This is a genomic window from Candidatus Pantoea floridensis (genome assembly GCF_900215435.1).
Lineage (GTDB): Bacteria > Pseudomonadota > Gammaproteobacteria > Enterobacterales > Enterobacteriaceae > Pantoea > Pantoea floridensis.
In genome coordinates this window covers 228,133-342,208 of record NZ_OCMY01000001.1, presented here as the reverse complement: position 1 = coordinate 342,208, position 114,076 = coordinate 228,133, and the positions used below count along the sequence as shown (strand labels likewise).

Below are 114,076 nucleotides of genomic sequence, written 5' to 3'. Positions count from 1 at the left end.
ATAGATTCCGAAAAACATCGCGTTGCTTTTCAATCTGCTGCCGTTGCCCGACGGCACGCGCGTTTACTGCTATATTCCATTCACGGTTTTTGCAAACATCTGGCGATTTTCCGATGCAAGCTGGGTTACACTGTGCGGTAATTCGCTCTTTGGCGAGCTAATCGTTTGAAAGCCAGAGTGTTTCACTGATGAATTATGGAATAGGCACAATGATCAAGAAACTGAGTCTTTGCGCGTTGTCAGTTATCGCTGCGCTCCCGATGGGCATGTCCGCCTACGCTGCGGATGGAGATATGCAACTCCAGCAGGTGCTGATGTTAAGCCGTCATAATCTGCGTGCACCGTTAGCGAATAACGGTAGCGTGCTGGAGCAATCCACTAAAAAAAGCTGGCCGCAATGGGATGTTGCGGGTGGTGAGTTAACCACCAAAGGTGGCGTGCTGGAAGTTTACATGGGTAATTACACCCGTCAGTGGCTGGCGCAGCAGGGCCTGGTACAGAATGGCACGTGCCCAGATAGCAGCAATGTCTTTGTATACGCTAACAGCCTACAGCGCACTGTTGCTACCGCGCAGTACTTTATCACCGGCGCTTTCCCTGGATGTGACATCGCGGTTACGCATCAGGATGCGATGGGCACCATGGATCCTATCTTCAATCCCGTGGTTACCGACGGCAGCGATGAGTTCAATAAGAAAGCGCTGGCGGCGATGACAGCCGCGAATGAAAAACTGGCGCTTAAGCCGGCTTTCCAGCGCCTGGAAAAAATCGTTGATTACAAATCTGCACCGGCCTGTAATGGCAAAAAGCAGTGTGATTTGAGCAGCGGTGATAACACTTTCAGCGCAGATAACGGTAAAGAGCCCAACGTGAATGGACCGCTGAAGGTCGGCAATTCGCTGGTGGATGCGTTCACGCTGCAATATTACGAAGGCTTCCCGGCCGATCAGGTGGCGTGGGGACAGATTAAAACACCTGAGCAGTGGAAAGAGCTGGCGGCGATCAAAAACGGTTATCAGGATGCGCTATTTGCCTCCCCTGAAGTGGCGCGCGAAGTGGCCGCACCGCTGGTGGATTATATCCGCAGCCAGTTAGTCGATCAGGACAAAGCCAATGCGCCCAAAGTGACGCTGATGGTTGGGCATGATTCCAACATTGCCTCTTTACTCAGCGCGCTGCAGGTGAAGCCCTATGAGCTGCCGGGCAACGATGAGAAAACGCCAATTGGCGGTCAGGTTGTGTTTGAGCGTTGGCACGATGCGAAAAACAATAAAGATCTGCTGAAAATTGAGTACGTGTATCAAACCGCCGATCAGCTGCGCGATGCCGATGTGTTGAGCCTGAAGAATCCACCAAAGCGTGTCACGCTACAACTGGCAGGTTGTGAAACGGATGCCAACGGCTATTGCAGCTGGGATCAATTCTCTGGCGCATTGAATGGTGCACTGCAAGGTACACCGCTGCAACCCGCTGCGGCCCCAGCGCCGGCGGAACAGCCTGCACCAGCAGCTGCTAATGATGACGCGAAGCAGAAAGATCAGGCCGCGGCTGACAAAGCAGCAGCAGACAAAGCGGCGGCGGATAAAGAAGCGGCACAAAAAGCAGCTGAGGCCAAAGCGGCAGAAGAAAAAGTGAAAGCCGATAAAGCAGCTGACGATAAGGCTAAAGCAGAGAAAGCCACTGCACAAAAAGCGGCGGATGACAAAGCTAAAGCCGATGCCGCCGCAGCGCAGAAAGCACAAGCGGATGCGACGCCAGCCAAGCCGGCAGAACCAGCCAAACCGGCACCGACAACCAGTAACTAAAGTTGATACCAAAAGAAAACCCCGCCTCGGCGGGGTTTTTTATGCTGATTAATCTAGCCAGCCACGACCACCAGCTTTTGGTTGGCAAACTCTTTGATGCCTAGATCTGACAGTTCGCGTCCATAGCCTGAACGTTTTACCCCGCCAAATGGTAGCTCGGCAGAGGTATCACTCTGTGAATTGATGAATACCATGCCGGTTTCAATTTGTGAGGCCATTTTACGGCCGCGGGTGATGTCCTTCGTCCACACTGAACCCCCGAGGCCGTAATTAGAGTCATTAGCCAGCGCTACCGCAGCGCGATCGTCTGCCACAACATACACTTGGGCCACTGGACCAAAGAACTCTTGATAGTAAGCTGGATTTTCCGGTGTTAACCCAGTAAGGACCGTGGGCTGGTAATAACAGCCAACACCTTCAATCGCACGGCCGCCAAACTCTACGCGCGCGCCATGTTTCACCGCGTCATCCACCTGTTTTACCAGGCGCTCGCGCGCATCTTTCGAGGAAAGTGGACCCAGCGTGGTTTTCTCATCCAGCGGGTCACCCGGCGTGGCGGATTGCAGGGCGGCGCTGAATTTCGCCATAAAGGTGTCAGCAATTTTCTCATGCAGAATAAAGCGTTTGGCCGCAGTACACACCTGGCCGCAGTTGCTGAGGCGGCCCTGTGCGCCCTGGCGAACCGCTTCATCAATATCGGCATCGTCCAGCACCACGAACACATCGTTACCGCCCAGTTCAAGCGTTGATTTTTTCAGGTGTTTACCCGCTTGCTCAGCTACCGCGCTGCCAGCACGTTCGGAGCCGGTTAGCGCCACGCCTTGTACGCGATGGTCGGCAATCAAATCCGCCACCTGATCGGTAGAGATAAACAGGTTAGTCCAGGCACCTTGAGGTGCTCCGGCTTCGGCTACCAGTTTCTCAAACACATCAGCGCAGTGCGGCACAATGTTGGCATGTTTCGCCAGCACCGGGTTACCCAGCGCCAGATTCGGTGCCAGTACACGCATCAGCTGGTAATAAGGAAAATTCCACGGTTCGACGGCAACAATCACACCAATCGGATGATATTCAAGCCAGGCGTCACCGACATCACTTTGATAGGGCTGCGGCTGTAAAAACGTGGCGGCATGTTCGGCGTAGTAGCGGGCGATCTGTGAACAGATTTTCACTTCCCCGCGGCTCTGCCCAATAAGTTTGCCCATCTCTTTACTGGCAATCGTGGCGAGTTCTTCAGCGCGTTGATCGATCAAATCGGCTAAACGATGCAATACCTGCAGCCGGGGCTGAATATCGCCTTTGCTCCACGCGGAATGAAAAAGCTCATCAGCGGTTTTCAGTGCCTGCTGTGCATAGGCATCATCGTGCTCGTTCCACGCTTTTAACAGTTGGTTGTTGGCCGGATTGATACTTTGATAGGCTGACATACAGGACTCCCTGGAGATGTAAAGATAACGAAGGCGGGACATTGCCCGCCCAGAATTCAAACGTTTTTGCGCTCAACGGTTTTGTCGTCCCAGGTCAGAACATCCTGGTCGGTCTTTTTGAAAGCGCGAATCAGCACGTCATCACTGCCTTGCTGACTCCAGATCTGCTCTGCCAAACGTTCGTCGTAGTTGGCTACCTCAAAAATGGCTTCAGCAATTTCGCGCGATGTATGGCGCAGCGAAGCCCATTCGCCCACGTGATGCTCTTTCGACTGTTCTGTTGTCATAAAAGTCTCCTGTTGTGGATTTTATCCTTGCAGCTTTACCGCCAGTTCGGCGACGTGTTGGCCCTGGTAACGGGCTATATCTAATTCTTCCGCCGAGGGTTGACGTGATCCATCTCCGCCGGCAAGTGTGGTCGCGCCATAAGGCGTGCCACCACGCACGTGCGAGATGTCAAAAAGTTCTTTGGTGCCATAGCCGATGGGAACAATAACCATGCCGTGGTGGGCAAGGGTGGTCCACACCGAGGTGATGGTTTGTTCCTGTCCGCCGCCAGTGCCTGTTGAGGCGAAGACGCTGGCGATTTTGCCGTACAGTGCGCCCGAGGCCCACAGCCCACCGGTGCGGTCCCAGAAATTGCGCATCTGACCCGCCATATTGCCGAAGCGAGTAGGGGTGCCAACGATAATGGCATCGTACTGCGTTAGATCTTCCGGCACAGCTTCACGAGCCGCCTGATTGACTTTGCCGCCAACCTGGGCAAAACGCTCCGCGTCCATACTTTCCGGCACGCGTAGAATGGTAACGTCTGCACCGCTTACGCGCTTTGCGCCTTCCGCCACGGCCTGCGCCATGGTTTCAATGTGTCCGTACATCGAATAGTAGAGCACTAAAATTTTTGCCATTGTTTTCATCCTGCTGGGGTGATGAGTACTCAGAAGTATAGAAGAGCCTGCGTAGGCTGCTGTACAGAGGATGACCAGACGCCAATAATGCGCGTCTAACTGCTTGTAACGCGGCGGTAAATTTGGCTTTTAGCAGATAAATGAGTGAATTATGTGTTTCAAAGTATGAATACGGGGCGGGATATATCATGCTATTGGCTATTCTTTAAACAGGTGAGCGGTATATCCTCACCCTGCTTTTCGCAGCGGCATTGTGAAAAGTCCTCAACCTGAATGCTCAATCCTGGAGGAAATGATGGCGCAACATCGTGGAGGATCAGGCAATTTCGCAGAAGATCGTGAAAGAGCCGCAGAGGCAGGTCGTAAAGGCGGCAAAAACAGCGGGGGTAATTTTAGAAACGACCCGCAACGCGCCTCTGAAGCAGGTGAAAAGGGGGGACGCAGTCGCAGCAAAAAATAGCGCGTCTGTTCACCATTCCCCCAACCGCCGGGTTAGCCCGGCGGTAACAATCATTGCAATTTCCATTCTCTCTAAGCAAACTGACCGCCAATTCACTCTTTTGGTGCGTTATGTCCGTTTCATCCTCTCGTTTCAGCTTACGCATTTCGCGTCAGGAGCTGGTGCTCATTTTTATTACCATGGTTTGGGGTGGCACCTTTTTGGTGGTGCATCGAGCGATGGCGCATTCCGGTCCGTTTTTCTTCGTAGGGCTGCGTTTTGCCACGGCTTCGCTACTGCTGGCGTTTTTCTTCCGTCGCTATCTTAAGCAGGTCACCTGGCTGGAAATTAAAGCTGGCGCGCTGATCGGTGTGGCGATTGCCGGCGGCTATGGGCTGCAAACCTGGGGCATGCAGACCATCTCCAGTAGTCAATCGGCGTTTCTCACCGCGCTGTATGTGCCGGTGGTGCCGCTGTTGCAGTGGGTGTTCCTGCGTCGTCCACCGGGGTTGATGGCGTGGCTGGGGATTTTACTGGCATTTACCGGTCTGGTGCTGGTAGCCGGTCCGCAGGATGGTAGCCTGACGTTAAATGCAGGTGAAATCGCCACCTTACTCAGCACGCTGGCTATCGCAGCCGAGATCATCCTGATTAGCCGCTATGCCGGACAAGTCGATGTACGTCGGGTGACGCTGATCCAGCTGATGGTTGCATCCGCCTGTGCCTTCGTCTTGATGGTCCCGAATGGTGAATCGGTTCCTGCCATGTCAATGCCACTGCTGCTCAGCGCGCTGGGCTTAGGTGCGGCCAGCGCATTAATCCAGGTGACGATGAACTGGGCGCAGCGTAGCGTATCGCCAACGCGTGCTACGGTGATTTATGCCGGGGAGCCGGTTTGGGCGGGCGTAGTAGGACGTATCGCAGGGGAGCGTTTGCCTGCCGCTGCGCTGCTGGGCGCGGCACTGATTGTGTGCGGGGTCATCGTCAGCGAGCTGCGTATCCGTCGGAAGAGAGCGGTGCCCGATGAGGCACCGCTCGAACCTTAAGGATGTTGCCGTGCCGCCTGGTTCGCCAATGCGGCGCCGCGTCGTTGCAAAATCGCGTTAAGAATGATGGCACCAAAGGTCGCGGTGCCAATACCGCCAATAGTGAAGCTACCAATCTTCAGCGCAAAATCACCGGCACCCAACACCAGCGTGGTCGCCACCATGATCAAATTGCCGTTCTGATTGAAGTCGACGTGGTTCTGCACCCAAATACGCGCCCCTGCTACCGCAATCAAACCAAACACCACAATCGATGCGCCGCCAATCACCGGACCGGGAATGGTGTGAATCAACGCGCCAAATTTTGGTGAAAAGCCGAGCACCAGCGCAATCACCGCCGCCGCGACGAAAGCTAAGGTCGAGTAGACTTTGGTCACCGCCATCACGCCGATATTTTCGGCATACGTCGTCACGCCACTGCCGCCCATCGAGCCGGATAGCATGGTTGCTAATCCATCGCCGACGAATGCGCGGCCCATCCACGGATCGAGGTTGCGCCCGGTCATGCCTGCCACGGCTTTGATGTGTCCAAGATTTTCCGCCACCAGAATAATCGCTATGGGCGCAATCATCACGATGGCCTGCATATCAAAGATCGGCGCGGTGGTATGCGGCAGACCAAACCACGCCGCATTGGCGAGACCGCTAAAATCCACCGGTTTGCCGAAACCCAGCACGTTGGTCAGCAGCGTGTAGATCGCCCACGCTACAATCAGCCCTACCAGAATCAGCAGGCGCTGAATCATGCCGCGCGTAAACACCGCCACCAGCCCAATGCACAGCACCGTCATCACCGCCATCCAGCTGTCGAACATCGAGCCGGATACGCCGTGTACCGCAATCGGTGCCAGATTGAGGCCAATTGCCATTACCACCGCACCGGTCACCACCGGCGGCATCAGGCGTTCTATCCAGCCGGTGCCGACTTTCATCACCACCAGACCAATCAGCGTATAGAGCGCGCCGCAGGCGATTACGCCACCGAGCGCCAGCGCCAGATTGGGATTGAGTCCCTGGCCGTTAAAGCCGGTTACCGCAATAATCACGCCCACAAACGCCGCGCTGGAGCCGAGATAGCTGGGTACGCGACCGCCAGTGACGACAAAAAACAGCAGCGTACCGATACCGGAAACCAGAATCGCCAGATTGGGGTCAAGTCCCATTAGCAACGGCATCAATACCGTTGCGCCAAACATTGCCACAGCATGCTGCAGGCCAAGGATGACCGTCTGCGCCAACGGCAGCGTTTCATCCGGCGCGATCAGCCCATCATCGGTCAAGGCTGACTTTTTCTGCCAGCGGGGGAACCAGGAACTCGCCATCGTCATCTCCAGGGTGTCAGTGAAAGCGGGCCGCACAGTGCGGCGTTAGCGGGCATCCTGCCGTAAAAGGTGATGATATCCACGGTCAAACCATGCCAGGCCGTGCGTCTCATCGTTGCGCACCAGCGCCTGCACTTCGCAAAACAGAATGTCGTGTGTGCCAACGCTCACCACCTGCGCGACCTTGCAGTCGAACGACACCAGCGCGCCCTCTAACAGCGGGGAACCGCTGGCGAGCGTATGCCACTCGGCTGCCGCGAAGCGTTCTCCCATCGGCGTTTTGCCACCAAACAGCGTCGAGAGTGCTTCATGCCCGGCGGCCAGCGTGTTGACGCACAGATAACCGTTATCGCGAAAAATCGGCCAAACCGATGCCGATCGATTCAGGCATACCAGCAACGTTGGCGGTGTATCGGTTACGCTGCACACCGCTGAAGCGGTAAAACCGGCGCGTCCGGCGGGGCCATCGGTGGTGATGATATTCACCGCTGCGCCTAAGCACGCCATCGCGTTACGAAACGCATCGCGCTCCACAAGGGGTAAAACAGGTAGTTCGTGCACGCTCATCAGCGGCTCCTGTGATTAGCTGGCCGCACGTTGGGCAGGCGTAGCCGTATCGGCCAGCCAGCGCAACAGCAGCGCGTTAAAGTTGTCGGCATCCGTCACGCTCATGGCGTGCCCGCCCCAGGCCATCTCAATCAGGCTGCCGTTGGGCAAGGCTTGCGCTAGCTGTGGCGAGCAGCTCCACGGCACCAGCAGGTCGTCCTGACTGCAAATCGCCAATACCGGCTGCGCGATCCGCGCCGCCTGCGCACGGAAATCGGCGCTTTTCAGCGCGTGTAAACGGCGCAGCAGATTTTCCATGCCCTGAAAATGGGCCACATGGTGCGCATCTTCTGCCGCAATACGCGCCTGATTACGCGCCAGCCATTCAGCGGGATACAGGAACAGCGGCTGCGCGCGCACAAAGGCTTCAACACCGACGTTCATCAACAGATCCTGACGCACCTGGAAGCAGCGCTGCGTATGCGCATCCAGCGACAGCCAGCCGTTGATCACCACCACGCGGCCCACGCGCGAGGGGAAATCCAGTGCCAGCTGCAGGCCAATCAAACCGCCCAGCGCATGGCCGATAATGTCGTAATATTCAATGCCCCGTTGTTCCAGCGCGTCGGCCAGTTCCGCCGCCATCATCGCCATGCTGTAGCCATCCGGTAACGTAGCCGCGCTGCGGCCGGTGCCGCGCTGATCGTAGGTGACTACGCGATAATGCGGCGTCAGTGCTGCCAGCTGCGGCTGCCAAAAACCGGCTACGCCGCCTAAGCCCGAAGAGAGCACGAGCGTCGGCGCATCCTTATCGGTTAAACCCTGGATCTCCAGATGCATCAGGCCTCCTGCTTGCCGATGTGGGCAACGGTGGCGATTTCGATCAAGGCATCTGGCTTCACCAGTCCGCATTGGATACAGAAGCGCGCCGGTTTATCGCCGGGAAAGTATTCGGCATAAATCTGGTTTATCGCCGCGTAGTTGCTCCAGTCAGTGAGAAATATCGAGTTGAACGTCACGTCGTCCATGGTGCCGCCAGCGGTTTCAATCACCTTTTTGATGGTTTCCAGCACGTGGCGCGTTTGCGCCGCCGCATCACCCACGTGCACCACATTGTTGCTGGCATCGAACGGCAAGGTGCCGGAAACATACACCACGCCATCGGCTAAGGTGCCGGGCACGAACGGGGCAATCGGCGTACCGCTGCCGGGCGGAATAATCACACTCTTAGGCATGGCGAAATCCTCTTTTTATCGGTTTGCAGGTGCAACGGCGCATTAGCTCTTTAGCGCTTCACAGAACGTATCGGTATCGCTTACCCAGCCAAAAAACGTTTCGATATTAAAAATTGCCGCCTGCTGGGCGAACGCCGGACCCGCTTGATAAGTCGCGTCTTCCAGCACCACGCCGAAATACTCTAGGAAGAAGCCGTCGCGCAGCGTCGATTCCACGCAGACATTGGTGGCGATGCCGGTAAACACCAAATGGCGAATGCCGCGGCTGCGCAGCATGCTGTCGAGCGGCGTGTTGAAAAAGCCGCTGTAGCGCGGTTTCGGCAGCACGATGTCGCCGGCCTGCGGCACCAGTTCATCCACCAGCGCATAATCCCAGCCGCCTTTCGACAGCAGCGTGCCCTGCAGTTCCGGACGTTTGCGCATGGTCTTCAGCGCGTTGGATTTGTGGAAATTGGGGGAACCGGCATCGCCAGCCTCCACGTATTGATCGTCCCAGCCATTCTGGAACCAGATGATCTGTATACCGGCGGCGCGCGCGGCGGTCACTGCCTGGTGAATTTTGGCAATTACCGGTTTAGTGGCAGAGACATCAAAGCCCGCCAGGTCGAGATAGCCTCCTTCGGTGGCGTAGGCGTTCTGCATATCCACCACAATCAGCGCACTTTGCGCCGGCGGCAACGCGATAGCTTCCGGGCGCGCAGGCAAAGTGATGTTCGGTAAACTCTCGGTATGGGCGCAAACAACGGTACTCATCAGGCAACCTCCTGCTGGGATGCAATCAAATTGTGGCGGCACTGCATTAATGGTTGGATACGTTCACCGAAATCTTCGATGCCTTGCAGGAAGTCATCGAAGGTCAATAGCACGCCTTGCGTGCCATCAACTAATGCAACTTCATCCAACATTCGTGCCACATTGGCGTAAGAGCCGACTAATGTGCCCATATTGATGTTGACGGCGGAGGTGGGATCGGCCATCTGGCGCACGTTGGTGTCGCTGCCGGATTTGGTGTCCTGCTGGCTTTGGGTGGTGAGCCAGGCGAGCGCCTCTTCATCGGCACCGGCTTTGTAGTGCTCCCATTTGGCGCGTGCGGCATCGTCGCTTTCGGCAGCAATAATCATAAACAGCACATAGGAACCGACATCACGACCGGCTTTGTCGGCGGCCTGTTTCATGCGCGCGGCGGTAGGTGCGAAGGCGGTTGGTGTGTTGACGCCTTTGCCGAAGCAGAAGTTGTAATCGGCATGCTGCGCCGAGAACGCCATGCCAGCATCGCTCTGCCCGGCGCAGATTACCTTCATCGGTTTTTGCGGCTGCGGGCTGACGCGGCAATCGTTCATGGTAAAGAATTCGCCTTTGAAATCGCTCTGGCCGGTGCCCCATAAATCGCGCAGCACGGTGACGTATTCGGTCAGATATTGGTAGCGGCTGGAGAAGTAGGCATCGCCCGGCCACAGGCCCATCTGCTCGTATTCCGGCTTCTGCCAGCCGGTGACAAGGTTGACACCAAAGCGGCCATTCGAGATGGAATCAATGGTGGATGCCATACGCGCGACAATCGCTGGCGGTAACGTCAGCGTGGCGGCGGTTGCGTAAATCTCAATGCGTGAGGTCACTGCCGCGAGGCCCGCCATCAACGTGAAGGATTCGAGGTTGTGATCCCAAAATTCGGTTTTACCGCCAAAGCCGCGTAGCTTGATCATCGAAAGCGCAAAGTCGAAATGATAATGCTCTGCTTTCAGCACAATCGCTTTGTTCAGCTCAAAGGTTGGCTTGTATTGCGGCGCATGGGTGGAGATCAGCCAGCCGTTATTACCAATCGGGATAAAGACGCCAATTTTCATGTGAAACCTCTCTGCATTAAACGGGGATTGCTTCACGCGCTGCGCTGCTTCCTGCACGCATCCTACGGGCGGCGCTCGATCACAATTCTGCAAAGGTTGTGCCACATTTTTAAAAGGCTTATACAACAATGTGTTAAAAATATTGGCGGTTTTAAACTGGAGTGATTGGTCCAAAACAGACCGTTTGGTCAAAAACTTCTGCACGTTTTTCATGCGCCGCATGGTCAAAAAAGGTGCAGATGGGCGATTAGGCAGGAAAGGAGGCCTTTGTTATGATGCATTTACGCAGGACGGATGAGGTAACAGTGTGAAAAGCGATGAAAAAAAACCGGGACGCCGCTCGCGTGCGGTCGCCGCAAAACGGGCGGCCATACTCGAAGCGGCCTTAGCCTTCTTCTCGCAATTCGGCATTCACGGCACCAGCCTGGATAAAGTGGCCGAGCGCGCCGATGTCTCCAAAACCAATCTGCTGTATTACTATCCGTCGAAAGAAGTGCTGTATGTGGCGGTTCTGAAAGAGATCCTCGATGTGTGGCTGGCACCGCTGCGTGCGCTGCAGCACGATCACGATCCGCTGACGGCGATTCGCCAATATATCCGTCTGAAACTGGAAGTCTCGCGCGATCACCCGCAGGCCTCGCGCCTGTTCTGTCTGGAAATGTTGCAGGGTGCGCCGTTGCTGAAAGGTGAACTGGCCGGTGATTTAAAGGCGCTGGTGGATGAGAAGGCGGCGATTATCGAGCAGTGGATCGCCGAAGGTCGCCTGGCGGGGGTGCAGCCACAGCACCTGTTTTTCCTACTGTGGGCCACGACTCAGCACTACGCGGATTTCGCCTCGCAGGTGGAAGCGATTACTGGCCAAACGTTGCACGATGCGGCGTTCTTTGAACAGACGCTGGAGAACGTACAGCGCATGATTATTGAAGGGATCCGCGTGCGCTGATCCCGCTTTTTCAAGGAGAGAGCATGGATTCCTTATCGCAGCTGACGTTAGGTGCGGCAGTTACCGTCGCCGTGATGGGCAAACGCGTGCCGGTTTGGCAGGCGGCGCTGGTGGGCGCGATCGCCGGCACGTTGCCGGACCTCGATGTGTTTATCGATCATGGCGATGCCATCCGCAATATGACGCTGCATCGCACCGAAAGTCATGCGCTGATATTTCTCACCTTAATCGCGCCGCTGCTCGGCTGGCTGGTGGCGGGCGCGATGCGCAGTCGAACTCACTGGCGCGGCTGGACGCTGGCAATCTGGCTGGCGCTGGTGACGCATCCACTGCTGGATCTTACTACCGTTTACGGCACCCAGCTGGGTCTGCCGCTTACCGATTTCCCCTATGCCATTGGCAGCATGTATATCGTCGATCCGCTGTATACCTTGCCATTGTTAATTGCACTGCTGATCGCCCTGTGGCGACGTGACGCCGTGGGCTTGCGCTGGAATCGGATGGGATTATTAGTGAGTACGCTGTATCTCGGCTGGAGCATGGTGGCACAACACATCGCCACGCAGCACATTGAGCAGGATTTGGCGCAGCAAGCGGTGCAGCCTGAGCAGGTTCTGGTGACGCCGACGGCGTTTAATACGCTGGTGTGGCGCACGGTGATTATGACGCCGGATCGTTATGGCGAAGCGTATTGGTCGCTGTTATCACCGGGTCGCCCGCTGCGCATAAGCTGGCACGATCGTCAACCTGAGTTGTTTGTCCCGTTTAAAGGCCAATGGCACGCCGAACGCGTGGCGTGGTTTAGCCATGGTTTCTACGCGATGCAGCAGCAGGGCGAGCGAACGTTGATTAGCGATTTGCGCATGGGGGAAGAGCCGAATTACACCTTCACCTTCAATCTGGGAGCGCCGCAGTCGCCTGAGGTGGCGCCACAGCGTGAACCTTCGCTGCGTCCCGCTTTAGGCGAAGCGTGGCGAAAATTGCTAGAGAGGTTATAACGAGAAAGGCCCGGTGAAATCACCGGGCCTTTAGCTGTGAAAATCAAGCCTTACGACGACGCAACAACCATCCCATCGTCAGAATCACAAACCACAGCGGCGTCACCATCAGCGCCTGACGGGTATCTTCCTGCAACGTGAGCAGCACCAGTACAAAGGCAAAGAACGCCATGCAGACCCAGCACATAAATTTACCCAGCGGCATTTTGAATTTCGATTCCGCATGACGCTGCGGATGCTGCTTACGGTATGCCAGATAGCTGCACAGGATGATAGTCCAGACAAACATAAACAGAATGGCCGACACCGTGGTGACCATGGTAAATACGGTCATCACATCCGGAATCAGGTAAATCAGCGCCACGCCCGCCAGCAGGCACAGGCAGGAGAAGAACAGTCCGGTCGTCGGCACCGCACGCGCCGAGAGGCGGCCAAAGGCTTTATGCGCCACGCCCTGTTCTGCCAGGCCATACAGCATGCGGCTGGTAGAGAAGATGCCGCTGTTAGCGGACGAGGCCGCTGATGTCAGCACCACGAAGTTAACGATGCTGGCCGCGGCAGGCAGGCCAATCAGCACAAACATCTCAACGAACGGGCTGCGATTCGGCAACACCTGATTCCACGGTGTTACCGCCATGATTACCATCAGCGCCAGCACGTAAAACATAATGATACGCAGCGGAATAGCGTTGATGGCACGCGGTAAGACTTTATGCGGATCTTTAGTTTCAGCCGCGGCGGTACCTACGAGTTCAATACCAACAAAAGCAAAAACCGCAATCTGAAAACCGGCAAAGAAACCGCTCAGCCCTTTCGGGAACATGCCGCCGTGATCCCAGATATTGCTCAATGAGGCGGTGCCGCCGTTCGGGGAGGGATAATGCATACTCACCAGCACAACACCGGTAATGATCAACGCGACAATGGCGACGATTTTGATAATCGCGAACCAGAACTCCATCTCACCGAATAACTTCACCGTGGCGATATTCAACGCCAGGAAGACAAAGACGCACAGCAGGGCGCTCATCCAGATGGAGAAATCCGGGAACCATAGCTGGAAATAGGCGCTGATCGCCACCACGTCGGCGATGCCGGTCACCACCCAACAGAACCAGTAGGTCCAGCCGGTAAAATATCCCGCCCACGGTCCGAGTAAATCGGCGGCAAAATCGCTGAAGGATTTGTACTCGAGGTTGGAGAGCAGCAGTTCGCCCATGGCGCGCATGACGAAGAACAACATAAAACCGATGATCATATAGACAAAAATGATCGAAGGGCCGGCCAGGCTGATGGTTTTACCCGACCCCATAAATAGCCCGGTGCCGATGGCACCACCGATAGCGATTAACTGGATGTGACGATTATGCAGGTTACGCTGGAGCTTATCCGGCTGTTCGGCCTCAACTAGCGCCTCTTTCGATTGATCAACCATAAGTTTTTCTTTCCTGTCGGGATGTTGTGTCAGCTCTTTTGGCTGATAAGGTATGTGCCTTTGTAAGGGCAAGGGGCATAAGATAGTGGAAAGCCAGGCTGTTTCGGTAATGGTTTTTTACCTTTTGTGACCTTTTACGTGCTTTGCTCTGTCAGCAAATATTTACAGGGTATAAAGCAGCGTCATTTTGCGTAAATCTTCAACAAGTAAGACATTTACGCCGCTCTCCTGCCACGCGACCTCTACACTTGTTTATTCATTTCGTCAGGAAAAGTGAGGCACTGTGCGCGCTCTGTTCGCCGTGGCATTGCTGGCTGTTTGCGGCTGGCTCAGTTTACCGTGGTTGAAGATCCATCTGCCGCCGCAGTGGAATCCCTTTACGCCGCTTAACGTAACCGATCCGCCAGGTTGGATGACGCGCTACAAGCTAAAGAGGTTAAGTAACGATCCGGCTGCCTGTATGGCGGTGATGCGGCAGGCCAGCGAACAGCGGCTGGTGCAATTCCGCGCGGTGCCGCCAATGCAAGGTGATTGCCCCATTGAACAGCCGCTGCGTATTAGCGGTTACGGTGACGTCACCCTTAGCAGTAGCTTTCTTGCTAGCTGCCCGATGGCGGTGACCAGCACGCTGTTCGTGATTAATAGCCAGAACGCTTTGCGCCAGGCAGGTATCACCAGCCCGCTGAAACGGATTTCCCACGTAGGGAGTTATGCCTGCCGTAATATTTATCATCGACAGGAAGGAAGATTAAGTGAGCACGGCAGCGCCGATGCCTGGGATGTTACCGGCTTTCAATTGGCGAATGGGCGCTGGTTAGAGGTAGGTAAGAACTGGCAGCAGCCAGAGGATGCTGCTGCAGGATTGCATGCGCTGTGGCGCAATGGTTGCGCGACATTCGGCAATGCGCTGGGGCCTGATTACAACGCCGCGCATGCCAGTCACTTCCATCTTGGCATGCGCGGGACCGGTTATTGCCGTTAGTTACACAACGGGATTAAGTCCACGTTTTATCAGAAAATGATTAGCTGGCCATGAGAAAAGAAAGCCAATCATTATCGCCAGTTGCAGCATAAACCAGAATACGATCAACAGCGGGTTAATCTGCTGCGCAAGAACGAATTTCAGAGCCAATGCCATAAAGAAAAAAATCCCTAACTGGTATATCAGCACAGGGAAAACTTCGGTTTTCAGAGCGAGCAATAAGGCGCTATAAAATGAATGTTTTTCACGTTGGCGAATGGCGAGAAACTGGAAAAGTAATCCAATAAACAATGAAACTATCACGCAAATAATTGCTTGCATCCAAAGGGCAGGTGTAATTGCAAAGTGTTTCAGCAGCGTGACTATCGGGATTGTCATTATATCGCCGAATATACAAGCCGCTGCGGTTAACGAGGTGGAAATAAAAATGGTTTGCCAGTTCGTCGTTTTTTGCATTTTACGTGGGATCAGCAGCGCAATTTTCAGCTGATGAGAAGGTTTGCGGCCCAGATACCACCAGGCAAGCCATCCAATAAAAGGCATATACAAACCGGTTAAGGGCCAAATGATATTCATAACCGCAACCGGATGGGGATGGCGAAAAAGGTCTTTAAGAATCATTAGGGCAGTGCAACCGCCCACCACAAGGAAAGGTAATGCCAACTGGTTCAACATAGTCTGTTCCGCTGATTTTCCCAACTACCTGTGACAAAGCGCCTTTCGTACCCAGCGGCATTGTCTCCCCTTGCAACGGGTGATACACAACACTGTTCTCAAGTAATAAGCGTAGCCGCAAATTAGATTGAGATAAATCACACCGTGCGATGCTGCCTTACCTCATCCGCAGAAATAAGTGGAATTAAGATTAAGTTGAAACTCATTCTCTGTATAACCCCCTTTCTCAGCAAAAGAATCTGCTCCGACCTTTGATAATTTTAGTTAATGACGATGCTGAAATTTATCGGTTGGATGTTCATTTTCGATGAATAGGGTGATTGAAACTACTTCAGAAAAATCCTATTCTAATCTGATAAGGAATTAAAATTGTGAGCTCGCTTACAAATAGCGTGAGCTGATTCCTTTTTCTGATGTTAACGCGTTGACAATAATAGGGTTTTACTCATTGCTTACAGGTTTGCTCTCTTTTCAATCAATATTTTTACTCTAGTTAATTTATTTTTTGCGTTAACCCGAACAAATTACAAGGCGTGAAAGCGTGAAACAGCGCTAAGGCAATAATGACGACCGATAATTATTTCGCCTGGCGAGGCGAAATGGAAAATGAATTTCAGGCAGTGACAGAAGTGATGCAATTGAAATCACTTTTACAAACCCAGATTGAAATGCTGGGTTTTGATTACTTTGCTTTTTTGGTCCAGCATCCGGTGCCGTTTACCCGACCACGACTCTTTTTGTTTAGTACGTATCCCGAAAGCTGGGTGAAACGCTACGAAACTGAGAACTATTATGCGGTCGATCCGGTGTTATTACTCTGCCAGAGACCGGGCAGAGGAGTGGAGTGGACGCACGATTTATTTACCAATGCGGGTAATTTATGGGCTGAAGCCAACGCTGCAGGTTTGCTAAGTGGCTTTTCCTGCTCAGCAATGGCACCAAATCGAACCATTGGTATATTATCTATTGCATCACAGTTTCACAGTAAGACTCAGCATTTGCGCCTACAGCTAGAAGTAAAACTGCATCTTCTGGCGGAACTGAGTTTGCGCGCGTTAGAGCGTCTTAACGACAATTCAATGGTCGTTTTATCGAGTGATTTTAGTCAGCGTGAGCTGGAAATCCTGAAATGGACGGCAGAAGGAAAAACCTCTGCGGAAATTTCACTTATTTTAGCAATATCTGAACATACGGTGAATTTTCACCAAAAGAATATGCAAAAGCGTTTTAATGTTTCCAATAAAACGCAGATTGCCTGTTATGCGGCAGCGATTGGCCTGATTTAGCGAAAAGGCAACTACCAATTTTAGTAGTTCCTTCTCCACAGTCAGTTGTCTACCCTGCGCGCAATGTTGCCAGGCTGGCTCAAATAAATCATTGCATACATGGGGATGTCAGAGGCGCATGATGAAAGTAATTCAAACACAGCTGAAGGATATGCCGTCCTCACTATTGGCAGAACTTGGAACGTATCGGTATAGCGTTTTTGCGCGCGGCGAAGGGTGGTCGATTCCACCAAGATTAAGTACGCCTGGGCAGGAATACGATCGTTTTGATCGTTCGGATGTGACCTGGCTGATCGCCTGGAACGCGCGTCAGGGGATATGCGGCTGTGCACGCCTGCTGCCATGGCATGAGCCTGAAGTGCCAGAAGGGTTTGTTCTGCCCTTTGATCAGGAGAAAGTGTGGGAAATGTCGCGCTTTTCGGCGCGCCTTGAAGTGGATGCGGAGCTGCCGTTAAGCATTTTGTGGCACTCGGTACAGTTAGCCGAGTTGAGCGGGATGGAGTATTTAATCAGCTCGGCAACGCCGATGCTGGAGAAGATGTTTGAACAGCATCAAGTGGTGTACGAGCCGCTGTCTCCGGGCTTGATCCAATCAGAAGATAATCTTTTTGCTATTCGCATTCCGGTTGACCAACCGGCACTGGCGGAGAAATACCGCGGTACAAGACGCTTTAGCCCGGAGGAAGTGTTGCCGTCGCTGGGCGTATCGGTGAACTGGCAATCACACAGCTAAACACCCCGCGCATCGCGCGCGGGGCATACTGCTTATTGGCGGTAAGCGGTTTTGATCTGACGAATGGTGTTGTTAAACACTTCCGCCTGAGGCTTATCGCCTAAAGAGGCCTGTACATAACGCTCCATGTTGATGATCACCTTACCGGCATCGGCTTGACCCATTCCCTTCAGAATTAATGTCACCATCATCTTCAGACAGGCGACTTCGTCTGCCAGCGCTTGTGTGTCACGTGAAGTTGCAAAATCTTCATCACTCATAATTGGCTCCTTGGTGGTGTTACTCAATGGGGACACATTCTTCCTGTGCGTAAAGAAGAGAGTATATCATAGGGTTGTTCAACGAATTTAATGCAGACGAAACGGTAAAACTACGCGTGGGGTTTAATTGGACCTGGTGCTATTTTGCCGCTATTGAAAAGGGGGATAAGCCGTTATTTATTCGGCAAACAGAAGAACGCAATAAAATCGAGCTATAAATTATAACATAATGATATTAGTCACAATTTTACTTCATAATTTGCCCATGCTAATGCATTTTTCCTTAAATGCCTTTAACAGACCAATGTAATTGATTTGCATCATTTCATTTGAGATTTATCTGGTGTGATAGATGTTTTTTCCACCTGAAACCCGGTAAGATGTTTCACCAATAATATATTTCCCTTCACTAACCTGCGGAGTACGTCCCGTTGATCAGCCTGCTTCTTGTTGATGACCATGAACTGGTACGCGCCGGTATTCGCCGCATTCTAGAAGATATGAAGGGACTTGTCATTGCAGGTGAGGTGGCCTGTGGCGAAGACGCCGTGAAATGGTGTCGCAACAATCCGGTTGACGTCGTGTTAATGGATATGAACATGCCCGGTATCGGCGGCCTTGAAGCAACGCGTAAAATCGTGCGCTACAACCCTGATATCCGCATCATCATGTTGACCATTCATACCGAAAATCCTCTACCCGCTAAAGTCATGCAGGCGGGTGCCGCAGGTTACCTGAGTAAAGGCGCTGCGCCGCAGGAAGTAGTGAGTGCAATTCGCTCAGTACACGCGGGGCAGCGTTACATCGCCTCAGATATTGCTCAACAGATGGCGCTGAGCCAGATTGAGCCACAAAAAGCCGAATCACCGTTTAGCTGTTTGTCGGAAAGGGAATTGCAGATTATGCTGATGATTACCCGCGGGCAGAAAGTGACGGAAATTTCCGAACAGCTTAATCTCAGCCCGAAAACCGTTAACAGCTACCGTTATCGTATGTTCAGCAAGTTAAACATCAGCGGTGACGTAGAGTTAACGCATTTGGCCATTCGACATGGCCTGTTCAATGCGGAGCCATTAATCAGTAGTGAGTGACGTTTTCAATTCCAAAGCCTTTCTCAGCACCGTGACCAGTCAACCCGGCGTCTATCGTATGTACGATGCGGCCGGCACGGTGATCTATGTTGGTAAAGCCAAAGACCTCAAAAAGCGCCTGACCAGCTACTTCCGGACGCAGGTGGGCAGCCGCAAAACGGAAGTGCTGGTCAGTAACATCCAGAACATTGACGTCACCGTAACGCACACTGAAACGGAAGCACTGCTGCTCGAGCATAATTACATTAAGCTCTATCAGCCGCGCTATAATGTATTGCTGCGCGATGACAAATCTTACCCCTATATTTTTCTCAGCGGCGATAGCCATCCACGTCTGGCGATGCATCGCGGTGCGAAGCATGCCAAAGGTGAATACTTTGGGCCATTCCCCAACGGCTACGCGGTGCGGGAAACACTGGCGCTGCTGCAAAAAGTTTTCCCTATTCGCCAATGCGAAAACAGTGTTTATCGCAACCGTTCGCGGCCCTGTCTGCAATATCAGATTGGGCGTTGCCTGGGGCCTTGTGTTGCGGGCCTGGTGAGCGAAGAGGAGTATGCGCAGCAAACCGATTATGTGCGGCTGTTCCTTGCGGGCAAAGATGATCAGGTGATTAATCAGCTGGTTAAACGTATGGAAGACGCCAGCCAGGCGTTGCGTTTTGAAGATGCGGGCCGTTTGCGCGATCAAATTCAGGCCGTGCGGCGTGTTACCGAGCGGCAGTTTGTTTCCAATCAAGGTGATGACCTTGACGTGATGGGCGTGTCATTTGATGCCGGCATGGCCTGCCTGCACGTGCTGTTTATTCGCCAGGGCAAAGTGCTCGGCAGCCGCAGCTATTTTCCTAAAGTGCCAGCGGATACTGAACTCACGGAAGTGGTGCAAACTTTTGTCGGCCAATTCTATTTGCAAGGCAGCGAAGCGCGCACCTTACCGGCTGAAATCCTGCTGGACTTTTACCTGCCCGAGCGCGAATTGCTGGCCGAGTCGCTCAGCGCCCTGGCGGGACGCAAAGTCAATATTCAGAGTAAACCGCGTGGTGACCGCGCGCGCTATCTTAAGCTGGCGCGCACCAACGCGGCGACAGCGTTGACCACCAAACTGTCACAACACTCTACTATTCAGCAGCGTCTGGCGGCGCTGGCGAAATTTCTTGAGCTCGACAGCATCAATCGGATGGAGTGCTTCGACATCAGCCATACCATGGGCGAGCAGACTATCGCTTCATGCGTGGTATTCAACCGCGATGGCCCGCTGCGCTCGGATTATCGCCGTTATAACATTGAAGGCATTACGCCGGGCGATGATTATGCGGCGATGAATCAGGTGCTACGGCGTCGTTACGGTAAAGCGCTGGAAGAGGATAAAATCCCCGACGTCATTATCATCGACGGCGGTAAAGGTCAGCTGGCCCAGGCGAAACAGGTGTTTGCCGAGCTCAATGTACCTTGGGATAAAGATCGTCCCATTTTACTCGGTGTTGCCAAAGGCAGCGATCGTAAGGCGGGATTAGAAACCCTGTTCTTTGAAGCGGAAGGTGAGGGCGTTTCTTTACCTCCGGACTCGCCAGCGCTGCATGTGATCCAGCATATTCGTGACGACTCTCACAATCATGCGATTTCAGGTCATCGGAAAAAACGCGCCAAAGTGAAGAACACCAGTGCGCTGGAAAGCATTGAAGGAGTGGGACCAAAACGGCGCCAACAGCTGCTTAAGTATATGGGTGGGCTGCAACCGCTAATGAATGCCAGCGTGGAAGAGATAGCCAAAGTACCGGGCATTTCTGTCGCTCTGGCAGAAAAAATATACTACTCACTGAAACACTAACATTGAAACAGGGTGGGCAATGTAGGAACATACATGAAATCCTACTCACACCAGACAGTTACTGGCATATGCAATTTAACATTCCGACGTGTCTTACCCTGTTTCGAGTCGTACTTATTCCCTTCTTTGTCCTGGCGTTCTATTTGCCATTTCAATGGGCTCCCTTTGCCACTGCACTGATCTTCGTCATCGCTGCGGTAACTGACTGGTTTGATGGTTTTTTAGCTCGCCGCTGGAAGCAAACAACACGGTTTGGTGCATTCCTCGATCCGGTGGCGGATAAAGTGCTGGTGGCAATTGCCCTGGTGCTGGTGGCTGAGCATTTCCACGCATGGTGGATCACTTTGCCAGCGGCAACCATGATTGCCCGTGAAATTATTATCTCTGCGCTGCGTGAGTGGATGGCTGAGATTGGCAAACGCAGCAGTGTGGCGGTTTCCTGGATCGGTAAGGTAAAAACCACCGCGCAAATGTTCTCACTGTTTGCCTTACTGTGGCGTCCGGAGGCGACGGTAGTCGGCGTGGGTGTGGTTGCGCTGTATATCGCAGCGGTGCTGACTTTCTGGTCAATGTTCCAGTATTTAAGCGCGGCACGTGGCGATTTGCTCGATAGCTGATCGATGCGATTTAAAAAGCAGCAAACGGACGCAGTGTGTGGATAATTCTATTGACTCATTGCGTCAGATAAGTAGAATGCATCGCATCGAACGGCAGCTGGCCTGCAAGAAGCTGAATGAAATCAGCAGGTTTGATGAAGAAAGAACAGAATCGAGTAGTTGAGTTAGCAATGCAGTCGCAAACTCAAATACAGAGATTATGCGGGAATAGCTCAGTTGGTAGAGCACGACCTTGCCAAGGTCGGGGTCGCGAGTTCGAGTCTCGTTTCCCGCTCCAAATTTAGTAGTTCGTATCCAACGGATTACATATCAGATTAAAGGCGCGTTGGCAGAGTGGCCATGCAACGGATTGCAAATCCGTCTACCTCGGTTCGACTCCGGGACGCGCCTCCAATTTACACCCTGCCCGGGTGGTGAAATCGGTAGACACAAGGGATTTAAAATCCCTCGGCTTATGGCTGTGCGGGTTCAAGTCCCGCCCCGGGCACCATATTTGAAGTTGAATAAAACGAATAAAAAAGCAATATGCAGTAATGTCGTAACCGCCCAAGGGCGGTTTTTTTGTTTTTGTTGTCTGCCTTTTACCCATAAAAAACCCGGCTAAGCCGGGCGCCTTGTTACGATTGCGGTTGTCCCACCGGTCCTGCGCCTTCGCTGGCCCCCGGAACAGGCTGATTACTTGGTGCATGTGGACGTCCATCACCGCCGACCGCGTCACTTTTATGCATACAGCCCGCAAGCGATACCAATGTTAATGTTACCAATACTGCTTTGGTTAAAACCTGCATCTGTAGCTCCTTATTAATAAGCGCTTAGCTAACCAATCTTAAAGAGATCAACGTATTGACCCTCAAGATAAGCAAAGCAGCCGCGGCGAATTACGCAAGTTAAATGCTGGCGAAATACTAAAAAACGCCGAATTTTCGGCGTTTTTCATCTCAATCCTAATTTTACCCAAGATTACCGGTTAATCGTTCATGAAAATCACTGCTGCGATTATCCAGACCAACAAACGTCACGATCGCCCCGTGGCGCTGATAGCGGTACTCGATGGCATCGAGAGCCGCCACGCTGGATGCATCCCAAATCTGCGCGTGGGTGAGGTCAATGGTGACGGTTTTAGGATCGTGACCGTAATTAAAGTGTTCGAACAGGTCATTACTGCTGCCGAAGAACAGTGGACCACGCACGATGTAACTGACCTGCTTTCCGTCGTCGCTCAGCTGACGCTCAGCATGGATAACGTGGGCAATGCGACGCGCAAATAGCATCATTGCCAGAATCACGCCAACCAGCACGCCAATGGCCAGGTTGCCGGTCCACACGGTGACGGCAACGGTGAGCAGCATCACAAAGGTTTCTGACCACGGCATGCGTTTCAGCGTCGCGGGTTGCAGGCTGTGCCAGTTAACGGTTTTCACCGCAACTACCATCATAATACCTGCCAGTACCACCATTGGAATCTGCGCCATAATCTGGCTAAGTCCGGTAACCAGCAGCAGCAAAACAATACCTGCCGCCAGCGTGGAAACGCGCGTCCGCGCTCTGCCTAGCTCAACATTGACGATGGTCTGGCCGATCATAGCACACCCTGCAATGCCACCATAAAAGCCCGCAAGAATATTGCCGACGCCCAGCGCCCAGGATTCACGGCGCTTGCCGGATGGCGTATCGGTAATGTCATCCACCAGTTTGGCGGTCAGCAGCGACTCCATCAGACCAACAAAAGCGATGCTCAGCGCGGTGGGCCAGATAATTTGCAACGTTTGAAGATTGATCGGCACCAATAGCGTGGTAAAGCCTGGCAAACCGGCGGTCATAGGGCCTTCATCGCCAACATTAGGCACGCGATAGCCAAGCAGCAGTGCGACGGCGGTGACCACCACAATTGCTACCAGCGGTGACGGCACGCTTTTCAATACTTTAGGCAGCAGGACGACGATCGCCAGCGTGACGGCAAACAGCCCGCACACCAGCGTGGATTGTCCCCAAACGTGCGGGACTTGCGCAAAGAAAATCAAAATGCCAAGCGCGTTAACGAAGCCAATCATCACTGAACGTGGGATATAGCGCATCATGCGCGATAAGCCGGCGAAACCAAAAATGATCTGGATGAGCCCGCCCATAATCACCGCCGGCAGAATGTACTCCACACCGTGCGCATGCACCATTGGGCCAATGACCAGCGCCACTGAACCAGCCGCAGCGGTCACCATCGCCGGACGACCGCCCAGAATCGAGAGCGTCAGACACAGCACGACCGACGCTACCAGGCTCACTTTAGGATCAACGCCTGCAATCACCGAAAATGAGATCACTTCAGGAATCAGCGCCAGTGCGGTAATGATTCCCGCCAGACATTCACGGGTTAAGAGGGCAGGCGAACGTAATACGTGCCCCACAGTGATATCGCTCTCCACCGCAGGGGTGCGCTCAGTTGGTTGGCTCATAGATTATGCAGGCTCTTTTATTATGTTGCGCATACCGTCGCGGTACGGCAGTAACCAGTTGGAATATTCAGGGAAGGATGTTACCGGGCAATGATATCTGATGCTAGCAAGATGGGAGAGGAGAAGGTGATTCCATCCCTGGAATCCGGTTTCAGACCGCGAGATCGTCAGGTGTTTTATTGACAACTAATTCGAGCAGATGGCGATAAATATCCAGCTGAATCACATCACTTTCCATTTCAAGGCGATTGATCAGGGATGAAATGATCGCTTTATTTGAAACCGGCGTACCGGCTTGCAGGATTTCGGCAATGATTTGCCCGAAAACTTCCATTTCAGTGCTATCGCTGTTACCGGCGAGGGTAAAGTAATCAGCGATGGCGTTGCTGCTGGCTGCGGCGTTTTGCATATGTGAGGCCCTTTAAATCGGTCTGATGGCAAATTTGCCTTCAGCTTCATGATGGAAAAACTTACACGCGGACAGGCGCGCAAGACCCAACTCATCAACCAACGCAAAAAGACACCTCTGAAGGTGGAAATCCACAACACCTTCAGAGGCGACGCAAAGTGCATCATTCGTTACGGAGCCATCAGCTGGCTCTCGGGACGTAAAGTTATACAATATGGCTCAACTTGTACAATGTTGATATTAAGCTATTTGTGCTAATCGTTATTTATCAGTAAATTATATTTAAATTTATTCTGTAAAATCTATACAAGCAGCCAGCCGTAACTAAAATCATGCCAACGTTGTACAACTGAATGTGAGACATGGAACGCTATTTGGTGCGTCGAGGAGCGCTGCTGATGCCAGCACACTTTCCATTGCAGTTCACCTTCGCATATAATAACGCACTTATTTAGTTAGATATCTAATCATTAGGTCACTACGTTTTGAGCGACTATCCGCAACCTTTTTCTCGTTTACTGCATCTTACCGCTCACGCATGGCGGCTGGCAGTTGACCGTCGCTTAAAAGAGAGCGGGCTCAGCATGAGCAGCTGGATGGCAATAGCCAGCGTCGCCACCGCCACAGAGCCACCCACGCAAAAGGCATTGGCACAGCTACTCGGCCTGGAGGAAGCCAGCGTCGTTCCGCTGGTTGATCGATTGGTGAAGCAGGCGCTGCTGGCGCGCGTCCAGCCACCTGAAGATCGACGCAAGCGCCTGCTGATCCTGACGGAGCAAGGCCACGTGGCATTTGCCGAAGTGAAAACGCAAGCCGATGCACTGCGGGCGCAGCTGCTGGCGGATATCGAACCCGAATCTTTGGCGGTGACCGAAAAGGTTTTGCAGCAGCTGCTTGAACGTCTGGGAAGTGTGTGACCGTGGCGAAGCGCAATCCTTATGCCCAGCGCGAATGGCTGCCGCACGAGAAACCCATGTTGCCTGGCTCGCCTTCCACGCCGCTACATTCCCCTGCGAAGCGAATCGCCTTCGGTATTATTGGGCTGTTGATCTCGATAACCGGCGCCCTGAGTAACGCGCTGGTTTCTGCCAATCTAACCAATCTGCAGGGCACTTTTGGGGCCTACAGCAATGAGATCGCCTGGCTGCCCGCCGTTTATGTGATGGGCAATATCTCCATTAATCTGCTGTTGGTGAAGTTTCGCCAGCAGTTTGGCCTGCGACTGTTTACCGAAGCGTTTTTAGTGCTGTACGTCATTGTGGCGTTCTTCCATATTCTCGCCAACGATCTCAGCTCAGCCATCATTGTCCGCACCGCACACGGTATGGTGGGGGCCGCGCTTAGCTCGCTCGGCATCTATTATCAGATTCAGGCGTGGCCAGCAAAGCATCGGCTTAAAGCGCTGGTGATCGGTATCACCGCGTCGCAGTTGGCGATTCCGCTGGCACGTTTATTTTCAACCGAGCTGCTGCAGCTGCAAGAGTGGCGCGGATTGTATCTGTTTGAGCTCGGACTGGCGCTGATTGCGCTGGGTTGCGTGCTGGTGGTTAAATTACCGCCCGGCGACCGGATCAAAGCCTTTGAGAAGATGGATTTTGTCACTTTCATGCTACTGGCACCCGGCATGGCTTTACTGTGCGCCGTGCTGTCGCTGGGACGTATCGAGTGGTGGTTCAGTACGCCGTGGTTGGGCGTGGCATTGGCTTTGGCGCTGGTGTTGATCGTGGCGGCAATCGTCGTGGAGCACAATCGCGCCAATCCGTTAATTAACACGCGCTGGCTCAGCAACGGCATGATTGTAAGGCTGGGAATTGTGATGATCATGATGCGCATCCTGCTGGCCGAACAGAACACCGGCGCGGTTGGCTTTCTGCAGCAGCTGGGTTTGCTCAACGATCAAATGCGCGGGCTGGCATTTGCCATCATCGCCGGCGTGATTTGCGGCATGGTTGCCAGCGCCTTAACCATCAAACCGACGCATCTCAGTTGGCCGATCGTTGCCTCGCTGGTGGTGATGATCGTTGCCTCGCTGATGGATGCGCAATCCAGCCCGCTGACGCGCGGCAACAATCTTTATGTTAGCCAGTTTTTGCTGGGCTTCGGCAGCGCGTTCTTCCTCGCGCCCGCCATGCTGCTGGGGATTGGCGGCGTGGTAACGCAGCCCAAAAATCTGGTGAGCTTCGTGGTGCTGTTCGGGATGAGCCAAAATCTCGGCGGGCTCATTGGTGCGGCGATCCTTGGCACTTTCCAGACGTGGCGCGAAAAATATCACTCCAGTCTGCTGGGCGATCAGCTGTCACAGCTTGATCCGAACGTCACTGAGCGACTGAGCCAATACAGCGCGCTGTTCAGCAGCCAGCTAGCGGATAACGTACTGCTCAGCGCGCAAAGCAGCAGTCAACTGCAAACGGTGGCCACGCTGCAAGCCAACGTGCTGGCCTATAACGACACCTATTATCTTACCGCTGCGTTGGCGTTCATCACGCTGATATGGGTGTTGTACCGCCTGTCGCGGTTACGCTATATCAACTGGCGTCAGACAAAAATGGATGCGGCAAAATCATCAGTAAACCCGACGGAGAATTCATGAGCCAACAGGACGATATTCAGGCTGCGGAGCGCGAGCGCACCAACCGCCGACGCATTCTTTCCATTGCTGCCGGCAGCGGCATTGTGATTGTTGGCGTGCTGGTGATTTTGTATGCCTGGCAGTTATGGCCGTTCACTAGCACCCTGCAGGCCACGGAAAACGCCTATGTACGCGGTCAGGTCACCTTTATCAGCCCGCAGGTGAGCGGCTATCTCACCGAGGTTGACGTGGTGGATTTACAGCCGGTGACCAAAGGGCAGCTGCTGATGACCATCGACGATCGTATTTATCGTCAGCGGGTGCATCAGGCGCAGGCGCAGTTAGAGATGAAAATCGCGGCGCAAAACAATAACCAGCAGCAGCGCAAAAGTGCTGAAGCCACCATTGTTAGCAACAAAGCGGCACTGGAGAATGCCAAGGCCCAGGCGCTGAAAAGCAACCTCGATCTCAAGCGCGTGGAGAATCTGGCAGCCGACGGCTCGCTGTCGGTACGCGAGCGCGATGCGGCGCGCGCCGCCAACGCGCAGGCCGAAGCGCAGCTGCGTCAGGCGGAGGCGCAGGTGGCCGTGTCACAGCAAAATCTGCAAACCGTGGTGGTCAATCGCGGCTCACTGCAAGCGGATGTTGCCAGCGCTCAGGCGGCGTTAGAACTGGCGAATATCGATTTGGCCAACACGCGGATTATCGCGCCGGATAGCGGGCAGCTTGGCCAACTCTCGGTGCGCAAAGGGACCTACGTCACCGCCGGAACGCGATTAACCTCCGTGGTGCCTGAAAACAAATGGGTGATCGCTAACCTGAAAGAGACCCAGCTGGCGCGCGTCCGTCCCGGCTTGCCGGTCAGCATTCGCGTCGATGCGCTCGACGGCAAGCATTATGACGGCCGCGTTGAGTTTATTTCACCCGCTGCCGGTTCCGAGTTCAGCGCTATCTCGCCAGATAACGCCACCGGCAATTTTGTGAAAATTGCCCAGCGCATTCCGGTGCGCATCAAGATTCTCAACGACGATCTGCACGCGCTGCGCCCGGGCATGTCGGTGGAAGTGGAGATTGATACTGCCGCAGAGCCGTATAAGGAAGCGCCATGAAGCGCCTACTGTTAGCCACCTGCATGGCGCTGATGGTGACAGGCTGCGCCACTGAGGTCGAAAAAGCGCCTTCATCCTTACCCATTCCGGATAACTGGCGTCAGCAGGTGGGGCCGCACGCGGCACCAGAAGCGCGCTGGTGGCAACATTTCGGCGATGATAACCTCAATCGTCTCGTTAGCCAGGCGTTGCAGCACAATAGCGATATCCTGATGGCGCGGTCGCGCGTCGATCAATACCGCGCCGAGTTGCGTGCTGCGCAGGGCGATAATTTCCCCACGCTGTCAGCGGGTGTTGCCGCTACTCACCAGCGCACACTGTCGGCGGCAACCGGCCAGCCGTATGAAAGCGCAGTGTTTCAGGGATTGCTGCAGGCTAACTATGAGGTTGATCTGTGGGGCAGTCGCAGCAGCAGCATCCGTGCCGCCGCAGCGTCGTTGGATGCGCAGCGTGCCGCCGCCTCAGCGGCCGAATTAACCGTCGCCAGTTCGGTAGCATCGGGCTATCTCAGCCTGTGCGCGCTGGATGAACAGCTGCGGGTCACGCAAGCCACGCTGGCGACGCGGGAAAATTCGCTTAATCTGGCGCAGCGTCAGTTTGAAACTGGCTATACCTCACGCCTTGAATGGATGCAGGCAGCATCGGAATACCAAACGGCCAAAGCACAGGTTCCGCAGCTACAGCATCAAATTGAGCAGCAGGAGAACGCGCTCAGCGTGCTGGTGGGTATGAACCCACGTGAGATTGCGCGCAGCAGCCAGTTCGATCATATCAAGCCGCAAATCTTGCCGTCTCTGCTCCCTTCGCAGTTGCTTAATCGTCGGCCAGATATTGTGCAAGCGCAGCGCCAACTGCTGGCTGCGGATGCTTCGCTGGCGTCAACGCAGGCGAAGCTTCTCCCGTCGCTCAACCTCACCGCCAGCGGCACGTTACAAAGCAGCGAGCTGCATCAGCTATTGGATAATCCGTTCCGCTTGTGGAGTATTGGTGGCAGCATTCTGGCTCCGCTGCTCAATCGCGAAGCGCTTACTGCGCAGGTCGACGTGGCAATGGCAACGCGTAACCAGGCGCTTTATGGCTATGAGAAGGTGGTTCGCAACGCTTTCTCCGAGGTGGATAATGCGCTGGATGCGATTCGCCGCAGTCAGGAGCAGCTGGCAGAATTGCAGAAGCAGGAGAGTTATGTCGCGGAGGCGTATCGCATTGCGCATAACCGTTATCAGAATGGTTATGCATCCTACCTTGATGAGCTGGATGCCCAGCGCACGCTGTTCAGCACCCAGCTGAATATCGTGTCGGTGAAAAATACGTTGTTATTGGCACAGATCGATCTTTATCGCGCGTTGGGCGGAGGCTGGCAGGGGTAACGCCGTTGATCGTGTATTTTGGCCCCGCTATTCAGCTGCCTGCGTCAGCTCAGGCAGCATAACAGCCTGCTTAACAATCCTTTTCTCACGTTTTATGTCGACCGCCTTATTTTCTCACGGACCTTTTTTTAACTGGAAAGTTCAGGAAACTTCTTGCTTTCGCCGTTCGACTGCGCATAATCGCAAACCGCAATAATAATGATTATCAATACGTTTGCATTAGGGGATCTCCATGCGCAACACGCCTTTCAATCCCGGACTGAAACCGACGCTGTTGGCCGTAATGGTCAGCGCCGGTTGTTTGCCAGTGATGGCTGCTACTACCAACACCACAACTCAAACTGACGCGAAGAACGAACAGCAGACGCTGACCGTGACCGCAGCACCGCAAACCGATTTCAAACCAGGCGGCGACGATCTGGTACCTGCTTACCTTGATGGGCAGGTGGCTCACGGCGGCCGCCTTGGCATGCTGGGCGAACAGAATGCGATGGACGTGCCGTTCAACGTGATTGGCTTCACTTCGAAGATGATTCAGGACCAGCAGGCGCAAACCATCGGTGACGTGGTGCGCAACGATGCTGGCGTGCAAAATCTGAAAGGCTACGGCAACTTCGCGGAAAGCTATCGCATTCGTGGCTTCAAGCTGGATGGCGATGCCATGACCTATGGCGGGCTGGCCGGCATTGTGCCACGTCAGGTAATGGATGCTTCGCTGATTGACCGCGTGGAAATTTTCAAAGGTGCCAACGCATTGTTGAACGGCTCGGCCGAGAGCGGCGTTGGCGGCATGATTAACCTTGAACCAAAGCATGCGGATGATGCGCCACTGACGCGTATCGGCGTGGATTATACCTCGGGTTCGCAGGTCGGCGGCAGCGCCGATATTGGCCGTCGTTTTGGCGACAACAACCAGTTTGGCGTGCGTCTGAATGCGGTGAATCGTGAAGGCGGCACCGAGATAGACGGCGAGAAAAAACGGACTACGGCGGCATCACTTGGTCTGGATTATCGTGGCGATCGTCTGCGCACGTCGCTGGACGTGGGTTATCAGAAGAAAACTTTCCACGATGCGCGTAATGGCATCAATATCAGCAATATTGATTTCATTCCTGATGTGCCGTCTAACTCGAAAAACTACAGCCAGAACTGGGTGTTCAGCGATATTCAATCAGAATTCGGATTGGCGAAAGCCGAGTACGATCTGACCGATCAGTGGACCGCCTATGCGGGACTTGGCGCGCAGCACACGCATGAGGTGGGCAACTACGGTATTCCAAAGGTGTTGGATAGCGCAGGCAACGCCACTATTGGCCGTTTCAGAACCAACCGTGTGCAAGACAACATGAGCGGCATGGTGGGGCTGCGTGGCGATTTCACTACCGGTCCGGTGACGCATAAAGTTAACGTTGGTTACTCGGCGATGACCGCGAATGCCAAAAACAGTTACCGCATGTCGTCGGGTAATGATGCCGATGTGAATATTTACCAGCCGCAGGATGTGACCGAGCCGGACAATGTTTTCTCCGGCGGCACCAAATTTAGCGATCCTTTGACCACTTACCGCTCGCGTTCACAAGGTTATCTGCTGAGCGATACGCTGGGCTTCTTTGATGACACCTTGCTGGCAACGCTGGGGGCTCGCCATCAGAAGGTGGTGGTGCGTAACTATGGTTACGACGGGGCGGAAGATGCCGGCACCCGCTTTGACAGCAGTCGCTGGTTGCCAGCTTATGGGCTGCTGTATAAAGCCACCGAAAACATCTCGCTGTATGCCAACCATACCGAATCATTGACGCCGGGCACTGCTGCACCGTTTGGTACCAGCAACTACGGCAGCGTAACCGGGATTGTGCATGCCAAACAGAATGAAGTGGGCGTAAAAGCGGACTTTGGTCGCGTAGGCGGATCGTTGGCGCTATTTGAAATCAAACAGCCGGTTGGCGTGAAAAATAACAACGTATACCAGCTGAATGGTGAACAGCGTAATCGCGGCGTGGAACTGAACGTCTTCGGTGAACCGGTGCTGGGCCTGCGCCTCAACAGTAGCGCGACCTGGATTGATCCAGACATGACAAAAACGGGCGACAGCGATCAAAATGGCAAGAATGCCATTGGCGTGCCGCGCTTCACTGCGGCGCTGGGCGCGGAGTACGACATCAAACCGGTCGATGGACTCACCGCAACCGCTTTGCTGAATTACACCGGCTCTCAGTACGCTGACCTAGCGAATAACATGAAACTGGACGATTACACTACGCTGGACATAGGGCTGCGTTATCGCATGAAAGTTAATCAGAACGATATGGTGTGGCGCGTGGGCGTTGATAACGTGACCAATGAGAAATATTGGGCAAACGTGGATGACAGCGGCACCTATTTGTCACAGGGCGAACCACGCACCGTAAAAGTCTCATTGAGCTACGATTTCTAATCTGTACCCAACGGGGCGTCTTCACGCCCCGTTATCATCCTGTTGAGAAATAATCCTGTACCTTACGGCACTTTGCATTACACTCTCCTCGGCAATCCTGCTCGAAAACTCGCCCTATGTTTGAGTCACCATGAGTTCACCTGCACCACCTGACGATCACGACGAACCTTATCGCCAACCGCTGGATGATGCGCTCTTCGCCATAGTGGTGCTTGCAGTGACGTCGGTTACCCTTATAATCTTCGTCCTGATGATTACGCTGTGGATGAGTTAACGTCAGCAACGGGAAAGGGAGGTTTGTGAGGAGATGTCGATGGAATCCAGAGATGACAAACTGATCGCTATAATTGGCCTGTTATCCGCCTGTTTGATTGGCGTGGTGTTTCTCTTCACCATGACCTGGCTCACCGACGTGCGTCACCCGGTGGATCCAACCTTGGATGTCCAAACCTGTCCTCAGAACAGGGTAAACACCCAGCAGTCTTAATCCCTTTTCTGCCAGCTTTGCCACTTAATCTGTTGACTGCGTAACTCCAGCGCCAGCGCTTCATGCAGAGTGCGATTGCCGTTAGGATCGCCCAGGCCAAACAGCGCGCCTGGTGAACGTCTATCGTCGGCCCATGCCGGATACTCCACCACCGGATAGAGTGAAATACCTTCCAGCGCCACACCGTGCTCTAACGCCAGCCGCGCTTCTTCGCTCACCTGACGCAGCCAGGGCGCACGCGCATCACCTTCGGCCCCGGTTTCTGCCAGCAGCATGGGACGCTGATAGCGTTGCCAGCACTGCATCAGCAAACGGTGCAGCGGTTGACGCGTTGGGTGATCGAGCGGAATGGTTTCACCTGAAAAGAACCAGTGATTATCGGGGTAATAATTGAGGCCAAGAATATCGAGAAAATCCTCGCGGCCTCCCAGTTCCGGTGCATCGCGTCCGGCCAGCCAATCCCAGGCTTCAAATTGCGCCTGATGCTGCGCGTCGGCGTAAGGTTTACTGTCTGGATTATCGGGATGCGTTGCTACCTGTACCAGCGGATCGGTCAACACAAAGCGTGCATCCGGATAAACGTCTCGAATGGCGTGCATCGCCGCCAGCGAGGCGCGGACTAACTGGCGTTTTAATTCTCTGCCACGATCGCTGGCATAAGGATCGAGCCAGGATACGTCGGCGCCCGCCCACGACCAGAATGAAATTTGATTAATCGGTGTAAAAAACGGTTTTTCAACGCCTTCGTCATGCATCAGCTGCGCCATCGCGCGCGCGAAGCGCTCAAAGTGATCGACAAAGCTGGCTTTCCAGATATCAAGATGATCGGGGTAGCCGAAATGCGCCAGCTCCCAGATAATCTGCACATCATGACGCGCTGCAGCGTGCACCATGGGCAGAAACGAGCGCCAGTCATATTCATTGGGTGTGGCTTCAATCAGATGCCAGCGCGCACCATCGCGCGCCGTGCGTAATCCTTCTTGTGCTAGCGCGGCATAATCTTTTTCCAGCAGCATGTCATGCCCGCTGCTGATCACCATATCCAGTCTGCGTCCGCCTGCCCGACAGGCAGTGGAACAGGGAAAACTGCCTTGAAAGAAGCTTTGGAACAGCTGAGGGTGATGGCGCAGGGTTTGCTGAGTCATAATCCTCTCCTCACGATGAAGGCTGGATGCAGAACGCTTGGCTAAGTCTAGACTAAATAAACGTTGTGCTAGTGGGCAGAAGTGGAAGGCTCTGATTGCTTCTCTGCGCGGCGATACTAACAATTATAGGTCCACAGCTTTCAGGGATTCACTATGAGTGAAGCAGCAACATCTTTGCCGCCCAAAGAACCAGCGGGCAGGGGGCTAAAGCCAGGTGTCGACGCGCGCTGCGCCTTACATCCTGGCAAGAGCGGCATTCATCCGCTTAACGACGGGTTGGATGCCTTTGCAGCGCGCTATCAACTGATGAGCATGGCGCAGCACACCATTGATGTGCAGTACTACATATGGCACAACGACATGTCTGGGCGCTTATTGTTTAGCGCGCTGCTGGATGCCGCCGAGCGCGGTGTGAAGGTGCGTTTGTTGCTGGATGACAACAACACGCCGGGTTTGGATGAAACGCTGGCCGAACTCGATCGGCATGCCAATATCGCCGTGCGCCTGTTCAACCCGTTCTCATTCCGTACGCTACGTGCGCTTGGCTATCTCACCGATTTTTCCCGCCTTAATCGGCGTATGCACAATAAAAGTTTAACGGTGGATGGCGCTGCCACGCTGGTGGGCGGTCGTAATATCGGCGATGAGTATTTTGGTACCGGCAATGAACCGCTGTTTACCGATTTGGATGTGCTGGCGATTGGTCCAGTCGTCGATGAAGTGACGCAGGATTTTGAACGCTATTGGCGCAGCAAAGCGGTGTCACCGCTGCGCAAGGTGGTTGATGTTAGCGGCGATGCGCATCAGGCGGTGCGATTGCCGGTTGAATGGCAGCAGAGTGAAGCCGTTGAGCGCTATCTGGCGCGACTCAAGCACTCTTCGTTTATTAGCCAGATGGAGCAGGGCGAGCTGGATATGACGTGGGCGGCGTCACGACTGCTGAGCGACGATCCACGTAAAGGCCTTGGAAAGGCGAAACGCCGCAATTTACTGCCCCAGCGTATGCTGGAGGTCATCGGCACGCCGCAGCAGCAGTTTGATATTATCTCCGCCTACTTTGTTCCTACGCGTTCCGGTGTGGCACAGCTGCTGGCGCTGAAGCGGCGCGGCGTCAAAATTGCGGTACTGACCAATTCACTGGCGGCTAATGACGTTACGGTGGTGCACGCCGGTTATGCGCGCTGGCGTAAAAAGCTGCTGCGCCACGGCATCGCTTTGTATGAACTAAAACCGCAGGATAATCCGCAAAGCGCACCGCATGACCGCGGGTTAACCGGTAACTCGGGTTCAAGTCTGCATGCCAAAACGTTTACCGTAGATAAACGTAAGGTGTTTATTGGATCGTTTAATTTTGATCCACGATCGGCGGTGCTAAATACCGAAATGGGACTGGTCATTGAGAGTGAAGCCCTGGCGCAGCAAACCCATCAGCGTTTTATCGCTGGGATGCGCGATCGTGCCTGGACGCTACGTCTGGATAAATGGGGACGCGTTAACTGGGTGGAGTTTGCCGGAGAGCAGGGCGAAGTGGTGCATAAACATGAGCCGCAGTGCACGCTAATGCAGCGTTTGCTGGTGCGTTTGGTGTGGCGATTACCCGTGGAGTGGTTGCTCTAAAGTAATCGGGCCAGCTTAGCTGGCCCGACATCTATTTGCGCTGCGGCTTACCTGAGAACAGGAAACGCAGCAGCGGAATACGCAGATGAATTTCGTACAGCGTAAAGGCCACGCCAAACACCATCAACAAGCCAAGGAAGAAGCCAAGCGTGTTGCTGCCAATGTGCGGCGTAATGTAGATGCCGTACAGAATGGTCAGCGGATGGTGTACCAGATAGATAAACAGCGAAGCATTAACCAGATACATGATGCGCGGAGAGTGACTGTTCAGCAGATTGTGGCCGAAGCTAAAACAGACATTCAGCATGCACAATCCCATCAACGTCGAAACAAGCATATCAATTTCGTAAAGCCAGCCCTCACCGCTGCTGTATCGCTGATTCAGGCTGTAAGCAATGAATACCGCAATGGCGCCAAAGCACACAACGGGATTGAAGCGGACAAACAGCGCTTTCAATGCCTGATGTTTCCAACTGAGCGCGCCTAACATGAAGAACGGCAAGAACATCAACGTTTGCATCACGGCAATGCTAAACAGGCCATCGGCGAATACGGCTGGAGCCAAAATAAATAATACGCGCCGGAAAATACACCAAACCAGCGCGTAAGCCAGCAGCGCCAGCGTGAGTTTCCCCCAGCCAATCTGCTGATAATCAATGCGACGCTGCTGTGTGCTCAGCCAGCGAAACGCCAACATCCCGAACGTGGTCAGGATCACCAGGACCAATAAGAACCACAGGTGTGAGATCAGCTCCCACATCAGCGTGTTGTATTTGTCATAGAGCGAAAATTGGTTCCAGTCACCTATCTTATCGGTGAGGTTTTTGGTGATGAAAAACTGCGGCAGGGTGATGAGCGGAACCGCCGTTAACAGCGGAATGCCGACGCGCTCCAGACGCACCTTCAGCCAGCGCTGCGGCTGATAGCGCAAGTAAAGCATGTAGGAAAAATAGCCTGAAATTACAAAGAACACCTGCATGCGGAAGGCGTGAATAAAATCATTCAATACCGTCAACCACATTGAGGCGTCATGGCTGTTGACGGCCCATCGTTGCGTGGAGTAAATCAGGGAGACGTGAAATGGCACGCCTAATAACATTAAATACGCTCGAATCGAGTCGAGGAAATATTCACGTTGGGGTTTAGCTGAACTCATAATCTTCCAATAGTCAGTTTACTTGCCGGTTTCGCCCTGAAACCGGATTATGCCGAATGAAAATTCTACCGGCTGTAAACAGGGTATACTATCAGGTGAATCTGTAGGTGATTTTGCAGGGTTTAATTATCCGAAAAGCACACTTTCAGCTTACAAATCAGCGGAACAATCTTTTACATACGCTGTCGGAAAACCGAATAATCCTTTAAGATAAGCGGGTTTGATCTAAGCACACGAAAGGGGGGGATGTGCTGAATAATGTGAATAATAAAGTGGGACTGGTAAAGATGCGCTGGGTAGGCGCGGCAGTTCTGCTGGCTATGTATGCCAACAATAGTTGGGCGTTTAACATCGATGATGTAGCAAAACAAGCCAAGGCGTTGGCAGGGAAAAGTTTCGAAGCGCCAAAGAGCAATTTACCCTCTCAGTTTCGTGAAATGAAGTTTGCTGATTATCAGCAGATCCAGTTTAACCACGACAAAGCTTATTGGGGCAAACTGCGCACGCCGTTTAAGCTTGAGTTCTATCATCAGGGCATGTATTTCGATACGCCGGTGAAAATTAATGAAGTCACCGCGTCTTCCGTGCGTGAAATTAAATATAACCCTGACTACTTCAATTTCGGCAACGTAAAGCATGATGCTGATTCAGTCAAAAACCTCGGCTTTGCTGGGTTTAAGGTGTTGTATCCTTTAAATAAAAAAGGAAAAGACGACGAAATTTCCAGCTTCCTTGGCGCCAGCTATTTCCGTGTGATTGGCGAAGGGCAAGTGTATGGTCTTTCCGCGCGGGGTCTGGCGATTGACACCGCGCTGCCTTCCGGCGAAGAGTTCCCGCGCTTTAAGGAGTTCTGGATTGAGCGTCCAAAACCGCAGGATAAACAGCTGGTGATTTATGCGCTGCTGGATTCGCCACGTGCGTCCGGTGCCTATCGCTTCACCATCCGTCCGGGCAAAGAATCAACCGTTGATGTGCAATCCAAAGTTTACCTGCGTGATAACGTTGGCAAGCTTGGCGTTGCGCCGCTGACCAGTATGTTCCTGTTTGGTGCGAACCAGCCATCGCCGGTGACCAACTTCCGTTCAGAGCTGCACGATTCGAACGGTCTTTCCATTCACGCGGGTAACGGGGAGTGGATTTGGCGTCCGCTGAATAACCCGAAACATCTGGCGGTGAGCACCTTTACCGTTGAGAACCCGAAAGGCTTTGGTCTGCTGCAGCGCACGCGTGATTTCAGCCGTTTCCAGGATCTCGACGATCGCTACGACCTGCGCCCAAGTGGCTGGGTTGAGCCGCAGGGTGATTGGGGTAAAGGCCGCGTTGAGCTGGTAGAGATTCCGACCGCCGATGAAACCAACGATAATATCGTTGCTTTCTGGACGCCGGAAAAACTGCCAGAGCCGGGCAAAGAGATGAACTTCCAGTATCGTCTGCACTTTACCCGTGACGAGAACCAGCTGCACTCAGACGACATTGCCTGGGTGAAAGACACGCTGCGTTCCGCTGGCGATGTTAAACAGTCGAATCTGGTGCGTCAGCCAGACGGTTCGATCGCCTTCACCGTTGATTTCGTTGGCAAAGCGATGAGCAAGCTGCCGGAAGATACGCAAGTGGCTCCGCAGGTTAGCGTGGGTAATAACGCTGATGTGGTTGAGCAAAGCGTTCGCTACAATCCGGTGACCAAAGGCTGGCGTTTAGTGTTGCGTCTGCGTGTGAAAGATAACAAGCAGCCAACCGAGATGCGCGCAGCGCTGGTGAGCGGCGACAAGACATTGACGGAAACCTGGAGCTATCAGCTACCTGCCAATGAATAAATCGATATTTCTACCTCAATCCTACGTGGAGGCCCTGCCGCTTGATGCGGCAGGGCGTGCCCGTCTGAGCGATTCACTCCAGAATGCGCAGGCGTTCCACGCTATTCATTCGACGCTGGGGCAGGATATCGCCGCCAGCGAGCGTCCGGACGATGCGCCGCTGAAATCGGTCTCGTCCCGTGTGCAAATGGCCTGGCCTGACTCGTTGGCGGAGGGTCAACAGCTGAGCAAGGATTATCTCGATCGCACCACGCTAAAGGCCATGCCAAAGGTGAAGCGTTCGCTGATGTTCCCTGAGGTGTGGCGTACTAATCCCATTGCGCGCGCCTGGGATTCGGTACGTGGTAAGAAATCCACGCCGCGCTATGCTTCGGTGGAAGAGCAGAAAACCGAAGATAAGTGGCGTCACGTGGGTTCCATGCGCCGTTATGTGCTGCTGATTCTGACGATTCTGCAAACCGTCGTGGCTACCTGGTACATGAAAACCATTCTGCCCTATCAGGGCTGGACGCTGATCGATCCCATCGAGATGTTTAACCAGAACTGGTTGCAGTCAGTTGAGCTGATCCTGCCTTACATTTTGCAGACCGGGATTCTGTTCCTGTTTGCCATTTTGTTCTGCTGGGTTTCTGCCGGTTTCTGGACCGCGCTGATGGGCTTCCTGCAGTTGCTGATTGGGCGTGATAAATACAGTATTTCGTATTCAACCACCGGTGATGAACCGCTGAATCCGGAACACCGTACGGCGCTGATCATGCCAATCTGTAATGAAGACGTTGAGCGTGTGTTTGCCGGCCTGCGTGCGACCTGGGAATCGGTCAAACGTACCGGCAATGCCGAGCACTTTGACGTTTACATTCTGAGCGACAGCTACGATGCGGATATCGCTATCGCCGAGCAAAAAGCCTGGATGGAGCTGGTGCGTGATGTCGGCGGTGCAGGTAAGATTTTCTATCGCCGTCGTCGTCGTCGTGTGAAGCGTAAAAGCGGCAATATCGATGACTTCTGCCGCCGCTGGGGCAGCAACTACAGCTACATGGTGGTGCTGGATGCCGACAGCGTGATGAGCGGTGAGTGTCTTACCGGTCTGGTACGCATGATGGAAGCCAACCCGAACGCCGGTATTATCCAGTCGTCGCCAAAAGCGTCAGGCATGGATACGCTGTATGCGCGCTGTCAGCAGTTTGCCACGCGTGTGTATGGCCCGCTGTTTACCGCCGGCTTGCACTTCTGGCAACTGGGTGAATCACATTACTGGGGCCACAACGCCATTATTCGTGTGAAGCCCTTCATCGAACACTGTGCGTTAGCACCGCTGCCAGGAGAAGGTTCTTTCGCCGGTTCCATCCTTTCACATGACTTCGTCGAGGCGGCGCTGATGCGTCGTGCAGGCTGGGGTGTATGGATCGCCTACGACCTGCCGGGTTCCTATGAAGAATTGCCGCCGAACCTGCTGGATGAGCTCAAGCGCGACCGTCGCTGGTGTCACGGCAACCTCATGAACTTCCGCTTGTTCCTGGTGAAAGGTATGCATCCGGTTCACCGCGCGGTATTCCTGACGGGCGTGATGTCCTATCTGTCTGCGCCGCTATGGTTTATGTTCCTCGCGCTTTCCACCGCCTTACAGGTGGTGCATACGCTGATGGAACCGACCTACTTCCTGCAGCCGCGCCAATTGTTCCCAGTGTGGCCGCAGTGGCGACCGGACCTGGCGATTGCGCTGTTCTCAACTACGCTGGTTCTGCTGTTCCTGCCGAAGTTGCTGAGCGTGGTGCTGATCTGGTTTAAAGGCGCAAAACCTTACGGTGGTGCCATCCGCTTGTTCTGCTCGCTGATTCTGGAGATGCTGTTCTCGGTGCTGTTAGCACCGGTGCGCATGCTGTTCCACACCGTGTTCGTGGTCAGCGCGTTCCTCGGTTGGGAAGTGGTGTGGAATTCGCCGCAGCGTGACGACGACGCCACGCCGTGGGGTGAAGCCTTCCGTCGCCATGGTTCGCAGATGCTATTAGGTCTGGTGTGGGCGGGCGGCATGGGCTTGCTCGATCTCAACTTCCTGTGGTGGCTGTCGCCGATTGTCTTCTCACTTATTCTGTCGCCGTTTGTTTCGGTGATGTCGAGCCGTGCCACGGTAGGGCAGAAGAGTAAGAACGCCAAACTGTTCCTGATTCCGGAAGAGTATGAGCCGCCGAAAGAGTTGGTCGATACCGATCATTATCTGCAGATTAACCGTCAACGTGCGCTGAAAAATGGCTTTATGCACGCGCTGTTCAATCCCGCGTTTAACGCTCTGGCGACGGCAATGGCCACCTCACGTCACAAGCAGAGCGATTTGCTGGACCATGCACGCGATCGTCGTGTTGATCAGGCACTGAGTGACGCACCAGAAAAACTGAACCGCGAGCAGCGTTTGCAGCTGATCAGCGATCCGGTGGTTCTGGCACGCGTACACTCACGCCTGTGGGAAAGTGCGGACAAATATCATCAGTGGGTAGAAAGCTATCAAAAGCTGAAGCTCAATCCTGAAGCGCTGCCACAGCGTTAAGGATAGAAAAGTAAAAAGCGGCAGAAATGCCGCTTTTTTTTCGTCTTTAATCTGGCTGGATTAACGTAATCTTTACGTCTGAAGGTGTGGTTATTTCACCTCACAGGCGTTTAAACTGGCACCCGTTCATTGTGAGTAAACGTTGTGAATTATTTCCTGAAAGTCGCCGCGCTTAGCGCCGCTATCCTATTACTTACCGGCTGTGGCAGCATTATTAGCCGTACTATTCCCGGGCAGGGGCACGGCAATCAATATTATCCCGGCGTGCAATGGGATGTTCGTGACGGACCCTGGCGCGTGCTAACCATTCTCGATCTTCCGCTCTCATTAGTAATGGACACACTTTTGCTGCCCGTTGATGCTAGCCATGGCCCGTACGAATAACCTTTAAGACAGGTTGTCCGAGGGGCTGTTATCGTCTTCCCACTCTTGCGCCGCCGCTTCGCCTTCTTCCAGGTCACGCGGTGGTTCAAGCTGGAATTCGCCTTCATCCCACTCATGCAGGGTGTTTTCTGCTTGCCACTCCTGACGCAGTTCGACTTCATCGTAATCGCCGTCAAACACCGCTTGTGCGGCTTCTCCGCTGGAGATCGGCAGGCATTCACCTTGCCCATCCTCTTCTGCGAAAAATTCTGCCTGCCACATAATGTCGCCGTCCTGCATCACATACTTCTGTAGTGCAAACTGGCTGACGCTGGCATCGTCTTCGGCGATGTCAGGTTGGCTGGCGAGAAACTCTTCACGTGCGGCTTCAATGGCTTCTTCCAGGGTGCTATACAGGCTCATCATCAACTCCATGTCTGTTAAAAAGGGATTTCACAGAAGGATAGACGAAAAATCACGAAGTGAAGGGCAAAGAGCAAATATTGATTGGGCGGTTGATTGAAATTCAACCGCCCAACAGGTCAGGCTATTTTCTGCGGAAAATGTAATACAGGACGGACTGATTCATGAATAATTGGAGCCGAGTAGCGGATACAACATTTAATACAGGGTTTGACTTTTTTGAAATTAATGCGTGCTGTCGAAAGCGCCTGATTTAAATTATAGAGGGTGCCAATAAAAACCATATCCTCTTTAACCGGCAGGCGTTTACACTCTTTGCGATGTAGAAGATGATAGCCTTCATGATCGGTACTGATCGTGACATAGTAATAGATGCCTTTATTCATTTTATAGTTTCCTGAGATATATTTGCTGTGTGTAATCTTTTTATATTTTTTTCAAAATTGAACTTATTAAAATAGCTGACACTGTCGAAACTAACTGGATTTATTATAGGGAACAAATTCCATAATGATATAAGGGTCTATGATAATTGAATAAAATGGAATATAGATGATTTTAATCAGACAATGCCTTGTTTATTAAGTTAATTTTATTACATTGATTAGAGTGGTAGAAGAGTTTGCAAATATTAAATAGGATTAGCCCTGGAAATGATAGTAATCAGATCCGATGAGATACATTCTTACCCATAAATGTTAATGAGGATTAAAATCGGGAATCAAGCACTAGCGAACCGTTTTGTTCACGCCTCGCCTGTAAAGGTTAATATTTAACCTAAAACGCGTGGCCGCAATGAAAAAAACTCGCTTAAAAGTGGTACTAACCAAACTATCAGGCTAAGTTCAGGCTGGTCTGGAAGGAAGCTAAAATAGCCAAATGATGTCTCAAGATAAGCCAAATCACAGCGGGAATTGATGAGGCACCCCGTGTGCCTCATCACAATTAATAAATGGATGGCTGCCCTTCAGGGCGGGTTTTAAAGCGGCGATGTAGCCACATATATTGCTCTGGTGCGAGCAGAACGGTCTCTTCCACCACTTTATTCATTACCGTTGCAGTGTCGAGTTCTGATTCCAGCGAGAATTTATCGCGGATATCCGGCATCATTTTCAGCTCATAGCCACGGCCATTGGGCAGACGTCGTGCCAGAAACGGTACAACACTCGGATTAGCCAGGCGAATCAGCATGTGCGTACCGCTGGTGGTGGCGGCATCCGGCACGGCAAAGAACGGCGCAAATACGCTGCTGCGTGGGCCGTAATCATGATCCGGTGCATACCAGATAATGTCGTTATTCTTCATCGCGCGGATCATGCCCTTCAGATCTTTACGGTCTAGCATACTTTTGTTGGAACGCATACGGCCCCAGGTTTGCAGCCAGTCGAGCAATTTGTTGTCGTTAGGACGATACACGCCAATGCCTGGATTGTGCATACCGAACACGCGCGCGCCCAGTTCAAGCGTCAGAAAGTGCATACCAATCAGAAGAATGCCGCGTTTCTCTGCCAGCGCATGACTAACATGCTCTAAGCCGCTGGTAGCAACCCATTTACGGATGCGCCAGTCCGGCCAGAACCAAGCCATGCCGGTTTCAATGAGGCCCATGCCCACCGATTCAAAATTGTGTTTCACCATGGCCTGGCGTTCATTTGTTGGCATCGCGGGAAAACAGACTTCCAGATTGCGCTGCGCCACTTCTACGCGGCGCTTCATGAAGCGCATCGCAATACGCCCAAGTCCGCAGCCGATAGCATGCAGCACGGGATAGGGCAGCAGCACCAGCACATAGAGAAAACCAATGCCGATCCATGTCGGCCAATAGCGAGGATGAAGGAGTTCACGGGTGAGTTGGGGAAGTTGAGTCATGGAAATGTCAGTATCCTGCGTCTGATGCCAGAGAGTCCGGTTTCTGTAATTGGGTGTGATTATGCCATTTTTTCCTCCTGGCTGAAATCAAGCATAGATGGCGGATCCAAATCCGACAGCAGGTATACGCACGAAAATGCAATTGCAGCGCATAAAAGCGTGCATTTTGCACGCCGTCAGGCTTTTCTCGCCAACGTTTCGAATCATGCTGAATTCGGGTATGATACGCGCGCTAAATTTCTCTGATTGCTAACAGGACGAACACCATGCCAGTGTTACATAACCTTGTTTCCAATAAAGAGCTGAAGGAACGTATGTTGGCGGAAACCGAACCACGTACCACAGTCTCTTTTTATAAATATTTCCAGATTGCCGACCCCAAAGCGTTCCGTGATGCTCTTTACGTTGAGTTAACCAAACTCAAGGTGTTTGGTCGCGTCTACGTGGCGCACGAAGGCATCAACGCACAGATTAGCGTGCCCGCCAGCCGTTATGAACAAATGAAGGCGACGTTGTATGCTTTCGACGCAGCGCTGAATAATCTGCGCATGAATATTGCGTTGGATGATGATGGCAAATCCTTTTGGGTACTGCGTTTGAAAGTACGTGAGCGCATCGTTGCGGACGGCATTGAAGACGCCAGTTTTGATGCCAGCGATGTCGGTGCTTACCTGAAAGCGGCTGACGTCAATGCGATGCTTGATGATCCAGATGCGCTATTTGTGGATATGCGTAACCACTACGAATATGAAGTGGGCCGCTTCGATAACGCCATGGAAGTCCCGGCGGATACCTTCCGCGATCAGCTGCCGATGGCGGTGGATATGTTGCAGGATCGCAAAGATAAGAAGATCGTCATGTATTGCACCGGCGGCATTCGTTGCGAAAAGGCCAGCGCCTGGATGAAACATAACGGCTTCAATGATGTTTATCATATTGAAGGCGGCATTATTGAGTACACGCGCCGCGCGCGTGAGCAGGGTTTACCGGTGCGCTTCAAGGGCAAAAATTTTGTCTTCGATGAGCGCATGGGCGAAAGGATCTCTGACGATATTCTTTCCAGCTGCCACCAGTGCGGTGCGCCTTGCGACAGCCACACCAACTGCGTGAATGATGGCTGCCATCTGCTGTTTATCCAGTGCCCAAGCTGCGCGGAAAAGTATAAAAACTGCTGCAGTCCAATCTGCATGGAAGAGTCAATGCTTTCGCCTGAAGAGCAGCGCGCACGCCGTGCGGGTCGCGAGAACGGTAACAAAGTGTTCAACAAATCGCGTGGTTTGCTGAACATGACAATGGCGATTCCGGCACCCGATAAAAAGTAATCTGACTGCAGCCTGAAGGATTCAGGCTGCATTTCTTACTGGCGCACGCCTTCAACTGAAATAATCAATTCCGCTTTCTGCGCTGCCGGGCCAAGATCTTTGCTGATGTTAAACTCTTTCAGCACAATCTCCCCGCTGGCTTCAAATCCTGCGCGATAGCCGCCCCACGGATCTTTGCCTTCACCAATCAGTTTTGCCTCCAAAGTCACCGGTTTAGTGACGCCATTAAGCGTCAGGTCGCCGGTAACTTTGTATTCTTTGCCCTCTTTCTTCACGCTGGTGGAAGTAAAGGTGGCCTGCGGGAACTTGCCGGTATTGAGGAAATCCGCGCTGCGCAGGTGCTTATCGCGTTCCGCATGATTGGTATCGAGACTATTGGTATTAATCGTAACGTTGACCTTGTCCGCCGACGGATTGGCTTCATCAAAGGTGAAGCTGCCGTCAAAGTCTTTGAAAGTGCCATATAACCAGCTGTAACCCAAATGCTGAATACGGAACTGGACAAATGCATGCTGGCCTTCCTTATCAAACTTGTAGTCCGCAGCGCTGGCCGTCAGGCTGACGCTTAGTAATCCCGCCGCCGCTACTGCAAATAATGTCTTTTTTAACATGCTACTTTTCCTTTTCAGAGGTTAACGGGATGCGGTAACTCAACATCCTTTTCAATGTCACATCACGGTCGATGAAATGGTGTTTTAAGGCTGCCAACGCATGTAGTGCTGAAAGTAAAATCAGGCTCCAGGCCATCCAAAGATGAATATCGCCGGCAAGGTCGGCCTGCTGAGCGGCACCGCTGAAGAGGGCGGGCACATCGAACCAGCCGAATACGGAGATGGGTTTACCCTCTGCGGTAGAGATGAGGTAACCACTCAACAGCATCACCAGCAGCAATCCGTACAACAAGCCATGTGCAACGCGTGCGGCGCGACGAACTGAGAGGGAGTCACTCTGCAGCGGCTTAGGAGGTGGCGAAAGAAAACGCCAGCCGATGCGCGCGAGTAGCGCAGCAAACAGCAGAAGGCCGATGCCCTTGTGTATTTCTGGTGCATCGTGATACCAGCTGTCGTAATAGCCTAATCCGACCATCCACAGGCCCAGCGCAAACATGCCGTAGATAGCCAGCGCCATTAGCCAGTGCAATAAAATCGAAACCATACCGAAATGCTGTGTGGAATTGCGCCACATAATAATTATCCAGCAGGATGAAATAAGTGGTAATGAGCATCTACATTTTGAAATGTAAAATCAATTACCCTTACTTTTCTATAATATTGAAAATAATATTCGGATTATATGAGGGAATATTGAGAAGTTAATCAGGATAATTGAAGGGCGAGAACATAATGTTAGAGTAGCGGTTAAGTCATGCACGAATACGTGTTCTTATGCGGCACAAAAGGTCAATGCGCGTAAGGTAATGTCAGTTTCCTTCAAGAGAGCCAACGCAATGTCCGCGTTGGCTCGATGGCATTAATTAAAACGGTCAAGTGAGAAGGGCTTGATATCGAAAGAGAAGGGTTTTTCCTGGGCAAACTCACTGGCGAGTTCACCGAGCACGCTGGCAAATTTGAAACCATGTCCACTTAAGCCGGTGATGATAAGACGATTTGGTTCACCCGGCAGTGTATCAATAATGAAATCTTCATCCGGCGTATTGTCATAGCTACACGCTTCGCCATGCAAACAGACGCCCACGCCCGGTAAAAACTTGCGCAGGAAGGTAAAGGATTCATTACCATCCACCGCGATGCTGCCAAAGGGCTTACGATCTTCAGGCGTTTGCATCAACTGGCCGCCGTCGTGACGTCCCACTTTTAGTGCATTGTTATCGGCGGGGAAGCCATAGAAGTGGCTGCCATCACTCATCTCAACCGTAAAACCCGGGAACTGGTTGTTCTCGCTGTAGCGACCATCGGCCTGATACCAGGCAAATACTTTGCGTACCGGCGCCACGGGTAAGTCGGCCACTAAATGACTCACCCAAGTACCCGCACTGATCAGTAATTTGCGTGCGCGGAAAATCCCATCGCTGGTGGTGACCTGCTGCAGATCGCCATCGCGATCGATATGAGTGACCGGACAGTTAAACAGTTGCGCACAGCCCGCCTGTTCTGCCAGCTGCACCCAACTGCGTACCGCTTGCTCGCATTTGAGAAAACCGGAGTGAGGCTCGAATACGCCGAGGTAGCCGTCGGGCACCGTAAATTGCGGCCAGCGCGCGCGCACTTCCTCTGCCTGCAGGATCTCGACAGTCAGCTGCCAGGTTTTCGCGCTTTGTATCACATTCTGAATAAAGGAGGAGGTGTGGGGCGCTAAATTCAGGATGCCGCTGCGATGCATAATGCGTTCACCGCTCTGTCGTTCCAACTCATCCCATAATGTTTGGGCGCGCAGTACCAGCGGCACGTAACGCTCACCTTCGCCGTAAGCATGACGAATTAGACGTGTTTCGCCGTGGTGTGTGCCCTGATTATGCGGTGGGTGGGCGCTATCAATCATTAGCACGGATAAGCCCGCTTGAGTCGCGTAAAAACCGGCGGCAGCACCGACCGAACCGCTTCCCACTACAATCAGATCATAAACCATAACGACATCACTCCAGGCAAAGGGCGAAATTTTTCAACAGCATATCAAAAGATAACGGCCATGAAAAAGGCACCCTGTTGGGTGCCCTTTCACGCGATAGTATAAATTAGTGCTTCTGATTGTCGCGTAGGTATTGCTCTGTGGATTCTATCTTTGCAATGCCAGCTTCGAGTATGGAGATAAACTGTCTGGCCACATCGGTTGTCAGCCAGTAGGTCGGGCCCACGTCAGCTTCTTCTTCTTTCTGACCCTGCGAGGAGAGCGAGTGCAGGCGAATCATCATGGCGTCATAGCTGTCTACGGTGCTGATGTCCCATCCTACCAACGGATGAGTCTGAATGACGTCTTTATTTCTGTCCATTATAACCTCCGTATTACTCGTTAAACGAAGTGCTTCTTGAGGTTCAATGCGGCTTGTATCGTGCACTAGCGAAACAATTATAACATGAATTAGCGTCTTCAATAGTTAAAAGATATGGCGAACTTAAACACAGCAAAAATAAACGCATTTAAAAAGCGAATTTTAACGAATAATAAAATGCCCGCAGAAGAGGGCATTTTATGGGAAATCTACGGGTGGGGCGTCAAAGATGTTATCGACGTTTATGCGCTAAAACTTTAGCCCGAAAAGCACGGCAACTCTATTCAGCAGGCGCTGCAGGAATCAGGCCATGGCGTTTCTGAATCTCTTCGGCCAGCCGGGTAAAATGCTGCTGTAACTGTGCGTCATGGTTCTGGTTTTGCGCTTCAAGCGTCAGATTATGTACCAGCAGCTGATTAGCGCGATCGTCAAGACAAAACGTTAAGCTGGCAAAGGCATTTTCTAATACCGTTAAACGGCGCTGTTGCTCGGCAATGAATGCCAGCAATTCACCAAAGGTCATTGCCTCTTCTGGTTTTTCAGTAGTCATGTAAAACACCTCCTGTAAGCATGACGAGGCAAGAATAGGGGATTGCTTAGCATGAGTCTAGATGCAGGAAGTTTTTCTGGCGAGGGGGAAATAAAAACAAAAAAGCCGGATAGCGAAACCCGGCAAAAACGGCACAGTGGCTGTTAATCGTTATTAAACCAGTCGTCAGCGCTTTCCCAGGTTTCTTGTAGAATATCGGTGATGCGATCGCGTGACGCTTTGCAGCCACCAAAAACGGTGAGCTGATTGCCGCCCGCGTAGCGGACTTTGACGTGGTGATCGTCATCAGGAAAGTCTTGAGTAATGCGGCGTACAAGCTCGATGCTGAGCGCATCCAAGGCACCCGCAGGAAGGGGCTGAGTTTTTGCTACGGTAATTTCAACACGCATAGAAGCCTCCGGAATAATATACTGTTTATTTGTACAGTATATTTATTCCAAAGGCAAGTACCGGTTACTTATTGTTTGATGCGCCAGTGCAGTGTCTCGCCCGCAAGGAAGGGCACCAGCGTGTCATTCGCCAGCGCGATACTTTCCTCAACTTGCCACGATTCGCGTACCAGCGTTATTGTCCCTTCGTTCAGGGGCAGACCATAGAAATTCGCACCGTTTTCAGAACAGAAGGCTTCGAAATGCTCCAGCGCGTTCAGCTCCTCAAATACCGTGGCGTACGCAGGCAGTGAGGTTGGCGCATTAAATACGCCGGCACAACCACAGCTCGCCTCTTTCAGATGACGCAGATGAGGCGCGGTATCGGTACCGAGGAATACGCGGCGATTGCCGCTCGCAACCAGCTTGCGTAGCGCCTCCTGATGAATATTGCGCTTGAGAATCGGCAGGCAATAAAGATGCGGGCGGACGCCGCCTACCAGCATGTGATTACGGTTAAACATCAGATGCTGTGGAGTAATGGTGGCGCCCAGCAAATCGTTGCCTGCGGCCAGATACTCTGCCGCTTCTTGCGTGGTGATATGTTCCATCACGACTTTCAGGGCAGGAAACTGTTGACGCAGCGGCTCAAGCACGGTTTCGATAAAGCGGGCTTCGCGGTCAAAAATATCGATATGCGCATCGGTCACTTCCCCGTGTACCAACATCGGCATGCCAATTTTCTGCATGCGATCCAGCACGTTGGCAATGGAGGCGATGTTCGTCACACCATGACTCGAGTTGGTGGTGGCGTGCGCAGGATAGAGTTTGGCGGCGGTAAAGGTGCCGTCATGGAAACCGCGTTCAATCTCATCAGGATCGAGCGAATCTGTAAGATAGCAGGTCATTAGCGGAGTAAATGCGTGCTCAGCAGGTAGCGCCGCCAGAATACGTTCGCGATAGGCAACGGCCGCCGCCACGCTAATGACCGGTGGAACCAGATTTGGCATAACGATAGCTCGACCATTCACCGCGCTGGTATAAGGCAGCACGGCGTTAAGCATCGCGCCATCGCGCAGATGGATGTGCCAATCGTCAGGACGGCGAAGGGTAATTTGCTGAGGTTGGGCTGTCATTCAAAGACTCCGGCAGAGAAGAAAACGAAGAGGCGCGTTTAGGCCGGGGAGTAATCATAAGGATGTAGGCAACCGTTTGCACGGGATTTTATTGTGACAAACAAAAACCGCACCCTAAGGTGCGGTTGTGCGACTCAATGGGTAAACGGAATCACCAATTCGCCGGGTTTGACTTCAATACCTTTCGCCAGTTTTTTCGCCAGCGCTTCCGTTTTGCTGCGGTCTTCGCTCAGCACATAGGCCGGCTTCTCGTTAAAGTAGCGCTTTAGAGACTCATTGAGGTAGGGCGTGAGCGTTTTCATAATCGACGCCATTTTCTCTGGCTGCACCTGCGCATCAACAATCTCCATGTCATGCAGATAAATTGCGCCTTCTTGTGCGTTATACACCGGCTGCGCCTTCATTTTCAGCTGCATTTCTGCCTGTTGCGGACCAAACAGCGAGCTGACATTGATATTGGCTTTGCCGGAGAGCGTAATTTTACCGGGCTCTTCACGGCCAATCTGACTGCTCAGATCGCTCAGCACGATGTGTGCGTTTACCAATCCGGAAACGCCAATGTCTTTTTCGAAGTTATTACGCTTTTGCAGCGCCTGATTCACTTCCTGTTCGCTGATGGTGTATTGCGTCAATTGATTACAGCCACTGAGAAGCACGGCCAAAAAGAGGGCCAGCAGCCCGGAAAACGCCTTTTTCATATTGTCCTCATCCTGATCGATACGGCAAAACAGGCGTTAGCCTGCCTGATTCAGCGAGCCGTGTCACCAGGAGAGAGATGAGAAGCGCCGTAGCGCTTCTCTTGCAGCGATAGAGGAGATCGGTTACGGGGGCAAACTAACTGCTGAAAATTGCCGGTGCCACCTGGCGGGGCTGAAATTGCCACCAAAGTGCAAACAGGGTGATCATGCCGATACTGCTGAGCAACATCCACGGCAGCTCTGGCAATCCCCATTGTTGTCCCATGTCGAACATCCAGCCGCCGCCGGAGTAGCCAATCAGACCACCAATGGCGAGGCCAAGGCGGCTAAAGCCCATATAGCTACCGCGCGCGCGCGCGCTGGCCAGCGAAGCGCTGAGCGTTTCACGTGCCGGTTCGGCAATGATCGAGCCGAGATAAAAGAGGGCAATCAGCATAAACAATGACGGCAATGAATCGGTCAAGCCCACCGGTAGCAGGCTGAAGGTCATCAGGCATAAACCCGCCATTAGTCGGGTTTCCAGGCGGAAGCGCTTCTCGCTCCAGCGCGCCAGCGGATAGAGTAAGCTCAATGACAACAGCGCCTCAATGGCATACATCCACTTCACCGCCGCCGGCGCACCCGCGACCTGATTCACCATCACCGGCAGCATCAGCATCACCTGCACGGCAAGGATGTAATAGCCTGTCAGCGTAAGAACATACAGGCGGAAACGTTTGTCCTGCCAGACGCGCTGCATGCCCGCCCGCATTGCGATGCGTTCGGTCGAAATACGCCAGGCCGGCAGCCAAATCGCGTTAAACAGGGCGGTACAGACAAACACGCCCGCGCCAACCCAGCAGACTAAACGGAAATCCCACGCCAGCAACCAGCTCCCGATTAACGCGCCAAGTACCGCGCCGGCGCTGTCCTGCATCATCAGCAATGAGAAGAAACGACCGCGTTCACGCGCACGCACTAGCTTCATTACCAGCGCACTGCGCGGTGGATCGAAGAGCGTTCCCCCCAGACCGGAAAGTAAACAGGCCAGCCACAACAGCCAGGGCTCATGAGCCAGTGCCATGCAGGCAAAGCCCGCCGCACGCATCAACATGCCCGTGACGATCAGCGGACGCGCGCCAAACCGATCAGCAATGGCTCCGCCGAATATGCCGAACCCCTGCTGAACAAACTGACGTAAGCCGAGCGCAATACCCACCATCAGCGCTGCCCAGCCAAGCTGTTCGACAAAATGTATGGAGATGAGGGGAAATACCACAAAAAAACCCATCACGACCAACATGTTATCCACTAAAAGAAATGTTTTACCGAGGCGTCGTGCCCGCGCAACCCGAGACATGCTAATTCCTAAGCAAATAGAAGCAGAGAAGAGACCAATTGGTCTATATTCCGCCTGCTGAAGGGTTAAAAACAGGTTTCTGAGGATGATATTTTTTCATCGAATCCGCAGAAATATTAATCCTAAATCAGGATGAATCTCCTGGAACGCGTTGCGGGGTTTTACCGCAGGCGGGGCGACGGTTATAGTGAGAAGTATCGCCGCTGGCGTACATCTTTCTTAAGTTATGGATTTCAGGAGTCATGATGTTTGGCTATCGTTCTGCTGGCCCACGCGTGAGCCTCACTACCGATCGCTTAGTGGTCCGTTTAGTACACGAACGCGATGCCTGGCGATTGGCGGATTATTACGCTGAAAATCGCGCGTTTCTTAAGCCCTGGGAGCCGGTGCGCGACGAGAGCCATTGCTATCCTTCGGGTTGGCAGGCCCGCCTTGGGCTTATCGCCGACATGCATAAACAGGGCTCAGCCTACTATTTTGTGCTGATGGACCCAGAAGAGCGCGAAGTGCGTGGCGTGGCTAACTACAGCAATGTGCTGCGCGGTTCGTTCCACGCTTGCTACCTTGGCTATTCGCTAGGAGAGAAATGGCAGGGCCAGGGCCTGATGTATGAAGCGCTCAGCACCACCATTCGTTATATGCAGCGGCAGCAACGCATCCATCGCATCATGGCCAATTATATGCCGCATAATCAACGCAGCGGCGATCTGCTGGCGCGGCTGGGATTTGAAAAAGAGGGCTATGCCAAAGATTACCTGCTAATTGATGGGCGCTGGCAGGATCACGTGTTGACCGCACTGACCTACCGGGAGTGGACCCCGGATCGCCGTGGACAATAAACAAGGATTAACCCAATGAAAATGGCCTTATCCGCGCAGGCGTTGCGCGTGATTGGTTGCCTGCTGGAGAAGCAGGTCACTACACCGGATCAATATCCGCTCTCGCTGAATGGCGTCGTGACCGCCTGCAATCAAAAATCTAACCGTGAACCGGTGCTTAACCTCAGCGAAATGGAAGTGCAGGCACAGCTTGATGAGCTGGTGAAAAAGCATCTGGTGACGGCTAATAATGGCTTTGGGCAGCGCGTGAGTAAGTATGAGCAGCGCTTCTGCAACTCGGCCTTCGGTAATCTGCAACTGAGTCGTGCGGAAGTGGCGGTGTTGACGCTGCTGTTTCTGCGCGGCGCCCAGACGCCAGGTGAGCTGCGCACACGCAGCGGCCGTCTGCATGAGTTCAGCGATATGAACGAAGTAGAGCAGACGCTGAATCAGTTGAGCACGCGGGAAGACGGCCCGATGGTGGTGCGTTTAGCGCGTGAGCCTGGCAAACGCGAAAGCCGTTATATGCACCTGTTCGGCGGCGAGGTGGTGGATGAGCGCGCTACCGCCGACAGCGTTTTGGACAATGACGATCTTGTGGCGCGCGTGGCGCAGCTGGAAGAAACGGTTGCTAAGTTGCAGTTGCAGCTCGAACAGCTGCTGCAAAAGGAGAACTAATATGACGCTGCGCATTGGCATTGTTGGGTTAGGCGGCATCGCACAAAAAGCGTGGCTGCCGGTGCTGTCACAGGCGAGTAGCTGGCAGCTGGCCGGGGCTTTTTCTCCCAATCAGGCGAAGGCACAACCGATCTGCGACAGCTATCGTATGCCTTACTTTGGCCAACTCGATGCCCTCGCCGCGGCCAGCGATGCGGTGTTTGTACACAGCAGCACCGCGAGCCATTACGATGTCGTCAAAGCACTCTTGCTGGCTGGCAAGGACGTGTGCGTCGATAAACCGTTAGCGGAAACGCTGCAGCAGGCGGAAGCGCTGGTGGCGCTGGCGGACAAACATAAACGCAAGCTGATGGTGGCGTTCAATCGCCGCTTTGCACCGCGCTATCAGCAGCTAAAAGATGAGATGGCGCGCGCTGCCTCACTGCGCATTGAGAAGCATCGGGCAGACAGCGTTGGCCCACACGATCTGCGTTTTACTCTGCTCGACGACTATCTGCACGTGGTCGATACCGCATTGTGGCTGGCTGGGGGTAACCTGAAGCGAGAGTTGGGACATATCGAGACCAACGAGGACGGTGCCATGCTGTATGCCGAGCACCACTTCTCCGCCGGATCGCTACAAATCACCACCAGTATGCATCGTCGTGCCGGCACGCAGCGCGAGGTGGTCAGTGCTATTTGCGATGGCGATTACATTGAAATTAATGAGATGCGTGACTGGCAGCAGGAGAACCGCAGTGGAATCGTGCGTGATGTGCCGCCCGCCTGGCAAAGCCATCTTACCCAGCGCGGTTTCAGCGGCGCGGCACACTATTTCATTCAGTGTGTAGAAAATCAGACGATGCCTGAAACCAGCGGTGAACAAGCACTGGCGGCGCAGCGTCTGGTGGAAAAACTGTGGCGTGATGCCGAACAGGAATAATCCCTTGTAACACTCAATGCTGGTCATTTCCCGCCGCGGCAGTAGACTATCGCCGGACATCACGGGATGTCCGCGCTAAGTCGCTCATTTATCCGACACTTTTCAGGATGCGCCACTCAAAATGAATTTGTTGAAATCGCTGGCTGCGGTCAGTTCGATGACCCTGTTTTCCCGCGTGCTGGGCTTTGCCCGCGATGCCATTGTGGCGCGTGTGTTCGGTGCGGGGATGGCAACCGATGCCTTCTTCGTTGCCTTCAAGCTGCCTAACCTATTACGCCGCATTTTTGCCGAAGGCGCGTTTTCCCAGGCCTTTGTGCCAATCCTTGCAGAATATAAAAGTAAGCAGGGCGAAGATGCTACGCGCGTGTTTGTTGCCTATGTCTCCGGCTTATTAACGCTGGTGCTGGCGGTGGTCACCGTGCTAGGCATGATCGCCGCGCCTTGGGTGATTGTGGTAACCGCACCGGGCTTTGCCGATACGCCGGATAAATTCGCCTTAACCAGCGCGCTGTTGCGTGTGACCTTTCCTTATATTCTGCTGATCTCGCTGGCGTCGCTGGCGGGTGCGATTCTTAATACCTGGAACCGTTTTTCAGTGCCCGCATTTGCACCGACGCTGCTGAACATCAGCATGATCGGATTTGCGGTTTTCGCGGCACCGCACTTTCATCCACCGGTGATGGCGCTGGCCTGGGCGGTAGTGGCGGGTGGGGTGCTGCAGCTGTTCTATCAGCTGCCGCACCTGAAGAAGATTGGCATGTTGGTATTGCCGCGCCTTAACTTGCGCGATGCCGGCGTCTGGCGCGTGATGCGCCAAATGGGCCCGGCGATTCTTGGCGTGTCGGTCAGCCAGATTTCACTGATCATCAACACCATTTTTGCCTCCTTTTTGGTATCGGGGTCGGTTTCATGGATGTATTACGCCGATCGCCTGATGGAGTTTCCGTCTGGCGTTTTAGGCGTGGCGCTGGGCACTATTCTGTTGCCCTCGCTGGCGAAGAGTTTCGCCAGCGGCAATCAGGAAGAGTATTCACGCCTGATGGATTGGGGCTTACGTCTTTGTTTCCTGCTGGCCCTGCCAAGCGCGGTGGCCTTGGGGATTTTGTCCGGTCCGCTCACCGTGGCGCTGTTCCAGTACGGGAAATTTACCGCCTTTGATGCCTTGATGACGCAGCGCGCGTTAATTGCTTATTCGGTGGGGTTGATGGGGCTAATTGTGGTGAAAGTGCTGGCGCCGGGATTCTACTCACGTCAGGACATCAAAACGCCGGTGAAAATTGCTATTGTGACGCTGATTATCACACAGTTGATGAACCTGGCGTTTATCGGACCGCTGAAACACGCCGGTTTATCCTTGTCGATCGGTCTGGCCGCTTGCCTGAATGCCGCGCTGCTTTACTGGCAGCTGCGAAAGCAGGATATCTTCCAGCCGCAGCCTGGCTGGTTCAGTTTCCTGACGCGTTTGCTGATTGCGGTGGTGGTAATGGCCGCAGCGCTGCTGGGCATTTTGCAGGTGATGCCGTCATGGGAAGAGGGGCAAATGTGGTGGCGGCTGCTTCGCCTGGCGGCAGTGTGCGGCATCGGCGGCGGGGCCTATTTCGTCATGCTCGGGCTGCTTGGCTTCCGTCCTCGCGATTTCGCCCGCCGTACGATGGCATAAAAAAATCCCGCCGCGGCGGGATTTTTTATTGATTACCCTTTACGACTCAACGTCGCTTGACCCTTGCCTAAGCCATCGGGGCCGTAAAATGCCTGGGTTTGATGCGGGCGTAACACGGCCAATGCTTCATTTGTGAAGCCAATCTGATGCTGCAGCAGAATCCCATTATGCATATTGGTATCGCGCAGGCGGCGTGTATGCTGCTGAATGCGCATCCAGCGACTTTCGCGATCGCTGTGATCACCATAGGGCGCCTGCGTGCCGAGACTTTTCTCGGTGGTGCGGCGCATTTCGTCCAGATAATTCAACGTGGTCAGCAACGCACTTTTGTCTTCAGAGATGCGCTGTAGCATGTTGCCATTAACCTGACCGGCAGAAAGTTGCTGTTGTTCTTCATCCATTACTACGGCGAGTGACGCCAGCACATCCTGCATTTTGTCTAAGGTGATCAGCAGATTGTCCATTGGGATCAGTTACCCTCTAAATACGCCTTGGTATCGGCGATCAGCGCGTCGGCGATCTTACCGGTATCCATTTTCAGTTCGCCATTACGAATGGCCGTTTTCAGCTGCTCAACGCGCGCTGTATTAATGTCCTGGCTGCCGGGCTGCATCAGCTGCGCCTGCGCAGTACTCAACTTCACTGCCGCGCCGCTTTCGCTGGTGGTGCTGGCGGTTGGCGTGGTGCTTTGGCGCACTTTCCCGCTGTTATCGTTGGTATCGCGTGTCTGTACAGTGCTAACCGGGTTCAAAGGTTGCGTTCTGTCGATGCTCATTGTGTGGCTCCTGTAAGGTCAGTTGGGGGTCAGTCAACTGAGTCAGCATAGGGTAATGTCTTTGTTGATATCTCTATCGGCAGAACAGCAGGGTTCTTTAACGCTTTATAGCGATATCAGAATATTCCCATCCGCGTCGACGCGACCACTGACAACCTGACCATTTCCCATACGCACACGCACCATTTGCGCTGCGCTAGCGTTGTTCAGCGCACGTCCTTCGCTACTGGCATTAAACCCATTTCCACTGGCGACTACCATCACATTTTGACCTGCTTTCACGCGCCATGCCTGGCGCAGCATGGAGGCCGTCACGGCCTGTCCCGGCGGAATATCACGTAAGGCAATGGCATCCGTTACGCCGCTACTGTCGATCAGCGCGCGCGCCGGCAGCTCATCGAGGCGACCGGTTTCCAATCTGAAGTCATCTGGGCTGAGTGTGCTGCCACGCGCCACCTGACGACTAGCGACTAAATATTGTCCAGTGACCTGCACCTGTACCTGCAAGAAACGACGATTTTGATCGCAGTTGGCCGCAATGCTGATGTTGCCCCACTGGCGGCTATTGCCCGGGAGCTGTAATTCGGGGGTATCGCAGGTGGGCCACTGTGACGGCGGCGTGCGCACCACCACGCTCATTCCCGCGGCATGTTGCGGATCGCGGGCTTTAAAAAATTGTGTCAACTGAGCATTAAGATCCGCCGCGTGACTGGGTAGCGCCAGTGCCAGCCAAAGTGTGGTGAGCAAGGTGGAATATCTGCGCATAACGCCTCCTGACGAGAAGATGGCACTGAGTCTACGCCTCGCGCAAAAAAATCAATGTCAAAAATAGCCGTCATTTTTGCTGCTATTCAGACGATCACCCTTGCTTTTGTCCACTTAAGCTGTCAGCTCGAAATTCTCATTCGCGGAGGAAGCATGCTCGACAAACTCGATGCCGCGCTGCGATTTGGTACAGAAGCGTTAAACCTACGTGCTCAGCGTCAGGAGATCCTGGCGTCAAACATTGCCAACGCCGATACCCCGGGTTACCAGGCGCGGGATATCGACTTTGCCAGCCAGCTGAGCAAGGTGATGCAAAACGGTCGCGCGGAAGGCAGCAGTCTGGCGCTGAAGGTGACGTCCTCACGCCACATTGAAGCGCAAACCAATTCTCAGCCATCGCTGGATCTGATGTACCGCATTCCCGATCAACCCGCCGCGGATGGCAACACCGTGGATATGGATCGCGAGCGTACGCAGTTTGCTGATAACAGCCTGAAATACCAAACCGATCTCACCCTCATCAGTAGCCAGATCAAAGGCATGATGAACGTTCTGCAGGGGCAATAAGCATGGCATTGCTGAATATTTTTGATATCGCCGGCTCGGCGATGACAGCGCAATCGCAGCGCCTCAACGTCAGCGCCAGTAACCTGGCCAACGCCGATAGCGTAACCGGTCCTGATGGCCAGCCTTATATCGCAAAGCAGGTGATTTTCCAGACCGATGCCGCACAGGGCGCAGCCACTGGCGGCGTCAAAGTGGCTGGCGTGGTTAACGATCCCACCCCGGCCAAACTGGTGTATGACCCAGGCAATCCGATGGCCGATCAGAAGGGCTACGTCAAAATGCCTAACGTTGATGTGGTCGCCGAAACCGTTAACACCATGTCTGCGTCGCGCAGCTATCAGGCCAACGTCGAAGTGCTGAACACGGTGAAGTCAATGATGATGAAAACCCTCACCATGGGTCAGTAACGGAGAACGATTATGAGCGTAGCAGTAGGGATTAAAGACAACCTGGACCCCACGGTACTGACGTCCAGCAGCGCGTCGAGTGGTAACACCTCGGCGGACTTGCAGAATCAGTTTCTGAATATGCTGGTGGCGCAGCTGAAAAATCAGGATCCCACCAATCCAATGGATAACAGCCAGCTCACAACGCAGTTGGCGCAGATCAACACCCTAAGCGGAATTGAGAAACTGAACACCACGTTAGGGTCGATTTCCGGTCAAATCACCACCAGTCAGTCGCTGCAGAGTTCCACACTGATTGGGCATGGCGTGATGATCAACGGTTCGCAGGTGTTGGTGGGCAGCGGTACGACCACACCGTTTGGCGTTGAGCTGGCAACAGCTTCCACCGCCACCAGCGTCACGATTAAAGACAGCAATGGCACCACCGTGCGTACCATCGATCTCGGCAAGCTGAGTGCAGGCGTTCACACCTTCTCGTGGGACGGCAAACTGGATGATGGCTCGACCGCCGCAGATGGCAAATATTCTGTATCACTCGCCGCCAGCAATGGCAGCACCCAACTGGTGGCGCAGCCGCTGAACTATGCCTATGTCAATGGCGTCAGCACCACCGATAACACCACGAAACTGGATCTCGGCACCATGGGCTCCGCGACCCTCGATGAAATTCGTCAGATTCTCTGATTAACCTTTTAGCAGGAGAGATTACATGTCTTTTTCACAAGCGGTGAGCGGCCTGAATGCTGCTTCCAGCAACCTGGATGTGATTGGTAACAACATTGCCAACTCCGCCACAGCCGGATTTAAATCCAGCACCATCGCCTTTGCCGATATGTTTGCCGGTTCAAACGTTGGTCTCGGTACCAAAGTGGCAGCGGTAATCCAGAACTTTGGTGATGGCAGCACCACCTCGACCAGCCGTGGGCTGGACGTGGCACTGAGCGGCAACGGCTTCTTCCGTATGACCGACGCCAGCGGCGGCGTGTTCTATTCACGTAACGGCCAGTTCACGCTGGATGCAAACCGTAACCTGGTGAATACCCAGGGCCTGAACGTAACCGGCTATCCAGCCAGCGGTACGCCACCGACCATTCAGAGCGGCGCTAACCCGGTTGCCCTGAGCATCCCCACCACGCAGATGGGCGCACGCGCGACCACCACGGCGACCCAGGTGGCGAACCTTAACTCCACCAGCACCGTGCCGACCGTCACCACGTTTGATGCCTCCAACGTGGATAGCTACAACGCGAAAACCACCATGACGGTGTATGACACGCAGGGTAACGATCACCAGCTGGATATGTATTACATCAAAACGGCGGATAACACCTGGACCGTGCATATCATGGATTCCACCACCGGCAAGCAGATTGGCAACGCCGATCCTGATGATGGTTTGGGTTTCCAGATGAAATTCAATGCCAGCGGTACGCTGACTAGCGTATCCAAAATGGTTGATGATCCCCTTAACCCTGGCACCGCGATCCCTTCTACCACGGCAACCAGCCCATCACTGGCAAATCTGGTTGTGGGTGGCACCAACGGTGCGGATGGCATGAATATCAGCCTGAGCATGTTGGGTAGCCTGCAGCAGAACACCGGCACCAGCACTTTCGGTAACCCAACGCAGGATGGTTACCAGCCAGGCGACCTGACCAGCTACACCATCAACGATGATGGCACCATCACCGGCACCTACTCCAACCAGAAAACCCAGCTGCTGGGGCAGATCGTGCTGGCGAGCTTCTCTAACCCGGAAGGTCTGAAATCTGAAGGTGACAACGTTTGGTCCGCAACCAGCTCGTCAGGTCAGGCGGCCGTTGGTCTGGCAGGCACCGGTACCTACGGCAACCTGACCTCAGGTGCGCTGGAAGCATCGAACGTCGACATGAGTAAAGAACTGGTGAACATGATCGTTGCGCAGCGTAACTATCAGGCTAACAGCCAAACCATCAAAACTCAGGACCAGATTCTCAACACCCTGGTTAACTTACGTTAATTCGCTAACGGGATTGCTTTATGGATCACGCAATATATACCGCGATGGGCGCGGCGAGTCAGACGATGGACCAGCAATCGGTGACCGCCAGCAACCTCGCCAACGCTTCAACGCCGGGCTTTCGTGCTCAGCTCAACGCGTTGCGCGCGGTGCCGGTCAACGGTTGGTCGCTGCCAACGCGTACCCTGGTTGCCGCTTCAACGCCGGGCGCTGATATGACGCCAGGTACCATGGACAACACTGGCCGTACGCTGGATGTAGCGGTACAGCAAGATGGCTGGCTGGCGGTGCGTACCGCTGACGGTGCCGAAGCCTATACCCGCAACGGCAACATGCAGATAAGCGCTACCGGTATTTTGACCATTCAGGGCAATCCCGTCATGGGCGATGGCGGTCCAATCGCCATTCCGCAAGGGGCGGAGCTGACCATCGCGGCCGACGGCACCATTACTTCGCGTAATGCAGGGGATGCGCCCAACGCCACGGTGCAAATTGGCAAGCTGAAACTGGTTCGTGCCACAGGTAAAGAGTTACAGCGCGGTGACGACGGTATGTTCCGTCCAACCCAGCAAGCACAGGCTACGCGCGGCGCCGCGCTGGCGAACGATGCCTCGGTGACCGTCATGCCCGGCGTGCTGGAAGGCAGTAACGTCAAACCCGTGGAAACCATGGTCGATATGATCGCCAACGCCCGACGTTTTGAGATGCAGATGAAAGTGATCTCTAACGTTGATGAAAACGAACAAAAAGCCAACCAGCTGCTCAACATGAGCAGCTAAGGCGTAAGGAAAACACCATGATTCGTTCTTTATGGATCGCGAAAACCGGTCTTGACGCTCAGCAAACCAATATGGACGTCATCTCCAACAACCTCGCAAACGTTAGCACCAACGGCTTCAAACGTTCGCGCGCGGTATTCGAAGATTTGATGTACCAAACGCTGCGCCAGCCGGGTACGCAGTCGTCGGAGCAAACCACGCTGCCGTCGGGCCTGCAGATCGGTACCGGTGTGCGTCCGGTCACCACCGAGCGTCTGCATCAGCAGGGTAACCTGTCACAGACCAGCAACTCGAAAGACGTGGCCATCAACGGCCAGGGTTATTTTGAAGTGCAGATGCCGGACGGCACCTCGGCGTATACCCGCGATGGTTCTTTCCAGGTTGACCAAAACGGACAGCTGGTGACGAATGCCGGTTACCCGGTGCAGCCAGGCATCACCATCCCGGCTAACGCCACCAGCATCACCATCTCGCGTGACGGTGTCGTGAGCGTGACGCAACAGGGCCAAACCAACCCGGCGCAGGTGGGACAGCTGACGCTGAGCACCTTCATGAATGATGCGGGCTTAAATAGCCAGGGCGAAAACCTTTATCAGGAAACGCAGGCATCGGGTGCGGCCACGCAGAGTACGCCGGGCCAAAACGGTGCCGGTCTGCTGTATCAGGGTTATGTCGAAACCTCAAACGTCAACGTGGCGGAAGAGTTGGTGACCATGATTCAGACGCAGCGCGCTTACGAAATTAACAGCAAAGCGATCAGTACCTCCGATCAGATGCTGGCGAAGTTAACCCAGATTTAATCCTGGTGTCGTTGGGTCGGCTTTGCTGGCCCGATTAAGAACATGAAAAAGGTCATAACTCCGTGGCGAAGCAAGTGATTCTCAAGCCTGGTCATTGGTTAGTAGCCACATTGCTACTGACGCTTAACGGTTGTGCGCTGGTTCCGCGCACGCCGCTGGTACAAGGATCGACAACGGCAGAGCCGACGCCATCCGCACCGCCAGTGGTGAACGGTTCTATTTTCCAGGGCGTCGCACCGCTGAACTACGGCTATCAGCCGCTGTTTGAGGATCGCCGTCCACGCAACATCGGCGACACATTGACGATCACCTTGCAGGAAAACGTCAGCGCCAGCAAAAGTTCCTCCGCCAACGCCAGCCGCGATGGCAGCAACAGTTTCGGCGTCACGGGCGTGCCAACCGGCCTGAGTGGTTTGGTGGGTGCGGGCGGCGAAAAAGCCACGCTTGATGCGAATGGCAAAAATGACTTCGCAGGTAAAGGTGGCGCCACGGCGAATAACACCTTTACCGGCACCATCACCGTCACCGTGAATCAGGTGCTGTCAAACGGCAACCTGCGCGTGGTGGGTGAGAAACAGATCGAAATTAACCAGGGTACGGAATTTATCCGCTTCTCTGGCGTGGTTAACCCGCGCACCATCAGCGCCAGCAACGCCGTGTTGTCAACGCAGGTGGCCGATGCACGTATTGAGTACGTCGGAAATGGTTATATCAATGAAGCGCAGACGATGGGCTGGTTCCAACGCTTCTTCCTGAACGTCTCGCCGATGTAAGAGGTAATGAGAATGAATATGACGACTCTGCTCCGCCTGAGCCTGGGCTTACTGCTCGGCTTCAGCGCTATGGCGCATGCTGACCGCATCCGCGATCTGACTTCCGTGCAGGGTGTGCGCGACAACCAGCTCATTGGCTACGGCCTGGTCGTCGGCCTGGATGGCACCGGCGACCAGACCACGCAAACCCCGTTTACTACGCAAACGGTCAGCAACATGCTCTCTCAGCTGGGTATTACCGTGCCAACCGGCACCAACATGCAGCTGAAAAACGTGGCGGCGGTGATGGTGACAGCCAAGCTGCCGTCATTTGCACGTCAGGGACAAAACATCGACGTAGTGGTTTCTTCACTCGGTAATGCGAAAAGTCTGCGCGGCGGTACGCTGCTCATGACGCCGATGAAAGGGGTGGATAACCAGGTTTATGCGCTGGCACAGGGCAATATTCTGGTTGGTGGCGCCGGTGCATCTGCCGGCGGCAGCAGCGTTCAGGTTAACCAACTTAACGGTGGCCGCATTACCGGTGGTGCAACGGTAGAGCGTGAGCTGCAGAGCAACTTTGGTAGCCAGAACACCATTAACCTGCAGCTGAACAGTGAAGATTTCACCATGGCGCAGCGCATTGCCGACACCATTAATGCACGCGGCATTGGTTCTGCTCAGCCGCTGGACGCGCGTACCGTGCAAATCCGCGTTTCACCGAACAACAGTTCACAGGTGCGTTTGCTGGCGGAGATTCAGAACCTTGATGTTTCCGTGCCGCTGGAAGATGCCAAAGTGATCATCAACTCACGTACCGGTTCAGTGGTAATGAACCGCGAAGTGACGCTGAATACCTGTGCGGTGGCGCAAGGTAATTTGTCGGTGACGGTTAATCAACAGCAAAACGTTAGTCAGCCCGATACGCCATTGGCAGGTGGGCAGACAGTGACAACCAACAACACGCAGATTGATTTACGCCAGAGCGGCGGCGCGCTGCAGCGCGTGAACTCCAGCGCCAACCTGAACAATGTGGTACGTGCGCTTAATGCGCTGGGTGCGTCACCGATTGAGCTGATGTCGATTTTGCAATCGATGGAAAGCGCGGGTTGCTTGCGCGCCAAACTGGAAATTATCTGATGACCGATACGCAATCGCTGATGAATGCGGCTTACGACAGCCGCTCTCTGAACGACCTGAAACGTGAAGCCAGCGTCGACCCGAAAGGGAAGGCGATGCAGGTGGCAAAACAGGTGGAAGGCATGTTTGTGCAGATGATGATGAAAAGCATGCGCGCAGCGCTACCGCAGGATGGTTTGCTGAGTAACGACCAGACGCGGCTTTTCACCTCAATGTACGATCAGCAGATTGCGCAGGAGATCGGTAAGCGCGGCCTGGGCATGGCCGATCTGATTGTTAAACAGATGCAGCCGGCGCAAGAACCGGATGAAACCGCCGGCACGGTGCCTATGAAACTGGATAACAGCTTCATTTATAGCAACCTGCCGTCCAATCAGCTGGAGCAGATGGTGCGAAAAGCGGTGCCGCGTCTACCGGTTTCTCCGGGCAGTTTACCCAGTGATAGCAGCGATTTTATCGCGCAGCTCGCTCAACCGGCGCAGGTGGCAAGCCAACAGAGTGGTATTCCACATCATTTGATTCTGGCGCAGGCCGCGCTGGAGTCTGGCTGGGGCCAGCGGCAAATCCTCACGCGCGACGGCAAGCCGAGCTACAACGTATTTGGTATCAAGGCGAGCAGCGACTGGAAAGGCGCCACCACCGATATCATGACCACCGAATACGAAGGTGGCGAAGCGAAAAAAGTACGTGCCAGCTTCCGCGTCTACGGCTCCTATATGGAAGCACTCAGCGACTACGTCAAATTGCTTTCCAGCAATCCGCGTTATGCCGCCGTAGCGAACGCGCCAAGCGCCGAGCAGGGCGCGCGCGCCTTGCAGGCGGCCGGTTACGCCACCGATCCGAAATATGCGCAGAAGCTGGTAGGAATGATCCAACAATTCAAAAACATGGGTGAAAAAGTGATGAAGGCGTACAGCAACGATATCACTGATTTGTTCTGATTTTTTGCCTCAAGTTTTACTTAAGCAAGCCGATAACCATCACATGCCGCGGGCGCTCATCGTTCGCGCAATCGCACTGATGACTGCCAGCCCGGTTAACGGGAAATTAAGGAACCGAGATGTCCAGCATAATTAACTCAGCGATGAGTGGGCTGAGCGCCGCACAGGCTGCATTAAGCACCACCAGTAACAACATCAGCAATTATACGGTAGCGGGCTATTCGCGTCAGACGGCGATTTTGTCGCAGTCGAATAGCACGTTGCAGGGCAATAGCTATTACGGCAACGGCGTCACGCTTTCGGGCGTACAGCGTGAATACGATGAGTTCATCACCGCTCAGCTGCGTGGCTCCAGCGCCAACTACAGCGCCGTTAATACCCAATATAATCAGATTTCCAACATTGATGACCTGCTGTCGACGTCGACCACCAGCTTGTCGACGTCGATCCAGAGCTTCTTCACTAACGTACAAAACGTGGTGAGTAACGCCAACGATCCGTCGGCACGTCAGTCAATGCTGAGCTATGCGCAAGGCCTGGTAAACCAGTTCCAGACCACCGCGCAATATCTCAATAACATGCAAACCAGCGTAAACACCGATATCGCTTCGAATGTTGATCAAATCAACACCTTTACCAGCCAGATTGCCGATCTGAATACACAGATTGCCAAGCTGACCACTGGCGGTGGCGCGGCACCTAACAATCTGCTGGACCAGCGCGATCAGTTGGTGAATAGCCTGAATAATGTGGTTGGCGTAAACGTCTCCCAGCAGGACGGCAGTTACATCGTTTCCATGGGCAGCGTGACGTTGGTCAATGGTAAAAACGCCACCAGTCTGGTGGCCATGCCTTCCAGCAGCGATCCCTCACGCACCACCGTTGGCTACGTGGATAAGCAGGCTGGCAACGTGGAGATCCCAGAGAAAACCTTAACTACCGGTTCACTGGGCGGTTTACTGGCATTCCGTACTCAGGATCTGGATACGGCGCAGAACCAGCTTGGCCAGTTAGCGGCAGCGTTCACCACCAGCTTCAACACCGTGCATAGCCAGGGTTTTGATAGCACTGGCGCTGCTGGCGGCAACTTCTTTAACATCGGCTCGCCCACAGTAGCGAGTAACAGCAAAAACACCTCATCGGCCACGGTAACCGCGGCGTGGTCAGACACCAGCGCGATGAAGGCCTCCAACTATACCGTGAGTTATGACGGCAGTAATTGGTCGGTTACCCGCATGTCAGATAACGTGAAGTTTAACGTTACGCCGGATGCGACCGATGGCACGCTCAACTTTGACGGGCTGAAACTGACGGTGAGCACGACGCCAGCACCGAATGCCAAAGACAGCTTCCTGGTTAAGCCGGTGCAGAACGTGATTGCTGGCATGTCGGTGGCGATCACCGATGAATCGCAGATTGCCGCGGCATCCAGCGCTACCAGCGGTGAAAGTGATAACCGTAACGCGCAGAAATTGTTAGATCTTCAGGATAGTAAGCTGGTGAATGGCAACGCCACTATTGCGCAGGCCTACGCCAGTATTGTCAGCACCGTGGGTAACAAAACCAGCACGCTGGAAACCGCCAGTACGACGCAGCAGAACGTAGTAACCCAGCTGAGCGATCGTCAGCAATCCGTTTCTGGCGTTAACCTCGATGAGGAGTACTCCAACCTGACGAAATATCAGCAGTTCTACATGGCGAATGCGCAAGTGCTGCAAACGGCGAGTACCATTTTTAATGCGCTGATGGACATCCGCGGCTAAGCATAGAGGATAAAAACCATGCGTCTTAGTACCAATATGATTTTCGACCAGCAGGTGCGCGGTATTACCGATTCGCAATCCTCTTGGCTAAAAGTGGGGCAGCAGCTCTCAACCGGATTGCGCGTTAACAATCCTTCTGACGATCCTATCGCGGCCTCGCGTGCGGTGGTGCTGTCGCAGTCACAGGCGAAAAGTAGTCAATATGCGACGGCGCGCAGCTTTGCCGATCAAAGCTTGTCGATGGAAGAGAATGCACTTTCCAGCGTTACCAGCAGCATTCAGGATGCGCAAACCATGATCGTTTATGGTTCTACCGGCACCCTGAGTGACGACGACCGTGCGTCGATCGCCACCAAACTGGAAGGTATTCGCTCCCAGCTATTGAACCAGGCGAACAGCCGTGACGGTAATGGTCGCTACATCTTTGCGGGCTATCAAACGGATGTCGCGCCTTTTAGTGATGCCGGCGCCCCGGCGGGCGTGACCTATGTAGGTGGCGCCGATCCCATCACGCAAAAAGTTGATGATGGACGTACCATGGCCGTCAGCAGCACAGGATCTTCCGTATTTATGTCGCTCACCAGCAACTCAAAGGCGGAGCCGGACGGCAGCGCTAGCGAAAAAAACCTGTTTAATATGCTCGATAGCGCGATTGCCGCGTTAAAGACGCCGCAGGATGATGCCGATGATGCGACTAAACAGGTTTTCCAGGACGCGATGGATAAGTCCAACCGTGGTCTGAGCAACTCACTGAATAACGTGCTGGCGGTCCGTTCTGCCGTGGGTTCACAGTTAGCTGAACTGGATACGCTGGATGCGCAGGGCGACGATCGCGACACCATCATGGCTTCGCAAATGACCGATCTGGTGCAGGTGGATTACACTCAGGCCATCTCCAGCTATACCATGCAACAAACGGCTCTGCAGGCGTCGTATAAGACGTTTACCGATATGTCGAAGATGTCACTATTCCAACTGAATTCCTGATTGACCTGAATCTTTGAGCGTACTTTAACCGGGTGCGCTTAGTTTCTCCCACCGCCTTTGAGGCTGTGGGATTTTTTTTGCCGGTAAGAAACACGCTAAGTGATGAAGGGGTTGAATGTCAGCCAATAAAAAACCCCGGACTCGCCGGGGTTTGATGTTTACTGACTTGCTAAAGCTTACGCGCTTTCCGGGCGTGTTGCCGGTGCGGTGGCTTGATGCGTGGCGCTATGACCACCCGCAGAACCCCGTCCATCAAAGTCGAACGGTGGACGAACCCATTCGCTGTGACGAGCCGGCTCCGGTTGCCACGCTGGTGCAGGCGCTTTGGTCATCGGTGCAGTTGCATGATGTTTAAAGCGTGTTTCAGCTGTGGTTACTGCAGTGTCACGTGCCGCAACTGGCGCATGAGGTTCAGTTACCGGCGTGACTTCAGCAACAGCCGCCACTGGCGCAGCCAGAACCTCTTCAACCTGAGCTTCCACTGCTGGCGAAACATCTGCCGGTGCCTGCTCAACCACCGCAGCCACTTCACTGGCTTCTGGCTTCGCTTCTTCAACGATTGCCGCAGGCTCAGCTTCAGTAGCAATTTGCTGTGCAACAGGTTCATCGGCAGCAGTAATTACCGCGGGCTCTTCGTTGACTGGCGCAGCAATTGGCGAGACGTCATCAGTGTTTACCACTGGCACATCAATATGCGCCTGCGGTTCAGCCTGATGTACTGCCTCTTCTGCAGCTGCCTGCTCAACGGCCGGTTCAACAGCGGCCACTTCAGCGGGTTGTTCCACGGTCGCTGCGGCTTGTTGGTAGCCATAATCCGATACTTCATGCATGGCATCTTGCGTGGTGTATTCTTCCTGCGCTTGTGCCACCGGATAGTTAAGCCACACTTTTCCTGAGGCCATTTCTGGGGAAGCAGCAGCAGATTCCAGCGGCATCGGAGACTGCGTTGGGTAACGCTCATCACGATAACGGCGGCGGCGCTGACCACTCACGCGCAGGTGACGCGGTGAACGACGTGAACGACGCGGCATATTGGCGTTGTCACGGTTATCGCTATCATCTTGCTCGTCATTACTGGCTTCAGGTTGCTCGTGGTACTGGGTACGCGGCGCAGTTTCTACAGCAGCTTCATGCACAACCGGAGCGGGCATTTCGGCTGCAATTTCACTGTTTTCGCCAACCCGCACACGTTGAGACAGCTGACGCTGTTTACGACGTGGCATCACTTGTACACGTTCTTCTTCCTGAGCAACGCTTTCAGCGATTACATCCGCTTTTACTGCGGGTTCAGCGACTTTCTGATCCTGCTGTTGCGCACGTTTCTCTTCCTGACGACGACGCTGGCGCTCGGCGCGCTGTTCGCGGCGCTGCTGCTGCTGCTCATCGCGCTGCTCAAGGGCTTCATCGCTCAGCACAGGACGAGCTTCACGCGGCTCGCTATTTTGACGCTTGTTGCGACGATTATCCTGATTGTCACGCGGTTCGCGGGATTCACGTGGCTCACGCGCTTCACGCGGCTCGCGAGGTTCACGACCTTCGCGCACCTGCTGGCCATTCTCACCATTGCGCGGAGTGCGTTCGCGACGGTTGTTGCGACGATTGTTATTGTTGCGACGTTCGCCACGCTGCTGGGTATTTTCAGATTCAGCCGCCGCTGGTGCTTCTTGCTGAGTTTCAGCAGGCGCGGCAGCTGGTGTATCACCGGCGAACATCTTCTTCAAACCGTTCAGCAGACGGGCAACGAAACCAGTGCTGGTGACAGCCGGAGCGGCAACTGCGGGTTTGGTTTTCGCTTCCGCTGCAGGCTGAACGTCTTTCACCACTTCAACCGGTGCTGGCGGTGCATCTGGCATTGCGAAAGCGGCCAGTGCTGGCTGCTCCGGACGACGACGCTCAGCGTGCTCTTCTTCAGAAGGCAGCGCCATTTCCGCTTCGTGCAGTTTCGGCAGATGATAGCTAAGAGTTTGCGTCTCTTCGCCGTTGCGTACGCGCAACACAGAGTAGTGTGGCGTTTCCATCTGATCGTTTGGCACGATGATGGCACGCACGCCGCCCTGGCGTTTCTCAATGGCGCTGACTGCATCACGCTTTTCGTTCAGCAGGTAGGACGCCACCGGGACGGGAACAATCGCATGGACTTCTTTGGTGTTGTCTTTCAGCGCTTCTTCTTCAATCAGACGCAGAATCGACAGCGACAGTGATTCGTTATCACGGATGGTGCCGGTACCGCTACAGCGAGGGCAGACGTGATGGCTGGATTCACCCAATGATGGGCTGAGGCGCTGACGCGACATCTCCAGCAAACCGAAGCGGGAAATGTGGCTGATCTGGATGCGAGCACGATCCTGGCGCACCGCTTCACGCAGACGATTTTCCACGGCGCGCTGGTGGCGCACTGGCGTCATATCAATGAAGTCGATAACAATTAAACCGCCGAGATCGCGCAGACGCAGCTGACGCGCAATCTCATCGGCCGCTTCCAGATTGGTATTGAAAGCCGTTTCTTCGATATCGCCACCGCGGGTCGCGCGTGCGGAGTTGATATCAATAGCGGTCAATGCTTCGGTGCTATCAATAACAATTGAACCGCCTGACGGCAGACGAACTTCACGCTGGAAAGCGGATTCAATCTGCGATTCGATTTGGTAATGGCTGAACAGCGGGATTTCACCGGTGTACAGTTTGATTTTGCTGCTAAAGTCAGGGCGGCCGAGAGCAGCAATATGCTGACGCGCCAGATCCAGAACTTTCGGGTTATCGATGAGGATTTCACCAATATCCTGACGCAGATAGTCGCGGAAAGCGCGCACGATCACGTTGCTTTCCTGATGGATCAGGAAAGGTGCCGGACGACTGTCTGCGGCTTTTTTGATTGCTTCCCAGTGTTTCAAACGGAAGCTGAGATCCCACTGTAGCGACTCGGCAGATTTACCGACGCCAGCGGTGCGGACGATTAACCCCATACCGTCTGGCAGTTCCAGCGCGGAGAGGGCTTCTTTCAACTCGGTACGATCGTCGCCCTCGATACGGCGAGAAATGCCGCCAGCACGAGGATTGTTCGGCATCAATACCAGATAGCTACCGGCTAACGAAATAAAGGTTGTCAGTGCTGCACCTTTATTACCGCGTTCCTCTTTATCAATTTGAACAATAACTTCCTGACCTTCACGCAGCACATCTTTGATATTCGGACGACCATGTGCGTTGTAGTTGGATGGGAAATATTCGCGGGAAATTTCTTTTAGAGGGAGGAAACCGTGACGTTCTGCACCGTAATCGACAAATGCAGCTTCAAGGCTCGGTTCAACGCGGGTGATTTTACCTTTGTATATGTTGGCTTTTTTCTGTTCGTGTCCAGGACTTTCAATATCCAGATCGTACAGACGTTGTCCATCAACCAGGGCAACGCGCAACTCCTCCTGCTGAGTTGCGTTTATTAACATTCTTTTCATCGTGACTTACTCGTTATTCTCACATGAGTGATGTAGCTGCGGGCATCGTTACCCTGGACGAGAATCAACCGATGGCCCCGTGTCTTAATGCACTGACGTCAACCTCACGGTTGTCGGCGGCTAAAGGGGCGCAAATCTTGTCGGTGGCCTGTTTTTCATAAGGAAATCCAGCGCCTGAAGGTGGAAGTGCTACAGAGTATTCAGAAATCCACGCATCCTAGTCTGTCGTCCAGGCCGCAACCCGCAGCCCGCTAAGTGCCTGATTTAACATTACGTCTTACGCCATTGCTGCGTGTCCGTTCAATCCGGCAAAATGACTTATTTCGCTCTTTTTCCTGCCTGAATCTTTCCAGGGCAGAAACCCCTGCATTATTCCATTGCTCACCAACATATAGCAAGGCGACTTTTGCCAAGCTGCGAAGTTTATTCATCCATAACCTGTTCATTTGCAGGGCTAATCATCGCATCGGTGAAAATGTCGCCATTTTCACCGTTTAACTGTGCGACAAAGAGAGAGTTAAGCACAGAAAAAGGGGTGGCGCTATCCGGGTACACTATTTAGAATCGCCGCCATGAAAACAGAGAATCCGGGCGTACAGTATGTCGCCATCACGGCTGAAAATGCCGGACAACGTATTGATAATTTTCTGCGTACCCAGCTCAAGGGCGTGCCGAAAAGCATGATTTATCGCATTTTGCGTAAAGGCGAAGTGCGGGTGAATAAAAAGCGGGTTAAACCTGAATATAAGCTGGAAGACGGCGATGAGCTCCGTATTCCACCGGTGCGCGTTGCTGAACGCGAAGAGCAGGCGGTTTCACCTAAGCTGGATAAAGTAGCTGCGCTCACCAATGCCATCCTTTATGAGGATGATTATTTACTGGTGTTGAACAAACCATCAGGTACGGCGGTACACGGTGGCAGCGGCTTAAGTTTTGGCGTGATTGAAGGACTGCGCGCCTTACGTCCAGAAGCGCGCTTCCTTGAGCTGGTTCACCGACTCGATCGCGACACTTCCGGCATCTTGCTGGTGGCTAAAAAGCGTTCGGCGTTGCGTTCGCTGCATGAGCAACTGCGCGAGAAGGGCATGCAAAAGGATTATCTGGCGCTGGTACGCGGTGATTGGCCATCGCATTTGAAAGTTGTTCAGGCACCGCTGCTGAAAAACATTTTGCAGAGCGGCGAACGCGTGGTGCGCGTGAGTGCAGAAGGCAAGCCTTCGGAGACGCGTTTTAAAGTTGAAGAGCGATTCGGTTTTGCGACCTTAGTCAAAGCAAGTCCGGTAACGGGCCGTACGCACCAGATCCGTGTCCATACGCTGCACGGCGGCCATCCGATCGCTTTTGACGATCGTTATGGCGACCGTGAATTTGATGCGCAACTGGGCTCAACCGGCCTATCGCGACTTTTTTTACATGCTGCCGCGCTGACTTTTACCCATCCTAATACCGGCGAACTCTTGCGAATGGAAGCGCCATTGGATGGCGCTTTGAAGCACTGCCTTGCCCAGCTGCGTCAGAAAAAAGCCTGATGACCAGGGTATCAACTCAATGCGTTGATGCCCGCACTTCTTAACATTTCGTTTAACGCAATCAGCGGTAAGCCAACTAAGGTATTGGGATCGCGGCCCTCCAGTCTTTCAAACAGGCAAATACCTAATCCTTCGCTTTTGAAACTGCCTGCACATTGAAGCGGCATCTCCTTCTCAACATACGCGTGAATCTCTGCGCGACTTAACGTGCGAAAATGTACGGTAAAAGGTTCGCAAATCACGGTTTGTTTGCCGCTCTGCGGCTGAATGAGCGCCAAACCCGTGTAAAATGTGATCGCATTGCCGCTCGCCGCCGCCAACTGCAGACAAGCCTGCTCCACGGTATAAGGCTTACCCGCAATCTCACCATTCAGAACGCACACCTGATCTGAACCGATAATCCAGCTATCAGGGTAATGCTCAGCCAGCGCCTGTGCTTTGGCTAATGCCAGACGCTGCACCAGTTCTGGCGCTGATTCATTGAGATACGGCGTTTCATCACTGTTGGGGGCGGCAGTTATAAAAGGCAGGCCTAGTTTGGCCAGCAATGCCTGACGAAAAGGGGAGGTGGAGGCTAAAACTAAAGGTGTCATCATTTTTTTTCAGAATAGATAGCGTAAAGATGACAGTCATTTTAAACTATGCGCCGCACTGGATGCGACTAACGGGTGAAAGATGCCGTAAACCGGCCTTTTTCTTTGACTCTATGACGTTACAAAGTTAATATGCGCGCCCTATGCAAAAGGTAAAATTACCCCTGACGCTCGATCCGGTCCGCGCCGCGCAAAAACGCCTTGATTATCATGGTGTTTATGCACCTGAATTGGTGGCGCGCTTGGCCGAAACGGTCGTGAGTGTGGACAGTGATGTTGAATGCGATATGTCGTTTGCGGTTGACAACCAGCGCCTCGCCGTTCTGCAAGGAACAGCCGAAGTGCAGGTGACTTTGTCATGTCAACGCTGCAACCAGTCGTTTCCACGTCATGTTCACGTAAGCTATTGCTTCAGTCCTGTCTCTTCTGATGAGCAGGCCGAGGCACTACCGGAAGCCTACGAGCCAGTTGATGTCAATGATTTTGGTGAGATCGACTTGCTGGCGGTGATCGAAGATGAACTCATCCTCGCGCTGCCCGTGGTTCCGGTGCATGATTCTGAACACTGTGAAGTGTCCGACGCGGACATGGTATTTGGTCAATTGCCTCCAGAGGCAGAAAAACCAAATCCGTTTGCCGTATTAGCCAGTTTAAAGCGTAAGTAATAGGAGTAAGGTCCATGGCCGTACAACAGAATAAACCAACCCGTTCTAAGCGTGGTATGCGTCGTTCACACGATGCTCTGACCACTGCTGCTCTGTCAGTAGATAAAGTTTCTGGCGAAACTCATCTGCGTCACCATATCACTGCGGATGGTTACTACCGCGGTCGCAAGGTTATCACCAAGTAATCCTCGCGATTACACAAGGCGATACCTTGACACGTTTGACCCTGGCAGTTGATGCCATGGGCGGGGACTTCGGTCCCTGCGTGACAGTGCCTGCATCCTTGCAGGCACTGGCCTCTCATTCGGAGCTGGTTCTTCTTCTGGTCGGCGATCCCGACATCATCTCGTCATTTCTTGCCAAAGCGGATTCCTCGTTACAGAGGCGTGTGCAGGTCATTCCTGCCGAATCGGTTATTGCAAGTGATGCCAAACCTTCTCAGGCAATTCGTAATAGCCGCGGCAGTTCGATGCGTGTGGCGTTAGAGTTGGTCAAAGAAGGTAAAGCGCAAGCCTGCGTTAGTGCGGGAAATACCGGCGCGCTGATGGGGCTGGCGAAAATGTTGCTTAAGCCGCTGGATGGGATTGAGCGTCCGGCGTTGATGACGGTGTTGCCGCATCAGCAGCATGGCAAAACGGTGGTGCTGGATCTCGGTGCTAACGTTGAGTCTGACAGCGATATGCTGGTGCAGTTTGCGATTATGGGCGCGGTCATGGCCGAAGAAGTGCTGGAAATTGCTCAGCCTCGGGTTGCACTGTTGAACATTGGTCAGGAAGAGACCAAAGGATTGGAAACAATCCGCGCCGCATCTGCGGTGCTACGAGCGTCACCGCAAATCAACTATATTGGTTACCTTGAGGGGAACGATCTCCTCACCGGCAAAACGGATGTGCTGGTCTGTGATGGCTTCGTGGGTAACGTCACGTTGAAGACCATGGAAGGCGTGGTAAGAATGTTCCTCTCTCTGCTGAAATCGTCAGAGGAAGGAAAAAAACGGGCCTGGTGGCTAAGATTGCTGGGGCGCTGGATTCAAAAGCGTCTGGCAACGCGTTTCGGCCACCTCAACCCCGACCAGTACAATGGCGCTTGTCTGTTAGGATTGCGCGGGACAGTGATCAAAAGCCACGGTGCGGCGAATCAACGTGCATTTGCCGTGGCGATAGAGCAGGCAGAGCAGACGGTGCGAAAGCAAGTCCCAGAGAGGATTGCGGCGCGCCTTGACACTGTATTAGCCAGGAGTGACAAAGCGTAGATGTTTACCAAAATTATCGGTACGGGCAGCTATTTGCCTGAGCAGATTCGCTCCAATGCGGATCTGGAAAAAATGGTCGAGACGACGGACGAGTGGATTGTCACCCGTACCGGTATCCGTGAGCGTCGTATTGCCGCTCCGGAAGAAACGGTTGCCACCATGGGCTTCACCGCAGCACAGCGTGCGCTTGAGATGGCGGGTGTGCATGCGAATGACGTTGGCCTGATTATTGTGGCCACTACGTCCTCGAGTCACGCTTTCCCAAGCTCAGCCTGCATGATCCAGCAAATGCTGGAGATTGAAGATTGTGCTGCTTTTGATTTGGCTGCCGCCTGCGCGGGCTTCACCTATGCGCTGAGCGTTGCCGATCAATACATTAAAAATGGCGTGGTTAAGCATGCGCTGGTGATCGGTGCAGATGTGCTGGCACGTACGCTCGATCCCAACGATCGCGGCACTATCATTCTGTTTGGCGATGGCGCGGGAGCTGTGGTTCTGAGCCAGAGCGAAGAGCCGGGGATCCTCTCTACTCATCTACATGCCGATGGTCGTTACAGCAAATTGCTGACGCTGCCGTATCAGGATCGCGCCCATCAGGATGAGCCCGCTTACCTGACAATGGCGGGTAATGAAGTCTTCAAAGTGGCCGTAACTGAACTGGCACACATCGTTGACGAAACCCTGCAGGCTAACAACCTTGATCGTGAAATGCTCGACTGGCTGGTTCCGCATCAGGCGAACCTGCGCATCATTAGCGCAACGGCCAAAAAACTCGGTATGGGCATGGATAAAGTCGTAGTCACACTGGATCGTCACGGTAATACCTCGGCCGCTTCCGTGCCAAGTGCACTGGACGAGGCGGTGCGCGATGGCCGTATCAAGCCGGGACATCTGATTTTGCTGGAGGCCTTCGGTGGTGGTTTCACCTGGGGTTCCGCACTGGTTCGCTTTTGATTGACAGGAACGAAAGATGACGCAATTTGCTTATGTTTTTCCTGGACAGGGATCGCAGACCGTCGGCATGTTAGCCGACCTGGCTGCTGAAAACCCGCAGGTTGAAGCCACTTTTGGTGAAGCTTCCGCCGCGCTGGGTTATGACTTGTGGCAGCTGGTCCAGCAGGGGCCAGCTGAAGAATTGAATAAAACCTGGCAGACGCAGCCAGCGTTGCTGGCCGCTTCTGTGGCTATTTATCGCGTATTGCAAAGCAAAAATGCGGTAAAACCCACGCTGATGGCAGGTCATAGCCTGGGTGAATACTCAGCGCTGGTTTGTGCCGGCGTGTTGAATTTCGCTGATGCTATCAAGCTGGTTGAGCTGCGCGGGAAATTGATGCAGGAAGCCGTACCGGAAGGTACCGGCGCGATGCAAGCCATTATTGGCCTGGACGATGCATCGATCCGTAAAGCCTGCGAAGAAAGTGCGCAAGGCCAGGTGGTTTCACCGGTTAACTTCAACTCGCCAGGCCAGGTGGTTATCGCCGGTAATAAAGAAGCGGTTGAACGTGCTGGCGCAGCGTGTAAGGCTGCAGGCGCCAAACGTGCGCTGCCGCTGCCGGTTAGCGTGCCGTCGCACTGCGCGCTAATGAAACCCGCTGCGGATAAACTGGCGGTTGCGTTAGAAGCTATCACTTTCAACGCGCCTAACGTACCGGTTGTGAACAATGTTGACGTGAAATGTGAAACCGATGGCGCCGCAATTCGTAGCGCGCTGGTCCGTCAGCTCTACAGCCCAGTGCGCTGGACCGAATCGGTCGAGTTTATTGCTGCGCAGGGCGTTGAGCAGCTGCTCGAGGTTGGCCCAGGCAAAGTGCTGACCGGCTTGACCAAACGTATTGTGGATAGCCTGAGCGCTGCTGCAGTGAACGATCCTGCTTCACTGAGCGCAGCCCTTTCACAGGAATAAGAGGAAAAACATGAGCTTTGAAGGTAAAGTAGCGCTGGTTACCGGTGCAAGCCGTGGTATCGGTCGCGCCATTGCGGAAACGCTGGCTGCGCGCGGTGCTAAAGTGGTGGGAACCGCCACCAGTGCAAGCGGTGCGGAAGCAATCAGTGCTTACCTCGGCGACAAGGGCAAAGGCCTGCTGCTGAACGTAACCGATGCGGCCTCAATTGAGAGCGTGCTCGAACAAGTTCGTGCTGAATTTGGCGAAGTGGACATTTTAGTCAATAATGCAGGCATTACGCGTGACAATCTGTTGATGCGCATGAAAGACGATGAGTGGGCGGATATCCTTGATACCAACCTGACATCGGTGTTCCGCCTTTCTAAGGCGGTTATGCGTGCCATGATGAAAAAACGCGTGGGCCGTATCATTACCATCGGTTCTGTAGTTGGAACCATGGGTAACGCGGGTCAGGCAAACTATGCGGCAGCAAAAGCAGGTTTGATTGGCTTTAGCAAATCACTGGCGCGAGAAATTGCGTCACGTGGCATTACTGTAAACGTCGTGGCTCCGGGCTTTATCGAGACGGACATGACGCGTGCACTGAACGATGATCAACGTTCGGGTATTTTGGCAGAAGTTCCAGCAGGCCGTTTAGGCGACCCGCAGGAGATTGCCAATGCTGTTGCATTCTTAGCCTCTGACGAAGCAGCCTACATCACGGGTGAGACGCTTCATGTCAATGGCGGTATGTACATGGTCTGATAATCACGAAATGATTTGCTTTATCTGCGGTAAACACCGCAGAATAACGCAAAATCGTGGTTAGACCAGCCGGGATTTTGTTGCATCTTTTTCAACATTTTATACACTACGAAAACCATCGCGAAAGCGAGTTTTGATAGGAAATTAAATAGTATGAGCGATATCGAACAACGCGTTAAGAAAATCGTAGCTGAGCAGCTGGGTGTTAAAGAAGACGAAGTGATCAACTCTGCTTCTTTCGTAGAAGACCTGGGTGCAGATTCTCTTGACACCGTTGAGCTGGTAATGGCTCTGGAAGAAGAGTTTGATACTGAAATTCCAGACGAAGAAGCTGAGAAAATCACTACCGTTCAGGCAGCGATCGACTACATCAATAGCCATAAAGGCTAATGAATATCTTCAGGCGGTCATCTCGACCGCCTGAGTTTTATGTTTGCCCCACATAGCGTTATTTTTTCCCTCCCTGGAGGACGTGCGTGTCTAAGCGTCGTGTAGTTGTGACTGGTCTTGGCATGTTGTCTCCTGTCGGCAATACCGTAGAGTCTACCTGGAGTGCTCTCCTTGCCGGTCAGAGCGGCATTAGCCTGATCGACCATTTTGATACTAGTGCCTATGCAACACGTTTTGCAGGCTTAGTAAGAGATTTCAATTGCGATGATTTCATCTCGCGCAAAGATCAGCGCAAGATGGATGACTTCATCCAATACGGCATCGTTGCGGGTATTCAGGCTATGGCAGACTCAGGTCTGGTCGTAACCGATGAGAATGCTGGTCGCATTGGTGCGGCAATCGGTTCTGGCATTGGCGGACTGGGTTTGATCGAAGATAACCACAGCTCGCTGGTCAAAGGTGGACCGCGCAAAATCAGCCCCTTCTTCGTGCCTTCTACCATTGTAAATATGGTGGCCGGTCATCTCACCATCATGTATGGCCTAAAAGGTCCTAGCATCTCAATCGCGACTGCGTGTACGTCTGGTGTGCATAACATTGGTCACGCTGCACGTATCATCGCGTATAACGATGCTGATGTGATGCTGGCAGGTGGTGCGGAGAAAGCCAGTACGCCATTGGGTGTGGGTGGTTTTGGTGCTGCACGTGCGCTCTCCACGCGTAACGACAATCCGCAGGCGGCGAGCCGTCCGTGGGATAAAGATCGTGACGGTTTCGTGTTGGGTGATGGTGCAGGCATTGTCGTACTGGAAGAGTACGAACACGCTAAGAAACGCGGCGCGAAAATTTATGCTGAAATCATTGGTTTTGGTATGAGCAGCGATGCTTACCACATGACGTCACCGCCAGAAGATGGTTCAGGTGCAGCAGCAGCGATGGTTAACGCACTGCGTGATGCACAGCTGAACGCTGAGCAGATCGGTTATGTCAACGCGCATGGCACCTCGACGCCAGCCGGTGATAAAGCGGAAGCTCAAGCGGTGAAATCGGTGTTTGGTGCTGCGGCTCATAGCGTGATGGTGAGCTCAACCAAATCGATGACGGGCCATCTGCTGGGTGCAGCAGGCGCGGTAGAAGCGATTTATTCGATTCTGGCGCTGCGCGATCAGGCGGTTCCACCAACGATTAACCTCGACAATCCTGACGAAGGTTGTGACCTGGACTTTGTGCCACACACGGCGCGCCAGGTCAGCGGATTGGAGTATACCTTGTGTAACTCCTTCGGATTTGGCGGCACTAACGGCTCGCTGATCTTCCGCAAAGTTTAATCGCTACTTAGCTGAACAGAGGCCCGCAATGCGGGCCTTTTTTATATTTTGACACGCAGTAGCGTGGAATTTTACGTGCTGCAGTGGTATTGAAAACAGGCACAACGCTCAGGGTAATCAACATGTGGATAAACGGGGTAAAGCAGACCGAACTTTCAGCACGCGATCGCGCTGTGCAATTTGGTGATGGCTGTTTTACTACCGCGGCGGTGGTTAATGGCCAGGTTGTCATGCTTGCTGCCCATCTGCAACGCCTTAAAGATGGCTGTGAACGGTTATTGATGCGCATTCCGGACTTGCAGCAGCTGGCTAAAGAAATGCAGCAGGCTGCTCATGGGCAAGCGCAGGCGGTGCTAAAGGTGATTTTGACGCCAGGCGCAGGTGGCCGCGGTTACAGCCGTACCGGCTGCACCATGCCTACCCGCATCCTTTCGCTTTCTCCCTGGCCACATCATTATGCCGCGCTGCAACAGCAGGGTGTCGTGCTGAATACCAGCCCTGTTCGCCTGGCGCGAAATCCGCTGCTGGCCGGCGTTAAGCATCTCAATCGCCTGGAGCAGGTGCTCATTCGCCACCATCTTGATCAGACGGGCGGAGACGAGGCACTGGTGCTTGACACTAACGGGACGGTGGTGGAATGCTGTGCGGCCAATTTATTCTGGCGCAAAGGCAATACCCTTTATACGCCGCGCCTGGAGCAAGCCGGTGTAGATGGCATTATGCGCCGTTATCTGCTGGCAGAAATGGCGGCATCTGGCCAGACTTGTCAGCTGATAGATAGCCACAGGGAGGAGGTTTTGAATGCCGATGAAGTGGTGATCTGCAATGCCCTGATGCCGGTTTTACCCGTGCGACAAATTGACGATGTTTCGTTCACCGCACGTTCGCTGTACCAGCAACTGCGCGCCAGTTGCCCGACGATGGAAGTATCATGACTCGAATGAAAAAGATTCTCGCAGGTGTAGTGGCATTAGCGGGGCTCGCCGCCGCCTTTAGCTATTGGCAGGTTCAACGCTTAGCTGATGCACCACTCACTTTGCAACAGGAAACCATTTACACATTGCCGGCCGGTAGTGGCCGCGTGGTATTGGAAGCCCAGCTCGAAAGCCAGCACATTATTCCCACCAGTATCTGGTTTGGTCCGCTATTAAAACTGGAGCCAGAACTGGCAAAGTTTAAAGCAGGCACCTATCGGCTGGAAAAAGGCATGACGGTACGACAACTGCTGCAACTGCTGGCCAGCGGTAAAGAAGCTCAGTTTCCGGTACGCTTTGTTGAAGGTTCAAGGCTGAAGGAGTGGCTGGCTGAGTTGCGCAAGTCGCCTTACCTCAAACACACGCTCACCGACGATGAGTTTGCCACCGTTGCCACGGCGCTCAAACTTGAGCCCAGCCAACTCGAGGGCAGTTTCTATCCCGATACCTATCTTTATACGGCAAATACCAGCGATGTGGCGCTGCTGGAGCGGGCTCATGCACGCATGAATAAGCTGGTTGATGAGATCTGGCAGGGCCGCATGGATAACCTGCCTTATAAAAAAGAGCAGGATCTGGTGACCATGGCGTCAATCATTGAGAAAGAAACCGGCGTCAGCGAAGAGCGCGCACGCGTGGCATCAGTATTTATCAATCGCCTGCGTACGGGCATGAAACTGCAGACCGATCCTACGGTGATTTACGGCATGGGTGATAGCTATACCGGCTCGTTAACGCGTAAAGATCTCGAAACCCCAACCGACTACAATACCTACACCATTAGCGGTATGCCTCCGGGTCCGATTGCCATGCCGAGCCGTGCTTCGCTTGAGGCGGCAGCACATCCAGAGAAGACCAATTACCTCTATTTTGTCGCAGATGGTAAAGGCGGGCACACTTTTACGACTAATTTGGCCAGTCACAACAAAGCGGTGCAGGTTTATCGGCTGGCAATGAAGGAAAAAAATGAAAAGTAAGTTTATCGTCATTGAAGGCCTTGAAGGCGCAGGTAAAACCACTGCGCGTAATGCGGTAGTTGCTGCGCTGCATGAACATGGCATCAATGATGTCGTCTTTACCCGTGAGCCAGGTGGAACGCCGCTGGCGGAACAGCTGCGTGTACTGGTTAAGCAGGGTATTGATGGTGAACAGGTCACCGATAAAGCCGAACTGCTGATGCTTTATGCGGCACGCGTGCAGCTGGTGGAGAACGTGATTAAACCAGCATTGGCACGCGGTGCATGGGTGATTGGCGACCGCCACGATCTCTCTTCTCAAGCGTATCAGGGCGGCGGACGTGGTGTAGATGCAAAATTAATGACCACGCTACGCGATGCGGTACTCGGTGATTTCCGGCCCGATCTCACGCTTTACCTCGATGTCACGCCAGAAGTGGGTTTGCAGCGCGCCCGAGCTCGCGGCGAGTTAGATCGTATTGAGCAAGAGTCGTTACGCTTCTTTGAGCGTACGCGTGAATGCTATCTGGCATTAGCCGCGCAGGATCCTTCTATCCTCACTATTGATGCGACGCAAAATATTGATGAGGTGACATTGTCACTTAAAACGGCGCTGCGTCGCTGGCTGGCAGGTCAATCAGCATGAACTGGTATCCCTGGTTGAATCAACCTTACCGACAGATTATCGCTCGCCATCAGAGTGGTCAGGCACATCATGCGCTGCTGGTGCAAGCTATCGAGGGAATGGGCGATGATGCGCTGGTTTGGGGCGTCAGTCGCTGGTTGATGTGTCTGCAGCCTGAAGGGCTAAAAAGCTGCGGGCATTGTCACGGCTGCCAGCTGATGCAGGCGCATACCCACCCTGATTGGTATCGGCTCGAAGCCGAAAAGGGCAAATCGTCGCTAGGCATCGATGCGGTGCGAGATGTAACCGAAAAGCTGTATCACTTTGCCCAGCAGGGCGGTGCGAAAATCGTCTGGCTGCCTGATGCTTCACAGCTCACTGAAGCCGCAGCCAATGCGTTACTGAAAACGCTGGAAGAGCCGCCGGCGAACTGTTGGTTCTTCCTCAGCGTGCGTGAGCCTTCACGCTTGCTGGCTACGCTCCGCAGCCGCTGCATGACATGGCATCTTTCACCACCGGAAGAAGCGCATAGTCTGCAGTGGCTGCAGAAACAGCAGCCGCAACCGGAAGCCACGCTACGTGCGGCACTGCGCTTGAGTAATGGCGCACCGGCGGCCGCACTGGCGCTGTTACAACCTGAACGCTGGCAGGCGCGTGAAAAATTGTGCGAAATGCTGATCCGCGCGCTCAATAATGATGTGCTGCAGCTGCTGCCGGCGCTCAATGCAGAGGATGTGGCTGAGCGACTAAGCTGGCTGATTTCTCTGCTGGTTGATGCAATGAAAGTGCAGCAGGGGGCAAGTCAGTGGCTCAGCAACGGCGATCGCCCGGATGTGGTTGCACAACTGGCGCAAAGACTGAACAGCGGCGCGTTAAATAGCAGCGCACAGCAATGGATGCAGTGTCGGGATCAACTGCTGCATGTGGCAGCCCTTAATCGTGAATTAATTTTGACTGACCGTTTGCTTGCCTGGGAGCGTTTACTCGCACCCGCCGTGGTCGGCTAAGAGAGAAAGAGAGAAGTATGTTTATTGTGGATTCACACTGCCATCTTGATGGCCTTGATTATGAAAAGCATCATCGCGATCTCGATGATGTTATTGCCAAAGCGGCGGCGCGTGATGTGAAGTTTATGCTGGCAATCGCGACGACGCTGCCGGATTACTACAAAATCAAACAGCTGGTTGGCGATCGTGAAAACGTAGCGTTAGCCTGCGGCGTGCATCCGTTGAATCAGGAAACACCCTATGATGTTGAGGAGTTTCGCCGGCTGGCGGCTGAAGAGCGCGTGGTCGCACTCGGCGAAACCGGGCTGGATTATTTCTATCAACAAGAGACCAAAGCGCAGCAGCAAGCATCGTTTCGTGAGCATATCCGCACGGGCATTGCGCTGAATAAACCGATCATTGTTCATACCCGCGACGCACGTGAAGATACGCTGGCGATTTTGCGTGAAGAAAACGTAGAGAAATGTGGCGGTGTGCTGCACTGCTTCACTGAAGATAAAGAAACTGCGGCGAAGCTGCTGGATCTGGGCTTTTATATCTCTTTCTCAGGCATTCTCACTTTTCGCAATGCCGAACAAATTCGCGAAGCGGCGCGCTATGTACCGCTGGATCGTATGCTGGTGGAAACCGATTCTCCCTATCTGGCACCCGTGCCACACCGTGGTAAAGAGAATCAACCGGCATTTACCCGCGATGTGGCAGACTACATGGCGGTATTAAAAGGCGTCGATATTGAGACGCTGGCCGCTGTGACGACGGAAAATTTCTCCCGCCTGTTCCATATCCCAATGAGTCGTCTCAGTAGCTAACGACTTTATTTCAAATACTGTAATTAATCAGAAAACCATCGGCTGCACTGCATCTTAACGGGTGCAGACAGCGTTTTATTGCTGTTTTTTAAGCCGGATCTGTAAGAAACAACTGAAAAGACGCGGCCACTCTTAGCGAAATGTGATGGCCGTCAATTTAACAATTAGCGATTTATTTTACTCTTCGTAATAAATCAAAAGACGCTCAGCGTCACCCGGCGAAGGATCCTCCCCCTAAGCCATGCGCACTGCGCAAAAAAATTGCACTCATACTCAGGAGTTTCTATGTTCAAGAACGCATTTGCGAACCTGCAGAAAGTAGGTAAATCGCTGATGTTGCCGGTATCGGTTCTGCCGATTGCCGGTATTTTGTTAGGTGTTGGTTCTGCCAACTTTAGCTGGCTACCTGCCGTGGTTTCGCATGTGATGGCGGAAGCGGGCGGTTCGGTATTTGCTAATATGCCACTGATCTTCGCGATCGGTGTGGCTCTTGGCTTTACCAATAATGACGGTGTTTCAGCACTGGCTGCGGTAGTGGCTTACGGCATCATGGTGAAAACCATGGCGGTAGTGGCACCGTTAGTGCTGCATTTACCGGCTGCGGAAATCGAAGCCAAGCATCTGGCGGATACCGGTGTGCTAGGCGGGATCATCGCGGGCTCAATTGCTGCCTATATGTTCAATCGTTTCTACCGCATCAAGCTGCCTGAGTATCTTGGCTTTTTTGCGGGCAAGCGCTTTGTCCCGATTATCTCCGGTCTGACGGCGATTTTCACCGGTGTGGTGCTGTCATTCATCTGGCCGCCAATCGGTACTGCTATTCAAGACTTCTCCCAGTGGGCTGCCTATCAAAACCCGGTAGTGGCCTTTGGCCTTTACGGCCTGATTGAGCGTTCGCTGGTACCATTTGGTCTGCACCACATCTGGAACGTACCTTTCCAGATGCAAATTGGTGAATTCACCAATGCAGCCGGTCAGGTGTTCCACGGTGATATTCCGCGCTATATGGCGGGCGACCCAACGGCAGGTAAACTGTCAGGTGGTTTCCTGTTCAAAATGTATGGTCTGCCAGCGGCAGCGATTGCGATTTGGCATTCAGCTAAACCAGAAAACCGCGCCAAAGTGGGCGGCATCATGATCTCAGCGGCGCTGACCTCGTTCCTGACCGGTATTACCGAGCCGATCGAATTTTCCTTCATGTTCGTCGCGCCGATTCTGTATGTGATCCATGCGATTCTGGCTGGCCTGGCATTCCCAATCTGTATCCTGCTGGGCATGCGTGATGGCACCAGCTTCTCACACGGTTTGATCGACTTTATCGTTCTGAGCGGCAACAGTAGCAAAATCTGGTTGTTCCCGATTGTCGGTATTATCTACGGCCTGATTTACTACAGCGTATTCCGTTTCCTGATTGTAAAACTGAACCTGAAAACACCGGGTCGTGAGGACACAGCAATGGAGCAGAGCAGCGCAACCGGTAGCGAAATGGCGGGCAAGCTGGTTACCGCGTTTGGTGGTAAAGAGAACATCACTAATCTGGATGCCTGTATTACCCGTCTGCGTGTGAGCGTGGCGGATGTGGGCAAAGTGGATCAGGCTGAACTGAAAAGCCTCGGCGCACGAGGTGTGGTGGTAGCAGGTTCAGGTGTTCAGGCAATTTTCGGTACTAAGTCCGATAACCTGAAAACTGAAATGGATGACTATATCCGCAGTATGTAACCTAAGTTGGCAGGCAGAGCCGGTGCGATGAAGCGGCGTCAGATCGTAAAGACGCCATAAACCATCCCTGGGGCTCGCCCCAAGCCATCCATGGCTTGGGATGCTTTACTCCTCTGCCGCCGCTTCAACGCACTTTACTTTCGGTGCCTAAAAATGCCCTCTAGTGAGGGCATTTTTTATTACAGGTAGACCCGCAAATATTCCGTCAAACACAGCAGCGCCATTGCCTGACCGTATGGCATTGAAGTGAGTGGTATCTGGCGGTAATACTCCAGATCGCTGCCCATCGCCGTGCCGAACGACACCTGTTTTAACTCCCCATCCTGATCAATATTGCCAATAACGCCGCACAACGCTTTCTCCGCCAGCGGTAAATACTCCGGCGAGAGATAACGTTTACGCACAGCTTTGAGAATGCCATAGGCGAAACCGGCGGAGGCGGAGGCTTCCGGATAGCTATTGGGATCGTCGAGCAAGGTATGCCACAGGCCGCTGCTGTGTTGACAGGCACTTAATGCCTTGACCTGGCTCTCCAGCACCTGTTGCAGGAAGCGGCGTGTGGCGTGCTGTTGCGGCCAGTTCATCATCTCGAGGAAGTCCGGAATGACGATGGTGACCCAGCTGTTACCGCGCGCCCAACGCGCGTTGGCAAAATTATGTCGCCCCTCAAACGTCCAGCCGTGGAACCACAGGCCGGTTTGGCGATCCATCAAATATTGGCTATGAACCAGGAACTGATAGCTGGCTTCTTCCACAAACTCTGGGCGATCGAGCAGCTGACCAATTTTCGCCAGCGCCATCACGCTCATCATCAGCGTATCGTCCCATAGCTGCTGGGTATTCTCGTTGTTATAGACGATGTGCTGTAACCCGCCTTGTTCAGTACGCGGCACCTCATACATCACCCATTCAGCCCAGCGCTCAAGCACCGGGCGCCAGGCCGCATTGCGTGTTTCTTCGTAGCGATAGGCGAGCGTCAGGAACGGACAAACGGTATTGACGTTCTTCGTCGGCGTGCCTTCCGCGAGCCGCGTAGTGAACCAATCATCAATGATGTTTAACGTCGCCCGATCGCCGGTCTGCTGATAATAGTGCAGCATGCCGTACAGACCGATGCCGTGCGTCCACTCCCAACCGGCCCAACCTTTGGTATCGATCACGCGCCCATCGTCGAGGCGCAGCAAAAATTCCCCGCTGTGATCGGTAATGTTCACCAGATTCTGCGTGAGTTGTTGAATCAACTGCACCAGTTCGGTTCGAGGTAGGAGATATTCAGGCTGACGCAGCAGCACGCTGTGCTTTACAGGAAATACAGTCATGGTTCATTCCTATCATTAATCAGGGTGGTCGGTAGAGTAGGTAAAGATCGCGGTTGGCTCGGCAGCGGTGGGGCTGCGGGTTTATGACGATTGAGATAACCGACGTTGTTATTGCCCCACAGATTTTCATACGGCATGCCCGCCAGCATTTCGACGACGCCACGTGCCTGTGGCGTTATGCGTTCAGGCACCACGCGTCCGGCTGCACGCATCTTCAGCGTCTCTTCACGTAACACGGTGTGAGTGTGCAGGTTGAGCTTGAAACGCAGTGAGATAATGAAGCCGCAGGCCAGCACGCAAAGGGTGCCAACGCTGAGAATCGCCAAAATGGTATGGCCGACGGCAGGCACCTGGGTGGCCTGGCCGGAGGAGAAACCGGCCAGCTGCAACACGATGCCGACAAACATCACCGCGCCAGCCTGCGACGCTTTGCGCGTCAATGTCATGATGCCGGCAAAAATGCCTTCGCGACGCTGGCCGGTAATCACTTCATCGACGTCAGCAATATAGGTATAGGTATTCCAGGGTACATAGTTGATGCCGCCGCGTCCCAGACCCGCCAGGCCGGAAATCAGTACCAGCAGCGCGAAGTTGTCGTTCATGCCGGTGTACCACAATCCGGCATAGGAGAGGGCGCTGAGGCCAAACAGCACCACCACCATGCGATAGGCTGGCGCGGGACCAAGCCGAATACAGAGTGGAATCATCGCCATCACCGCAATAAACTGCATCACTGCCATGGTGCCCATCAGGTTTGAGGCAATTTGCGCACTTTGCATCAGCACAAACACCACATACCAGGTGAATACCGCGTTAAACACGTCCTGCGCGATGTAACCACCGAGATACATGCCGAGATGTTGGCGAAAAATACGAATACGCAGCGTAGAAGCCAGCTCGGTGTAAAGACGTTTTAGGCTTTGCATCAACGTTAGCCGTGATTTCTCCTGTTCCGCCCGGCGTGATTCTGCTGAGAAATCATCAGGATCGCGTTCCCAGGTAAACACCCATACCAGCGTCAGCACTAGCGCACAAATCACCGAGAACACCAGGCTGGCGTAGAAGAAGGAGATCGGATTCTCTTTGCCAAACCAGCCAATTAGCACGCCCGGCAAGAAAGCTGCCAGGATCGCCGAAAGCTGTGCCAGACCAATGCGTGCGCCGGAGAAACGGGTTTTCTGCTTAAAGTCATCGGTCATTTCCGGCACCAGCGTTTCGTATGGCACCAGAATCATGGTGTAGACCATATCGAACAGCAGATAAGTCAGCAGATACCACCAGAAGCTCATATCGCTGACCCACATCAGGCTATAGCTAAACACGCACGGGATACCGAGCAGGATAAAGAATTTGCGACGACCAAAGCGTTTGCCAAGCCAGGTCGATCCAAAGTTATCGGTCAAAAATCCCATCAGCGGGCTAACCACCGCATCCAGCACGCGGGCGGCAGCGAAAATAAACGTCGCCTGAATCGGCGATAGCCCACAAAAGGTGGTGTAGAAGTAGAGCAGCCAGGCGGCAGTTAGCGCCGTGGTGCCCGCCCCGAGGAAGTCCCCGGAACCATAGGCCAGATAGTGACCCAGGCCAATCTTACGAGAGCGCATGGCAGGTTCTCCTTGAAATAGGCGGTAAACACGTCCCTCATCACTCCGTACAGCGTGATCGGATTGGATTGAAAATAGAGCGACTTAAACCGGCAAACCTTCGCGATTTCGCAAGGTATTGCGCGGTGGTGGCAAAATCACAAAGAAAATGGCGAGATATCTCTAATTTATAAAACAGCGTTTCATTTTTGTAGTTAATGAAGTGTTAGAAATGCGAGTTGCAGCACAAGGCATGGCGAAGTGAAAAAGCGGTGTAAAGGCAGCCATTTAATGCAAGAAATGTGGTCCTGAGGTTGAAAGAAATGGAATTCCTCACGCATACTGCCTGACTGAACTCAGGCTTAAGGAAATGCACCATGGCTGAAGAAACCATTTTCAGTAAAATCATCCGTCGCGAAATTCCCGCTGACGTGGTTTATCAGGACGAACTGGTCACCGCCTTCCGCGATATCGCGCCCAAAGCGCCCACCCATATTCTGATCATCCCCAACGTACTGATCCCTACCGCCAACGATGTGCAGGCCGCTCATGAACAGGCGCTGGGCCGCATGATCACCGTAGCCGCGAAGATCGCGCGTGATGAAGGCATTGCCGAAGATGGCTATCGCCTGATCATGAACTGCAATAGTCATGGCGGGCAGGAGGTTTATCATATCCATATGCACCTGGTCGGCGGTCAGCCGCTGGGCCCGATGTTGGCTAGCTAACTCAGGCGGACCCGGTTATGCGTCAATGGCTGAGTGGCTTACTGTTGCTAACTCTTGCAGCTTGCAGCAGTGATAAGCCGATGATTAATACTTCGCAGTCGCTGGTTATGGAATCGGCGGTGCTGTCAGCAGGCATCATTACTGACTCCCCTAAGCTGACAGAGCAGGATGGCCAGCAGCGTGCCTTGAGCGTGCTGCAAAACCTGCGTGAAACGCCGGTAAAAGTGCACTATCGTTTCTATTGGTATGACGACAAAGGATTGGAAATCACGCCAGAAGAGCCGGCTCAGACACTTATTGTACCGGCGCATGGTAGCGTGGAAGTGGCCTCACAAATGGGCAATCCGACCGCCAGCAAGGTGCGTCTCTATCTTTATCTTTAAGGAGTAAGCTGTGATTCGCAGTGTAAAACGTTCGGGCGCATTGCTATTTGCGCTAATGCTTACCGGTTGCGTGGTGCAACAACAGACTCCGGCACCGGTTGAACCGACACAGCCGACCACACCCACTCAGCCGGTAGAACCGCCAACGCAGCCGGTGCCGCCGCCGCAAACCGTGCCGCAGCCGCCGAAGCTAAAAACCATTAACTGGGATGCCAGCGTACAGCCGCTGGTTGGCAACATGGTGCAATCATCAGGGGTGAACCCTGGCAGCGTGCTGCTGGTGGATCGCATCAAGAACAGTACCAATGGTTCGCTACAAACGGATAAAGCCACCGATGCCATTCAGAATGCGCTGGCTAACAACGGTAAATTCACGCTGATCACGCCGGAGCAGCTGGCGCAGGCCAAACAGACGCTGGGTTTATCGGCGGATGACAGCCTTAACTCGCGCAGTAAAGCGATTGGTCTGGCACGCAACGTGAATGCGCAGTATGTGTTGTACAGCAATGCGCAAGGCGATGTGAAAGCACCTACCCTGCAAATGCAGCTGATGCTGGTGCAAACCGGCGAAATTATCTGGTCAGGAAACGGCGTTGCTCAACCCTGATCCTCAGCTGCAAAAAATGATTCAGCAACAATGGCCGACGGCGCAAGCTGCCGGTCATTTTTTCGCGCTGCCGGGGCTCAGTGGGCAAAGCATGCACGTGCAAACCCAGCAGGGCGATGTGCTGGCGCGTCGTGCGCCGCCGCAGCCGATTCCGTTTGTTGACCGCCAGCGCGAATATCGCGTGCTGCGGCAACTGCGGCACGCGCAGCTGGGACCGCAGCCGCTTGCGTGGCGCGCTCCGTGGCTGCTGCAAAGCTGGTTGCCGGGAGAAGTGCTGACATCTTCACAATTCAATCAGCAGCGTGCAGCCGTGCTAGCGCTGCTGCATCGTTTGCATCAACAGCCGCTCACCGGCTATCGTTTGCGCCTGACACCGCTGCTGCAGCGTTACTGGCAGCTTTGCCAGCAGCGGCACTGGCGCTGGCAGCGGCGTCTGCAACGTTTGTTACAGCAGGGCGAGCCGCAGCCGTTGCGGCTGGCGCCGCTGCATATGGATGTACATGCCGGTAATCTTGTCGCTACACCTGATGGCTTACGTTTGATCGACTGGGAATATGCCGCTGACGGCGACGTGGCGCTGGAACTGGCAGCGGTATGTGCGGTAGATGGAGACACGCGATCGGCCTGGGTGAGCGGTTACGCCGAGCGCGCCCATCTTGATGAACAAACGCTGGCCCGACAGATGCAGCGCTGGCAGCCATGGCTGCAGCTGCTCATGGCGAGTTGGTATCAGCTGCGAGCCGAGCAGAGTCACGACGACACCTTACAACAGCTGGCGCAGGCCAGCTGGCACGACCTTTAACCTGGGATTTTAATCATGACCATAAACACGCCTGGACCGCTGATGCTCGACGTTGAGAGCTATGAGCTTGATGCCGAGGAACGTGAGATTCTGCAGCATCCGCTGGTAGGCGGGCTAATCCTGTTTGCCCGTAACTTCCACGATGTTGACCAACTGGCAGAGCTGGTGCGGCAGATTCGCGCCGCTTCGCGTAATCGTTTGGTGGTGGCCGTGGATCAGGAAGGCGGCCGCGTGCAGCGTTTCCGCGACGGCTTTACTCAGTTACCGGCGATGCAATCTTTCGCTGCGCTGAACGATCTCCATAGCGCAGGTGAACTGGCACAACAGGCAGGCTGGCAAATGTCGGCGGAGATGATCGCCATGGACATTGACATCAGCTTCGCGCCGGTGCTGGATATTGGTCACATCAGCGCGGCAATTGGCGATCGTTCATTCCATGAAGATCCTACTATCGCGCTGCAGGTGGCGCGTCGCTTTATCAACGGCATGCATGAAGCCGGCATGAAAACCACCGGCAAACACTTCCCCGGTCACGGCGCGGTCAGCGCCGACTCGCACAAAGAGACGCCGCGCGATAACCGCGATGCCGCCACGCTGCGTCAGCATGATATGGCCATCTTTAAGCAGTTGATTGACGAGCAGCTCCTCGATGCGGTGATGCCGGCGCACGTTATCTATACTGAGGTGGATCCGCTTCCTGCCAGCGGTTCGCCATACTGGTTGAAAAGCGTGCTGCGTAAAGAACTCAGCTTCAACGGCGTGATTTTCTCCGACGATTTGTCAATGGAAGGCGCCGCCGTCATGGGCAGCTACGCCGAGCGCGCGCAGCAGTCGCTGAATGCCGGTTGCGATATGATCCTGGTGTGCAATCAGCGCGCGGGCGCGGTAAGCGTGCTGGATAACTTGACGCCGATCGGGGCAGAGCGGGTAGCGCAGTTGTACCATCAGGGTCGTTTTACCCGTCAAAGCCTTTTGGCAAGCGAGCGCTGGCGGCAAAATCAGCGTCAGCTGAGCGCGTTGCAAGAGCGCTGGCTGGCGCACAAAGCTTCGGGCAGATAAGCGCCGCTGCCCGGATTTCATTCCACGCTGAGGATTATCATGATCATCTATCTGCACGGTTTTGATTCCAACAGTCCGGGCAACCATGAAAAGGTGCTGCAGCTGCAGTTTATTGACCCGGACGTCAGATTAGTCAGCTATAGCACCCGCCATCCCAAACACGACATGCAGTTTCTGTTGAAAGAGTGCGACAAGCTGTTGCAGCAGGGCGACGATGCGCATCCGCTGATTTGCGGAGTGGGCCTGGGTGGCTACTGGGCCGAACGCATTGGTTTTCTTTGCGGCATGCGGCAGGCGATTTTTAATCCCAATCTGTTTCCTTTCGAAAACATGGAGGGAAAAATCGACCGCCCGGAAGAGTATCTCGATATTGCCACCAAATGCGTCAGCGATTTTCGTGAAAAGAACCGTGAAAAGTGCCTGACTATCTTGTCGCGCCATGATGAAGCGTTGGACAATCAGCGCAGTGCGGCGCACTTGCAGCCGTTCTATGAAATTATCTGGGATGACGAAGCCAGCCATAAATTCAAAAATATTGCGCCGCATTTACAACGGATTAAAGCCTTCAAACTCCTCGCCTGAACCCCTGTGCGCCGTGTGATGCGGCGCAAAGAATGTGTAACATTCTGATAATGCAGTTGAAAGATTGATCCACATCAATTTTCTTATGTTATGTCTTCGACGCCGTGATATTCTGCCCCTAGCTCGCGATTTAACTTCGCCAACCCTATGTTTATTAAGGTTTTTATTAACCATTAATTAACTATTGGTTTACAACTTTGAGGGGGTCTTTGTTGACTATATCTATGGAAAAAATCGTTATCATCGGCGGTGGTGCTGGCGGCTTAGAGCTGGCAACGCAGCTCGGCCACAAGCTAGGACGTAACAAGAAAGCCGAGATTATTTTGGTCGATCGTAACCACAGTCATCTGTGGAAGCCGCTGCTGCATGAAGTGGCGACCGGTTCGATGGATGAAGGCATTGATGCGCTGAGCTATCTGGCGCACGCGCGCAATCACGGCTTCCAGTTCCAGCTGGGATCGCTGACGCAAATCAATCGTGAAAACAAAACCCTTGAGCTGGCCGAGATTCGTGATGCGGAAGGCGCACTGTTAGTGCCGCAGCGTGAGCTGGCCTACGATCGCCTGGTTATCGCACTGGGCAGCACCTCAAATGACTTCGGCACGCCGGGCGTAAAAGATCACTGCATCTTCCTTGATAACCCGCATCAGGCGCGTCGTTTCCATAACGAAATGCTCAATTTATTCCTGCGCTTTTCAGCTAGCGAAGGTAGCCTGGAAAAAGTGAACATCGCCATTGTCGGCGGCGGCGCTACCGGCGTGGAACTCTCTGCTGAACTGTATAATGCGGTGAAACAGCTGCACAGCTACGGCTATAAAGGCCTGGACAGCTCTTCGCTGAATGTCACACTGGTGGAAGCCGGTGAACGTATTCTGCCGGCGCTGCCACCGCGTATTTCTGCCGCGGCGCATCAGGAGCTGACTAAACTCGGCGTGCGCGTATTGACGCAAACCATGGTCACCAGCGCAACGGAAAAAGGGTTGAACACGAAAGGTGGCGAATTCATTGATGCCGATCTGATGGTGTGGGCGGCTGGTATTAAAGCCCCCGATTTCCTGAAGGAGATTGGCGGGCTGGAAACCAACCGCATCAATCAGCTGGTGGTGAAAGAGACGCTGCAAACCACGCTGGATGATGACATTTACGCCATCGGTGATTGTGCGTCCTGTGCGCTGCCGGGAGGCGGGTTTGTGCCGCCGCGCGCGCAGTCAGCGCACCAGATGGCTTCCCGCGCGCTGGAGAATATCCTCGCGCAGCGTAAAGGCAAGCCGCTGAAAGCCTATGTTTATAAAGATCATGGTTCGCTGGTATCCCTGTCGCGCTTCAGCACGGTGGGCAGTTTGATGGGCAACCTGATGCGCGGTTCGATGATGGTGGAAGGGCGCATTGCGCGTTTTGTCTACATTTCTCTGTATCGTATGCACCAGATTGCGCTCCACGGATATTTCAAAACCGGCTTGATGATGCTGGTGGGCAGCCTGAACCGTGTCCTGCGTCCGCGCCTCAAGCTGCACTGATGATTTCGGGCGGCGCAACGCCGCCTGAAGCGCCTTGCCCCGCCGTGACCCGCTGAAAAGGTGCTTTCAGCTTAAGGTTACGGCGTTATTTCATCCGCTCTCAGAACTCTCCTAAAAGCTGGCCCTGATGGGTTTCCGCTGCGTTTCCTCCATTAATCTGATGTTGCAATTACGGGCCATCTGTAAAACTTATTACCAACAACACGGCGCGGCGCGCACGCCGGTTTTGCCTCGGCTACTCAGGATTTCGTAGCGGCGGGAATGCGCGGTAACAATCTTCAGGAGGACATTCCTGTGAATAAATCAATGTTAGCGGGTATCGGTATCGGCGTAGCAGCAGCGTTAGGTGTTGCCGCAGTCGCCAGCATGGATGTCTTCGACCGTGGTCCGCAATACGCACAAGTTTTGTCGGCGACGCCGATTAAAGAGAGCATCAAGCAGCCGCGACAAGAGTGCCGCAACGTGACGCTCACGCATCGTCGAGCCGTGCAGGATGAGAACCGCATTGCAGGTTCGGTACTGGGTGCGGTCGCAGGCGGCGTGTTAGGCCATCAGTTTGGTGGTGGACGCGGTCGTGATGTGGCGACGGTAGCGGGTGCGCTGGCCGGTGGTTACGGCGGTAATCAGGTGCAAGGTGCGTTGCAGGATCGCGATACCTACACCACCAACGAGCAGCGTTGCAAAACGGTATACGATAAACAGGAAAAAATGCTGGGTTATGACGTGACCTATAAAATAGGCGACCAGCAGGGCAAAATCCGCATGGAAAATGACCCTGGCACCCGCATTCCGCTCGACCGTAACGGTCAGCTGATCCTGAATTCGAATCAGGCCTAATTGGGCAAAGATACATCACAGCAGCGGTAATAATAAAAGCGCCGAAAGGCGCTTTTATTATTGGATCTATTGCGGATTGCCGGGGGGCGCCATAAATGGCGCCCCTACGACATCAAACCCGGTTTTTAGCCAGCTCGCTGACAAAACCTTGCACCCACTCCATGCGGATTTTACGGTCGGCCATATCGCGGGTGAACTTCAACCGCGTTGGACCATCCAGCTTCCACTGCTTTGGATCCTTCTGCAGAAGCCCAATCAGCCAGCCTGGATCGACGTGGTTCTGCGGCGCGAATTCAAAGAAACCGCCTTTTTCGCTGGCTTCAATTTTACGAATACCTAATTCACGGGCCACCAGTCGCAGACCGGCAATGTCCAGCAAATTACGCGCCGCATCCGGCAGCTTGCCGAAGCGATCAATCATCTCGACTTTAAGTTCCGCCAGATCCTGCTCATCCGCCGCACTGGCCACGCGTTTATACAGTGACAAACGGGTGTTCACATCGGGGATAAAATCATCCGGCAGCAGGGCGGGCATGCGCAGTTCGATTTCGGTTTGATTGCTGGTGAGATCTTCCAGCGATGGCTCGCGACCCGCTTTCAATGCATCCACCGCGTTCTCCAGCAGCTCCATATACAGCGTGAAGCCGATGGTTTCCATCTGTCCGCTCTGATCTTCGCCGAGCAGTTCACCGGCACCGCGAATCTCCAGATCGTGTGTCGCCAGCGCGAAACCGGCGCCGAGATCTTCCAGCGAAGCGATGGCCTCAAGGCGTTTCTGCGCATCGGTGGTCATCGCTTTCGGATGCGGCGTCAGCAGCCACGCATACGCCTGATGATGCGATCGGCCAACGCGGCCACGCAGCTGATGCAGCTGCGCCAATCCAAAGTGGTCGGCGCGCTCGATGATGATGGTGTTGGCGCTTGGCACGTCGATGCCGGTTTCGATGATGGTGGTACACACCAGTACGTTAAAGCGCTGATGGTGGAAATCGTTCATCACCCGCTCCAGATCGCGCTCGCGCATCTGACCGTGGCCAATGGCGATACGCGCTTCCGGCACCAGCTCTGCCAGCCGCTGTGCTGCCTTTTCAATGTTCTCCACGTCATTGTAGAGGTAGTAAACCTGGCCGCCGCGCAGCACTTCGCGCAGGATCGCCTCGCGCACTACCAGGCTGTCATACTCGCGTACAAAGGTTTTCACCGCCATACGTCGTGCCGGCGGCGTGGCAATAATCGACAGATCGCGCATGCCGCTCATCGCCATGTTCAACGTTCGCGGAATCGGCGTGGCGGTGAGCGTCAGGATATCCACGTCGGCGCGCATCGCCTTAATACGCTCTTTATGACGCACGCCAAAGCGGTGCTCTTCATCAACGATCAGCAGGCCGAGATCGTGCCATTTCAGATCGTTCGACAACAGTTTATGGGTACCAATCAGAATATCGATTTTGCCTTCACGCGCCTGTTCCAGCACCTGACTTTGCTCTTTCGCGGTGCGGAAGCGCGACAGCATCTCAATGCGCACCGGCCAGTTGGCGAAACGATCGCGGAAGTTATCGTAGTGCTGCTGCGCCAGCAGCGTGGTCGGCACCAGCACGGCAACCTGTTTGGCATTTTCGACCGCGAGGAACGCGGCGCGCATCGCCACTTCGGTTTTACCAAAGCCCACGTCGCCGCACACCAGACGATCCATGGCCAGCGGCTGGCACATGTCGCTCAATACGGCATTGATCGCCTGGCCCTGATCCGGCGTGGTTTCAAACGGGAAGCCTTCGCAGAACAGCTGATATTGATCGCGATCGTGCTGAAAGGCGAAGCCGGTTTTGGCAGCGCGCTGAGCGTAGATATCCAGCAACTCTGCCGCCACGTCGCGCACTTTTTCCGCGGCTTTCTGTCGCGCACGTGACCAGGCATCGCTGCCCAGCTTATGCAGTGGCGCATTCTCATCCGCGCCACCGGCATAGCGGCTAATTAAGTGTAGCGACGAAACCGGCACGTACAGTTTGGCGTCGCCGGCATAGGAGAGCATCAGGTATTCCGCCACGATGCCGCCGGCTTCCAGCGTGGTGAGGCCGATATAGCGCCCAACGCCGTGCTCCAGATGCACAACCGGCTGGCCGGGATGCAGCTCGGCGAGGTTGCGGATCAATACGTCTGGATTGATGGTGCGGCGATTATCCTGGCGGCGGCGACTGACGCGCTCGCCGAGCAGATCGCTTTCGCAGATCAACGCGAGCTGGCGTTGGGTATCAATAAAGCCGCGCTCGCTGGCGCCGATCATCAGGCTGAGCGGCTGATCGACGGCTTGATCGAAGTGATCGATGGCGCGTGGACGCAGTTTGATACGCGTCAGCAGCTCTTGCAGACTTTCGCGGCGGCCTTCACTCTCCACCGAGAAAATCACCTGGCCGCTGAACTGCTCCAGGAACTGACGCAGGAGATCGAGCGGTGCTTTGGCCTGCGCCTGCACGGTTAATTCCGGCAGCGGCTGATAACCAAGGTTGGTATTTGCGGCTTTCTCCGGCAGCGTCTCGCTGCTGAGCTGCATGCGCGGCCAGGCTTTCAGTTCACTGAGCAGCGCATCGGGGCGCAGCCACAGCGTCACCGGCTCCAGCAGCGGGCGCATCGGATCGATGCGGCGATTCTCGAAGCGCGCGTTGGCATCAAGCCAGAAGCGCTCGGCGCTCGCCAGTAAATCGCCGCTGTTGAGCAGCAGCGTATTGCCTGGCAAATAGCTGAACAGCGTCGGCAATTCCTGCTCGAAGAACAGCGGCTGCCAGTATTCAATACCGGCAGGCAGCGTGCCTTTGCTCACCTGCTGATAGACGTGTTCCGGTTCGCGGCGCACGTCAAAGGTTTCGCGCCAGCGGCTGCGGAACAGCTCGATGGCGGCTTTATCCGTCGGGAACTCATGCGCCGGTAGCAGGTTGATGGCGTTGACCGCTTCCAGCGTGCGCTGGGTATCAACATCAAACAGGCGCAGGCTATCGATTTCGTCATCAAAGAAGTCGATGCGGTAAGGCTGATCGCTGCCCATTGGGAACAGATCGAGCAACGCGCCGCGCGTGGCATATTCGCCATGCTCCATCACCTGATCGACATGGCGATAGCCTGCCTGCTCCAGCTGATCGCGCAGCGCATCGCGCGACAGCTTCTGCCCTTGCTGCATCACCAGCGCATGACCGTGCAGGAAGCTGTGTGGACAGACGCGCTGCATCAGCGTGTTGACCGGCATAATCAGCATGCCGCGCGTTAAGTTCGGCAGCTGATACAGCGTGGAGAGGCGAGCGGAGATAATGTCCTGATGCGGCGAGAAGCTGTCATAGGGCAGCGTTTCCCAGTCAGCGAGATGAGTAACCGGCAGATCGGTAAACTGACGAATCTCCTCCTGTAAACGCAGGGCAGATTGCATATCTGGGGTAATCATCAACACCGGACCGTTATGGCGTTCGGTGATGCTGGCACACTCAAGCGCCTGTGCGGCACCGACTAATTGGCCGAGCTGGCGATGGTCACCGGCTTTGACTGGCAGGGTATAACGACTCTGTTCCGACATGGGGTCTCGACATTCTCTCCTTGGATTACAGGGCGTCATCATTCCATAATCCGCCCTGCGGATCATCTGTCGTTTCTGAGTTTCTGCGTGGCCGCCATAAATGACGACCCTACAAAAACGCGGAGGGTCGCCATTCATGGTGAAATAACGTAGGGTCGCCATTCATGGCGACCACAAATCACTTACTCGATTGCTGTGTGTAGTGCATCCGGGGTCGATCGACATTGGCCCATGACAGCTCTTTTTCCAGATGATAGCTGTGGTTGCCGTCATCCCATTTCACGTAATAGCCAGTGGGTGAATCGCCCTGTTCAAAAACGTTCACAATCTCCCCTCTGATCTCGCCCGATTTATGTTTAACGATGCTGCCTTTAGGAAATTTCAACATAGTCTGTACTCCCGCGCTGTGCGCTTACATCGGTACAATCGGTGCTTAATCTACTGCTTCATCACTAAGTCTACGCCAGCCCATGGGCAATAAATGTACAAATAACATCATTAATTTGTCGCAATTTTATGCATAGCCCCTGCTGGGACGGTTTTTGACACAACTTTGCCGGATACTCAGAGGGTTAGAGGTTTCATAAAACAGACGCCTCCTTTATCATCCCACTACTTATTTTCAGGCAACTGCCAAGACGGATCTCATGTATCAACCAGTCGCGTTATTCATCGGTTTACGCTACATGCGTGGACGTGCCTCAGACCGCTTTGGTCGCTTCGTCTCCTGGCTCTCTACCATTGGTATTACGCTCGGCGTGCTAGCGTTGGTTACCGTACTATCGGTGATGAACGGTTTTGAGCGCGAGCTGGAAGGCAACATTCTTGGCCTGATGCCGCAGGCGCTGGTCACCAGCGAGAAAGGCAGTATCAACCCGCAACAGCTAACGGCACAGGATCTCAAGCTGCAAGGCGTAACGCGCCTGGCGCCGCTCACGACGGCGGATGTGGTATTGCAGAGCGCACGTAACGTCTCGGTGGGCGTGATGCTGGGTATCAATCCTGATGAACAGGATCCGTTGACGCCGTTCCTCGTCAACACTCAGCAAAGCGTGCTGCAACCCGGACAGTATAACGTCATCCTCGGTGAACAGCTGGCAGCGCAGCTTGGCGTGAAGCGTGGCGACCAGCTGCGTTTGATGGTGCCTTCCGTCAGCCAGTTTACGCCAGTCGGTCGCTTGCCGAGCCAGCGTATTTTCACCGTAGCGGGCACCTACGCGGCGAACAGCGAAGTCGACGGCTATCAGATATTGGTCAATCAGCAGGATGCATCACGCATAATGCGCTATCCGCTTGGCAACGTCACCGGCTGGCGTTTGTGGCTGGATAAGCCGCTGAACGTCGATGCGCTAAGCCAGCAAAAGCTGCCAGAAAGTCTGACGTGGAAAGACTGGCGCGAGCGCAAAGGCGATCTATTCCAGGCGGTGCGCATGGAGAAAAACATGATGGGGCTGCTGCTGAGCCTGATCATCGCGGTGGCGGCTTTTAACATCATTACGTCGCTGGGCCTGCTGATTATGGAGAAGCAGGGCGAAGTGGCGATTTTACAAACGTTGGGCTTAACTCGCCGTCAGATTGTGGCGGTATTTATGGTGCAGGGCGCCAGCGCCGGAATTATCGGCGCGCTGCTCGGCACTGGGCTCGGCGTGCTGCTGGCCAGCCAGCTGAATAATTTGATGCCGGTGATCGGCCTGTTCCTGGATGGCGCGGCGCTGCCGGTCGACATCAACGTGTTGCAGGTGATCACCATTGCGCTGGTTTCCATGGCCGTTGCGCTGCTTTCTACCCTTTATCCGTCGTGGCGCGCTGCCGCCGTTCAACCCGCTGAGGCTTTACGTTATGAGTAATACTCCTTTGTTGCAGTGTCGTGACCTGTGCAAACGCTATCAGGAAGGCAGCGTGCAGACCGATGTGCTGCGCAATGTGGCTTTCAGCCTGCAGCCGGGTGAACTGACGGCGATTGTCGGCAGCTCAGGTTCGGGTAAAAGTACCTTGCTGCACCTGTTGGGCGGCCTGGATGCACCCACCTCGGGCGATGTGATTTTCGATGGTAAATCGCTGAATGCGATGTCATCCGCTGCCAAAGCAGAGCTGCGCAACCGCGAGCTGGGCTTTATCTATCAGTTCCACCACTTGCTGCCGGACTTTAGCGCACTGGAGAACGTGGCGATGCCGCTGCTGATTGGCAAAATCGGCAAGGCAGAAGCAGAATCCCGCGCGCGTGAAATGCTGGCGGCGGTAGGGCTGGATAAACGTGCCGCACATCGGCCTTCTGAGCTATCGGGCGGTGAACGTCAGCGCGTGGCGATTGCCCGCGCGCTGGTGAACCGTCCGCGTTTGGTGATGGCTGATGAACCCACCGGTAACCTTGATGCACGCAACGCCGACGCTATCTTTGAACTGCTGGGGGAGTTGAACGTGAAGCAGGGCACCGCCTTCCTGGTGGTGACGCACGATCTGCAGCTGGCGAAACGCCTGAGCCGCCAAATGGAGATGCGCGACGGCGAGCTGAGCGACCAACTGACGCTGGGAGTGATCTGATGGGTTCATCCTTATCCCTGCTGCTCGGGCTGCGTTTTAGCCGCGGTCGGCGGCGTGGTGGCATGGTCTCGCTGATCTCCATCATCTCTACCATCGGCATTGCGCTGGGCGTGGCGGTGCTGATCATCGGCCTGAGCGCGATGAACGGTTTCGAGCGAGAGTTAAACAACCGCATTTTGGCGGTGGTGCCGCACGGTGAAATCGAACCGGTTAATCAGCCGTTCCGCAACTGGCAGCCGATGATTGCGCCCATTGAACAGGTCTCGGGCATTTCTGCTGCGGCGCCGTATATTAATTTTACCGGGCTGATTGAGAGCGGTGCGAAGCTGCAGGCGCTGCAGGTGAAAGGCGTCGATCCGCAGCAGGAGTCACGGCTGAGCGCCTTGCCGAGCTTCGTCGCCGGCGATGCGTGGTCACAGTTTGCGGCCGGTAAACAGCAAATCATTCTCGGTGGCGGTATTGCTAAATCGCTTAACGTCAAACAGGGCGATTGGATCACCATCATGATCCCCAATAACGATGGCGACAATAAGCTGCTGCAGCCGAAACGTATTCGCCTGCAGGTTAGCGGCGTGCTGCAGCTCAGCGGTATGCTGGATCACAGCCTGGCGCTGGTGCCGCTGGCCGATGCGCAGAAATATCTGGATATGGGCGACAGCGTCAGCGGTATCGCGCTGAAGATGAATGACCCGTTCCAGGCGCAAAAGCTGGTGCGCGACGCCGGTGAAGTGACGCATTCGTACGTCTATATCAAGAGCTGGATTGGGACTTACGGCTATATGTACCGTGACATCCAGATGATTCGCGCCATTATGTATTTAGCCATGGTGCTAGTGATTGGTGTGGCGTGCTTCAACATCGTCTCAACGCTGGTGATGGCGGTAAAAGATAAAAGCAGCGACATCGCCGTGCTGCGCACGCTGGGCGCTAAAGATGGCCTGATTCGCGCCATCTTTATCTGGTACGGTTTGCTGGCGGGTCTGCTTGGCAGCGTCAGCGGCGTAGTGGTTGGCGTGCTGGTGGCACTCAATCTCACACCGGTGATGCGCGCGTTTGAGCACATTACCGGGCATCAGCTGCTGGCGGGCGATATCTACTTTATCGATTTCCTGCCGTCCGAGCTGCACTGGATTGATGTGATTTCGGTATTGGGCACTGCGATTGTGCTGAGTTTGATTGCCAGCTGGTATCCGGCACGGCGCGCCAGCCGTATCGATCCGGCCCGCGTGCTCAGCGGCCAGTAACGTCATCGCGCAGCCGCTTTAGCGGCTGCGCACATTTTCAGCGTCTGCCGCATGCAGCCGTCATACGCAGCCGCTATTATCGGGCAGATTAGCCCGAAAAATACCCGAAGCGCGGCGATCAACGCCGCAGATTAAGGAGCTTTTATGCGCATACCGCGCCGCCGCCTACGACTCGCCCGCGACAAAAAAAACCGCCGCAAAGTGCATCAGCGCTTTCGTCAGCGCATCTTCGAGCGCGATCGCAAAGCTGAACTCGCCGCGCATCCGCAACCGCGCGTGGTGGTGCTTACCGGCGCAGGTATTTCCGCTGAGTCCGGCATTCGTACCTTCCGTGCGGCTGATGGCCTGTGGGAAGAGCATCGCGTCGAGGATGTTGCCACGCCGGAGGGTTTTCAGCGCGACCCGGCGCTGGTGCAGGCATTCTATAATGCGCGCCGCCGCCAGCTGCAGCAGTCGGAAATTCAGCCGAATGCCGCACACAAAGCCCTGGCGGAGCTGGAACAGGTGCTGGGCGATAACTTCCTGCTGGTGACGCAGAATATCGACAATCTGCACGAGCGTGCGGGCAGCCAGCGCGTGCTGCATATGCATGGCGAACTGCTGAAAGTGCGCTGCGTGCACAGTGGACAGGTGCTCGACTGGACGGGAGATCTCACCCCGGACGATCGCTGCACCTGCTGCCAGTTCCCGGCGATGCTGCGTCCGCATGTGGTGTGGTTCGGTGAAATGCCGCTGGGGATGGAAGAGATTTATCAGGCGATTGAACGGGCAAACCTGTTTATCGCGATTGGCACCTCAGGCCACGTTTATCCCGCCGCCGGTTTTGTCCATGAGGCGAAGCTGCAGGGCGCGCACACCGTGGAGCTAAATCTGGAACCCAGTCAGGTCGGCAACGAGTTTGCTGAGAGTAAATATGGATTAGCGAGCGAAGTGGTACCGGAGTTTGTGCACACGTTTTTGCGTGGGTTGTATAAGTAATTTAGGTGCAATTTCCCCTCATCCCAACCTTCTCCCAGAGGGAGAAGGGGCTAAACGGAACCCTCTCCCGCTTGCGGGAGAGGGCAGGGTGAGGGGAATCACGCAGAGAATTAACGGCCCGCCTTCAGCTTCTGGAACAGCGTCTCATACTGCACGCTGGCATCACCCACATCGTTCTGCCACTCGCCGTTCTTGATCACCGCCTCAGAAGGATAGAGCGAAGGATCGTTCGCCACTTCCTGCGGCAGTAGCTTCTTCGCCGCCAGGTTTGGCGTTGGATAACCAATGGTTTCAGCCACCTGCGCTGCCACTTCCGGACGCAGCAGGAAGTTAATCAGTTTCAGCGCACCTGCGCGGTTTTTCGCATTGGCCGGAATCGCCAGATTATCCATCCAGAAAATGCCCCCTTCCTGCGGCCAGATAATCTGTAGCGGCGTGCCGGCCTGGCGCGCAACGTAGGCTGATCCGTTCCAGATCATGCCCACATTCACTTCGCCTTCCATAAACGGATTGCCCGGATTATCGGAGTTGAAGGCCAGCACGTTCGGCATCAGCTTTTTCAACTCTTCATAGGCGGCTTCGATCTGTTGAGGATCGCGTGTATTACCGGAGTAGCCCAACTTGCGTAGTGCCATCTGGAACACTTCACGTGCATCGTCGGTCAGCAGCAGGCTCTGCTTGTACTCCGGCTTCCACAAATCGGCCCAGCGCGTAATGCTTTTGGCATCGATCTCATCAGTATTCACACCAATTGCCGTCGCGCCCCAGATATAGGGGATTGAGTAATCATTGTTGGGATCGAACGGTTTGTTGAGCAGGTTAGGATCGAGATTCTTAAAGTTGCTGAGCTGAGATTTATCAATCTTCTGCAGCATCCCCTCATTACGCATTTTGGCGACGAAGTACGTCGAAGGCACCACCAAATCATAGGCGCCATCTTTCCAGGTTTTCAGCTTGGCGTACATGCTCTCATTGGATTCGTAGGTGGAGTAAATCACCTTGATGCCGGTCTCTTTAGTGAACTGCTCCAGCAGTCCCGGCGGAACGTATTCCGTCCAGTTATAGAAGTAGAGCGTTTTACTGTCATCTGCCTGCGCGCCCTGCATGCCCAGTGCCAGCGCCCCAGCCGCTAGCCAGTGAGACCACTTTTTCATGGATAATCCTCTATTTAGTTTTATCACGGAGCAACAGCTGACTGAGCGCCACCAACAGTAGCGACAGCAGCAGCAAAATTGTCGCCAGCGCGTTCACTTCCGGTGACACGCCAACTTTGACCATCGAATAGATTTTTAGCGGTAAGATTTCAAAACTCGGGCCGGTGACGAACGAGGAGACCACTACATCGTCCATCGACAGCGTAAAGCTGAGGAGCCAACCCGCCGCGACCGCAGGCAGCGCCAGCGGCAGCAAAATTTTGCGCAAGATAGTGACTTCGCTGGCGCCGAGATCTTTTGCCGCCTCCAGCATACGCACATCAAAACCTTTCAGGCGCGAATAGACGGTGATCACCACAAACGGTAGACAAAAGGTGATGTGTGAGAACAGCAGCGACCAGAAACCAAGCGAAATGCCCAACAGCATAAACAGCACCAGCAGGGAAATCGCCATCACGATATCGGGCGACATCATCACCACAAACAGCATGCCGCTGACGAACGGTTTACCGCGGAAGCGATAACGATAGAGTGCAACAGCGGTTAGCGAGCCAATGATGGTTGCGCAGCTGGCCGACAGCACGCCCATCAGTAAGGAGTGCTGTGCGGCCTGAATCAGGCTGTCGTTATTCATCAACAGGCGATACCACTGAGTGCTGAAGCCCTGCCAGTTGATGCCAAACCGCGAGCTGTTAAAGGAGTTGACGATCAGAATAATGATCGGGATGTAAAACCAGGCGTAAATCATGGCCATGAAGCCGCCGCGAAGCCAGCGCGCCATCATTGCAGATCCACCTTGCTGTTTAGCATACGTGCCGCGCGCCAGTAGGCCAGCAGCATTAAACCCATTAACAGCGTCATCACGATGCTGGTGGCCGCGCCAAACGGCCAATCGCGGATGTTGAGGAACTGGCTTTTTATGACGTTACCAATCAACAGGTTTTTCGCGCCGCCCATTAAATCGGAGACGAAGAACAGCCCCATCGCCGGGATAAACACCAGCAGGCAACCGGCGACAATCCCCGGCATGGTGAGTGGCAAAATAATGCGCAGGAACGTTTTCAGCTTGTTGGCACCGAGGTCACGTGCGGCTTCGAGGCAGGATTTGTCCAGCTTCTCGAGGCTGGAATAGAGCGGCAGCACCATAAACGGCAGCAGGATGTAAATCAGCCCGAGGATGACCGCTTCTGAGGTGTACATAATGCGGAAGGGTTTATCGATCACGCCGATCCACAGTAAAAACGCATTCAGCCAGCCGCGTGTGCTGAGAAAAATTTTCAGGCCGTAAATGCGGATCAGCGAGTTGGTCCAGAACGGGACAATCAGCAGGAACAGCATTAGCGCACGCATTCGTGCCGGCAATTTGGTCAGGCACCAGGCGAACGGATAACCGAGCAGCAGGCAGCACAGCGTGGCGATAAATGCCATGTTCAGCGAGTGCAATAACACATCGGCGTAGAGTGGATCGAGCAGGCGCGTGTAGTTATTGAGGGTAAAGGCCATGCTGACAAAATGCGCATCGTCGCGCGTCAGGAAGCTGGTGACGAAAATCATCAGGTTGGGCAGCAGCACAAATAGCGTCAGCCAGCTGACGATCAGGGCGACAATCACTTTTTGTAGACGATTACGCATCCGTTTCATACGGCAGCACCACCTCCCAGTTCGGCACCCAGCTGACGGCCATTTTCTGGTTCAGCGAATGGTCAAAATCGGGATCGTCTTCGTTGAAAAATTCGCTCACCGTAAGCAGCTTACCGTTCTCCAGCTCAACGGTGGATTCCAGCGTCATGCCTTTATAGTTGCGTTCACGCACGTAACCAATCAGATTGTCGCTGCGGCTGTCGTGATCGATCTCCTTCACGCGCAGATCTTCCGGGCGCAGCAGGACATGCAGCCGATCGCCGAGCTTCACCGCAAAATCACAGTGGAGGTCACATTCCCGGCCTTCAACCCGCGCGCGGATGCTGGGGGCATTATCGCTGTTGAGCACCTCGGCATCGAACACGTTAATCTCGCCGATAAAGCGCGCGACAAACAGGTTCGCCGGTTCTTCATAGATTTCGCGCGGCGTGCCGTCCTGTTCAATGCGGCCATCGCGCATCACCACGATACGATCTGACATGGTCAGCGCTTCTTCCTGATCGTGGGTAACGAAAACAAACGTGATGCCGAGCTTGCGCTGCAGCGCTTTCAGCTCATTTTGCATCTGACGACGCAACTTATAATCCAGCGCTGAGAGCGACTCGTCCAGCAGCAGCACTTTCGGGCGGTTGACCACCGCGCGCGCAATCGCCACGCGCTGCTGCTGCCCGCCTGAGAGCTGATGCGGACGGCGATCGGCAAAGCTCTCCAGCTGCACCATCGCCAGCGCATCGTTGACGCGTGTGGTGATCTCGGCCGCCGGGGTTTTCTGCATGCGCAGGCCAAAAGCCACGTTTTCAAACACCGACATGTGTGGAAACAGCGCATAGCTCTGAAACACGGTGTTGATATGGCGATGTTCAGCCGGCAAATCGGTGATGTCGTTATCATCAAGGATGATGCGACCGTGGTCGGCCTCTTCCAGCCCGGCTATCAGGCGCAAGATGGTGGTTTTTCCGCAGCCGGAGGGGCCGAGCAGCGTGATAAATTCGCCGTGACGGATGGTCAGGTTGAAGTCAGAGATGATGGTTTTGCCATCGAAAGCTTTACTGATGCCAGAAAGCGTAACCAGCGCGAGATCGCGTGTTTGCGTCATTTTAGTCACTCAGTCTGATGGTGAATCAGGTTACAGCATAGCCGCTGAAGACGACATGCCGTGATGAAGGGCGCGATAATACCGCAAAAATGCGTCAGCGCCATGTTTTGCCACGGATTTACCTTGAAAACGCTGAAAAATGCCGGAGTATGCGTATCGGATATGTCGAACAGGCGACAGTGTGCAAATTTTCAGCGCAAAAGACGTTGAGAGAGCTAACCTGAAGGATAATGATTTGACGCAACATGGTGGTGTTAAGCCGCCATGATAATGATGCAGGTTCTTTAGAGGGATGACAAATGGATCAATTACTTGAGCGTTTTCTCAGTTATGTGGCAGTAGAAACTCAGTCAAAACCTCAGGCGCGTCAGGTGCCCAGCAGTGAAGGGCAGTGGATCCTGGCACGTCAATTACAGGAAGAGCTGATTGCACTTGGATTTGTTGATGTTTCATTGAGTGACCACTGCTGCGTCATGGGCACGCTGCCGGCCAACGTCGACTGGGCTACCCCGGTGATCGGCTTTATTTCGCATATGGATACCTCACCGGATTTCACAGCCAAAAACGTTAATCCACAGATTATTGAAAACTATCGCGGTGGCGACATTGCTTTAGGCATCGGCGATGAAGTTCTGTCGCCGGTGATGTTCCCAATCCTGCATAAACTGGTGGGTCATACGCTGATCACCACCGACGGTAAAACCCTGCTTGGGGCGGATGACAAAGCCGGCATCGCCGAGATCATGACGGCGATGGCGCGCCTGGCGAACAGTGATATTCCGCACGGCGCGATCCGTGTGGCGTTTACTCCTGATGAAGAGATCGGCCGCGGTGCTTCGCACTTCGATGTTGAAGGTTTTGCCGCCGATTGGGCCTATACCGTTGACGGTAGCGATCTCGGAGAATTCGAGTTCGAGAACTTCAACGCGGCGACCGCGATGGTGAAAATCACCGGTAATAATGTGCATCCGGGCAGCGCTAAAAATGTGATGGTCAATGCGCTGGATCTGGCGATGCGTTTCCACGCGGAGCTACCGCCAAAGGAGAAGCCGCAATATACCGATGGCTACGAAGGCTTTTTCCATTTGCATACCATTAAAGGCACGGTTGAGCATGCCGAGCTAATGTATCTGATTCGTGATTTCGATGCGGATAGCTATGACAAACGCAAGCAGCTGCTGGAAGAGATCGGACAGCGCGTCAGCAAAGGGTTGCAAAGCGAGTGTTCGGTCAAAGTGGAAATTACCGACAGCTATCGCAATATGCGCGAGAAGGTTGAACCGCATCCGCATATCATTGAGTTAGCGCTCCAGGCAATGCGCGATTGCGGCATTGAACCGAACGTCAAACCGATTCGCGGCGGCACTGACGGCTCTGCACTGTCGTGGAAAGGTCTGCCATGCCCGAACCTGTTCACCGGCGGCTATAACTATCACGGCAAGCACGAGTTCGCTTCGCTTAATGTCATGGCGCAGTCGGTAGAAGTGATTGTGCGTTTGGCTGAGCTGGCGGGGCAGAAGAAAGGGTAGCAACAGGATGCGCATAAATGCGCATCCTACAACCTTGTCTGGCTGCCATAAATGGCGTAATGCTAACCAGTTAAGTTAAGCGTGAATCGGTCACCATAAATGGTGACCCTACGTGGATATGGCTGGGTTTTCGTAGGGTGCGCATTCATGCGCACCAACATAAAAAGGCCTTTTTTTGCACACCCTTCATGGCGACCCAATAACGGCCTTACTCGCCGAAGAACCAATATCCGCTATTCACCAGCGCAGCCAGCTGCGCCAGCATTGAGGGATCGTCCAGCGCATCGCCAAAATCTTCCAGCGTCAGCACATGATGATGTGCCAGTGCCGCCAGCACTTGCGGATGGGTGCAGCTGATCGATTCGCCGTTCACGAACACGGTATCGCCCAAGGTTAATACGCGCAGGCCACCAAGACGCGTCAGCGCGTCGCCCTGTTGCAACGCATCATAGATTTCATCCGGCTGATAAGGCGGTTCCGGCGGTGCGATATCCAGCTCGTGACGCGATTGGGAAATAAACTCGCCAAACCACTGGTTAAACTGCTCCGGCTGATTAATGACATCCATCATCACTTTGCGGATGCCTTCCAGCTCTGACGGCAAGATTTGCGATGGGCAATCACGCGACGGCACATCCGGATCGCTATAGCGATAGCTACCCAACTCGTTGGCCAGCATATGATCGGCAAAGCCGCTGATCAGCTCGCGACCATTTGGCGCGCGGAAGCCCACCGAATAGTTGATAGCATTTTCCAGCGAGTAGCCTTCATGTGGGAATCCAGGCGGAATATAGAGAATATCGCCGGGCTCCATCTCTTCATCAATGATGGCGTCAAACGGTTCAACCTGCAGCAGATCCGGGTGCGGACAGTGCTGTTTCAGCGGCACTTTCTCGCCTACGCGCCAGCGACGACGACCGGTACCCTGAATAATAAACACGTCATACTGGTCGAAATGCGGGCCAACGCCGCCGCCGGGCACGGCAAAGGAGATCATCAGATCGTCAACGCGCCAGTCAGGCAAAAAACGGAACGGGCGCATCAGCGCGGCAGAAGGTTCATGCCAGTGGTTTACCGCCTGTACCAGCAGTGACCAATTGCTCTCACCAAGATGATCGTAGCTTTCAAACGGGCCATGACTGACTTGCCATTTGCCATTGTTATGGCTAACAAGGCGGCTATCCACCTCATTTTCCATCGCCAAACCGGCCAGCTCATCAGGAGAAATAGGATCTACGAAGTTTTTGAAACCCCGCTTGAGCACTACCGGGCGTTTCTGCCAGTAGCGCTGAATAAAATCGGGCCAGTTGATGTCGAGCTGATAGTCCATACGAGGATTCCGTTTGCGGCAAAGAATGAAGGCAAGTATAACAGCCTGCGTCCCTTTCTACTCGCGGTGATGCTCACCTTCCTGCCGTTGAAAAATCACTTCCATGCGTGCGCCGCCGAGCGGGCTGGTGGTGGCAATCACCTGACCTGCATACTGTTCGAGGATATCGCGTACCACGGCTAAACCTAACCCCTGGCCGGGACGCAGGGTATCGGCGCGCTGACCGCGCACGAAAATCAGATCGCGTTTGCTTTCCGGAATGCCAGGGCCATCATCGTCGATAAACAGATGCAGCGCTTTATCGGTTTGGCGGGCGGTGACTTCAATAAATTCCAGGCAATATTTGCAGGCGTTATCCAGCACGTTGCCCAGTACTTCCATAAAATCGTTTTGATCGCCGATAAAGGTCAGCTCAGGTGAAATGTCCAGGGTGATCTCCACGCCTTTGCGCTGATACACCTTATTCAACGCCGAGCACAGGCTATCGAGCAATGCCGATACCGAATGCACATCGCGCTGCAACGGATTATGGTCGGCCTGCATGCTGGCACGATGCAGGTAATAACCAATTTGCTGCGAGATACGGCTGATCTGTTCCAGCATCACCGGCTCGGCTTGTTCCACCGTCAGCTCTTTGCCGCTGCGTAACGAACGCAGCGTACTTTGCAGCACCGCTAACGGGGTTTTCAGGCTGTGCGTCACATCCGAAAGCGTGGTGCGATAGCGCGTATAGCGCTGGCGTTCATTAGTCAGCAACAGGTTGAGATTTCGCACCAGGCTCCGCAATTCCAGCGGCGGATTATCATCAAGATTTTCGCGGTGGCCCGTTTCCAGCTCGCGCACCTGCGAGGTGAGATCGCCAATCGGCCGCAAACTCCAGTGCGCCGCCAGCCACAGCAGGGGAATGACCAACAGCAGATTGGCGGCCAGCACATAGCTAAACCACGACCACACCACATCGGAATGCTGCAGCTCCTGCGGGATTGAATCGACAACCACGATCGTCAGCGCGGGTAAATTGGTGGTGGCATCGTAGCGATTCACCGCCACCGAGTGCGTAAAGGTGTCGTTGCTGTCACTGTCCAGCGCGTGCAGTCGCTCTTTTGCTAGTGGGTTATTGCCCATCGCCGCCATGCTGGTGCTGTTGTTGGTGTCGATTTCGTAAAAGTCAGGCTTAAGCAGCCACTCGCGGCGAATCTTTTTACGAATATCAGGCACATCGCGCTGTTGCCACAGCAACTTGCCATGCTCATCGTAAATAAACACCAGCGTAGGGAAGTTGAGCGTCATACGCTCAGGCTGGCCGATGGTGAGTTTATTGTCTTGCCACTGTGCCAGCGTGAAGAACAGATTGCTCTCGCCACGCATCACGCGATAGGTGTTTTTATCGAAGCTGACAACATAGCCCACCACCGCCACCATGCCGTAAGAGAGCGATAAAAACAGGACAATCGCGGCGGTTGCCAGCAGAAAGCGGGCACGCAGCGAGAAGGGGCGAAAGCGCTGGAACCACGTCATAAATTAGAGATCAAAGCGATAACCCTGGCCGCGCACGGTGTTAATCACTTCGGTCGGATAGAGGGAAAGAATTTTTTTACGCAGACGTCCCATCAATACATCAATGGTATGGCTTTCGCGCAGTTCGGCATCCGGATAAAGCTGCAGCATTAGGGAATCTTTACTTACCACTTTACCGGCATTGCGAATCAAGGTTTCAACGATGGTGTATTCAAACGCGGTCAGTTTGACCGGCTCATCCTGCACAGTCAGCTCGCGGCGTGATAAATCCACCTGGAATGGCGGCATGGAGATGATTTGTGAAGCATGTCCGCTGTTGCGACGCATCAGCGCCTGCAAGCGAGCAGCCACTTCTTCAATATGGAACGGCTTGGTGACATAGTCATCGGCACCGGCTTCCAGCGCTTCGACTTTCGCCTGCCAGCCTTCACGGGCGGTTAATACCAGAATAGGTTGGCGGACGGCATCGCTTCGCCAGCGACGAATCAACGACATGCCATCTTCGTCGGGTAAACCCAGATCGACCAGGGCGATATCAGGGATATGCTCTTGCAGGAAATAGTCAGCTTCTTTGGCATCTTCTGCGGCATCGACCTGATGGCCCATTTCACGCAGTTGCACGGCGAGATGATGGCGCAGCAGTGCGTTATCTTCCACAACCAGAACACGCATAGTATTTCCTTAGCTTCCGACTCAATAATGATGGAGAAAAGTATATGCGAAGCCAGCTAAACAAGAGATCAACGTTTGTTAATAGAGGCGTGCCCAACATTGAACACGCCTGTTGTTGAGATTTACTGCAAATCATCAACCATCTGAATCGCACGGCCAAGGTAGTTGGCTGGCGTCATCTGCTTCAGACGCACTTTCTCCTCTTCCGGCAGCGCCAGGCTATCAATGAAGGCCTGCATACCGGCGGCATCAACACGTTTACCGCGCGTCAGCTCTTTCAGCTTCTCGTACGGTTTTTCGATGCCGTAACGACGCATCACGGTTTGAATCGGCTCAGCCAGCACTTCCCAGTTGTGATCCAGCTCATCCAATAGACGATCGCGGTTCACTTCCAGCTTAGAGATGCCTTTCAGCGTGGCTTGATAGGCGATCAGTGCATAACCGATGCCAACGCCCAGGTTACGCAGCACGGTAGAATCGGTGAGGTCACGCTGCCAGCGGGAAACCGGCAGTTTGCTGGCCAGATGCTGCATCATCGCGTTGGCCAATCCGAGGTTGCCCTCGGAATTTTCGAAGTCAATCGGGTTCACTTTGTGCGGCATGGTTGATGAACCGATTTCACCAGCGATAGTTTTCTGCTTGAAGTGGTTCAGCGCAACGTAGCCCCAGATATCACGATCAAAGTCGATGAGAATGGTGTTGAAACGCGCGATGCAATCGAACAGTTCTGCAATATAGTCGTGCGGTTCAATCTGCGTGGTGTACGGGTTCCACGTGATGCCCAGCGAAGTGACAAACTGCTCGCTAAGCTGATGCCAATCAACTTCCGGATAGGCAGAGAGGTGAGCATTGTAGTTGCCGACGGCACCGTTGATTTTGCCCAGCACTTCAATTTTGCTCAGCTGACGCAGCTGGCGTTCCAGACGGTACGCCACGTTTGCCATCTCTTTACCCATGGTCGACGGTGTAGCCGGCTGGCCGTGGGTACGCGACAGCAGCGGAATGTCGCGATATTCGTGCGCCAGGCCTTTTACGGCATCGATGAGTTTATTCCAGAACGGCACAATCACATCGCGACGTGCCGTTTCCAGCATTAGCGCATGCGAGAGGTTATTAATATCTTCAGAAGTACAGGCGAAGTGGATGAATTCAGACACCGCATGCAGCGCGGGCACATCGGCCACTTTCTCTTTCAGGAAATACTCCACGGCTTTTACGTCGTGGTTGGTGGTGCGCTCGATGGTTTTGATGCGTGCGGCGTCTTCTTCGCTGAAATTGGCGACAATAGCATCAAGGAAAGCGTTTGCGTCGGCATCAAATGCAGGAACTTCCTTGATCTCTACAGTCGTGGCCAGTTTTTGTAACCAGCGAACCTCAACCTCAACGCGGAATTTCAGCAATCCAAACTCGCTGAAAATGGCGCGCAGTGGGCTGACTTTATCGCCGTAACGACCATCGACAGGTGAAACGGCGGTCAGAGAGGATAATTCCATCAGTGCAACTCCTGAATCGTTTAACAATGATGCCGGGGCAGCGCTTAATACGCCGGGCCCAGGCGGGATAAAATGGTTTTCGCTTCACCCAGCAATCGCTGGCGCGAGAACATCAGCTGCAGGCGGCCACCGCCAACCTGCTGCCACAATACTGCAGAGCGAATACCGGCCAGCAATGCGGCGCGCACTTTACTCTGCACTTGAGAATTCTGTAATACCTGCGGCGATCCGGTTACCTGAATGCGCGGCCCCAATGGGCTAATCACATCCACGTAAATCCCAGCCATGGCGCTGGTGATGGTATCGGACTCCAGCTCATAATGCGCCAGCTGACGATCAAGCTGGCCGATACGCTGTGCCAGCGTATTCAACGCGCTTTTGTTGCCGTGAAGCTTGCGCTCCAGCACCATCATGCTCAGGGTGTAGCGCGTCAGTTCCGCACCCGCGCCCTGGCGGCTGCTGCTGTTCAGCACCGCCATCAGGGTTTCTAACCCCAATTTCAAATTGGCTTCGTCATTGCCATATACCGCCAGCGTCGAACCGGGGTTGAGATCGAGCAGACTGCGCAGCGACACGTTCAATGCATGGGTGTTGCATTGCCCCTGATGCGCAAGCTGTTGCACTACATGTGCGGCCTGGCAAACGCCGGCCAACGCCAGCGTAATCTCATAATAGT

At 54.0% G+C, this 114,076-nt stretch carries 113 protein-coding genes and 3 tRNA genes (1 of these 116 cut by a window edge); 69 read left to right on the top strand and 47 right to left on the bottom strand.

Annotated elements, in window-relative coordinates; genetic code table 11:
- The first annotated feature begins 209 nt into the window (after positions 1 to 209).
- Positions 210 to 1,805 carry a bifunctional glucose-1-phosphatase/inositol phosphatase gene (gene agp, locus CRO19_RS01715; RefSeq protein ID WP_097094317.1) on the top strand — a complete coding sequence of 532 codons (1,596 nt, stop codon included), beginning with the start codon at positions 210 to 212 and terminating at the stop codon, positions 1,803 to 1,805.
- Positions 1,806 to 1,858: 53 nt separating this feature from the next.
- Here the strand turns inward: agp and CRO19_RS01710 are convergent, their stop codons facing one another.
- From CRO19_RS01710 to wrbA, 3 genes are read right to left on the bottom strand one after another with little or no spacing between them, the layout of a single operon-like run.
- Entirely contained in the window at positions 1,859 to 3,232 is a 1,374-nt protein-coding gene (locus CRO19_RS01710) for an NAD-dependent succinate-semialdehyde dehydrogenase (protein WP_097094316.1), read from the bottom strand.
- A gap of 56 nt (positions 3,233 to 3,288) precedes the next feature.
- Positions 3,289 to 3,519: a YccJ family protein gene (locus tag CRO19_RS01705; RefSeq protein ID WP_097094315.1), complete on the bottom strand. Its 231-nt coding sequence runs from the start codon at positions 3,517 to 3,519 to the stop codon at positions 3,289 to 3,291.
- A 21-nt stretch (positions 3,520 to 3,540) separates the two neighbouring features.
- Positions 3,541 to 4,140 (bottom strand): NAD(P)H:quinone oxidoreductase, encoded by a 600-nt coding sequence (gene wrbA, locus CRO19_RS01700; protein ID WP_097094314.1) that lies wholly within the window; start codon positions 4,138 to 4,140, stop codon positions 3,541 to 3,543.
- A 295-nt stretch (positions 4,141 to 4,435) separates the two neighbouring features.
- Between wrbA and CRO19_RS01695 the strand changes: the two genes are divergently transcribed.
- Positions 4,436 to 4,600 carry a con-10 family general stress protein gene (locus tag CRO19_RS01695; protein ID WP_071845623.1) on the top strand — a complete coding sequence of 55 codons (165 nt, stop codon included), beginning with the start codon at positions 4,436 to 4,438 and terminating at the stop codon, positions 4,598 to 4,600.
- A gap of 110 nt (positions 4,601 to 4,710) precedes the next feature.
- The gene (locus tag CRO19_RS01690; protein WP_097094313.1) at positions 4,711 to 5,625 is read left to right on the top strand and encodes a DMT family transporter; all 915 of its coding nucleotides are present in this window, start codon (positions 4,711 to 4,713) and stop codon (positions 5,623 to 5,625) included.
- Here the strand turns inward: CRO19_RS01690 and rutG are convergent.
- From rutG to rutA, 6 genes are read right to left on the bottom strand one after another with little or no spacing between them, the layout of a single operon-like run.
- Entirely contained in the window at positions 5,622 to 6,947 is a 1,326-nt protein-coding gene (gene rutG, locus CRO19_RS01685; RefSeq protein WP_097094312.1) for a pyrimidine utilization transport protein G, read from the bottom strand. The two genes, CRO19_RS01690 and rutG, sit on opposite strands and share 4 nt — an antisense overlap.
- A 45-nt stretch (positions 6,948 to 6,992) precedes the next feature.
- Entirely contained in the window at positions 6,993 to 7,514 is a 522-nt protein-coding gene (gene rutF, locus CRO19_RS01680) for an NADH-dependent FMN reductase RutF (RefSeq protein WP_097094311.1), read from the bottom strand.
- Positions 7,515 to 7,529: 15 nt separating this feature from the next.
- A complete protein-coding gene (rutD, locus tag CRO19_RS01675) occupies positions 7,530 to 8,333 on the bottom strand; it encodes a pyrimidine utilization protein D (protein WP_097094310.1) in 804 nt (267 codons plus the stop codon).
- Positions 8,333 to 8,728: a pyrimidine utilization protein C gene (rutC, locus tag CRO19_RS01670; protein WP_097094309.1), complete on the bottom strand. Its 396-nt coding sequence runs from the start codon at positions 8,726 to 8,728 to the stop codon at positions 8,333 to 8,335. The genes rutD and rutC overlap by 1 nt, the downstream gene beginning before the upstream one ends.
- 42 nt (positions 8,729 to 8,770) lie before the next feature.
- Entirely contained in the window at positions 8,771 to 9,481 is a 711-nt protein-coding gene (rutB, locus tag CRO19_RS01665) for a pyrimidine utilization protein B (RefSeq protein ID WP_097094308.1), read from the bottom strand.
- The gene (rutA, locus tag CRO19_RS01660; RefSeq protein ID WP_097097557.1) at positions 9,481 to 10,572 is read right to left on the bottom strand and encodes a pyrimidine utilization protein A; all 1,092 of its coding nucleotides are present in this window, start codon (positions 10,570 to 10,572) and stop codon (positions 9,481 to 9,483) included. The genes rutB and rutA overlap by 1 nt, the downstream gene beginning before the upstream one ends.
- A 307-nt stretch (positions 10,573 to 10,879) precedes the next feature.
- Here rutA and rutR point away from each other — a divergent pair, with 307 nt between their 5' ends.
- Positions 10,880 to 11,515 carry an HTH-type transcriptional regulator RutR gene (rutR, locus tag CRO19_RS01655; RefSeq protein ID WP_097094307.1) on the top strand — a complete coding sequence of 212 codons (636 nt, stop codon included), beginning with the start codon at positions 10,880 to 10,882 and terminating at the stop codon, positions 11,513 to 11,515.
- A 23-nt stretch (positions 11,516 to 11,538) separates the two neighbouring features.
- Positions 11,539 to 12,513, top strand: coding sequence for a metal-dependent hydrolase (locus tag CRO19_RS01650; RefSeq protein ID WP_097094306.1), 975 nt, complete (start codon positions 11,539 to 11,541; stop codon positions 12,511 to 12,513).
- A 43-nt stretch (positions 12,514 to 12,556) separates the two neighbouring features.
- Here CRO19_RS01650 and cycA read toward each other — a convergent pair whose 3' ends face one another.
- Positions 12,557 to 13,948 carry a D-serine/D-alanine/glycine transporter gene (gene cycA, locus CRO19_RS01645; RefSeq protein WP_097094305.1) on the bottom strand — a complete coding sequence of 464 codons (1,392 nt, stop codon included), beginning with the start codon at positions 13,946 to 13,948 and terminating at the stop codon, positions 12,557 to 12,559.
- Positions 13,949 to 14,231: 283 nt separating this feature from the next.
- On the opposite strand from cycA, the gene CRO19_RS01640 reads away from it, so the two are divergent.
- On the top strand, positions 14,232 to 14,930 hold the full coding sequence (locus CRO19_RS01640; RefSeq protein ID WP_097094304.1) for an extensin-like domain-containing protein: 699 nt from the start codon (positions 14,232 to 14,234) through the stop codon (positions 14,928 to 14,930).
- Here CRO19_RS01640 and CRO19_RS01635 read toward each other — a convergent pair whose 3' ends face one another.
- The gene (locus CRO19_RS01635) at positions 14,931 to 15,605 is read right to left on the bottom strand and encodes a DUF4396 domain-containing protein (protein ID WP_097094303.1); all 675 of its coding nucleotides are present in this window, start codon (positions 15,603 to 15,605) and stop codon (positions 14,931 to 14,933) included.
- A 563-nt stretch (positions 15,606 to 16,168) separates the two neighbouring features.
- On the opposite strand from CRO19_RS01635, the gene CRO19_RS01630 reads away from it, so the two are divergent.
- Positions 16,169 to 16,891 (top strand): autoinducer binding domain-containing protein, encoded by a 723-nt coding sequence (locus CRO19_RS01630; RefSeq protein ID WP_097094302.1) that lies wholly within the window; start codon positions 16,169 to 16,171, stop codon positions 16,889 to 16,891.
- A 121-nt stretch (positions 16,892 to 17,012) separates the two neighbouring features.
- The gene (locus CRO19_RS01625) at positions 17,013 to 17,624 is read left to right on the top strand and encodes an acyl-homoserine-lactone synthase (protein ID WP_008102322.1); all 612 of its coding nucleotides are present in this window, start codon (positions 17,013 to 17,015) and stop codon (positions 17,622 to 17,624) included.
- 32 nt (positions 17,625 to 17,656) lie between these two features.
- On the opposite strand, the gene CRO19_RS01620 is transcribed toward CRO19_RS01625, so the two are convergent.
- Positions 17,657 to 17,884 carry a DUF2594 family protein gene (locus CRO19_RS01620; protein ID WP_007887303.1) on the bottom strand — a complete coding sequence of 76 codons (228 nt, stop codon included), beginning with the start codon at positions 17,882 to 17,884 and terminating at the stop codon, positions 17,657 to 17,659.
- A gap of 431 nt (positions 17,885 to 18,315) precedes the next feature.
- Here CRO19_RS01620 and uvrY point away from each other — a divergent pair, with 431 nt between their 5' ends.
- From uvrY to CRO19_RS01590, 6 genes are all read left to right on the top strand, one after another.
- Entirely contained in the window at positions 18,316 to 18,975 is a 660-nt protein-coding gene (gene uvrY / locus CRO19_RS01615) for a UvrY/SirA/GacA family response regulator transcription factor (protein ID WP_097094301.1), read from the top strand.
- On the top strand, positions 18,968 to 20,800 hold the full coding sequence (gene uvrC, locus CRO19_RS01610) for an excinuclease ABC subunit UvrC (protein ID WP_097094300.1): 1,833 nt from the start codon (positions 18,968 to 18,970) through the stop codon (positions 20,798 to 20,800). Before uvrY ends, uvrC begins: the two co-directional genes overlap by 8 nt.
- Before the next feature lie 68 nt (positions 20,801 to 20,868).
- Complete coding sequence (gene pgsA, locus CRO19_RS01605) at positions 20,869 to 21,417, top strand: CDP-diacylglycerol--glycerol-3-phosphate 3-phosphatidyltransferase (protein ID WP_008102316.1); 549 nt, start codon at positions 20,869 to 20,871, stop codon at positions 21,415 to 21,417.
- A 201-nt stretch (positions 21,418 to 21,618) separates the two neighbouring features.
- A tRNA-Gly gene (locus CRO19_RS01600) sits at positions 21,619 to 21,694 on the top strand.
- Positions 21,695 to 21,736: 42 nt separating this feature from the next.
- A tRNA-Cys gene (locus tag CRO19_RS01595) sits at positions 21,737 to 21,810 on the top strand.
- A gap of 11 nt (positions 21,811 to 21,821) precedes the next feature.
- A tRNA-Leu gene (locus CRO19_RS01590) sits at positions 21,822 to 21,907 on the top strand.
- A gap of 127 nt (positions 21,908 to 22,034) precedes the next feature.
- On the opposite strand, the gene CRO19_RS26045 is transcribed toward CRO19_RS01590, so the two are convergent.
- The 3 genes from CRO19_RS26045 to CRO19_RS01580 form a co-directional block, all read right to left on the bottom strand.
- Positions 22,035 to 22,205 (bottom strand): hypothetical protein, encoded by a 171-nt coding sequence (locus tag CRO19_RS26045; RefSeq protein WP_007887299.1) that lies wholly within the window; start codon positions 22,203 to 22,205, stop codon positions 22,035 to 22,037.
- Positions 22,206 to 22,367: 162 nt separating this feature from the next.
- Positions 22,368 to 23,867, bottom strand: a complete 1,500-nt coding sequence (locus CRO19_RS01585; RefSeq protein ID WP_097094299.1) for a SulP family inorganic anion transporter — start codon at positions 23,865 to 23,867, stop codon at positions 22,368 to 22,370.
- 151 nt (positions 23,868 to 24,018) lie between these two features.
- Positions 24,019 to 24,276 (bottom strand): biofilm/acid-resistance regulator YmgB/AriR, encoded by a 258-nt coding sequence (locus tag CRO19_RS01580; RefSeq protein ID WP_097094298.1) that lies wholly within the window; start codon positions 24,274 to 24,276, stop codon positions 24,019 to 24,021.
- A gap of 485 nt (positions 24,277 to 24,761) precedes the next feature.
- Here CRO19_RS01580 and CRO19_RS01575 point away from each other — a divergent pair, with 485 nt between their 5' ends.
- The 7 genes from CRO19_RS01575 (at position 24,762) to CRO19_RS26035 (ending at position 32,242) form a co-directional block, all read left to right on the top strand.
- Positions 24,762 to 25,193 carry a MarR family winged helix-turn-helix transcriptional regulator gene (locus CRO19_RS01575; protein ID WP_097094297.1) on the top strand — a complete coding sequence of 144 codons (432 nt, stop codon included), beginning with the start codon at positions 24,762 to 24,764 and terminating at the stop codon, positions 25,191 to 25,193.
- Between the two features lie 2 nt (positions 25,194 to 25,195).
- Positions 25,196 to 26,866, top strand: coding sequence for an MFS transporter (locus CRO19_RS01570; RefSeq protein WP_097097556.1), 1,671 nt, complete (start codon positions 25,196 to 25,198; stop codon positions 26,864 to 26,866).
- Complete coding sequence (locus CRO19_RS01565) at positions 26,863 to 27,954, top strand: HlyD family secretion protein (protein WP_097094296.1); 1,092 nt, start codon at positions 26,863 to 26,865, stop codon at positions 27,952 to 27,954. The genes CRO19_RS01570 and CRO19_RS01565 overlap by 4 nt, the downstream gene beginning before the upstream one ends.
- The gene (locus tag CRO19_RS01560; protein WP_097094295.1) at positions 27,951 to 29,321 is read left to right on the top strand and encodes an efflux transporter outer membrane subunit; all 1,371 of its coding nucleotides are present in this window, start codon (positions 27,951 to 27,953) and stop codon (positions 29,319 to 29,321) included. The genes CRO19_RS01565 and CRO19_RS01560 overlap by 4 nt, the downstream gene beginning before the upstream one ends.
- Before the next feature lie 232 nt (positions 29,322 to 29,553).
- A complete protein-coding gene (locus CRO19_RS01555; protein WP_097094294.1) occupies positions 29,554 to 31,755 on the top strand; it encodes a TonB-dependent receptor in 2,202 nt (733 codons plus the stop codon).
- 130 nt (positions 31,756 to 31,885) lie between these two features.
- Positions 31,886 to 32,029, top strand: coding sequence for a hypothetical protein (locus CRO19_RS26040; RefSeq protein WP_007893692.1), 144 nt, complete (start codon positions 31,886 to 31,888; stop codon positions 32,027 to 32,029).
- Positions 32,030 to 32,068: 39 nt separating this feature from the next.
- Positions 32,069 to 32,242 carry a hypothetical protein gene (locus CRO19_RS26035; RefSeq protein ID WP_176519118.1) on the top strand — a complete coding sequence of 58 codons (174 nt, stop codon included), beginning with the start codon at positions 32,069 to 32,071 and terminating at the stop codon, positions 32,240 to 32,242.
- Here CRO19_RS26035 and CRO19_RS01550 read toward each other — a convergent pair.
- A complete protein-coding gene (locus CRO19_RS01550) occupies positions 32,239 to 33,387 on the bottom strand; it encodes a glycoside hydrolase family 1 protein (RefSeq protein ID WP_097094293.1) in 1,149 nt (382 codons plus the stop codon). The two genes, CRO19_RS26035 and CRO19_RS01550, sit on opposite strands and share 4 nt — an antisense overlap.
- Positions 33,388 to 33,540: 153 nt before the next feature.
- Here CRO19_RS01550 and CRO19_RS01545 point away from each other — a divergent pair, with 153 nt between their 5' ends.
- Positions 33,541 to 35,004, top strand: coding sequence for a phospholipase D-like domain-containing protein (locus tag CRO19_RS01545; RefSeq protein ID WP_097094292.1), 1,464 nt, complete (start codon positions 33,541 to 33,543; stop codon positions 35,002 to 35,004).
- 31 nt (positions 35,005 to 35,035) lie between these two features.
- Here CRO19_RS01545 and mdoC read toward each other — a convergent pair whose 3' ends face one another.
- A complete protein-coding gene (gene mdoC, locus CRO19_RS01540; RefSeq protein WP_097094291.1) occupies positions 35,036 to 36,160 on the bottom strand; it encodes a glucans biosynthesis protein MdoC in 1,125 nt (374 codons plus the stop codon).
- Between the two features lie 278 nt (positions 36,161 to 36,438).
- On the opposite strand from mdoC, the gene CRO19_RS01535 reads away from it, so the two are divergent.
- The 3 genes from CRO19_RS01535 to CRO19_RS01525 all read left to right on the top strand — a co-directional run bounded on the left by CRO19_RS01535 (position 36,439) and on the right by CRO19_RS01525 (position 40,900).
- On the top strand, positions 36,439 to 37,974 hold the full coding sequence (locus CRO19_RS01535; RefSeq protein ID WP_176519187.1) for a glucan biosynthesis protein: 1,536 nt from the start codon (positions 36,439 to 36,441) through the stop codon (positions 37,972 to 37,974).
- Entirely contained in the window at positions 37,967 to 40,516 is a 2,550-nt protein-coding gene (gene mdoH / locus CRO19_RS01530; protein ID WP_097094289.1) for a glucans biosynthesis glucosyltransferase MdoH, read from the top strand. Before CRO19_RS01535 ends, mdoH begins: the two co-directional genes overlap by 8 nt.
- A gap of 144 nt (positions 40,517 to 40,660) precedes the next feature.
- Positions 40,661 to 40,900, top strand: a complete 240-nt coding sequence (locus CRO19_RS01525) for a YceK/YidQ family lipoprotein (RefSeq protein WP_097094288.1) — start codon at positions 40,661 to 40,663, stop codon at positions 40,898 to 40,900.
- Between the two features lie 3 nt (positions 40,901 to 40,903).
- Here CRO19_RS01525 and CRO19_RS01520 read toward each other — a convergent pair whose 3' ends face one another.
- The 3 genes from CRO19_RS01520 to CRO19_RS01510 form a co-directional block, all read right to left on the bottom strand.
- On the bottom strand, positions 40,904 to 41,302 hold the full coding sequence (locus CRO19_RS01520) for a MysB family protein (protein ID WP_097094287.1): 399 nt from the start codon (positions 41,300 to 41,302) through the stop codon (positions 40,904 to 40,906).
- A 119-nt stretch (positions 41,303 to 41,421) separates the two neighbouring features.
- Positions 41,422 to 41,688, bottom strand: a complete 267-nt coding sequence (locus CRO19_RS01515; protein WP_097094286.1) for a hypothetical protein — start codon at positions 41,686 to 41,688, stop codon at positions 41,422 to 41,424.
- A gap of 559 nt (positions 41,689 to 42,247) precedes the next feature.
- A complete protein-coding gene (locus CRO19_RS01510) occupies positions 42,248 to 43,171 on the bottom strand; it encodes a Kdo(2)-lipid IV(A) acyltransferase (RefSeq protein ID WP_097094285.1) in 924 nt (307 codons plus the stop codon).
- A 266-nt stretch (positions 43,172 to 43,437) separates the two neighbouring features.
- On the opposite strand from CRO19_RS01510, the gene trhO reads away from it, so the two are divergent.
- On the top strand, positions 43,438 to 44,493 hold the full coding sequence (gene trhO / locus CRO19_RS01500) for an oxygen-dependent tRNA uridine(34) hydroxylase TrhO (RefSeq protein WP_097094283.1): 1,056 nt from the start codon (positions 43,438 to 43,440) through the stop codon (positions 44,491 to 44,493).
- Positions 44,494 to 44,528: 35 nt separating this feature from the next.
- Here the strand turns inward: trhO and CRO19_RS01495 are convergent, their stop codons facing one another.
- The 9 genes from CRO19_RS01495 to mdtH all read right to left on the bottom strand — a co-directional run bounded on the left by CRO19_RS01495 (position 44,529) and on the right by mdtH (position 51,531).
- Positions 44,529 to 45,104, bottom strand: coding sequence for a YceI family protein (locus CRO19_RS01495; protein ID WP_097094282.1), 576 nt, complete (start codon positions 45,102 to 45,104; stop codon positions 44,529 to 44,531).
- A 1-nt stretch (position 45,105) separates the two neighbouring features.
- Entirely contained in the window at positions 45,106 to 45,681 is a 576-nt protein-coding gene (locus tag CRO19_RS01490) for a cytochrome b (RefSeq protein WP_176519186.1), read from the bottom strand.
- Between the two features lie 282 nt (positions 45,682 to 45,963).
- Positions 45,964 to 47,079, bottom strand: a complete 1,116-nt coding sequence (gene solA, locus CRO19_RS01485; RefSeq protein ID WP_097094280.1) for an N-methyl-L-tryptophan oxidase — start codon at positions 47,077 to 47,079, stop codon at positions 45,964 to 45,966.
- A gap of 106 nt (positions 47,080 to 47,185) precedes the next feature.
- Positions 47,186 to 47,440 (bottom strand): biofilm formation regulator BssS, encoded by a 255-nt coding sequence (gene bssS / locus CRO19_RS01480; RefSeq protein ID WP_097094279.1) that lies wholly within the window; start codon positions 47,438 to 47,440, stop codon positions 47,186 to 47,188.
- Between the two features lie 280 nt (positions 47,441 to 47,720).
- Positions 47,721 to 47,990 (bottom strand): hypothetical protein, encoded by a 270-nt coding sequence (locus CRO19_RS01475; protein ID WP_097094278.1) that lies wholly within the window; start codon positions 47,988 to 47,990, stop codon positions 47,721 to 47,723.
- 143 nt (positions 47,991 to 48,133) lie between these two features.
- The gene (gene dinI / locus CRO19_RS01470) at positions 48,134 to 48,379 is read right to left on the bottom strand and encodes a DNA damage-inducible protein I (RefSeq protein WP_097094277.1); all 246 of its coding nucleotides are present in this window, start codon (positions 48,377 to 48,379) and stop codon (positions 48,134 to 48,136) included.
- Between the two features lie 68 nt (positions 48,380 to 48,447).
- On the bottom strand, positions 48,448 to 49,494 hold the full coding sequence (gene pyrC / locus CRO19_RS01465) for a dihydroorotase (protein ID WP_097094276.1): 1,047 nt from the start codon (positions 49,492 to 49,494) through the stop codon (positions 48,448 to 48,450).
- A 134-nt stretch (positions 49,495 to 49,628) separates the two neighbouring features.
- Positions 49,629 to 50,192, bottom strand: a complete 564-nt coding sequence (locus CRO19_RS01460; RefSeq protein WP_097094275.1) for a lipoprotein — start codon at positions 50,190 to 50,192, stop codon at positions 49,629 to 49,631.
- A gap of 136 nt (positions 50,193 to 50,328) precedes the next feature.
- Positions 50,329 to 51,531 (bottom strand): multidrug efflux MFS transporter MdtH, encoded by a 1,203-nt coding sequence (gene mdtH / locus CRO19_RS01455; RefSeq protein ID WP_097094274.1) that lies wholly within the window; start codon positions 51,529 to 51,531, stop codon positions 50,329 to 50,331.
- Between the two features lie 245 nt (positions 51,532 to 51,776).
- Here mdtH and rimJ point away from each other — a divergent pair, with 245 nt between their 5' ends.
- The 4 genes from rimJ (at position 51,777) to murJ (ending at position 55,609) form a co-directional block, all read left to right on the top strand.
- Positions 51,777 to 52,370 carry a ribosomal protein S5-alanine N-acetyltransferase gene (rimJ, locus tag CRO19_RS01450; RefSeq protein WP_097094273.1) on the top strand — a complete coding sequence of 198 codons (594 nt, stop codon included), beginning with the start codon at positions 51,777 to 51,779 and terminating at the stop codon, positions 52,368 to 52,370.
- 15 nt (positions 52,371 to 52,385) lie between these two features.
- The gene (locus CRO19_RS01445; protein ID WP_097094272.1) at positions 52,386 to 53,027 is read left to right on the top strand and encodes a DUF480 domain-containing protein; all 642 of its coding nucleotides are present in this window, start codon (positions 52,386 to 52,388) and stop codon (positions 53,025 to 53,027) included.
- A 1-nt stretch (position 53,028) separates the two neighbouring features.
- On the top strand, positions 53,029 to 53,949 hold the full coding sequence (locus tag CRO19_RS01440) for a Gfo/Idh/MocA family protein (protein ID WP_097094271.1): 921 nt from the start codon (positions 53,029 to 53,031) through the stop codon (positions 53,947 to 53,949).
- Between the two features lie 121 nt (positions 53,950 to 54,070).
- Positions 54,071 to 55,609, top strand: coding sequence for a murein biosynthesis integral membrane protein MurJ (gene murJ, locus CRO19_RS01435; protein WP_097094270.1), 1,539 nt, complete (start codon positions 54,071 to 54,073; stop codon positions 55,607 to 55,609).
- A gap of 32 nt (positions 55,610 to 55,641) precedes the next feature.
- Here the strand turns inward: murJ and flgN are convergent, their stop codons facing one another.
- The 3 genes from flgN to flgA form a co-directional block, all read right to left on the bottom strand.
- Positions 55,642 to 56,073 carry a flagellar export chaperone FlgN gene (gene flgN, locus CRO19_RS01430; protein WP_097094269.1) on the bottom strand — a complete coding sequence of 144 codons (432 nt, stop codon included), beginning with the start codon at positions 56,071 to 56,073 and terminating at the stop codon, positions 55,642 to 55,644.
- A 5-nt stretch (positions 56,074 to 56,078) separates the two neighbouring features.
- Entirely contained in the window at positions 56,079 to 56,384 is a 306-nt protein-coding gene (gene flgM / locus CRO19_RS01425; protein ID WP_097094268.1) for a flagellar biosynthesis anti-sigma factor FlgM, read from the bottom strand.
- A gap of 105 nt (positions 56,385 to 56,489) precedes the next feature.
- Positions 56,490 to 57,149, bottom strand: coding sequence for a flagellar basal body P-ring formation chaperone FlgA (gene flgA / locus CRO19_RS01420; RefSeq protein ID WP_097094267.1), 660 nt, complete (start codon positions 57,147 to 57,149; stop codon positions 56,490 to 56,492).
- 153 nt (positions 57,150 to 57,302) lie between these two features.
- Here flgA and flgB point away from each other — a divergent pair, with 153 nt between their 5' ends.
- The 11 genes from flgB (at position 57,303) to flgL (ending at position 67,284) form a co-directional block, all read left to right on the top strand.
- Positions 57,303 to 57,716 (top strand): flagellar basal body rod protein FlgB, encoded by a 414-nt coding sequence (gene flgB, locus CRO19_RS01415; RefSeq protein WP_097094266.1) that lies wholly within the window; start codon positions 57,303 to 57,305, stop codon positions 57,714 to 57,716.
- 2 nt (positions 57,717 to 57,718) lie between these two features.
- Complete coding sequence (gene flgC / locus CRO19_RS01410) at positions 57,719 to 58,123, top strand: flagellar basal body rod protein FlgC (RefSeq protein WP_097094265.1); 405 nt, start codon at positions 57,719 to 57,721, stop codon at positions 58,121 to 58,123.
- A 12-nt stretch (positions 58,124 to 58,135) separates the two neighbouring features.
- A complete protein-coding gene (flgD, locus tag CRO19_RS01405; RefSeq protein WP_097094264.1) occupies positions 58,136 to 58,807 on the top strand; it encodes a flagellar hook assembly protein FlgD in 672 nt (223 codons plus the stop codon).
- Positions 58,808 to 58,832: 25 nt separating this feature from the next.
- Positions 58,833 to 60,122, top strand: coding sequence for a flagellar hook protein FlgE (flgE, locus tag CRO19_RS01400; protein ID WP_097094263.1), 1,290 nt, complete (start codon positions 58,833 to 58,835; stop codon positions 60,120 to 60,122).
- 20 nt (positions 60,123 to 60,142) lie between these two features.
- Positions 60,143 to 60,901 (top strand): flagellar basal body rod protein FlgF, encoded by a 759-nt coding sequence (locus CRO19_RS01395; RefSeq protein ID WP_097094262.1) that lies wholly within the window; start codon positions 60,143 to 60,145, stop codon positions 60,899 to 60,901.
- Positions 60,902 to 60,918: 17 nt separating this feature from the next.
- Positions 60,919 to 61,701, top strand: a complete 783-nt coding sequence (flgG, locus tag CRO19_RS01390) for a flagellar basal-body rod protein FlgG (RefSeq protein WP_097094261.1) — start codon at positions 60,919 to 60,921, stop codon at positions 61,699 to 61,701.
- Positions 61,702 to 61,763: 62 nt separating this feature from the next.
- Positions 61,764 to 62,474 carry a flagellar basal body L-ring protein FlgH gene (locus tag CRO19_RS01385; RefSeq protein WP_097094260.1) on the top strand — a complete coding sequence of 237 codons (711 nt, stop codon included), beginning with the start codon at positions 61,764 to 61,766 and terminating at the stop codon, positions 62,472 to 62,474.
- A 12-nt stretch (positions 62,475 to 62,486) separates the two neighbouring features.
- The gene (locus CRO19_RS01380; RefSeq protein ID WP_097094259.1) at positions 62,487 to 63,593 is read left to right on the top strand and encodes a flagellar basal body P-ring protein FlgI; all 1,107 of its coding nucleotides are present in this window, start codon (positions 62,487 to 62,489) and stop codon (positions 63,591 to 63,593) included.
- Positions 63,593 to 64,534 carry a flagellar assembly peptidoglycan hydrolase FlgJ gene (gene flgJ, locus CRO19_RS01375; protein WP_097094258.1) on the top strand — a complete coding sequence of 314 codons (942 nt, stop codon included), beginning with the start codon at positions 63,593 to 63,595 and terminating at the stop codon, positions 64,532 to 64,534. Before CRO19_RS01380 ends, flgJ begins: the two co-directional genes overlap by 1 nt.
- A gap of 119 nt (positions 64,535 to 64,653) precedes the next feature.
- Complete coding sequence (gene flgK, locus CRO19_RS01370; protein WP_097094257.1) at positions 64,654 to 66,297, top strand: flagellar hook-associated protein FlgK; 1,644 nt, start codon at positions 64,654 to 64,656, stop codon at positions 66,295 to 66,297.
- A gap of 18 nt (positions 66,298 to 66,315) precedes the next feature.
- Positions 66,316 to 67,284 carry a flagellar hook-associated protein FlgL gene (flgL, locus tag CRO19_RS01365; protein WP_097094256.1) on the top strand — a complete coding sequence of 323 codons (969 nt, stop codon included), beginning with the start codon at positions 66,316 to 66,318 and terminating at the stop codon, positions 67,282 to 67,284.
- 176 nt (positions 67,285 to 67,460) lie between these two features.
- Here flgL and rne read toward each other — a convergent pair whose 3' ends face one another.
- Complete coding sequence (rne, locus tag CRO19_RS01360; protein WP_097094255.1) at positions 67,461 to 70,736, bottom strand: ribonuclease E; 3,276 nt, start codon at positions 70,734 to 70,736, stop codon at positions 67,461 to 67,463.
- Positions 70,737 to 71,308: 572 nt separating this feature from the next.
- Between rne and rluC the strand changes: the two genes are divergently transcribed.
- Positions 71,309 to 72,265, top strand: coding sequence for a 23S rRNA pseudouridine(955/2504/2580) synthase RluC (rluC, locus tag CRO19_RS01355; protein WP_097094254.1), 957 nt, complete (start codon positions 71,309 to 71,311; stop codon positions 72,263 to 72,265).
- 11 nt (positions 72,266 to 72,276) lie between these two features.
- On the opposite strand, the gene CRO19_RS01350 is transcribed toward rluC, so the two are convergent.
- Positions 72,277 to 72,858: a Maf family protein gene (locus CRO19_RS01350; RefSeq protein ID WP_176519185.1), complete on the bottom strand. Its 582-nt coding sequence runs from the start codon at positions 72,856 to 72,858 to the stop codon at positions 72,277 to 72,279.
- Between the two features lie 143 nt (positions 72,859 to 73,001).
- On the opposite strand from CRO19_RS01350, the gene yceD reads away from it, so the two are divergent.
- From yceD to ptsG, 14 genes are all read left to right on the top strand, one after another.
- Positions 73,002 to 73,523, top strand: a complete 522-nt coding sequence (gene yceD / locus CRO19_RS01345) for a 23S rRNA accumulation protein YceD (RefSeq protein WP_097094252.1) — start codon at positions 73,002 to 73,004, stop codon at positions 73,521 to 73,523.
- 14 nt (positions 73,524 to 73,537) lie between these two features.
- The gene (gene rpmF / locus CRO19_RS01340) at positions 73,538 to 73,708 is read left to right on the top strand and encodes a 50S ribosomal protein L32 (RefSeq protein WP_007885783.1); all 171 of its coding nucleotides are present in this window, start codon (positions 73,538 to 73,540) and stop codon (positions 73,706 to 73,708) included.
- Positions 73,709 to 73,734: 26 nt separating this feature from the next.
- Positions 73,735 to 74,775: a phosphate acyltransferase PlsX gene (gene plsX / locus CRO19_RS01335; RefSeq protein WP_097094251.1), complete on the top strand. Its 1,041-nt coding sequence runs from the start codon at positions 73,735 to 73,737 to the stop codon at positions 74,773 to 74,775.
- Positions 74,776 to 75,729: a beta-ketoacyl-ACP synthase III gene (locus tag CRO19_RS01330; protein ID WP_097094250.1), complete on the top strand. Its 954-nt coding sequence runs from the start codon at positions 74,776 to 74,778 to the stop codon at positions 75,727 to 75,729.
- Between the two features lie 16 nt (positions 75,730 to 75,745).
- Positions 75,746 to 76,678 carry an ACP S-malonyltransferase gene (fabD, locus tag CRO19_RS01325; RefSeq protein WP_097094249.1) on the top strand — a complete coding sequence of 311 codons (933 nt, stop codon included), beginning with the start codon at positions 75,746 to 75,748 and terminating at the stop codon, positions 76,676 to 76,678.
- Between the two features lie 10 nt (positions 76,679 to 76,688).
- Complete coding sequence (fabG, locus tag CRO19_RS01320) at positions 76,689 to 77,423, top strand: 3-oxoacyl-ACP reductase FabG (protein ID WP_097094248.1); 735 nt, start codon at positions 76,689 to 76,691, stop codon at positions 77,421 to 77,423.
- Between the two features lie 153 nt (positions 77,424 to 77,576).
- Positions 77,577 to 77,813 carry an acyl carrier protein gene (gene acpP / locus CRO19_RS01315; RefSeq protein ID WP_097094247.1) on the top strand — a complete coding sequence of 79 codons (237 nt, stop codon included), beginning with the start codon at positions 77,577 to 77,579 and terminating at the stop codon, positions 77,811 to 77,813.
- An 86-nt stretch (positions 77,814 to 77,899) separates the two neighbouring features.
- On the top strand, positions 77,900 to 79,141 hold the full coding sequence (gene fabF, locus CRO19_RS01310; protein ID WP_097094246.1) for a beta-ketoacyl-ACP synthase II: 1,242 nt from the start codon (positions 77,900 to 77,902) through the stop codon (positions 79,139 to 79,141).
- A 122-nt stretch (positions 79,142 to 79,263) separates the two neighbouring features.
- Entirely contained in the window at positions 79,264 to 80,076 is an 813-nt protein-coding gene (pabC, locus tag CRO19_RS01305) for an aminodeoxychorismate lyase (protein ID WP_097094245.1), read from the top strand.
- Positions 80,073 to 81,092, top strand: a complete 1,020-nt coding sequence (gene mltG, locus CRO19_RS01300; RefSeq protein ID WP_097094244.1) for an endolytic transglycosylase MltG — start codon at positions 80,073 to 80,075, stop codon at positions 81,090 to 81,092. The genes pabC and mltG overlap by 4 nt, the downstream gene beginning before the upstream one ends.
- Positions 81,082 to 81,717 (top strand): dTMP kinase, encoded by a 636-nt coding sequence (gene tmk / locus CRO19_RS01295; RefSeq protein ID WP_097094243.1) that lies wholly within the window; start codon positions 81,082 to 81,084, stop codon positions 81,715 to 81,717. Before mltG ends, tmk begins: the two co-directional genes overlap by 11 nt.
- Positions 81,714 to 82,703, top strand: coding sequence for a DNA polymerase III subunit delta' (gene holB / locus CRO19_RS01290; protein WP_097094242.1), 990 nt, complete (start codon positions 81,714 to 81,716; stop codon positions 82,701 to 82,703). The genes tmk and holB overlap by 4 nt, the downstream gene beginning before the upstream one ends.
- A 17-nt stretch (positions 82,704 to 82,720) precedes the next feature.
- On the top strand, positions 82,721 to 83,512 hold the full coding sequence (locus CRO19_RS01285) for a metal-dependent hydrolase (protein ID WP_097094241.1): 792 nt from the start codon (positions 82,721 to 82,723) through the stop codon (positions 83,510 to 83,512).
- A gap of 285 nt (positions 83,513 to 83,797) precedes the next feature.
- On the top strand, positions 83,798 to 85,231 hold the full coding sequence (gene ptsG / locus CRO19_RS01280; protein WP_097094240.1) for a PTS glucose transporter subunit IIBC: 1,434 nt from the start codon (positions 83,798 to 83,800) through the stop codon (positions 85,229 to 85,231).
- Between the two features lie 179 nt (positions 85,232 to 85,410).
- Here ptsG and bglB read toward each other — a convergent pair whose 3' ends face one another.
- Positions 85,411 to 86,550, bottom strand: coding sequence for a beta-galactosidase BglB (bglB, locus tag CRO19_RS01275; RefSeq protein WP_097094239.1), 1,140 nt, complete (start codon positions 86,548 to 86,550; stop codon positions 85,411 to 85,413).
- Positions 86,547 to 88,154, bottom strand: coding sequence for an MFS transporter (locus CRO19_RS01270; protein ID WP_097094238.1), 1,608 nt, complete (start codon positions 88,152 to 88,154; stop codon positions 86,547 to 86,549). Before CRO19_RS01270 ends, bglB begins: the two co-directional genes overlap by 4 nt.
- 356 nt (positions 88,155 to 88,510) lie before the next feature.
- Between CRO19_RS01270 and hinT the strand changes: the two genes are divergently transcribed.
- The 8 genes from hinT to CRO19_RS01230 all read left to right on the top strand — a co-directional run bounded on the left by hinT (position 88,511) and on the right by CRO19_RS01230 (position 94,648).
- Positions 88,511 to 88,861 (top strand): purine nucleoside phosphoramidase, encoded by a 351-nt coding sequence (hinT, locus tag CRO19_RS01265; RefSeq protein ID WP_097094237.1) that lies wholly within the window; start codon positions 88,511 to 88,513, stop codon positions 88,859 to 88,861.
- Positions 88,862 to 88,878: 17 nt separating this feature from the next.
- Entirely contained in the window at positions 88,879 to 89,244 is a 366-nt protein-coding gene (locus tag CRO19_RS01260) for a YcfL family putative periplasmic lipoprotein (protein ID WP_097094236.1), read from the top strand.
- A gap of 10 nt (positions 89,245 to 89,254) precedes the next feature.
- Entirely contained in the window at positions 89,255 to 89,851 is a 597-nt protein-coding gene (lpoB, locus tag CRO19_RS01255; RefSeq protein WP_097094235.1) for a penicillin-binding protein activator LpoB, read from the top strand.
- A gap of 16 nt (positions 89,852 to 89,867) precedes the next feature.
- On the top strand, positions 89,868 to 90,653 hold the full coding sequence (gene thiK / locus CRO19_RS01250; protein ID WP_370659780.1) for a thiamine kinase: 786 nt from the start codon (positions 89,868 to 89,870) through the stop codon (positions 90,651 to 90,653).
- A 15-nt stretch (positions 90,654 to 90,668) separates the two neighbouring features.
- Positions 90,669 to 91,712, top strand: a complete 1,044-nt coding sequence (gene nagZ / locus CRO19_RS01245; RefSeq protein WP_097094233.1) for a beta-N-acetylhexosaminidase — start codon at positions 90,669 to 90,671, stop codon at positions 91,710 to 91,712.
- A 39-nt stretch (positions 91,713 to 91,751) separates the two neighbouring features.
- A complete protein-coding gene (ycfP, locus tag CRO19_RS01240) occupies positions 91,752 to 92,294 on the top strand; it encodes an alpha/beta hydrolase YcfP (RefSeq protein ID WP_097094232.1) in 543 nt (180 codons plus the stop codon).
- Between the two features lie 224 nt (positions 92,295 to 92,518).
- Positions 92,519 to 93,811: an NAD(P)/FAD-dependent oxidoreductase gene (locus tag CRO19_RS01235; protein ID WP_370659779.1), complete on the top strand. Its 1,293-nt coding sequence runs from the start codon at positions 92,519 to 92,521 to the stop codon at positions 93,809 to 93,811.
- Between the two features lie 294 nt (positions 93,812 to 94,105).
- The gene (locus CRO19_RS01230) at positions 94,106 to 94,648 is read left to right on the top strand and encodes a glycine zipper 2TM domain-containing protein (protein WP_097097555.1); all 543 of its coding nucleotides are present in this window, start codon (positions 94,106 to 94,108) and stop codon (positions 94,646 to 94,648) included.
- A gap of 112 nt (positions 94,649 to 94,760) precedes the next feature.
- On the opposite strand, the gene mfd is transcribed toward CRO19_RS01230, so the two are convergent.
- Together mfd and CRO19_RS01220 are read right to left on the bottom strand one after the other, a co-directional pair.
- A complete protein-coding gene (gene mfd, locus CRO19_RS01225; RefSeq protein WP_097094230.1) occupies positions 94,761 to 98,204 on the bottom strand; it encodes a transcription-repair coupling factor in 3,444 nt (1,147 codons plus the stop codon).
- A 178-nt stretch (positions 98,205 to 98,382) separates the two neighbouring features.
- Complete coding sequence (locus CRO19_RS01220; RefSeq protein WP_097094229.1) at positions 98,383 to 98,592, bottom strand: hypothetical protein; 210 nt, start codon at positions 98,590 to 98,592, stop codon at positions 98,383 to 98,385.
- A gap of 259 nt (positions 98,593 to 98,851) precedes the next feature.
- Between CRO19_RS01220 and lolC the strand changes: the two genes are divergently transcribed.
- The 4 genes from lolC (at position 98,852) to cobB (ending at position 102,967) form a co-directional block, all read left to right on the top strand.
- The gene (gene lolC / locus CRO19_RS01215) at positions 98,852 to 100,051 is read left to right on the top strand and encodes a lipoprotein-releasing ABC transporter permease subunit LolC (protein WP_097094228.1); all 1,200 of its coding nucleotides are present in this window, start codon (positions 98,852 to 98,854) and stop codon (positions 100,049 to 100,051) included.
- Entirely contained in the window at positions 100,044 to 100,745 is a 702-nt protein-coding gene (gene lolD, locus CRO19_RS01210) for a lipoprotein-releasing ABC transporter ATP-binding protein LolD (RefSeq protein ID WP_007885730.1), read from the top strand. The genes lolC and lolD overlap by 8 nt, the downstream gene beginning before the upstream one ends.
- On the top strand, positions 100,745 to 101,989 hold the full coding sequence (gene lolE, locus CRO19_RS01205) for a lipoprotein-releasing ABC transporter permease subunit LolE (RefSeq protein WP_097094227.1): 1,245 nt from the start codon (positions 100,745 to 100,747) through the stop codon (positions 101,987 to 101,989). The genes lolD and lolE overlap by 1 nt, the downstream gene beginning before the upstream one ends.
- 144 nt (positions 101,990 to 102,133) lie before the next feature.
- Complete coding sequence (gene cobB / locus CRO19_RS01200) at positions 102,134 to 102,967, top strand: Sir2 family NAD+-dependent deacetylase (protein ID WP_097094226.1); 834 nt, start codon at positions 102,134 to 102,136, stop codon at positions 102,965 to 102,967.
- 110 nt (positions 102,968 to 103,077) lie between these two features.
- On the opposite strand, the gene potD is transcribed toward cobB, so the two are convergent.
- From potD to potA, 4 genes are read right to left on the bottom strand one after another with little or no spacing between them, the layout of a single operon-like run.
- Positions 103,078 to 104,121, bottom strand: a complete 1,044-nt coding sequence (gene potD / locus CRO19_RS01195; RefSeq protein WP_097094225.1) for a spermidine/putrescine ABC transporter substrate-binding protein PotD — start codon at positions 104,119 to 104,121, stop codon at positions 103,078 to 103,080.
- A 10-nt stretch (positions 104,122 to 104,131) separates the two neighbouring features.
- Positions 104,132 to 104,905 carry a spermidine/putrescine ABC transporter permease PotC gene (potC, locus tag CRO19_RS01190; RefSeq protein ID WP_097094224.1) on the bottom strand — a complete coding sequence of 258 codons (774 nt, stop codon included), beginning with the start codon at positions 104,903 to 104,905 and terminating at the stop codon, positions 104,132 to 104,134.
- Positions 104,902 to 105,762, bottom strand: coding sequence for a spermidine/putrescine ABC transporter permease PotB (gene potB, locus CRO19_RS01185; RefSeq protein ID WP_097094223.1), 861 nt, complete (start codon positions 105,760 to 105,762; stop codon positions 104,902 to 104,904). Before potB ends, potC begins: the two co-directional genes overlap by 4 nt.
- Positions 105,746 to 106,858, bottom strand: a complete 1,113-nt coding sequence (potA, locus tag CRO19_RS01180; protein WP_097094222.1) for a spermidine/putrescine ABC transporter ATP-binding protein PotA — start codon at positions 106,856 to 106,858, stop codon at positions 105,746 to 105,748. Before potA ends, potB begins: the two co-directional genes overlap by 17 nt.
- Before the next feature lie 299 nt (positions 106,859 to 107,157).
- Here potA and pepT point away from each other — a divergent pair, with 299 nt between their 5' ends.
- Entirely contained in the window at positions 107,158 to 108,387 is a 1,230-nt protein-coding gene (gene pepT / locus CRO19_RS01175; RefSeq protein WP_097094221.1) for a peptidase T, read from the top strand.
- Between the two features lie 208 nt (positions 108,388 to 108,595).
- Here pepT and CRO19_RS01170 read toward each other — a convergent pair whose 3' ends face one another.
- The 5 genes from CRO19_RS01170 to hflD form a co-directional block, all read right to left on the bottom strand.
- Positions 108,596 to 109,717: a ribosomal protein uL16 3-hydroxylase gene (locus tag CRO19_RS01170; RefSeq protein ID WP_097094220.1), complete on the bottom strand. Its 1,122-nt coding sequence runs from the start codon at positions 109,715 to 109,717 to the stop codon at positions 108,596 to 108,598.
- 57 nt (positions 109,718 to 109,774) lie between these two features.
- Entirely contained in the window at positions 109,775 to 111,235 is a 1,461-nt protein-coding gene (gene phoQ, locus CRO19_RS01165) for a two-component system sensor histidine kinase PhoQ (RefSeq protein WP_097094219.1), read from the bottom strand.
- A 3-nt stretch (positions 111,236 to 111,238) separates the two neighbouring features.
- On the bottom strand, positions 111,239 to 111,907 hold the full coding sequence (gene phoP, locus CRO19_RS01160; RefSeq protein ID WP_097094218.1) for a two-component system response regulator PhoP: 669 nt from the start codon (positions 111,905 to 111,907) through the stop codon (positions 111,239 to 111,241).
- 122 nt (positions 111,908 to 112,029) lie between these two features.
- Positions 112,030 to 113,400 (bottom strand): adenylosuccinate lyase, encoded by a 1,371-nt coding sequence (purB, locus tag CRO19_RS01155; RefSeq protein ID WP_097094217.1) that lies wholly within the window; start codon positions 113,398 to 113,400, stop codon positions 112,030 to 112,032.
- A 44-nt stretch (positions 113,401 to 113,444) separates the two neighbouring features.
- A protein-coding gene (gene hflD, locus CRO19_RS01150; protein ID WP_097094216.1) for a high frequency lysogenization protein HflD crosses the window boundary here: on the bottom strand, positions 113,445 to 114,076 show its 3' portion. The gene runs 10 nt beyond the window's last position; the window shows 632 of its 642 coding nt (coding positions 11–642); its start codon lies off the right edge, out of view; its stop codon occupies positions 113,445 to 113,447.

Excerpts from the sequence above, each read along its gene's own strand:
- agp (WP_097094317.1), top strand. The coding sequence starts at position 210 with ATGATCAAGAAACTGAGTCTTTGCGCGTTGTCAGTTATCGCTGCGCTC.
- CRO19_RS01710 (WP_097094316.1), bottom strand. The coding sequence starts at position 3,232 with ATGTCAGCCTATCAAAGTATCAATCCGGCCAACAACCAACTGTTAAAA.
- CRO19_RS01705 (WP_097094315.1), bottom strand. The coding sequence starts at position 3,519 with ATGACAACAGAACAGTCGAAAGAGCATCACGTGGGCGAATGGGCTTCG.
- wrbA (WP_097094314.1), bottom strand. The coding sequence starts at position 4,140 with ATGGCAAAAATTTTAGTGCTCTACTATTCGATGTACGGACACATTGAA.
- CRO19_RS01695 (WP_071845623.1), top strand. The coding sequence starts at position 4,436 with ATGGCGCAACATCGTGGAGGATCAGGCAATTTCGCAGAAGATCGTGAA.
- CRO19_RS01690 (WP_097094313.1), top strand. The coding sequence starts at position 4,711 with ATGTCCGTTTCATCCTCTCGTTTCAGCTTACGCATTTCGCGTCAGGAG.
- rutG (WP_097094312.1), bottom strand. The coding sequence starts at position 6,947 with ATGGCGAGTTCCTGGTTCCCCCGCTGGCAGAAAAAGTCAGCCTTGACC.
- rutF (WP_097094311.1), bottom strand. The coding sequence starts at position 7,514 with ATGAGCGTGCACGAACTACCTGTTTTACCCCTTGTGGAGCGCGATGCG.
- rutD (WP_097094310.1), bottom strand. The coding sequence starts at position 8,333 with ATGCATCTGGAGATCCAGGGTTTAACCGATAAGGATGCGCCGACGCTC.
- rutC (WP_097094309.1), bottom strand. The coding sequence starts at position 8,728 with ATGCCTAAGAGTGTGATTATTCCGCCCGGCAGCGGTACGCCGATTGCC.
- rutB (WP_097094308.1), bottom strand. The coding sequence starts at position 9,481 with ATGAGTACCGTTGTTTGCGCCCATACCGAGAGTTTACCGAACATCACT.
- rutA (WP_097097557.1), bottom strand. The coding sequence starts at position 10,572 with ATGAAAATTGGCGTCTTTATCCCGATTGGTAATAACGGCTGGCTGATC.
- CRO19_RS01650 (WP_097094306.1), top strand. The coding sequence starts at position 11,539 with ATGGATTCCTTATCGCAGCTGACGTTAGGTGCGGCAGTTACCGTCGCC.
- cycA (WP_097094305.1), bottom strand. The coding sequence starts at position 13,948 with ATGGTTGATCAATCGAAAGAGGCGCTAGTTGAGGCCGAACAGCCGGAT.
- CRO19_RS01635 (WP_097094303.1), bottom strand. The coding sequence starts at position 15,605 with ATGTTGAACCAGTTGGCATTACCTTTCCTTGTGGTGGGCGGTTGCACT.
- CRO19_RS01630 (WP_097094302.1), top strand. The coding sequence starts at position 16,169 with ATGACGACCGATAATTATTTCGCCTGGCGAGGCGAAATGGAAAATGAA.
- CRO19_RS01625 (WP_008102322.1), top strand. The coding sequence starts at position 17,013 with ATGAAAGTAATTCAAACACAGCTGAAGGATATGCCGTCCTCACTATTG.
- CRO19_RS01620 (WP_007887303.1), bottom strand. The coding sequence starts at position 17,884 with ATGAGTGATGAAGATTTTGCAACTTCACGTGACACACAAGCGCTGGCA.
- pgsA (WP_008102316.1), top strand. The coding sequence starts at position 20,869 with ATGCAATTTAACATTCCGACGTGTCTTACCCTGTTTCGAGTCGTACTT.
- CRO19_RS26045 (WP_007887299.1), bottom strand. The coding sequence starts at position 22,205 with ATGCAGGTTTTAACCAAAGCAGTATTGGTAACATTAACATTGGTATCG.
- CRO19_RS01585 (WP_097094299.1), bottom strand. The coding sequence starts at position 23,867 with ATGAGCCAACCAACTGAGCGCACCCCTGCGGTGGAGAGCGATATCACT.
- CRO19_RS01580 (WP_097094298.1), bottom strand. The coding sequence starts at position 24,276 with ATGCAAAACGCCGCAGCCAGCAGCAACGCCATCGCTGATTACTTTACC.
- CRO19_RS01565 (WP_097094296.1), top strand. The coding sequence starts at position 26,863 with ATGAGCCAACAGGACGATATTCAGGCTGCGGAGCGCGAGCGCACCAAC.
- CRO19_RS01560 (WP_097094295.1), top strand. The coding sequence starts at position 27,951 with ATGAAGCGCCTACTGTTAGCCACCTGCATGGCGCTGATGGTGACAGGC.
- CRO19_RS01555 (WP_097094294.1), top strand. The coding sequence starts at position 29,554 with ATGCGCAACACGCCTTTCAATCCCGGACTGAAACCGACGCTGTTGGCC.
- CRO19_RS26040 (WP_007893692.1), top strand. The coding sequence starts at position 31,886 with ATGAGTTCACCTGCACCACCTGACGATCACGACGAACCTTATCGCCAA.
- CRO19_RS26035 (WP_176519118.1), top strand. The coding sequence starts at position 32,069 with ATGGAATCCAGAGATGACAAACTGATCGCTATAATTGGCCTGTTATCC.
- CRO19_RS01550 (WP_097094293.1), bottom strand. The coding sequence starts at position 33,387 with ATGACTCAGCAAACCCTGCGCCATCACCCTCAGCTGTTCCAAAGCTTC.
- CRO19_RS01545 (WP_097094292.1), top strand. The coding sequence starts at position 33,541 with ATGAGTGAAGCAGCAACATCTTTGCCGCCCAAAGAACCAGCGGGCAGG.
- mdoC (WP_097094291.1), bottom strand. The coding sequence starts at position 36,160 with ATGAGTTCAGCTAAACCCCAACGTGAATATTTCCTCGACTCGATTCGA.
- mdoH (WP_097094289.1), top strand. The coding sequence starts at position 37,967 with ATGAATAAATCGATATTTCTACCTCAATCCTACGTGGAGGCCCTGCCG.
- CRO19_RS01520 (WP_097094287.1), bottom strand. The coding sequence starts at position 41,302 with ATGAGCCTGTATAGCACCCTGGAAGAAGCCATTGAAGCCGCACGTGAA.
- CRO19_RS01515 (WP_097094286.1), bottom strand. The coding sequence starts at position 41,688 with ATGAATAAAGGCATCTATTACTATGTCACGATCAGTACCGATCATGAA.
- CRO19_RS01510 (WP_097094285.1), bottom strand. The coding sequence starts at position 43,171 with ATGACTCAACTTCCCCAACTCACCCGTGAACTCCTTCATCCTCGCTAT.
- trhO (WP_097094283.1), top strand. The coding sequence starts at position 43,438 with ATGCCAGTGTTACATAACCTTGTTTCCAATAAAGAGCTGAAGGAACGT.
- CRO19_RS01495 (WP_097094282.1), bottom strand. The coding sequence starts at position 45,104 with ATGTTAAAAAAGACATTATTTGCAGTAGCGGCGGCGGGATTACTAAGC.
- solA (WP_097094280.1), bottom strand. The coding sequence starts at position 47,079 with ATGGTTTATGATCTGATTGTAGTGGGAAGCGGTTCGGTCGGTGCTGCC.
- bssS (WP_097094279.1), bottom strand. The coding sequence starts at position 47,440 with ATGGACAGAAATAAAGACGTCATTCAGACTCATCCGTTGGTAGGATGG.
- CRO19_RS01475 (WP_097094278.1), bottom strand. The coding sequence starts at position 47,990 with ATGACTACTGAAAAACCAGAAGAGGCAATGACCTTTGGTGAATTGCTG.
- dinI (WP_097094277.1), bottom strand. The coding sequence starts at position 48,379 with ATGCGTGTTGAAATTACCGTAGCAAAAACTCAGCCCCTTCCTGCGGGT.
- pyrC (WP_097094276.1), bottom strand. The coding sequence starts at position 49,494 with ATGACAGCCCAACCTCAGCAAATTACCCTTCGCCGTCCTGACGATTGG.
- CRO19_RS01460 (WP_097094275.1), bottom strand. The coding sequence starts at position 50,192 with ATGAAAAAGGCGTTTTCCGGGCTGCTGGCCCTCTTTTTGGCCGTGCTT.
- mdtH (WP_097094274.1), bottom strand. The coding sequence starts at position 51,531 with ATGTCTCGGGTTGCGCGGGCACGACGCCTCGGTAAAACATTTCTTTTA.
- rimJ (WP_097094273.1), top strand. The coding sequence starts at position 51,777 with ATGTTTGGCTATCGTTCTGCTGGCCCACGCGTGAGCCTCACTACCGAT.
- CRO19_RS01445 (WP_097094272.1), top strand. The coding sequence starts at position 52,386 with ATGAAAATGGCCTTATCCGCGCAGGCGTTGCGCGTGATTGGTTGCCTG.
- CRO19_RS01440 (WP_097094271.1), top strand. The coding sequence starts at position 53,029 with ATGACGCTGCGCATTGGCATTGTTGGGTTAGGCGGCATCGCACAAAAA.
- murJ (WP_097094270.1), top strand. The coding sequence starts at position 54,071 with ATGAATTTGTTGAAATCGCTGGCTGCGGTCAGTTCGATGACCCTGTTT.
- flgN (WP_097094269.1), bottom strand. The coding sequence starts at position 56,073 with ATGGACAATCTGCTGATCACCTTAGACAAAATGCAGGATGTGCTGGCG.
- flgM (WP_097094268.1), bottom strand. The coding sequence starts at position 56,384 with ATGAGCATCGACAGAACGCAACCTTTGAACCCGGTTAGCACTGTACAG.
- flgA (WP_097094267.1), bottom strand. The coding sequence starts at position 57,149 with ATGCGCAGATATTCCACCTTGCTCACCACACTTTGGCTGGCACTGGCG.
- flgB (WP_097094266.1), top strand. The coding sequence starts at position 57,303 with ATGCTCGACAAACTCGATGCCGCGCTGCGATTTGGTACAGAAGCGTTA.
- flgC (WP_097094265.1), top strand. The coding sequence starts at position 57,719 with ATGGCATTGCTGAATATTTTTGATATCGCCGGCTCGGCGATGACAGCG.
- flgD (WP_097094264.1), top strand. The coding sequence starts at position 58,136 with ATGAGCGTAGCAGTAGGGATTAAAGACAACCTGGACCCCACGGTACTG.
- flgE (WP_097094263.1), top strand. The coding sequence starts at position 58,833 with ATGTCTTTTTCACAAGCGGTGAGCGGCCTGAATGCTGCTTCCAGCAAC.
- CRO19_RS01395 (WP_097094262.1), top strand. The coding sequence starts at position 60,143 with ATGGATCACGCAATATATACCGCGATGGGCGCGGCGAGTCAGACGATG.
- flgG (WP_097094261.1), top strand. The coding sequence starts at position 60,919 with ATGATTCGTTCTTTATGGATCGCGAAAACCGGTCTTGACGCTCAGCAA.
- CRO19_RS01380 (WP_097094259.1), top strand. The coding sequence starts at position 62,487 with ATGAATATGACGACTCTGCTCCGCCTGAGCCTGGGCTTACTGCTCGGC.
- flgJ (WP_097094258.1), top strand. The coding sequence starts at position 63,593 with ATGACCGATACGCAATCGCTGATGAATGCGGCTTACGACAGCCGCTCT.
- flgK (WP_097094257.1), top strand. The coding sequence starts at position 64,654 with ATGTCCAGCATAATTAACTCAGCGATGAGTGGGCTGAGCGCCGCACAG.
- flgL (WP_097094256.1), top strand. The coding sequence starts at position 66,316 with ATGCGTCTTAGTACCAATATGATTTTCGACCAGCAGGTGCGCGGTATT.
- rne (WP_097094255.1), bottom strand. The coding sequence starts at position 70,736 with ATGAAAAGAATGTTAATAAACGCAACTCAGCAGGAGGAGTTGCGCGTT.
- rluC (WP_097094254.1), top strand. The coding sequence starts at position 71,309 with ATGAAAACAGAGAATCCGGGCGTACAGTATGTCGCCATCACGGCTGAA.
- CRO19_RS01350 (WP_176519185.1), bottom strand. The coding sequence starts at position 72,858 with ATGACACCTTTAGTTTTAGCCTCCACCTCCCCTTTTCGTCAGGCATTG.
- yceD (WP_097094252.1), top strand. The coding sequence starts at position 73,002 with ATGCAAAAGGTAAAATTACCCCTGACGCTCGATCCGGTCCGCGCCGCG.
- rpmF (WP_007885783.1), top strand. The coding sequence starts at position 73,538 with ATGGCCGTACAACAGAATAAACCAACCCGTTCTAAGCGTGGTATGCGT.
- CRO19_RS01330 (WP_097094250.1), top strand. The coding sequence starts at position 74,776 with ATGTTTACCAAAATTATCGGTACGGGCAGCTATTTGCCTGAGCAGATT.
- fabD (WP_097094249.1), top strand. The coding sequence starts at position 75,746 with ATGACGCAATTTGCTTATGTTTTTCCTGGACAGGGATCGCAGACCGTC.
- fabG (WP_097094248.1), top strand. The coding sequence starts at position 76,689 with ATGAGCTTTGAAGGTAAAGTAGCGCTGGTTACCGGTGCAAGCCGTGGT.
- acpP (WP_097094247.1), top strand. The coding sequence starts at position 77,577 with ATGAGCGATATCGAACAACGCGTTAAGAAAATCGTAGCTGAGCAGCTG.
- pabC (WP_097094245.1), top strand. The coding sequence starts at position 79,264 with ATGTGGATAAACGGGGTAAAGCAGACCGAACTTTCAGCACGCGATCGC.
- mltG (WP_097094244.1), top strand. The coding sequence starts at position 80,073 with ATGACTCGAATGAAAAAGATTCTCGCAGGTGTAGTGGCATTAGCGGGG.
- tmk (WP_097094243.1), top strand. The coding sequence starts at position 81,082 with ATGAAAAGTAAGTTTATCGTCATTGAAGGCCTTGAAGGCGCAGGTAAA.
- holB (WP_097094242.1), top strand. The coding sequence starts at position 81,714 with ATGAACTGGTATCCCTGGTTGAATCAACCTTACCGACAGATTATCGCT.
- CRO19_RS01285 (WP_097094241.1), top strand. The coding sequence starts at position 82,721 with ATGTTTATTGTGGATTCACACTGCCATCTTGATGGCCTTGATTATGAA.
- ptsG (WP_097094240.1), top strand. The coding sequence starts at position 83,798 with ATGTTCAAGAACGCATTTGCGAACCTGCAGAAAGTAGGTAAATCGCTG.
- bglB (WP_097094239.1), bottom strand. The coding sequence starts at position 86,550 with ATGACTGTATTTCCTGTAAAGCACAGCGTGCTGCTGCGTCAGCCTGAA.
- CRO19_RS01270 (WP_097094238.1), bottom strand. The coding sequence starts at position 88,154 with ATGCGCTCTCGTAAGATTGGCCTGGGTCACTATCTGGCCTATGGTTCC.
- hinT (WP_097094237.1), top strand. The coding sequence starts at position 88,511 with ATGGCTGAAGAAACCATTTTCAGTAAAATCATCCGTCGCGAAATTCCC.
- CRO19_RS01260 (WP_097094236.1), top strand. The coding sequence starts at position 88,879 with ATGCGTCAATGGCTGAGTGGCTTACTGTTGCTAACTCTTGCAGCTTGC.
- thiK (WP_370659780.1), top strand. The coding sequence starts at position 89,868 with ATGATTCAGCAACAATGGCCGACGGCGCAAGCTGCCGGTCATTTTTTC.
- nagZ (WP_097094233.1), top strand. The coding sequence starts at position 90,669 with ATGACCATAAACACGCCTGGACCGCTGATGCTCGACGTTGAGAGCTAT.
- ycfP (WP_097094232.1), top strand. The coding sequence starts at position 91,752 with ATGATCATCTATCTGCACGGTTTTGATTCCAACAGTCCGGGCAACCAT.
- CRO19_RS01235 (WP_370659779.1), top strand. The coding sequence starts at position 92,519 with ATGGAAAAAATCGTTATCATCGGCGGTGGTGCTGGCGGCTTAGAGCTG.
- mfd (WP_097094230.1), bottom strand. The coding sequence starts at position 98,204 with ATGTCGGAACAGAGTCGTTATACCCTGCCAGTCAAAGCCGGTGACCAT.
- CRO19_RS01220 (WP_097094229.1), bottom strand. The coding sequence starts at position 98,592 with ATGTTGAAATTTCCTAAAGGCAGCATCGTTAAACATAAATCGGGCGAG.
- lolC (WP_097094228.1), top strand. The coding sequence starts at position 98,852 with ATGTATCAACCAGTCGCGTTATTCATCGGTTTACGCTACATGCGTGGA.
- lolD (WP_007885730.1), top strand. The coding sequence starts at position 100,044 with ATGAGTAATACTCCTTTGTTGCAGTGTCGTGACCTGTGCAAACGCTAT.
- lolE (WP_097094227.1), top strand. The coding sequence starts at position 100,745 with ATGGGTTCATCCTTATCCCTGCTGCTCGGGCTGCGTTTTAGCCGCGGT.
- cobB (WP_097094226.1), top strand. The coding sequence starts at position 102,134 with ATGCGCATACCGCGCCGCCGCCTACGACTCGCCCGCGACAAAAAAAAC.
- potD (WP_097094225.1), bottom strand. The coding sequence starts at position 104,121 with ATGAAAAAGTGGTCTCACTGGCTAGCGGCTGGGGCGCTGGCACTGGGC.
- potC (WP_097094224.1), bottom strand. The coding sequence starts at position 104,905 with ATGATGGCGCGCTGGCTTCGCGGCGGCTTCATGGCCATGATTTACGCC.
- potB (WP_097094223.1), bottom strand. The coding sequence starts at position 105,762 with ATGAAACGGATGCGTAATCGTCTACAAAAAGTGATTGTCGCCCTGATC.
- potA (WP_097094222.1), bottom strand. The coding sequence starts at position 106,858 with ATGACGCAAACACGCGATCTCGCGCTGGTTACGCTTTCTGGCATCAGT.
- pepT (WP_097094221.1), top strand. The coding sequence starts at position 107,158 with ATGGATCAATTACTTGAGCGTTTTCTCAGTTATGTGGCAGTAGAAACT.
- CRO19_RS01170 (WP_097094220.1), bottom strand. The coding sequence starts at position 109,717 with ATGGACTATCAGCTCGACATCAACTGGCCCGATTTTATTCAGCGCTAC.
- phoQ (WP_097094219.1), bottom strand. The coding sequence starts at position 111,235 with ATGACGTGGTTCCAGCGCTTTCGCCCCTTCTCGCTGCGTGCCCGCTTT.
- phoP (WP_097094218.1), bottom strand. The coding sequence starts at position 111,907 with ATGCGTGTTCTGGTTGTGGAAGATAACGCACTGCTGCGCCATCATCTC.
- purB (WP_097094217.1), bottom strand. The coding sequence starts at position 113,400 with ATGGAATTATCCTCTCTGACCGCCGTTTCACCTGTCGATGGTCGTTAC.